The 115,343-nt window shown below is 37.5% G+C and carries 114 protein-coding genes and 1 other RNA gene (2 of these 115 cut by a window edge); 59 read left to right on the top strand and 56 right to left on the bottom strand.

Features of this window, described 5'->3' with window-relative positions; translation table 11 throughout:
* Window positions 1–141, bottom strand: partial view of an ABC-F family ATP-binding cassette domain-containing protein gene (locus DKG77_RS10490; protein WP_109662774.1) — the 5' end (the start) only. It extends 1,491 nt beyond the left edge of the window; only the first 141 of its 1,632 coding nucleotides appear in the window; the start codon lies at window positions 139–141; its stop codon lies off the left edge, out of view.
* A gap of 170 nt (window positions 142–311) precedes the next feature.
* Here DKG77_RS10490 and DKG77_RS10485 point away from each other — a divergent pair, with 170 nt between their 5' ends.
* A complete protein-coding gene (locus DKG77_RS10485) occupies window positions 312–1,700 on the top strand; it encodes a TlpA family protein disulfide reductase (protein WP_109662772.1) in 1,389 nt (462 codons plus the stop codon).
* 58 nt (window positions 1,701–1,758) lie between these two features.
* Here the strand turns inward: DKG77_RS10485 and fsa are convergent, their stop codons facing one another.
* The 4 genes from fsa to ffs all read right to left on the bottom strand — a co-directional run bounded on the left by fsa (window position 1,759) and on the right by ffs (window position 3,941).
* On the bottom strand, window positions 1,759–2,415 hold the full coding sequence (fsa, locus tag DKG77_RS10480; protein ID WP_109662770.1) for a fructose-6-phosphate aldolase: 657 nt from the start codon (window positions 2,413–2,415) through the stop codon (window positions 1,759–1,761).
* Between the two features lie 109 nt (window positions 2,416–2,524).
* On the bottom strand, window positions 2,525–2,941 hold the full coding sequence (locus DKG77_RS10475) for a hypothetical protein (protein ID WP_109662768.1): 417 nt from the start codon (window positions 2,939–2,941) through the stop codon (window positions 2,525–2,527).
* A gap of 33 nt (window positions 2,942–2,974) precedes the next feature.
* Window positions 2,975–3,784 carry an SDR family oxidoreductase gene (locus DKG77_RS10470; protein WP_109662766.1) on the bottom strand — a complete coding sequence of 270 codons (810 nt, stop codon included), beginning with the start codon at window positions 3,782–3,784 and terminating at the stop codon, window positions 2,975–2,977.
* Window positions 3,785–3,842: 58 nt separating this feature from the next.
* Window positions 3,843–3,941: signal recognition particle sRNA small type (ffs, locus tag DKG77_RS10465), an RNA gene on the bottom strand.
* Window positions 3,942–4,037: 96 nt separating this feature from the next.
* On the opposite strand from ffs, the gene DKG77_RS10460 reads away from it, so the two are divergent.
* The 8 genes from DKG77_RS10460 (at window position 4,038) to DKG77_RS10430 (ending at window position 12,153) form a co-directional block, all read left to right on the top strand.
* Window positions 4,038–5,087 carry a glutaminyl-peptide cyclotransferase gene (locus DKG77_RS10460; protein ID WP_109662764.1) on the top strand — a complete coding sequence of 350 codons (1,050 nt, stop codon included), beginning with the start codon at window positions 4,038–4,040 and terminating at the stop codon, window positions 5,085–5,087.
* Window positions 5,087–5,482 (top strand): acyl-CoA thioesterase, encoded by a 396-nt coding sequence (locus tag DKG77_RS10455; RefSeq protein ID WP_109662762.1) that lies wholly within the window; start codon window positions 5,087–5,089, stop codon window positions 5,480–5,482. Before DKG77_RS10460 ends, DKG77_RS10455 begins: the two co-directional genes overlap by 1 nt.
* Window positions 5,479–7,035 (top strand): hypothetical protein, encoded by a 1,557-nt coding sequence (locus tag DKG77_RS10450; RefSeq protein WP_243414908.1) that lies wholly within the window; start codon window positions 5,479–5,481, stop codon window positions 7,033–7,035. The genes DKG77_RS10455 and DKG77_RS10450 overlap by 4 nt, the downstream gene beginning before the upstream one ends.
* Before the next feature lie 129 nt (window positions 7,036–7,164).
* Window positions 7,165–7,899 (top strand): LytR/AlgR family response regulator transcription factor, encoded by a 735-nt coding sequence (locus tag DKG77_RS10445; protein WP_109662760.1) that lies wholly within the window; start codon window positions 7,165–7,167, stop codon window positions 7,897–7,899.
* 139 nt (window positions 7,900–8,038) lie between these two features.
* Window positions 8,039–8,197 (top strand): hypothetical protein, encoded by a 159-nt coding sequence (locus tag DKG77_RS16995; protein ID WP_165819380.1) that lies wholly within the window; start codon window positions 8,039–8,041, stop codon window positions 8,195–8,197.
* A gap of 347 nt (window positions 8,198–8,544) precedes the next feature.
* The gene (locus tag DKG77_RS10440) at window positions 8,545–10,641 is read left to right on the top strand and encodes a sensor histidine kinase (RefSeq protein ID WP_109662758.1); all 2,097 of its coding nucleotides are present in this window, start codon (window positions 8,545–8,547) and stop codon (window positions 10,639–10,641) included.
* A 10-nt stretch (window positions 10,642–10,651) separates the two neighbouring features.
* Complete coding sequence (locus DKG77_RS10435; RefSeq protein WP_109663741.1) at window positions 10,652–11,320, top strand: response regulator; 669 nt, start codon at window positions 10,652–10,654, stop codon at window positions 11,318–11,320.
* A gap of 176 nt (window positions 11,321–11,496) precedes the next feature.
* Window positions 11,497–12,153: a hypothetical protein gene (locus DKG77_RS10430; RefSeq protein ID WP_109662757.1), complete on the top strand. Its 657-nt coding sequence runs from the start codon at window positions 11,497–11,499 to the stop codon at window positions 12,151–12,153.
* A gap of 45 nt (window positions 12,154–12,198) precedes the next feature.
* On the opposite strand, the gene glyA is transcribed toward DKG77_RS10430, so the two are convergent.
* Window positions 12,199–13,473 (bottom strand): serine hydroxymethyltransferase, encoded by a 1,275-nt coding sequence (glyA, locus tag DKG77_RS10425; protein ID WP_109662755.1) that lies wholly within the window; start codon window positions 13,471–13,473, stop codon window positions 12,199–12,201.
* A gap of 248 nt (window positions 13,474–13,721) precedes the next feature.
* On the opposite strand from glyA, the gene DKG77_RS10420 reads away from it, so the two are divergent.
* Window positions 13,722–14,906, top strand: coding sequence for a hypothetical protein (locus DKG77_RS10420; RefSeq protein ID WP_109662753.1), 1,185 nt, complete (start codon window positions 13,722–13,724; stop codon window positions 14,904–14,906).
* Between the two features lie 36 nt (window positions 14,907–14,942).
* On the opposite strand, the gene ytxJ is transcribed toward DKG77_RS10420, so the two are convergent.
* A complete protein-coding gene (ytxJ, locus tag DKG77_RS10415; RefSeq protein WP_109662752.1) occupies window positions 14,943–15,332 on the bottom strand; it encodes a bacillithiol system redox-active protein YtxJ in 390 nt (129 codons plus the stop codon).
* Window positions 15,333–15,481: 149 nt separating this feature from the next.
* Between ytxJ and clpB the strand changes: the two genes are divergently transcribed.
* Together clpB and DKG77_RS10405 are read left to right on the top strand one after the other, a co-directional pair.
* Window positions 15,482–18,082, top strand: coding sequence for an ATP-dependent chaperone ClpB (clpB, locus tag DKG77_RS10410; RefSeq protein WP_109663739.1), 2,601 nt, complete (start codon window positions 15,482–15,484; stop codon window positions 18,080–18,082).
* 121 nt (window positions 18,083–18,203) lie between these two features.
* Entirely contained in the window at window positions 18,204–18,800 is a 597-nt protein-coding gene (locus DKG77_RS10405; RefSeq protein ID WP_109662750.1) for a TetR/AcrR family transcriptional regulator, read from the top strand.
* 9 nt (window positions 18,801–18,809) lie between these two features.
* On the opposite strand, the gene DKG77_RS10400 is transcribed toward DKG77_RS10405, so the two are convergent.
* Window positions 18,810–20,273, bottom strand: coding sequence for a PorP/SprF family type IX secretion system membrane protein (locus DKG77_RS10400; protein WP_279305975.1), 1,464 nt, complete (start codon window positions 20,271–20,273; stop codon window positions 18,810–18,812).
* Between the two features lie 102 nt (window positions 20,274–20,375).
* Between DKG77_RS10400 and DKG77_RS10395 the strand changes: the two genes are divergently transcribed.
* Window positions 20,376–20,909: a histidine phosphatase family protein gene (locus tag DKG77_RS10395; protein ID WP_109662747.1), complete on the top strand. Its 534-nt coding sequence runs from the start codon at window positions 20,376–20,378 to the stop codon at window positions 20,907–20,909.
* On the opposite strand, the gene DKG77_RS10390 is transcribed toward DKG77_RS10395, so the two are convergent.
* Window positions 20,906–21,649 carry a DUF6503 family protein gene (locus tag DKG77_RS10390; RefSeq protein WP_109663737.1) on the bottom strand — a complete coding sequence of 248 codons (744 nt, stop codon included), beginning with the start codon at window positions 21,647–21,649 and terminating at the stop codon, window positions 20,906–20,908. The two genes, DKG77_RS10395 and DKG77_RS10390, sit on opposite strands and share 4 nt — an antisense overlap.
* An 81-nt stretch (window positions 21,650–21,730) precedes the next feature.
* On the opposite strand from DKG77_RS10390, the gene smpB reads away from it, so the two are divergent.
* Window positions 21,731–22,192 (top strand): SsrA-binding protein SmpB, encoded by a 462-nt coding sequence (gene smpB / locus DKG77_RS10385; protein ID WP_109662746.1) that lies wholly within the window; start codon window positions 21,731–21,733, stop codon window positions 22,190–22,192.
* Window positions 22,193–22,194: 2 nt separating this feature from the next.
* On the opposite strand, the gene DKG77_RS10380 is transcribed toward smpB, so the two are convergent.
* On the bottom strand, window positions 22,195–22,836 hold the full coding sequence (locus DKG77_RS10380; protein ID WP_109663735.1) for a protein-L-isoaspartate(D-aspartate) O-methyltransferase: 642 nt from the start codon (window positions 22,834–22,836) through the stop codon (window positions 22,195–22,197).
* 115 nt (window positions 22,837–22,951) lie between these two features.
* Here DKG77_RS10380 and DKG77_RS10375 point away from each other — a divergent pair, with 115 nt between their 5' ends.
* The 9 genes from DKG77_RS10375 to DKG77_RS10335 are packed head-to-tail and all read left to right on the top strand — an operon-like array spanning window position 22,952 to window position 31,695.
* Window positions 22,952–23,917 carry a Gfo/Idh/MocA family protein gene (locus DKG77_RS10375; RefSeq protein WP_109662744.1) on the top strand — a complete coding sequence of 322 codons (966 nt, stop codon included), beginning with the start codon at window positions 22,952–22,954 and terminating at the stop codon, window positions 23,915–23,917.
* 4 nt (window positions 23,918–23,921) lie between these two features.
* Window positions 23,922–24,809, top strand: coding sequence for a 3-hydroxyacyl-CoA dehydrogenase family protein (locus DKG77_RS10370; RefSeq protein ID WP_109662742.1), 888 nt, complete (start codon window positions 23,922–23,924; stop codon window positions 24,807–24,809).
* Window positions 24,810–24,815: 6 nt separating this feature from the next.
* Window positions 24,816–26,051 carry a DUF1015 domain-containing protein gene (locus DKG77_RS10365; RefSeq protein ID WP_109662741.1) on the top strand — a complete coding sequence of 412 codons (1,236 nt, stop codon included), beginning with the start codon at window positions 24,816–24,818 and terminating at the stop codon, window positions 26,049–26,051.
* A gap of 22 nt (window positions 26,052–26,073) precedes the next feature.
* Window positions 26,074–26,733, top strand: coding sequence for a YggS family pyridoxal phosphate-dependent enzyme (locus DKG77_RS10360; protein ID WP_109662739.1), 660 nt, complete (start codon window positions 26,074–26,076; stop codon window positions 26,731–26,733).
* A 23-nt stretch (window positions 26,734–26,756) separates the two neighbouring features.
* Complete coding sequence (locus DKG77_RS10355) at window positions 26,757–28,118, top strand: exonuclease domain-containing protein (RefSeq protein WP_109662737.1); 1,362 nt, start codon at window positions 26,757–26,759, stop codon at window positions 28,116–28,118.
* Window positions 28,115–28,954, top strand: coding sequence for an ion transporter (locus DKG77_RS10350; protein WP_109662736.1), 840 nt, complete (start codon window positions 28,115–28,117; stop codon window positions 28,952–28,954). The genes DKG77_RS10355 and DKG77_RS10350 overlap by 4 nt, the downstream gene beginning before the upstream one ends.
* The gene (gene miaA, locus DKG77_RS10345; RefSeq protein WP_109662734.1) at window positions 28,951–29,874 is read left to right on the top strand and encodes a tRNA (adenosine(37)-N6)-dimethylallyltransferase MiaA; all 924 of its coding nucleotides are present in this window, start codon (window positions 28,951–28,953) and stop codon (window positions 29,872–29,874) included. Before DKG77_RS10350 ends, miaA begins: the two co-directional genes overlap by 4 nt.
* Complete coding sequence (locus DKG77_RS10340) at window positions 29,867–30,361, top strand: gluconokinase (protein WP_109662732.1); 495 nt, start codon at window positions 29,867–29,869, stop codon at window positions 30,359–30,361. Before miaA ends, DKG77_RS10340 begins: the two co-directional genes overlap by 8 nt.
* The gene (locus DKG77_RS10335) at window positions 30,358–31,695 is read left to right on the top strand and encodes a GntP family permease (RefSeq protein WP_109662730.1); all 1,338 of its coding nucleotides are present in this window, start codon (window positions 30,358–30,360) and stop codon (window positions 31,693–31,695) included. The genes DKG77_RS10340 and DKG77_RS10335 overlap by 4 nt, the downstream gene beginning before the upstream one ends.
* Window positions 31,696–31,741: 46 nt before the next feature.
* Here DKG77_RS10335 and DKG77_RS10330 read toward each other — a convergent pair whose 3' ends face one another.
* From DKG77_RS10330 to DKG77_RS10270, 13 genes are all read right to left on the bottom strand, one after another.
* The gene (locus DKG77_RS10330; protein ID WP_109662729.1) at window positions 31,742–32,455 is read right to left on the bottom strand and encodes a response regulator transcription factor; all 714 of its coding nucleotides are present in this window, start codon (window positions 32,453–32,455) and stop codon (window positions 31,742–31,744) included.
* 6 nt (window positions 32,456–32,461) lie between these two features.
* Window positions 32,462–34,045, bottom strand: a complete 1,584-nt coding sequence (locus DKG77_RS10325; protein WP_109662727.1) for a sensor histidine kinase — start codon at window positions 34,043–34,045, stop codon at window positions 32,462–32,464.
* A 77-nt stretch (window positions 34,046–34,122) separates the two neighbouring features.
* On the bottom strand, window positions 34,123–34,710 hold the full coding sequence (coaE, locus tag DKG77_RS10320; protein ID WP_109662725.1) for a dephospho-CoA kinase: 588 nt from the start codon (window positions 34,708–34,710) through the stop codon (window positions 34,123–34,125).
* Window positions 34,707–35,663 carry a CdaR family protein gene (locus DKG77_RS10315; RefSeq protein ID WP_109662724.1) on the bottom strand — a complete coding sequence of 319 codons (957 nt, stop codon included), beginning with the start codon at window positions 35,661–35,663 and terminating at the stop codon, window positions 34,707–34,709. The genes coaE and DKG77_RS10315 overlap by 4 nt, the downstream gene beginning before the upstream one ends.
* 3 nt (window positions 35,664–35,666) lie before the next feature.
* Window positions 35,667–36,674, bottom strand: a complete 1,008-nt coding sequence (locus DKG77_RS10310; RefSeq protein WP_109662722.1) for a glycosyltransferase family 2 protein — start codon at window positions 36,672–36,674, stop codon at window positions 35,667–35,669.
* A gap of 56 nt (window positions 36,675–36,730) precedes the next feature.
* Entirely contained in the window at window positions 36,731–37,543 is an 813-nt protein-coding gene (locus DKG77_RS10305) for an enoyl-ACP reductase FabI (RefSeq protein ID WP_109662721.1), read from the bottom strand.
* Window positions 37,544–37,632: 89 nt separating this feature from the next.
* Entirely contained in the window at window positions 37,633–39,285 is a 1,653-nt protein-coding gene (gene recN / locus DKG77_RS10300) for a DNA repair protein RecN (protein WP_109662719.1), read from the bottom strand.
* Window positions 39,286–39,331: 46 nt separating this feature from the next.
* Complete coding sequence (porD, locus tag DKG77_RS10295; protein WP_109662718.1) at window positions 39,332–40,222, bottom strand: type IX secretion system protein PorD; 891 nt, start codon at window positions 40,220–40,222, stop codon at window positions 39,332–39,334.
* Window positions 40,215–41,420, bottom strand: coding sequence for a bifunctional phosphopantothenoylcysteine decarboxylase/phosphopantothenate--cysteine ligase CoaBC (gene coaBC / locus DKG77_RS10290; protein ID WP_109662716.1), 1,206 nt, complete (start codon window positions 41,418–41,420; stop codon window positions 40,215–40,217). Before coaBC ends, porD begins: the two co-directional genes overlap by 8 nt.
* 3 nt (window positions 41,421–41,423) lie before the next feature.
* The gene (locus DKG77_RS10285; RefSeq protein ID WP_109662714.1) at window positions 41,424–41,750 is read right to left on the bottom strand and encodes a DNA-directed RNA polymerase subunit omega; all 327 of its coding nucleotides are present in this window, start codon (window positions 41,748–41,750) and stop codon (window positions 41,424–41,426) included.
* Window positions 41,751–41,770: 20 nt separating this feature from the next.
* Window positions 41,771–42,586, bottom strand: a complete 816-nt coding sequence (locus DKG77_RS10280; protein ID WP_109663734.1) for an outer membrane protein assembly factor BamD — start codon at window positions 42,584–42,586, stop codon at window positions 41,771–41,773.
* Window positions 42,587–42,704: 118 nt separating this feature from the next.
* Complete coding sequence (gene dapA / locus DKG77_RS10275) at window positions 42,705–43,592, bottom strand: 4-hydroxy-tetrahydrodipicolinate synthase (RefSeq protein ID WP_109662713.1); 888 nt, start codon at window positions 43,590–43,592, stop codon at window positions 42,705–42,707.
* On the bottom strand, window positions 43,592–44,125 hold the full coding sequence (locus DKG77_RS10270) for a DUF6913 domain-containing protein (RefSeq protein ID WP_109662711.1): 534 nt from the start codon (window positions 44,123–44,125) through the stop codon (window positions 43,592–43,594). Before DKG77_RS10270 ends, dapA begins: the two co-directional genes overlap by 1 nt.
* A 62-nt stretch (window positions 44,126–44,187) precedes the next feature.
* On the opposite strand from DKG77_RS10270, the gene DKG77_RS10265 reads away from it, so the two are divergent.
* The 4 genes from DKG77_RS10265 to DKG77_RS10250 all read left to right on the top strand — a co-directional run bounded on the left by DKG77_RS10265 (window position 44,188) and on the right by DKG77_RS10250 (window position 48,156).
* Window positions 44,188–44,955, top strand: a complete 768-nt coding sequence (locus DKG77_RS10265; RefSeq protein ID WP_243414907.1) for a 5'-nucleotidase C-terminal domain-containing protein — start codon at window positions 44,188–44,190, stop codon at window positions 44,953–44,955.
* On the top strand, window positions 44,956–45,867 hold the full coding sequence (locus DKG77_RS10260) for a metallophosphatase (protein WP_109662708.1): 912 nt from the start codon (window positions 44,956–44,958) through the stop codon (window positions 45,865–45,867).
* 187 nt (window positions 45,868–46,054) lie between these two features.
* The gene (locus DKG77_RS10255) at window positions 46,055–47,566 is read left to right on the top strand and encodes a ComEC/Rec2 family competence protein (RefSeq protein WP_109662707.1); all 1,512 of its coding nucleotides are present in this window, start codon (window positions 46,055–46,057) and stop codon (window positions 47,564–47,566) included.
* Window positions 47,567–47,640: 74 nt separating this feature from the next.
* Window positions 47,641–48,156, top strand: a complete 516-nt coding sequence (locus DKG77_RS10250) for a hypothetical protein (RefSeq protein ID WP_243414906.1) — start codon at window positions 47,641–47,643, stop codon at window positions 48,154–48,156.
* Between the two features lie 12 nt (window positions 48,157–48,168).
* On the opposite strand, the gene DKG77_RS10245 is transcribed toward DKG77_RS10250, so the two are convergent.
* Complete coding sequence (locus tag DKG77_RS10245; RefSeq protein ID WP_109663732.1) at window positions 48,169–48,471, bottom strand: hypothetical protein; 303 nt, start codon at window positions 48,469–48,471, stop codon at window positions 48,169–48,171.
* A 151-nt stretch (window positions 48,472–48,622) separates the two neighbouring features.
* Between DKG77_RS10245 and DKG77_RS10240 the strand changes: the two genes are divergently transcribed.
* Complete coding sequence (locus tag DKG77_RS10240) at window positions 48,623–50,518, top strand: hypothetical protein (RefSeq protein ID WP_109662704.1); 1,896 nt, start codon at window positions 48,623–48,625, stop codon at window positions 50,516–50,518.
* On the opposite strand, the gene ligA is transcribed toward DKG77_RS10240, so the two are convergent.
* From ligA to DKG77_RS10225, 3 genes are read right to left on the bottom strand one after another with little or no spacing between them, the layout of a single operon-like run.
* Window positions 50,515–52,509 (bottom strand): NAD-dependent DNA ligase LigA, encoded by a 1,995-nt coding sequence (gene ligA, locus DKG77_RS10235; RefSeq protein ID WP_109662702.1) that lies wholly within the window; start codon window positions 52,507–52,509, stop codon window positions 50,515–50,517. The genes DKG77_RS10240 and ligA overlap by 4 nt on opposite strands.
* Window positions 52,506–53,360, bottom strand: coding sequence for a peptide chain release factor N(5)-glutamine methyltransferase (prmC, locus tag DKG77_RS10230; RefSeq protein WP_109662701.1), 855 nt, complete (start codon window positions 53,358–53,360; stop codon window positions 52,506–52,508). The genes ligA and prmC overlap by 4 nt, the downstream gene beginning before the upstream one ends.
* A gap of 1 nt (window position 53,361) precedes the next feature.
* Window positions 53,362–53,847 (bottom strand): GNAT family N-acetyltransferase, encoded by a 486-nt coding sequence (locus tag DKG77_RS10225; RefSeq protein ID WP_109662699.1) that lies wholly within the window; start codon window positions 53,845–53,847, stop codon window positions 53,362–53,364.
* Between the two features lie 29 nt (window positions 53,848–53,876).
* Here DKG77_RS10225 and ribD point away from each other — a divergent pair, with 29 nt between their 5' ends.
* Genes ribD through DKG77_RS10205 form a run of 4 tightly spaced genes read left to right on the top strand, consistent with a single transcriptional unit; the run spans window position 53,877 to window position 56,998 of the window.
* Entirely contained in the window at window positions 53,877–54,929 is a 1,053-nt protein-coding gene (gene ribD, locus DKG77_RS10220; protein WP_109662698.1) for a bifunctional diaminohydroxyphosphoribosylaminopyrimidine deaminase/5-amino-6-(5-phosphoribosylamino)uracil reductase RibD, read from the top strand.
* Window positions 54,922–55,524: an HAD family hydrolase gene (locus tag DKG77_RS10215; RefSeq protein ID WP_109662696.1), complete on the top strand. Its 603-nt coding sequence runs from the start codon at window positions 54,922–54,924 to the stop codon at window positions 55,522–55,524. The genes ribD and DKG77_RS10215 overlap by 8 nt, the downstream gene beginning before the upstream one ends.
* Entirely contained in the window at window positions 55,524–56,387 is an 864-nt protein-coding gene (locus DKG77_RS10210; RefSeq protein WP_109662694.1) for an EamA family transporter, read from the top strand. The genes DKG77_RS10215 and DKG77_RS10210 overlap by 1 nt, the downstream gene beginning before the upstream one ends.
* The gene (locus tag DKG77_RS10205) at window positions 56,387–56,998 is read left to right on the top strand and encodes an IMPACT family protein (RefSeq protein WP_109662692.1); all 612 of its coding nucleotides are present in this window, start codon (window positions 56,387–56,389) and stop codon (window positions 56,996–56,998) included. The genes DKG77_RS10210 and DKG77_RS10205 overlap by 1 nt, the downstream gene beginning before the upstream one ends.
* Here the strand turns inward: DKG77_RS10205 and DKG77_RS10200 are convergent.
* Window positions 56,995–57,393: an acyl-CoA thioesterase gene (locus DKG77_RS10200; RefSeq protein WP_109662690.1), complete on the bottom strand. Its 399-nt coding sequence runs from the start codon at window positions 57,391–57,393 to the stop codon at window positions 56,995–56,997. The genes DKG77_RS10205 and DKG77_RS10200 overlap by 4 nt on opposite strands.
* A gap of 205 nt (window positions 57,394–57,598) precedes the next feature.
* On the opposite strand from DKG77_RS10200, the gene dnaA reads away from it, so the two are divergent.
* Genes dnaA through DKG77_RS10185 form a run of 3 tightly spaced genes read left to right on the top strand, consistent with a single transcriptional unit; the run spans window position 57,599 to window position 60,222 of the window.
* Window positions 57,599–59,023 (top strand): chromosomal replication initiator protein DnaA, encoded by a 1,425-nt coding sequence (gene dnaA, locus DKG77_RS10195; protein WP_109662688.1) that lies wholly within the window; start codon window positions 57,599–57,601, stop codon window positions 59,021–59,023.
* A gap of 13 nt (window positions 59,024–59,036) precedes the next feature.
* A complete protein-coding gene (locus DKG77_RS10190) occupies window positions 59,037–59,489 on the top strand; it encodes a low molecular weight protein-tyrosine-phosphatase (protein WP_109662686.1) in 453 nt (150 codons plus the stop codon).
* Window positions 59,490–59,493: 4 nt separating this feature from the next.
* On the top strand, window positions 59,494–60,222 hold the full coding sequence (locus tag DKG77_RS10185; protein WP_109662684.1) for an SAM-dependent methyltransferase: 729 nt from the start codon (window positions 59,494–59,496) through the stop codon (window positions 60,220–60,222).
* Between the two features lie 48 nt (window positions 60,223–60,270).
* Here DKG77_RS10185 and DKG77_RS10180 read toward each other — a convergent pair whose 3' ends face one another.
* The 4 genes from DKG77_RS10180 to dapF all read right to left on the bottom strand — a co-directional run bounded on the left by DKG77_RS10180 (window position 60,271) and on the right by dapF (window position 63,411).
* Window positions 60,271–60,915 carry a lysozyme family protein gene (locus DKG77_RS10180; protein WP_109662682.1) on the bottom strand — a complete coding sequence of 215 codons (645 nt, stop codon included), beginning with the start codon at window positions 60,913–60,915 and terminating at the stop codon, window positions 60,271–60,273.
* 159 nt (window positions 60,916–61,074) lie between these two features.
* Window positions 61,075–62,118 carry an endolytic transglycosylase MltG gene (mltG, locus tag DKG77_RS10175; RefSeq protein ID WP_109662680.1) on the bottom strand — a complete coding sequence of 348 codons (1,044 nt, stop codon included), beginning with the start codon at window positions 62,116–62,118 and terminating at the stop codon, window positions 61,075–61,077.
* Complete coding sequence (locus tag DKG77_RS10170) at window positions 62,108–62,641, bottom strand: GNAT family N-acetyltransferase (protein ID WP_109662678.1); 534 nt, start codon at window positions 62,639–62,641, stop codon at window positions 62,108–62,110. Before DKG77_RS10170 ends, mltG begins: the two co-directional genes overlap by 11 nt.
* Window positions 62,635–63,411 (bottom strand): diaminopimelate epimerase, encoded by a 777-nt coding sequence (gene dapF / locus DKG77_RS10165; RefSeq protein WP_109662676.1) that lies wholly within the window; start codon window positions 63,409–63,411, stop codon window positions 62,635–62,637. The genes DKG77_RS10170 and dapF overlap by 7 nt, the downstream gene beginning before the upstream one ends.
* A gap of 133 nt (window positions 63,412–63,544) precedes the next feature.
* On the opposite strand from dapF, the gene DKG77_RS10160 reads away from it, so the two are divergent.
* The 12 genes from DKG77_RS10160 to DKG77_RS10105 all read left to right on the top strand — a co-directional run bounded on the left by DKG77_RS10160 (window position 63,545) and on the right by DKG77_RS10105 (window position 78,889).
* Window positions 63,545–64,936: a trypsin-like peptidase domain-containing protein gene (locus DKG77_RS10160; RefSeq protein ID WP_109662674.1), complete on the top strand. Its 1,392-nt coding sequence runs from the start codon at window positions 63,545–63,547 to the stop codon at window positions 64,934–64,936.
* 130 nt (window positions 64,937–65,066) lie between these two features.
* Window positions 65,067–66,515, top strand: a complete 1,449-nt coding sequence (locus DKG77_RS10155) for a glyceraldehyde-3-phosphate dehydrogenase (protein WP_109662672.1) — start codon at window positions 65,067–65,069, stop codon at window positions 66,513–66,515.
* A 109-nt stretch (window positions 66,516–66,624) separates the two neighbouring features.
* A complete protein-coding gene (locus DKG77_RS10150; RefSeq protein ID WP_109662670.1) occupies window positions 66,625–67,230 on the top strand; it encodes a tRNA (guanine-N1)-methyltransferase in 606 nt (201 codons plus the stop codon).
* A 153-nt stretch (window positions 67,231–67,383) separates the two neighbouring features.
* The gene (locus tag DKG77_RS10145; protein WP_109663730.1) at window positions 67,384–69,801 is read left to right on the top strand and encodes a TonB-dependent receptor; all 2,418 of its coding nucleotides are present in this window, start codon (window positions 67,384–67,386) and stop codon (window positions 69,799–69,801) included.
* Between the two features lie 13 nt (window positions 69,802–69,814).
* On the top strand, window positions 69,815–70,264 hold the full coding sequence (locus DKG77_RS10140; protein ID WP_109662669.1) for a GNAT family N-acetyltransferase: 450 nt from the start codon (window positions 69,815–69,817) through the stop codon (window positions 70,262–70,264).
* Window positions 70,265–70,295: 31 nt separating this feature from the next.
* Complete coding sequence (gene trmD, locus DKG77_RS10135; RefSeq protein ID WP_109662667.1) at window positions 70,296–70,970, top strand: tRNA (guanosine(37)-N1)-methyltransferase TrmD; 675 nt, start codon at window positions 70,296–70,298, stop codon at window positions 70,968–70,970.
* A gap of 89 nt (window positions 70,971–71,059) precedes the next feature.
* Window positions 71,060–71,296, top strand: a complete 237-nt coding sequence (locus DKG77_RS10130; RefSeq protein WP_165819378.1) for a hypothetical protein — start codon at window positions 71,060–71,062, stop codon at window positions 71,294–71,296.
* Between the two features lie 128 nt (window positions 71,297–71,424).
* Window positions 71,425–71,775 carry a 50S ribosomal protein L19 gene (rplS, locus tag DKG77_RS10125; protein ID WP_109662663.1) on the top strand — a complete coding sequence of 117 codons (351 nt, stop codon included), beginning with the start codon at window positions 71,425–71,427 and terminating at the stop codon, window positions 71,773–71,775.
* A gap of 626 nt (window positions 71,776–72,401) precedes the next feature.
* On the top strand, window positions 72,402–74,624 hold the full coding sequence (locus DKG77_RS10120) for an NADP-dependent isocitrate dehydrogenase (protein WP_109662661.1): 2,223 nt from the start codon (window positions 72,402–72,404) through the stop codon (window positions 74,622–74,624).
* Between the two features lie 90 nt (window positions 74,625–74,714).
* Window positions 74,715–75,524 carry a DUF4249 family protein gene (locus DKG77_RS10115; RefSeq protein WP_109662660.1) on the top strand — a complete coding sequence of 270 codons (810 nt, stop codon included), beginning with the start codon at window positions 74,715–74,717 and terminating at the stop codon, window positions 75,522–75,524.
* A gap of 67 nt (window positions 75,525–75,591) precedes the next feature.
* A complete protein-coding gene (locus DKG77_RS10110) occupies window positions 75,592–77,991 on the top strand; it encodes a TonB-dependent receptor (protein WP_109662658.1) in 2,400 nt (799 codons plus the stop codon).
* 4 nt (window positions 77,992–77,995) lie between these two features.
* Window positions 77,996–78,889: a DUF4249 family protein gene (locus DKG77_RS10105; protein ID WP_109662657.1), complete on the top strand. Its 894-nt coding sequence runs from the start codon at window positions 77,996–77,998 to the stop codon at window positions 78,887–78,889.
* A 9-nt stretch (window positions 78,890–78,898) separates the two neighbouring features.
* On the opposite strand, the gene DKG77_RS10100 is transcribed toward DKG77_RS10105, so the two are convergent.
* Complete coding sequence (locus DKG77_RS10100; protein WP_109662655.1) at window positions 78,899–80,221, bottom strand: GntP family permease; 1,323 nt, start codon at window positions 80,219–80,221, stop codon at window positions 78,899–78,901.
* A gap of 59 nt (window positions 80,222–80,280) precedes the next feature.
* On the opposite strand from DKG77_RS10100, the gene DKG77_RS10095 reads away from it, so the two are divergent.
* Complete coding sequence (locus DKG77_RS10095) at window positions 80,281–80,514, top strand: DUF6095 family protein (protein ID WP_109662653.1); 234 nt, start codon at window positions 80,281–80,283, stop codon at window positions 80,512–80,514.
* Here DKG77_RS10095 and DKG77_RS10090 read toward each other — a convergent pair.
* The gene (locus DKG77_RS10090; RefSeq protein WP_109662651.1) at window positions 80,511–81,191 is read right to left on the bottom strand and encodes a DUF4294 domain-containing protein; all 681 of its coding nucleotides are present in this window, start codon (window positions 81,189–81,191) and stop codon (window positions 80,511–80,513) included. The genes DKG77_RS10095 and DKG77_RS10090 overlap by 4 nt on opposite strands.
* Before the next feature lie 102 nt (window positions 81,192–81,293).
* Between DKG77_RS10090 and DKG77_RS10085 the strand changes: the two genes are divergently transcribed.
* Both DKG77_RS10085 and DKG77_RS10080 read left to right on the top strand, forming a co-directional pair.
* Window positions 81,294–82,382: a M42 family metallopeptidase gene (locus DKG77_RS10085; RefSeq protein ID WP_109662650.1), complete on the top strand. Its 1,089-nt coding sequence runs from the start codon at window positions 81,294–81,296 to the stop codon at window positions 82,380–82,382.
* A gap of 106 nt (window positions 82,383–82,488) precedes the next feature.
* The gene (locus tag DKG77_RS10080; protein ID WP_109662648.1) at window positions 82,489–83,034 is read left to right on the top strand and encodes an NUDIX hydrolase; all 546 of its coding nucleotides are present in this window, start codon (window positions 82,489–82,491) and stop codon (window positions 83,032–83,034) included.
* Here the strand turns inward: DKG77_RS10080 and hisS are convergent.
* The 6 genes from hisS to rpsF all read right to left on the bottom strand — a co-directional run bounded on the left by hisS (window position 83,023) and on the right by rpsF (window position 89,379).
* Window positions 83,023–84,405, bottom strand: coding sequence for a histidine--tRNA ligase (hisS, locus tag DKG77_RS10075; protein ID WP_109662647.1), 1,383 nt, complete (start codon window positions 84,403–84,405; stop codon window positions 83,023–83,025). The two genes, DKG77_RS10080 and hisS, sit on opposite strands and share 12 nt — an antisense overlap.
* A 78-nt stretch (window positions 84,406–84,483) precedes the next feature.
* The gene (locus DKG77_RS10070; RefSeq protein ID WP_109662645.1) at window positions 84,484–84,954 is read right to left on the bottom strand and encodes a DUF6495 family protein; all 471 of its coding nucleotides are present in this window, start codon (window positions 84,952–84,954) and stop codon (window positions 84,484–84,486) included.
* Window positions 84,955–85,014: 60 nt separating this feature from the next.
* Window positions 85,015–88,176 carry a TonB-dependent receptor gene (locus tag DKG77_RS10065; RefSeq protein ID WP_109663728.1) on the bottom strand — a complete coding sequence of 1,054 codons (3,162 nt, stop codon included), beginning with the start codon at window positions 88,174–88,176 and terminating at the stop codon, window positions 85,015–85,017.
* A gap of 98 nt (window positions 88,177–88,274) precedes the next feature.
* On the bottom strand, window positions 88,275–88,727 hold the full coding sequence (rplI, locus tag DKG77_RS10060; protein ID WP_109662644.1) for a 50S ribosomal protein L9: 453 nt from the start codon (window positions 88,725–88,727) through the stop codon (window positions 88,275–88,277).
* A 13-nt stretch (window positions 88,728–88,740) separates the two neighbouring features.
* The gene (gene rpsR / locus DKG77_RS10055; RefSeq protein ID WP_055392375.1) at window positions 88,741–89,037 is read right to left on the bottom strand and encodes a 30S ribosomal protein S18; all 297 of its coding nucleotides are present in this window, start codon (window positions 89,035–89,037) and stop codon (window positions 88,741–88,743) included.
* 3 nt (window positions 89,038–89,040) lie between these two features.
* Window positions 89,041–89,379, bottom strand: a complete 339-nt coding sequence (rpsF, locus tag DKG77_RS10050; RefSeq protein ID WP_055392374.1) for a 30S ribosomal protein S6 — start codon at window positions 89,377–89,379, stop codon at window positions 89,041–89,043.
* Between the two features lie 236 nt (window positions 89,380–89,615).
* Between rpsF and DKG77_RS10045 the strand changes: the two genes are divergently transcribed.
* Window positions 89,616–90,308 carry a LytR/AlgR family response regulator transcription factor gene (locus DKG77_RS10045; protein ID WP_109662642.1) on the top strand — a complete coding sequence of 231 codons (693 nt, stop codon included), beginning with the start codon at window positions 89,616–89,618 and terminating at the stop codon, window positions 90,306–90,308.
* On the opposite strand, the gene priA is transcribed toward DKG77_RS10045, so the two are convergent.
* The 4 genes from priA to nadC are packed head-to-tail and all read right to left on the bottom strand — an operon-like array spanning window position 90,309 to window position 95,039.
* Window positions 90,309–92,765, bottom strand: coding sequence for a replication restart helicase PriA (gene priA, locus DKG77_RS10040; protein ID WP_109662641.1), 2,457 nt, complete (start codon window positions 92,763–92,765; stop codon window positions 90,309–90,311).
* Between the two features lie 12 nt (window positions 92,766–92,777).
* Window positions 92,778–93,227, bottom strand: coding sequence for a DUF2147 domain-containing protein (locus tag DKG77_RS10035; RefSeq protein ID WP_109662639.1), 450 nt, complete (start codon window positions 93,225–93,227; stop codon window positions 92,778–92,780).
* Entirely contained in the window at window positions 93,202–94,182 is a 981-nt protein-coding gene (locus DKG77_RS10030) for a YihY/virulence factor BrkB family protein (protein ID WP_109662638.1), read from the bottom strand. The genes DKG77_RS10035 and DKG77_RS10030 overlap by 26 nt, the downstream gene beginning before the upstream one ends.
* Window positions 94,182–95,039, bottom strand: a complete 858-nt coding sequence (gene nadC / locus DKG77_RS10025) for a carboxylating nicotinate-nucleotide diphosphorylase (protein ID WP_109662636.1) — start codon at window positions 95,037–95,039, stop codon at window positions 94,182–94,184. The genes DKG77_RS10030 and nadC overlap by 1 nt, the downstream gene beginning before the upstream one ends.
* 90 nt (window positions 95,040–95,129) lie before the next feature.
* Here nadC and rlmH point away from each other — a divergent pair, with 90 nt between their 5' ends.
* Entirely contained in the window at window positions 95,130–95,603 is a 474-nt protein-coding gene (gene rlmH / locus DKG77_RS10020; RefSeq protein ID WP_109663726.1) for a 23S rRNA (pseudouridine(1915)-N(3))-methyltransferase RlmH, read from the top strand.
* Here rlmH and DKG77_RS10015 read toward each other — a convergent pair.
* From DKG77_RS10015 to DKG77_RS10000, 4 genes are all read right to left on the bottom strand, one after another.
* Complete coding sequence (locus tag DKG77_RS10015; protein ID WP_109662634.1) at window positions 95,569–96,498, bottom strand: type IV pili methyl-accepting chemotaxis transducer N-terminal domain-containing protein; 930 nt, start codon at window positions 96,496–96,498, stop codon at window positions 95,569–95,571. The genes rlmH and DKG77_RS10015 overlap by 35 nt on opposite strands.
* Before the next feature lie 123 nt (window positions 96,499–96,621).
* Window positions 96,622–98,514 carry a phosphoglycerate dehydrogenase gene (gene serA, locus DKG77_RS10010; RefSeq protein WP_109662633.1) on the bottom strand — a complete coding sequence of 631 codons (1,893 nt, stop codon included), beginning with the start codon at window positions 98,512–98,514 and terminating at the stop codon, window positions 96,622–96,624.
* Window positions 98,515–98,644: 130 nt separating this feature from the next.
* Window positions 98,645–99,445, bottom strand: a complete 801-nt coding sequence (locus DKG77_RS10005; protein WP_109662631.1) for an alpha/beta fold hydrolase — start codon at window positions 99,443–99,445, stop codon at window positions 98,645–98,647.
* Window positions 99,436–99,888, bottom strand: coding sequence for a methyltransferase family protein (locus DKG77_RS10000; RefSeq protein ID WP_109662629.1), 453 nt, complete (start codon window positions 99,886–99,888; stop codon window positions 99,436–99,438). The genes DKG77_RS10005 and DKG77_RS10000 overlap by 10 nt, the downstream gene beginning before the upstream one ends.
* A 61-nt stretch (window positions 99,889–99,949) precedes the next feature.
* Between DKG77_RS10000 and DKG77_RS09995 the strand changes: the two genes are divergently transcribed.
* From DKG77_RS09995 to DKG77_RS09980, 4 genes are all read left to right on the top strand, one after another.
* Window positions 99,950–100,531 (top strand): non-canonical purine NTP diphosphatase, encoded by a 582-nt coding sequence (locus DKG77_RS09995; protein ID WP_109662628.1) that lies wholly within the window; start codon window positions 99,950–99,952, stop codon window positions 100,529–100,531.
* Window positions 100,532–100,672: 141 nt separating this feature from the next.
* Complete coding sequence (locus DKG77_RS09990) at window positions 100,673–102,433, top strand: DEAD/DEAH box helicase (RefSeq protein ID WP_109662626.1); 1,761 nt, start codon at window positions 100,673–100,675, stop codon at window positions 102,431–102,433.
* Window positions 102,434–102,508: 75 nt separating this feature from the next.
* The gene (locus DKG77_RS09985; protein ID WP_109662625.1) at window positions 102,509–103,285 is read left to right on the top strand and encodes a carboxypeptidase-like regulatory domain-containing protein; all 777 of its coding nucleotides are present in this window, start codon (window positions 102,509–102,511) and stop codon (window positions 103,283–103,285) included.
* A gap of 102 nt (window positions 103,286–103,387) precedes the next feature.
* Window positions 103,388–105,073 (top strand): alpha-amylase family glycosyl hydrolase, encoded by a 1,686-nt coding sequence (locus DKG77_RS09980; protein ID WP_109662623.1) that lies wholly within the window; start codon window positions 103,388–103,390, stop codon window positions 105,071–105,073.
* Between the two features lie 3 nt (window positions 105,074–105,076).
* Here DKG77_RS09980 and DKG77_RS09975 read toward each other — a convergent pair whose 3' ends face one another.
* The 3 genes from DKG77_RS09975 to DKG77_RS09965 are packed head-to-tail and all read right to left on the bottom strand — an operon-like array spanning window position 105,077 to window position 106,678.
* Window positions 105,077–105,454: a VOC family protein gene (locus DKG77_RS09975; protein WP_109662622.1), complete on the bottom strand. Its 378-nt coding sequence runs from the start codon at window positions 105,452–105,454 to the stop codon at window positions 105,077–105,079.
* A gap of 3 nt (window positions 105,455–105,457) precedes the next feature.
* On the bottom strand, window positions 105,458–105,985 hold the full coding sequence (locus tag DKG77_RS09970) for an SRPBCC family protein (RefSeq protein WP_109662620.1): 528 nt from the start codon (window positions 105,983–105,985) through the stop codon (window positions 105,458–105,460).
* 39 nt (window positions 105,986–106,024) lie between these two features.
* A complete protein-coding gene (locus tag DKG77_RS09965) occupies window positions 106,025–106,678 on the bottom strand; it encodes a TrmH family RNA methyltransferase (protein WP_109662619.1) in 654 nt (217 codons plus the stop codon).
* Between the two features lie 44 nt (window positions 106,679–106,722).
* Between DKG77_RS09965 and DKG77_RS09960 the strand changes: the two genes are divergently transcribed.
* A complete protein-coding gene (locus tag DKG77_RS09960; protein ID WP_109662617.1) occupies window positions 106,723–107,424 on the top strand; it encodes an SIR2 family NAD-dependent protein deacylase in 702 nt (233 codons plus the stop codon).
* Here DKG77_RS09960 and DKG77_RS09955 read toward each other — a convergent pair.
* Window positions 107,387–107,860, bottom strand: a complete 474-nt coding sequence (locus tag DKG77_RS09955) for a heme-binding domain-containing protein (RefSeq protein ID WP_109662615.1) — start codon at window positions 107,858–107,860, stop codon at window positions 107,387–107,389. The two genes, DKG77_RS09960 and DKG77_RS09955, sit on opposite strands and share 38 nt — an antisense overlap.
* 32 nt (window positions 107,861–107,892) lie before the next feature.
* On the opposite strand from DKG77_RS09955, the gene DKG77_RS09950 reads away from it, so the two are divergent.
* On the top strand, window positions 107,893–108,465 hold the full coding sequence (locus DKG77_RS09950; RefSeq protein WP_109662613.1) for an adenylosuccinate lyase: 573 nt from the start codon (window positions 107,893–107,895) through the stop codon (window positions 108,463–108,465).
* A 46-nt stretch (window positions 108,466–108,511) separates the two neighbouring features.
* Entirely contained in the window at window positions 108,512–109,855 is a 1,344-nt protein-coding gene (purB, locus tag DKG77_RS09945; RefSeq protein WP_109662612.1) for an adenylosuccinate lyase, read from the top strand.
* 184 nt (window positions 109,856–110,039) lie between these two features.
* Here purB and DKG77_RS09940 read toward each other — a convergent pair whose 3' ends face one another.
* The 4 genes from DKG77_RS09940 to DKG77_RS09925 all read right to left on the bottom strand — a co-directional run.
* Window positions 110,040–110,759 carry a hypothetical protein gene (locus DKG77_RS09940; protein ID WP_133248445.1) on the bottom strand — a complete coding sequence of 240 codons (720 nt, stop codon included), beginning with the start codon at window positions 110,757–110,759 and terminating at the stop codon, window positions 110,040–110,042.
* A gap of 293 nt (window positions 110,760–111,052) precedes the next feature.
* Complete coding sequence (locus tag DKG77_RS17060) at window positions 111,053–114,301, bottom strand: hypothetical protein (RefSeq protein WP_207785447.1); 3,249 nt, start codon at window positions 114,299–114,301, stop codon at window positions 111,053–111,055.
* A 64-nt stretch (window positions 114,302–114,365) separates the two neighbouring features.
* A complete protein-coding gene (locus tag DKG77_RS09930) occupies window positions 114,366–114,884 on the bottom strand; it encodes a Riean_0653 family protein (RefSeq protein ID WP_109662609.1) in 519 nt (172 codons plus the stop codon).
* A gap of 90 nt (window positions 114,885–114,974) precedes the next feature.
* Window positions 114,975–115,343 carry the 3' portion of a Riean_0653 family protein gene (locus DKG77_RS09925; RefSeq protein WP_109662607.1) on the bottom strand. It continues 150 nt past the right edge of the window, so 369 of the gene's 519 nt are visible here — the last part of the coding sequence; its start codon lies off the right edge, out of view; its stop codon occupies window positions 114,975–114,977.

The following is a 115,343-nucleotide window of genomic DNA, read 5'->3' as shown; positions in this document are numbered from 1 at the left end:
AATAATTTTTAAAAAAGTAGATTTTCCTGCTCCATTGGCACCAATAATGCCATAACAATTTCCATGGGTGAAGGTCACATTTACTTCATCAAACAAAACCCTTTTTCCAAACTGCACAGATAAATTAGATACTGATAACATGCAACTATTAATTTTTTTGCAAAAATAGCTAAAACAGGTCCTTATTACTAATTTAAAAACACATTATTAAACTACACAATTACAAGGTTTTACAACATTTAACTAGCTATTAACAGGGATCACTATATGGTATACTTAATTTTGTTGGTCAAACATATGGTTCCCTTTATATGATAAGATTTTTACTCTGCTGCTCTCTTTTTTCAATTTTGGCATGCTCTGAAAAATCAGACGGGTGTCCTTCGGTTTTCTTTGGAGGCGAAATTGTAAACCCTACTAGCGACTATGTTGTTCTTTATAGAAACGATAGTTTTATAGACTCTGTTAAATTGGATGAGGGCAATCGTTTTGCTTTTAACCTGCAAGGAATTGAGGAAGGCCTTTACCACTTTGACCACAGTCCTGAGCTACAATACTTATATCTTCAGGAAGGTGATAGCATTCTTATAAGACTCAATACCATGGAGTTTGATGAATCTCTTGTCTTTTCTGGCAAGGGAAGTGAAATCAATAATTTCTTGATTGAAATGTTCCTTGCTTATGAAAATGAGGAAGCTATAATACACAGCTATTACAAGCTAGACCCTGAAGCTTTCAATAAAAGAGTTGATTCTTTAAGACTTTTGAAAATAACACATTTAGAAGAGCTTGTCCAGGATAATCAGTTAACTGATAGAGTGTTGGCTATGGCAAAAGCTTCAATTGATTATAACAGTTACATACATAAAGAGAAGTATCCTTTCTACCATAAGAAAAAAACCGGTGAAGAAACCATCCATGATTTAGAGGATGGCTTTTACGACTATAGAAAAACCTTAGATTTAAACAGTAGGGATTTAACCTATTTTAGACCCTATTTTGATTTTATGAAGTACCACTTTGGCAACCTGTCCTATATGGCATGTATGAAAAATTGTGGAACAGAAAACAAAGTAGCCGTAAGCAATCATTTACATTTTAACAAGCACAAGCTTAGTCTTGTGGATAGTTTGGTAAAAGAAACAGAACTTAGGGATATTCTGTTTAGAAACATTGCAATGGATTATTTGCTTAAAGAACGTAACTCCACTAATATGGAGTGCCAAATTTTTATTGATAAGTTTCGTTCATTGTCTTCTAATGATAAACATAAAGAAGAGATCACCTACCTATATCAAGGAATTCAAAACCTGCAGCCGAACAATGATCTCCCCGACCTAATTGTCTCAGATGTAAACCATAACAAGTTGTCCATAAAAGAAGTAAGCAAAGAGAAGAAAACAGTCTTTTATTTTTGGACCGCTTCGCAAAAAAGACATTTTAGGAATGTGACCAATCATGTCTCAAGATTGAAGGCCAAATATCCTGATTATACTTTTGTTGGCATTAACCTAAGGACTAGCTACCCACAATGGTTAAGTATAGTTGAAGAATACCAATTGGATAAAAACACTCAATTTCGTGGAGAGGACTTTAAAGAAATACAAACCGCAATGATCATAGACGGCCTAAACAAATGTGTTATTGCCAAAGACACTGTAATTGTTGACGCATTTGCAAACCTGTATACTTCTTTCTAAACAAAAAAGCCCCAAAAACATTAGTTTCTGGAGCTTCTTATGATTTATACTTTTTTCTTTATCCGTTCCCTTTCCTGTAGTCAGCCAAGAATTTTTCCAAACCTATGTCGGTAAGTGGATGTTTTAAAAGGCCTTCTATTGAAGATAAAGGTCCGGTCATCACATCTGAACCAATTTTTGCACAATCAATTACATGCATTGTATGGCGGATTGATGCCGCTAAGATTTGGGTTTCAAATCCGTAGTTGTCATATATAAGTCTTATTTCAGATATTAAGTTAAGTCCATCTGTAGAGATATCATCCAAACGTCCTAAAAAAGGAGACACATAAGTAGCTCCGGCCTTTGCGGCCAATAAAGCCTGTCCTGCAGAGAACACCAAAGTACAATTGGTTCTTATTCCTTTATCTGAAAAATATTTTAATGCTTTTACACCGTCCTTTATCATAGGAACTTTCACAACGATTTGCTCATGCAATTTTGCAAGCTCCTCCCCTTCTTTCACCATGCCATCAAAATCTGTTGAAACTACTTCTGCTGAGACATCACCATCAACAATGTTACAGATATCCACATAATGTTTTAGGATGCTTTCCTTTCCGGTAATTCCTTCTTTGGCCATCAAAGATGGGTTGGTGGTCACACCATCCAAAACTCCCAGTTGTTGTGCTTCGGAGATTTGGTCAAGATTGGCTGTATCAATAAAAAATTTCATTCTTATTACGTTGTTTTAAGTTGTATATAGAATCAGCTGCGAATTTACAACAATAAGAAGCCTTGACTTCAATTTTTGATTAAAAATAACAAACGAACGTATATAGAGTCTATTCCAAGACTTGCAATGTAAAATCCCTAATCGTAGATTCTGAACAAGTTGGGCTGGAATCAAAACCGTTAAAGTCGAAAGATTCGACAAACAATTCTACTCTAAATCTATACACACCGGCCTCCTCTGGAATACCAAATATTTCTATGGACCTTCGATTTTCATCATAGAAGAGTCCGGGCGGAAGCTCTCCTAGAACATCAAAAAAGTAATCATAGTCATTATCATTTACCTCATTACTTATCTCAGCAGTGATAAAGTCACTATATCTTTCCCCAACAACACCAATAAGCAATTGCCTATCATGTATTTCGGGCTCAATATTAAAGATGCACTCATAAATCTCATCACAGCCGTAGAAAAAAGATGCTGCGATAACTACGAAAATTCCGAATATTCTTTTGGTTTGTCTCATGTTTCTTCAATTATCAAAAAACATGCCATCACTTTACAGCTTGTAGTGATTAAGGAGAAGTTTCTCGTACAGTTTGTCCGGTAAAATCTTCTTCAAAGAAAGTGAAACCCTTTGCATGAACTCTCCTACTGGGTAATGAACTTTTGGGCTTTTTTTCTGAATGATTCCGTAAACCTTCTCTGCAACTTGTATAGGATTGCCCCCAGCATCAACATGTTCGTTCATCAAGTTCAACGATTTTTGATACACCTCTTGATAAGGCGAGCCATCTGTAACTGGCGAGTGATACCTACCTGCCGCTATATTGGTAGCAAAATCCCCCGGGGCAAGATTGGTAATGGTAATGTCAAAATCCTTGACCTCCATTCTCAAAGCTTCTGTAATTAATCCCAATGCACCTTTAGATGCAGAATAATACCCTCTAAATGGTAGGCCCATATAACCAGCAATGGAGGTGATATTTATGATTTTTCCTCCACCTTGTTCACGCATTTGGGGCAAAACGGCTTTCATTACATGCACGGGTCCGTGAAAATTAATGTCAAAAACATTTAATATTTCTTCATGTGGTGTTTCTTCAATAGGGCCAGTAATGCCTACCCCTGCATTATTGATCAAAACATCCAATCTTCCCTCCTTAGAAATGACATCGGCAACCGCTTTGGTAATGGTCTCCGGAATCTTCACATCCAGTGGCAAGAGCTCAAAAGCGTCAAAATCTTGGTAGTTTTTTGGATTTCTGGCGGTGCCGTAAACCTTAAAATTCTTGGAGGTCAAATAAGTACCGATGGCCTTTCCTAAGCCTGAGGAACCACCAGTTATCAAAACAACTTTTTTATCCATAATTACGGTTTAAAATTGTAGTTGAAGCATTCACAATTACGTGACTTTTGGGAACAAAAAAAGGCAAGCTACCTACATCGCACCGCTACGACCACATACCCTTGCTGCGTTCCCACCCTGGGGGATTTTGCAGGAGCTGGTCGTGTAGGACTTGCCAAATGCAAATATACGACCTTTTAAATTTGCTGCAATCATATTACATTCTTAATTTCGATGGTCAAGCATGTTTAATATGAAACACGTTTTAAAAATTATGACTAAACTACTTTCAGTTTACGGATTCTTACTTTTTTTTCTGGCTTGCGGCGGAGATAAAGACCCTGCCAAACTTTTTGATATTCAGCTTGAAGGAAACAAAAAGAAGTTCCAGCAAAAACAGGAAGTTGGCATTGCCATAAAGAACAAAAAGGATATTGAGATATCTATCCCTGACTATTTTATTGATGGCAGACAATTGACCCAAGCAAATGGCAAGGTAATTCTTAACATGCCCACTTTGGGAAATAAACTGTTGGTCGCAAAATTTAAAATTGAAGATCAGCAAGTAGAAATTCAAAAAAAGATTAAGCTCTTGGCCGCAAAAGCACCAGAAGTTTATACCTATGAAATTATCAACACCTACCCCCATGATCCAAAAGCTTACACGCAAGGCTTGGAATTCAGCAATGGAGTTCTTTATGAAAGTACCGGAAAAAAAGGAGCTTCAACTGTTAGAAAAGTAGATTTTGAAACAGGAGAAATTCTTCAACAAATAGATCTGGACAAAACAGTGTTCGGAGAAGGCATCACCTTGCTCAATGATAAGCTCTACCAACTAACCTGGCAAAGTGGGCTTGGGTACGTTTACAACCCTTCAAACCTGGAGAAAATTCAAAATTTTAGCTATGGTGAAAGCCGCGAAGGCTGGGGCCTTTGTAACGATGGTGAAAAGCTCTTTAAAAGCGACGGAACAGAAAGAATTTGGTTTTTGAACCCAACTACCCTTGAAGAACAGGGCTATATTGAAACTGTGACCAACAAATCAATATTCAATATGGCAAACGAGCTGGAATTTGTGGACGGGAAAATCTATGCCAATGTCTACCAAAAAGAAAGCATGATGATCATAGATGCCACTTCTGGGGCCATTGAAGGCGTAATAAATTTTGGAGGGCTGAAAAACAAAATCGACAAAGGGCCACAATGGGACGAAGGCAATTCTGTTCTCAACGGAGTGGCCTATCATAAGGAAAGGGGAACTTTTTTTGTAACCGGTAAAAACTGGAACAAGCTTTTTGAGGTGAAAATCCGCAAAAAAAGCTAATGCAGCACTACAAAGAAACTTTTAAGGTAGTAGAAGAAGATCTTGATGACCTTAACCATGTCAACAACATAAGGTATATTGAGTGGGTTCAGGAAATATCTAAAAACCATTGGTTAAAGGTTGTGGATGAAGCCACCAGGAATGAAATGGTCTGGGTAGTGAAAAACCATAATATCACCTACGCAAAACCAGCAAAGCTCGATGACCCAATTGTAGTGAACACACATATAAAAAGTACAAGAGGACCATTGTCCACAAGAGTTGTTGAGATACGAAACAATAAAACCGAGCAACTTTTAGTTAACGCTATTACAGAATGGTGCCTTTTGGATGCTAAAACGTTTAGGCCAAAACGGGTTCCAGAATCAGTTCAAAATTTATTCAAAAAAGTGTGAACCACTGGTATACAAAGTTAATCGCGATAGTTTTAGGGCTTGCTCTTGTAATTACATGGAGCTCTTGCCGCAAGGATTTTGATTATTCTCCTAGCTCAGGTAACTTGGAATTTTCCAAAGACACTGTTTTTTTGGATACCATCTTCACCAATATTGGAAGCAGTACCTATACTCTTAAAGTATACAACAGAAGCAGTGATGATATCCTAGTTCCTTTTATTGGTCTGGAAAGCGGTCAGAACAGCAGCTATAGGCTTAATGTAGATGGCATGGCCGGAAAAGAATTCACCAACATACCTTTATTGGCCAAAGACAGCTTGTTTGTTTTTATTGAGACCACTTTTGACGTTGCCCAAACTTTTGAAAATGAGTTTTTGTATACTGATGACATCATTTTTGGTAACGGCTCCAATGCGCAGGAAATACCATTGGTTACGCTGGTAAAGGATGCTGTTTTTTTATATCCGAGAGAACTATCGGACGGTACAAAGGAAACCTTGGTTCTTGGTTTGGACGAAGAGGGGAATGAAATTAGCATTGAAGGTTTTCTTTTAGAACCAGATGAACTCCAGTTTACCAATGAAAAGCCTTACGTAATTTATGGCTATGCAGCAGTACCTGATGGCAACACCTTATCCATTGAAGCTGGAGCTCGCATACATTTTCACAAAAACTCCGGGCTCATAGTAAGTTCAGGAGCGTCTCTACTGGTAAATGGCTTATTGAGCGAAGATCAGGAGTTATTGGAAAACGAAGTTATCTTTGAAGGTGACAGACTGGAGTCGTCTTATGCCAATGAACCCGGACAATGGGGAACTATTTGGTTAAGAGAGGGAAGCATAAACAACAGTATTTCCTATCTCACCCTTAAAAACGCAACAGTTGGTCTACGTGTGGAGGGTGATGACCTGTTGACCACTCCTACCCTAACACTAACAAACTCTCAGATTTACAATAGTTTGGACACCAACCTTTGGGCAATAAAAGCAAGTGTAGTAGCAGAAAATATGGTCTTGGGCGGTGCGGGCAATATTTCGTTCCATGCAAATTCTGGTGGAAAGTACAGATTTGCTCATTGTACACTGGCCAACTATTGGAACAACGGGTTCCGTTCTGGAGTAACACTGGCCCTGGACAACTTTATACAATCCACTACGGGAGAAACGATTACTAGAGATTTAGAAAATGCGGATTTCATCAATTGTATAATTGATGGCACACAGTCCATTGAACTTTCACTGCAACAGGATACGAACGCAGCTTTTAATTTTAGTTTTAGAAACTGTCTTTTGCGGTTTAATGATTCTAACAACCAGTTTACAGATAACCCTTTGTTTAATTTTGAAGATACTGGTTTATATGAGAATATAATTTTTAACTCAGAGCCAGATTTCACAAAGCCTTTTGAAAATCAGTTTCAAATAGGAGCAAATTCTGCTGCTTTAGATGCTGCCGATTCCAATATTGTCCCACCAATACTATCTGATATTTTAGGAGTGAATAGGACCCTAAATCCTGATATTGGTGCATATGAAAATCTTGCGGATAATTGATTCTTCCTTCAAAATTCATGGTTATTTAACAAAAAAAAGGTGATTTTGTGGGAAACCCCCAGTTTTTTTAAGGGAAAACTGTAGTGAGTTCTTTTCATGCGTTAGTAACTTGCAACCAGTACTTTACACATGGATTATACGTATATCATAATAGACTCTAATGCTACTACAAAGCTACAATTGCAACTTTATTTGCAAGAGTATGGTGATTTTACATGTATGGGTACAGCTCAAAACCCTGAAGAAGGATTGAATACTATTTTAAAGTTTACACCAGATGTAGTCTTTATCAACCTTGTTGAAGACAGCATGCCTTACTTTCAGATGATTACAGAGTTGAACCAGTTTATGCAGGCACTGCCAATTGTCATAGGCTTTTCAACAACAAAAAAGTACGCATATAATGCCATTAAAAGTGGTTTTTTTGATTATTGGATTCTTCCCCATAATGAGTTTGATGTGCGCAAGAGCATAATGCGTTTGCGAAAATTGCATCCTAAACAAAACATGCCCTCCACCATCTGCCTGAAAACTTACAATGATTATCACTATTTAGATACCAATGATATTTTGTATCTAAAGTCGGATAACAACGCTACTGACTTTTTTATGCGGGATGGCAATGTGGTAAGTGCTTTTAAAACCCTGAAGTCTTTTGAGGAAAGACTTCCAGAAAGTTTTATTCGCATACACCAGAGCTATATTCTAAATAGCAGGTACGTATCTCGTATCAATTACGGCAAATCCATTTGCACGCTTCGCAATGAAACGGAGAAAGAACTTCCTTTTTCCAAAACCTATAAAGGCAAAATAGATACTTTAAAGGAAATGCTCTCCAAAGCATCCATAAAAGCCCTTAATTAAGTTAATTCTCATAGTTTTTCTTAAAATTCTAATACAATTATTACAAATACTAAAACATTTGTAGCACTAAGCAACTAGACATTTGTGCTAAATATCTTGCCGTCGTGAACCTAAAGTTCTAACCCTAAAACCTAATATTATGAGAAAGACGCTAAGTATTTTGGCAATTGCAGTGATGACTTTTGGAATGTTTTCTTGCGAAGCAGAGACAGATGTACAGGAAACAGAAAACCTAATGGCTAGTTTGGAAGATCAGGATTCCACCGACTCTGATTCATCAAACCCTGATGATAGATAAGCATCTTGAAACCCAATAAAATGACAACTTTTTTAACAAAAACAGCTGTTCTGTCAATTGGTTTTAGCTTTTTATCATGTAATGTAAATTATAGTGACAAGAATTTCTCGAATTCGAGAGTCATCACAACTTCAAGAACAAACGAAACAATAGTAAATCAAAAGAATCTGGTTCACTTCATTGTAAGAAATAGTTCTGAAAACTTAATTTCTGTGATGAACGACGATAGAGAGTTATGAATGAATCCAATTTTGAAACATGGCCCTAAATCCTATTCGGTTTGGGGCTTTTTTTGTTACCTTGTAGTAAAAGAAAACAAAAAAACGCTTACTTTTTAGTATATCAAATTGAAAAACAAGTATATAATTCTAGTTCTTCTTATTTTGTCTTCCTGTGGGAAGGAATCAACCCATAGGGAAATTGGGTCTAATCCTAAGTCCGAGACAATAAAAACATGGATTAATATTGCGCGCGACAGCTCACATCTCTCTATCAATGAAAGAAAACAATTTTTAGAAAAAGCCGAGTTTGATGCAAATGAACTCTCCAATGATACACTTCGTTTAAGTCATCTTTCCAGAATTTCTCTGGCCTATAAAAAACTAAACGATTCTTTGAAATTTAGAAAAATGAACCGAAAAGTTCTGGATTTGTCACAAAATGCCAAAATATATATGGCTCTTGGCGAATCCCATTGGGATTTAGCTTCTTTCTTTCGTTCAAATGATATTTTGGATAGCGCTTACTTTCATTATAGAAAGGCATATAAAAGTTTTGATCAATTAGCCATAGATTCAACATCACTTTCTTTAAAGGGGCGAATGTTATATAGTATGGGTAGAATTCAAGATTCTTATAAAGATTACTTGGGAGCTGAAGTGAGTATCACGTCTGCTTTAAAAATCTTTGATGATTTGGAGGATGATGGAAGACTTTACAATTGTAACAATATGTTAGGAATTATCGCCAAGGGTATGAATAATTCGCAAAAAGCATTGGAATACTATCAAAAGGCATATACTTATCTACAAAGGTATTCACCTAAAAACAAGATTGAATACATAAGGCAGAACAAAAATAACATTGCGAGTGTCCTTTTAGATCAGAAGAAATATAAAAAAGCAAAAGTTGCGTATCAAGAACTCTTAAGCGATAATAGTTTCAAGACTGAAAGTCCTAGATTATTTTCCTTAGTCCTAGTAAGTCATGCTTATACTTTGTTTAAAGGCGAAAAAGATTATGCACAGGCTAATGCCATTCTTTTAAATGCTATGAATGTGAATGATAGTATTGGTTATTCATTTGAACAGGCCAGAACTAAACAATACTATGCAGAGCTTTTAGCTGCTCAAGGAGACACTATTAATTCTACTCAATATGCCAAAGAATCTAGATTATTGGCAAAGGAAACTTCAAACAATGACAGGTATCTAGAGGTATTACGCCTACTCACAAATATAGATAGTGAAAACGCAGTTGCTTATTCCAATGAGTATTATGACCTAAGCGAAAAAATAAAAGACGAAGAACGGGCCATACGAGATAAATTTGCCCGTATCCGTTTGGAGACAGATGAGGTGATCCAACGCAATGAACTGCTTTCCCGCCAAAAACAGATATGGATAGGGGTTGTATTGGGCCTTGTACTTCTGGGTATCTCACTTTTTACCATTATCTGGCAGCGCATAAGCAACAACAGGTTAAAGTTTCAACAAAAACAACAAGAAAGCAACCAAGAAATTTATAACCTAATGCTTTCGCAACAAGGTAAGTTTGAAGAAGGCAAGCAATTGGAGCAAAAACGTATCTCAGAGGAGCTACATGATGGTATTTTGGGCCAAATGCTCGGAATACGATTGATCCTTAGCGGTTTAAATGACAAAGAAGATGAAGCTTCTGTTGAACAAAGGGCAGAACTTATTGAAAAACTAAGGGAATTGGAGGAAGAAATAAGGACCATTTCACATGAGCTTAGTGATGCTTCTTATCAAAAATTTTATAACTTTATTGTATCCCTGGATGACCTTATAAGAACTATAAGTGATTCTTCTGGGATTTCATGTTCTTTTACGTATGACGAAAATGTGGATTGGGATGATTTGCAAGGCGATATAAAGATCAATGCATACAGAATTGTTCAAGAATCGCTGCAAAACTGTGTAAAACACGCAAAATGTAAAAATGCAAAAGTAAATTTCAGTACAGAAGACAACATTTTGAAATTGACTATTGCAGATGATGGTGTCGGTTTTGACATAAGCAAGGGAAAACGCGGTATTGGTTTGCGAAATGTAATTTCAAGAGTTAAAAAAGTAAAAGGCACTTTAGATATTGATAGTAAAAAAGGTAAGGGAACCGTTGTTACCGTTTCATTGCCAAATAGCTACATAAGATTAGATAGTTTAAATGACATTTCGGAACGCAAAGAAGTACTGAATGTTTAAATCAACTGGTATGAAGACACTGAGAATATTGGCGATAGACGATCATGAGATGACCATGCTTGGGTATAAATTTATCCTTGAACGAATTGTTTTTGAAGGTCATAGTATCATTGTAGATACCGCCAATACTTATGAAATGGGCAGAAAACTTATAGAAGAATCCGCTAATTCATTCAAGTATGATATTCTATTTTTAGATGTTCAATTATTTCCACCTAACGAAGATCAGCCACATACCGGAGAAGATTTGGGAGTTTTGGCACGTAAACTAGTGCCAGAGACCAAGATTGCCTTCATGTCTTCTTTTAGTGACAATTACAGAATAAACAGTATTCTAAAAACCGTTGACCCAGATGGATATTTGGTAAAAACGGATATAGACCCAAAAACTCTGGAAGATGCTGTTAAGACCATCACCTTAAATCCTCCCTATTACTCATCCAAAGCGCTTTCTGCCATTAGAAAGAAAATGACCAATGATATTAGCTTAGATGAGAAGGATAAAAAGATATTGTACCATCTTTCCATAGGTACCAAAAATAAAGATTTGGAACATTTTATAAGGTTGTCCCCCTCTTCTATTGAAAATAGAAAGCGGCATTTAAAATCACTTTTTGGTACTGAAAATGAAAATGATCTTGCTTTAATTTTAGCGGCAAAAAATAGAGGATTCATATAATTCCTATCACATCCATAGAATAGGTTTATTGTCAGATTTTAACCACTTTCGGCTTTTTTTATGCAAAAAAACGGGTAAATAGAAGAAAACCCCCAGAATTTTTAAGGTTTTCCTCTAATCCAAAAAAAAAGATTCGCTTTAACTTTGGATTAGAACAACTATGCAATCCATTGAATATGCCATTCCAAAGAAAAGTCAAATCTAATTTTCCCCTAGACGGCCAACAGGCTTTTGTTACCGCCGATGGTCTGGATGATTTCATTAAAATCCTGGAAAAAGATTTTTATGCCGAGGTAAAAGTGCAATGCCATTACCATACAAGTACTGAGAAAACAGATTTAATTCTGGACCTATATTGTAATTTTGGACTTACAGAAAGTCTTCATCATTTTAACAAAGGAAATTGGGGTGGTTTTGCTTGCGATTTAGAAGGTGCAAAGGGCATATCTTCATTTGATGCAGCTTTTCAAAAGCTGAGCAAAGTGAATAAAAATGCTATTGATATTGCTGAACTTTCTTTGCACTTTAGGGATACCTCCATTATAGTTTCTAGAATAAGTGATTATAGTATTCCTCAACAATTAGCTGCAATAATATTCAAAACCAGTGCACATTTTGTATATCTCACAAAGGGATTGACAGAAATGCCTTATGAGATTTTTGTTCCCGTTTTTGAAGATCACACCCGAAGTGTCTTAACATTGGAAAAAAACAACAAAAGTTATTTTGATTATTGGGGACTCTATTTTGATGACGATTTACAACATGATGTAATCGTGTACAACCTTAAAACAAAACAACTTCGTAAGGAAGATTTTTTCCTTTTGGATTAAACTATTTCTAAACCTTAGGCTTAACCTAAGTACATCCCGCAGTTTCTAAGCGTTAAATAAAGGTCTTGACTTCATTAAGTCATTGACCTTTATTCTTATTTGGTCAAGATGTTCTTCATTCTCCGGATTCATGATAACTTCATCTATAAAATCAACAATGGTTTCCATATCCGCTTCTTTTAGTCCACGAGTGGTAATGGCAGGAGTTCCAAATCTAATTCCAGAAGTAATAAACGGGGATTGATCATCAAAAGGAACCATGTTTTTGTTGGCGGTTATTGCAGCCAGTTCCAAAGCTTTTTCTGCATCCTTCCCTGTAATATTCTTATTTCTTAGGTCTATCAACATCATATGGTTGTCCGTTCCACCAGAGATGACCTTATAATCCTTTTTCATAAACGCTTTTGCCATAGCATCTGCATTCTTCTTTACCTGCAACATATAATGTAGGAAGTTATCAGAAAGTGCTTCTCCAAAAGCAATTGCCTTGGCGGCAATGATATGTTCTAATGGGCCACCTTGATTTCCTGGAAAAACTGCCAGGTCTAACAAACCAGACATTTTGCGGAGATTGCCATTTTTAAGGCGAATGCCAAATGGGTTTTCAAAATTCTCTCCCATCAAGATCAAACCTCCTCTTGGGCCTCTTAAAGTTTTATGCGTTGTGGTGGTAACAATATGGCAATGTGGAATAGGGTCGTTCATAATACCCTTAGCTATCAATCCTGCCGGGTGCGAGATATCTGCAAGCAATATAGCGTTTACACTGTCAGCAATTTCTCTAAATCGCTTAAAATCCATATCTCTGGAATACGCAGACGCGCCTGCTATAATCAGTTTAGGTTGTTCTTTAGTGGCAATTTCTTGAATCTTATCATAATTCAAAGTTCCTGTTTCTTCATCCACCCCATAAAAAACCGGGTTGTACAATTTACCAGAGAAATTTACAGGTGACCCATGAGTTAAATGTCCGCCATGGGACAAGTCAAAACCTAGAATGGTATCCCCTGGCTTTAAACAAGCATGGTAAACCGCTGCATTTGCTTGTGAACCAGAATGTGGTTGAACGTTTGCATAAACAGCTCCAAAAAGTTCCTTAGCACGATCTATAGCGAGTTGCTCAACTTCATCGACCACCTCACAACCACCATAATACCTTTTTCCAGGGTAACCTTCAGCATATTTATTGGTTAGAACCGAGCCTGCTGCCTCCATAACTTGAGGACTGGTAAAGTTCTCAGAAGCTATAAGCTCTATACCTTCTATCTGGCGTTCCTCTTCCTGTGCTATTAGTTCAAAAATTTCGTGGTCTCTTTGCATTTGCTTTTAAATTAAGAAGTGCTAAAATTACGAATAGAATAGCTAATTAAATCGAAAAAAATTGTTGTAGAAATTGATTTTATCAAACAACAATTAACAATAAAGAAGGAATTCCAAAACTTCTTAAAATATAGTTTTTATGCGTCTTTCACCGATATTATACTACCGTTTGTCCTTTTTCGTTAATAGAATGTAGGTTTTTGGCACGGCTGTTGAAAACCATATGAAAATCAATAAAATCAAAAGCCATGAAAAAACTATTACTTATTAGCACATTGGTCTTACTTGCTGCCTGCGGTGGAGTAAAGAAGACGCAAGAAGCTTTAAATAGCGGCAACTACGTTTCCGCTATGAACAAAGCCATTAAAAACTTAGCAGAAAACAAGACAAAAAAAGGCAATCAGGCCTATATTTTACTTTTAGAAGATGCTTTTGCCAAAAACTCGCAAAGAGAGCAGGAGCAAATTACATTTTTACAAAAAGACGGCAATCCTGCAAACTTAGAAGCTATTTACAATAAATATCTTCAACTAAAACAGATTCAAAAACGTATTAGGCCTCTTTTACCTCTAAACCTTAGGGATGAAGGTAGAAATGCATCTTTCAATTTCTCAAATTATGATTCTAGCATTCTCAACACAAAAAATGAGCTGTCAGAGTATTTGTACAACAATGCCTCTAACTTATTTACCACGGCTCGTGAAAAAGAGGATTATAGGGCAGCGTATAAAGATCTAAAATATTTGCAAGACATTAATCCCGGATACAAAGAAACCGTGGTCAAGATGGATGAGGCCTATAGAAAAGGTCTAGAATATGTAAGAGTAGACATAGGTAATGATACGGAGCAAATAATTCCGGAGCGGTTAGAAGATGAATTGTTGGACTTTAACACCTTTGGTATTGACGATTTTTGGACAGAATACCATGCAAACCCTTTGTCCAATGTAAAATACGACTATGCCATGAACTTGAATTTTAGAGAAATAAACATTTCTCCAGAACGGGTGAACGAAAAGCAGATCGTAAAGGAAAGACAAATAAAAGATGGTTACGAGTTTCTGCTTGATGAAAACGGAAATGCCGTAAAGGATAGTTTAGGAAATCAAATTAAAGTAGATAAGTTCCGTACGGTAAGATGCAACTTCTACCAGTTTACACAGTTCAAAGCGGCCCAAATTGGAGCTAAGGTAAGTTTCACTGATCTGTCCAGTGGTCAAGAGATAAATTCTTATCCCTTATCCAGTGAGTTTGTTTTTGAACATGTATATGCAAACTACAAAGGAGACAAAAGAGCATTGGACAACGATTTAGCTCCTCTATTGGATATTAGGGCTGTTCCGTTTCCTAGCAATGAACAGATGGTATATGATGCCGGTGAAGATCTTAAACAAAGGCTAAAAACCATTATTAGGCAATATCAGTTTAACTAGATATAAAAAAGGCCCCAACAAATGTTGGGGCCTTTTTTATATATATTCCAATAGGTTGGTATCCGCAATTGCGCCGTGCGAAGTGTGATACGTTACCTCGCCATTCTTTATGATCAAAAGTTGTGGAGACTGATGCATTACCTGGAACTTGTATTGCACTTCGTTAGAAACATCTCTATGGGCGTGCAAATCCAGAAAGTAAATATCTTGTTCATCACTAAGTGAATAGGAACCGGTAAACATATTTAGTACCATTCGGCTAATACCACAAGTGGTTGAGTGCTTAAAAATAAGTTGAGTTCTTGTTTTTGATTTTTCGGCAATTTCATCCAATTGTTCTACTGATGTTAAAGGAATCCAAGGAATGATTTTTTCCTCTTTTGCCGACTCACCTTTATTTCCAAATACACTACCAAATATTCCCATATCACAAATTTAGTTGTTCTGTCGACTAAGAACAAAAAGCTTACAAAACTGACGAAATGTCCTCTGTTTTAAGACTTTTAGCGACATTTTGACTGTATCCTTGTAATGGTAAGGTTGTTGAAATGTTAGAAACAAAAAAACAATTGAAAATGAATTTCAACAATTACACTATAAAATCACAAGAAGCCGTACAGCAAGCGCAACAGCTTGCCCAGGGGCATGGACATCAACAAATAGAAAATGAGCATCTATTTAAGGCTATAGCTGAAGTAGACGAAAATGTACTACCATTTATTCTAAAAAAATTAAATGTGAATACAGCACTGCTCAATCAAATTCTTGATAAGGAATTGGAAAGTTTCTCCAAAGTATCTGGAGGCGAGATAATGCTCTCTAGAGAAGCGGGTAAGTCTTTGAATGAAGCCAGCATCATAGCAAAAAAGCAAGGCGATGAATTTGTATCTATTGAACATTTGTTGCTTGCTATTTTTAAGTCAAAAAGTAAAATAGCCCAGATTTTAAAGGATCAGGGAGTTACAGAAAAAGACTTAAATGCAGCTATTCAAGAATTAAGAAAAGGTGGAAAGGTAACCTCGCAAAGCGCAGAGAACACCTACAATTCATTAGATAAATACGCAAAAAACCTTAATCAACTTGCAGACAGTGGTAAGCTAGACCCAGTAATTGGTAGAGATGAAGAAATAAGAAGGGTTTTGCAAATTCTATCGAGAAGAACAAAGAACAATCCCATGCTAGTGGGTGAGCCAGGTGTAGGTAAAACAGCCATCGCTGAAGGGCTGGCCCATAGAATAGTTCAAGGGGACATCCCAGAAAACCTTAAAAACAAGACCATTTATTCTTTGGATATGGGAGCGCTAATCGCTGGAGCCAAGTACAAGGGTGAATTTGAAGAGCGGTTAAAATCGGTTATTAAGGAAGTAACCTCTTCAGATGGAGATATTGTACTTTTTATTGATGAAATACATACGCTTGTTGGTGCAGGTGGCGGTCAGGGAGCAATGGACGCAGCAAACATTTTAAAACCCGCATTGGCACGAGGAGAACTTAGAGCTATTGGGGCAACAACACTGGATGAGTATCAAAAATATTTTGAAAAGGACAAGGCGCTAGAGCGTAGGTTTCAAAAAGTAGTCATAGACGAACCAGATACGGAAAGCGCTATATCCATCTTAAGAGGAATAAAGGAAAAATATGAAGCGCACCACAAGGTCAGGATAAAAGATGAAGCAGTAATTTCTGCTGTAGAACTTTCACAACGCTACATAACAAATCGTTTTCTACCGGACAAGGCTATCGACCTCATGGATGAAGCAGCATCTAAACTACGGATGGAAATCAATTCCAAACCAGAAGAGTTGGACGTGCTGGACCGAAAAATTATGCAGTTGGAAATTGAGATTGAAGCCATAAAACGAGAGAATGACAAGGCCAAACTACAAAGCTTAAATCTAGAACTTGCCAATCTTAAAGAAGAGAGAAATGAGATTTTTGCTAAGTGGGAAAGCGAAAAGACCGTTGTGGACAATATCCAGAAAACCAAACAGGATATTGAAAACTTTAAATTGGAAGCTGAACGTGCCGAACGCAATGGAGATTATGGCAAAGTCGCAGAACTGCGCTATGGCAAAATAAAGGAGTCGCAAGAAAGATTGGAAAAACTGCAAGATGAGTTGGCTAATCAGCAAAGCGCAGGAACGCTTATCAAGGAAGAGGTGACCAATGAGGACATAGCAGAAGTAGTGGCCAAATGGACTGGTATTCCCGTTACCAAAATGTTGCAAAGCGAACGTGAAAAACTCCTGCAATTGGAAGATGTGCTACATAAGCGTGTTGTGGGCCAAGAAGAAGCGATCATAGCTGTTTCTGATGCAATTAGAAGAAGTAGAGCAGGGTTGCAAGATGCTAAAAAACCTATTGGCTCTTTCCTCTTTTTAGGAAACACCGGTGTAGGTAAAACCGAATTGGCAAAAACACTGGCCGCCTATTTGTTTGATGATGAAAACGCCATCACGCGGATAGATATGAGTGAGTATCAAGAGCGTCATTCCGTAAGCAGGTTGGTGGGCGCGCCTCCTGGATATGTTGGTTATGACGAAGGAGGACAACTAACAGAAGCGGTTAGAAGAAAACCATACTCTGTAGTTCTTTTAGACGAAATTGAAAAGGCACACCCAGACACATTCAACATCCTGTTGCAAGTTTTGGACGAAGGAAGATTAACGGATAATAAAGGGCGCGTAGCTGATTTCAAGAATTCCATTATTATCATGACCAGCAATATGGGCAGTCAAATCATCCAAGAGAAGTTTGAAGATGCATTGGATGTTCAAAGTGCAGCCAGTGCAGCGCGTGTTGAAGTTATGGGATTGTTGCGAAAAACGGTTCGTCCAGAGTTTTTAAACAGGATAGATGATATTATCATGTTCACTCCTTTGGATAAATCCAATATTAGAGCAATTGTAGGGCTCCAACTAGAACAATTGAAGAAAATGGTATCTAAACAACACATTACCTTGGATGCCACAGATGAAGCTATCGATTATCTAGCAGAAAAAGGGTACGATCCTCAATTTGGAGCAAGACCTGTAAAAAGACTTATCCAAAAGGAGGTCTTGAACAACTTGTCTAAAGAACTGCTATCTGGTAAAATAAAAGCAGAAAGTATTGTTCTTCTAGATTCATTTGATGAACAACTTGTCTTTAGAAATCAAAACGAATTAGTGAAATAATCTAATTTTCAACTGATTAATGCCCTTACTTTGTTAAAAGTAAGGGCATTTCTTTTTTAAAATACCATACAGTATATGTTTTTTATATATTAGCATCAGCCATGCACTAGCCAGAACCACTATGACCAAAAAAGCAGAACGTACCACCGCATATATTATTGAGACCGTAGCTCCAATTTTTAACAAGTTTGGATATGTTGGCACCAGTATGAGCGATCTTACAGAAGCTACCGGTCTCACCAAAGGTGCTATTTATGGGAACTTTGAAAATAAGGAAGCTTTAGCATTATCTGCTTTTGAATATAACCGCAGTCACCTTTTGGCCATTGTTGATGAAAAACTCAATATAGAAGGTAAATCATTGGACAAGCTTTTTTCTCTCATACGTTTTTATAGACAATATGATGTTTTTACGCTTCCTTTTGGTGGCTGCCCAATTCTAAATGTAGGAGTAGATGCACAAAATAACAATAGCCAACTTTCTGCTGCTGTTAAAGAAACCATCAAAGAAATAGAGGGCAAAATAGCACTGGTTTTAGAAAATGGTATAAAACAAGGGGAAATTCATTTACCTGTTCCACCTCTCCAATTTGCAAAACAATTGTTTACCATGCTTCAAGGGGCAATAGCCATGTCAACAATGACAAGAGATCGAAAGTATTTGGTAAATACCATTGCCTATTTAGAACAACTGGTAAAAAAGGAGATAAAAAAATAGCCCTGCCCTTTACTTTCCTCTAACTCTGAAAATCCAAGTTTTATCTGGGTATTTTCCAAAAAACTTACTGTCTCGAGCTTTGCGGGCTTCATTCATACTGTTATAGCGATCTAAATAAACATAATTGTACTTATTTAAACTTCTGTAGAAAGATTTTGGATTCAATCCCTTTTTCCTGAGGGCAATCATGAAGTTGTCAAAATATTTTTTTGTACCAAAAACATTGGCAATTAAGTAAAATCCTGGCTCCAGCCCTTCTGCATTGGCGACCTCTTCATATTTTTCGTTAGGTCGTACTTCAACATTTTGTTCCTTCTGCAATTTGGCAATGCTATCCAATTTCTTTTGCTCTTCTTTTAATTTTAAAGCGGCCAGTTGAACTTTGGTAATGGAATCTCTTATAAATTGTTGTCTGATCAATAGTTCCTCTTCTCTTTTAGTCTTTTCTATTTGCTCCTGCTCCACTCTTTTCCTTTCGGTCAGCGCTATTTCTTCAGCTTTCTTGCGCTGTTGTTCCTCTTCTTCAGCTCTTATTCGTTCCAAAGCTAAAGCATCTTCTTTTTCAACATCAAAGCCAACAACTTTTTTACGGTTATCCGTTTTTCCAAAATGATAGGAAGCAATCAATTCAAAAGTAGGGTCTTCATCACTTAAGGGAGAATCCGTACCAAATTCCAATAAACCGCCAATAGATAATTGCTTGGCAAAAGTTGCTCCCAACCCTCCAGAAACTCCATAAAAACTGTTATAACCTCCCTGTACCCAGAATTTAGATGTTGAAAACAATCCATTGATTCCAAACTGAGTATCATGGTCTGGTATTGCCCTTACATAAACAATTGGTCTTACAAAACTGTTGCTTTCATTTGAAAATACGTTTACGGGAAAATCATTGCTTAACGTACCTGTCAATATTCTTAAATCTCCTCCTCTTCCTGCATTGTCAGAAAAATTATAATCCAACGCATTTTCCACGGCCAATCCTAAATTGAACTGGTTTACTTGCAATCGTATTCCTGGAGAAAAAAGGACAATAAAAGCATTTGTACCCTCTAATTGTGGCAAATCAATATCTGGATCTGGAACAAAACGATCATCTGCCAATTTTTCTTGAAACCCAAATAGGTTAGCTCCAACTATTAGTTTAATATTATCTTCAAACACAAAATTGTACGCATAGTTAATATTGGCCCCAACATCTACAAAAATTCCTGTATTATGTTGCAAGAAACCAATCCCCAAAACTGATTTTTGATTAAGTTGGTGGGTATAGTTAGCAAATATGCTGGTTGGGTCTCCATCCACAGTCTGCCATTGCCATCGTGTCCAGATGGAAAAAGAATTGGGATTGTTCCAATCGGTACCATAAGATGCATTTAACAGATTTGAATTGAATTGAGTAAGGTTATGTTGTCTAACATCAGGGGGGAGTGTCCTCTCCTGCGACCAGATAGATGCGGCCATTAAAAGCATTATAATACAAACCACGGACTTAAGCATACAAGAAAACGAAAATTAAATGTTACATTTAAACATCATAAATATAACATAAGAGGGACCTTTAGAATAGTAATCATGAGAACGACCAAACTTATAATTGCAATTACAATTTTTATTGTTGGAAGTATTAGTTGCAATGACTCCAATAAAGATATGGAAAATACCAAAGAACCGGTGGTTTCCACTTTCTATTTTATAAGACATGCGGAAAAGGATAGAACGGACCCTGAAAACAATGATCCCGAATTAAATCAAGATGGTTTAGGCAGGGCCATACATTGGGCCGAAGTTTTTGACCCTATTGATTTAGATGTGATATACTCCACCAACTATGAGCGTACCTCAATGACCGCAGCACCAACATCTGTTAAAAAAGATATTGACGTAAAGTATTACGACCCAAAATCAGTAGATATTGAAGCATTTAAAACCTCGAACGAAGGACTTAATGTATTGGTTGTGGGCCACAGTAACTCAACCCCAAACTTTGTGAATAATCTTCTTGAGATCGAAAAATACGAACATATGGACGACCATGACAACAGTAGCCTCTTCATTGTTAGAATCATTGATGGAGTAGCAACTGATATTCGTCTAAAAATGGATTAATTTTTAGTTACCTCTATTTCTAAAAGCTCTATTTTAGAAAGTAGCTCCAGTTCTCCTTTTTCAAATAAATTTCCTGTTTCAAAAATGGAAGTTTCCTTTATTTTGGCCTTGTAGTTATTATAATCTACAAAACGAATGCCATTAACATAACGTTCATTATAAGCTTCGCGAAAACGTTGGCCACCGCCGTTTACATGAAAATCATAGGCTAAATAGTCTGGCTTAAATGTTTCCTTATTGAACCAGTATACATAAACATCATCAAAATCCTTACCTCCGTTATTTTGATCAAATGTGACTTTGACCTTATAATAGTTTTTTCCCTTTATTGTTTCCTCTCCTAAAAGCTCTTTGCTAACCGCTTGGTCGTTTAAACCGTATGGAAGCCTGGCAAAATAATGTACCGAGTTAACAGAATTAGCATACCTGTTTGCAATGGAATCAGATAAATTTATAATTGTATCATTCATATAACGCTTAAAAGCCGAGTTGGTTTTAACATCGGTTATAGTAACGGAGTCCAAAAAGGAGATGCGTTTTAATACTTTCTTCCCCCCAGCACTCTCAGAGATATACTTTCTATCCCTAAATAAAAATGACGTGCCATGATCGGCATAAAGGCTTCCTCCACTATCTTCTATGGATTTGTCCACAACTTCTTGAGCGGTAAAACTTGGTTTGGGTTTTTCTTTGCAGGCAAAAGATAAAAGCAATAGAGCTACAACAAAAAGTCTTTTCATTAGTTTGGTTTTCATTGATAATCGTAAAATCTATTGTAACATTACAATTTTCTTGGATAAGAGTTTCTATTTTTGCCAACAATGCAGAAAAATATTAACATAAAGAACAAACGGGCCAGATTTGATTATGAAATTTTGGACACCTATACGGCCGGGATTGTTTTGGGAGGTACTGAAATAAAATCCATCCGTTTAGGCAAAGCATCATTGTCCCAGAGTTTTTGCGAATTTAATGATAAGGGGGAACTCTTTGTTATTAACATGCAAGTTGATGAATATAGCCATGGAGGGCATTATAACCACAAACCCAAGGCAGAGCGCAAGTTATTGCTCAATAGAAAAGAATTAAAAAAATTACGTAAGGAGGTTACAACCTCAGGACTCACTATAATTCCGCTTAATCTTTTCATTAATGAAAGAGGATTGGCCAAAGTAAACGTAGGGCTGGCAAAGGGTAAAAAATTGTACGACAAACGTGAAACAATAAAGGACAGGGACAATAAGAAAGATTTATCCAGGATTAAGAAGAATTTTAATCAATAACTTCAATTTTTATTTTCTAATAAGGGTACAAATCGGAAAGAGCCCAATTCTTGCTTTTCAAATTCTTTTTCAGATTTTCTTGTAAAAAGTGTCATAATTTGCTCTTCAACCCCAACAGGAATAACCAAACGTCCTCCTACTTTCAACTGGGACATTAACGGCTTTGGAACTTCGGGGGCCCCAGCGGTAACAATTATGCCATCAAAAGGAGCTTCTTCTGGCAATCCTTTGTATCCATCACCAAAAATGACCTTTTTAGGGCGGTAATTCATTTTACTAAAAAACAGTTTGGTTTTTTTAAAAAGTTCCCGCTGTCTTTCTATAGTATACACCTTAGCTCTTAAGTGGAGTAATACAGCGGTTTGATACCCACTTCCAGTACCTATTTCCAAAACAGAATCATTGGGTTTTAAATTGAGCAATTCTGTTTGAAAAGCAACTGTATATGGCTGGGAAATGGTTTGTTCAGCCCCAATGGGAAATGCTTTGTCTTGATATGCATGGTCTTCAAAACTACTATCTAAGAACAAGTGCCGTGGTATTGTTTTTATGGCATCTAAAACTTTTGAATCCTGTATTCCTTTAGCTGACAACAATTCGGCCAACTTGTTCCGCATACCCCTATGCTTTAAAGTATCTTTCATGTTTTTGGTCTGGTACACGAATTTATAAAGTTCTCCACTAATTTTATAACTAGTTGACTTCTTATTTTTATGGAAGAGTGGTACCATATCCTTATTTTTGACAAAAACAGTACATATGCTAAAAGTTGGTGTCCTAGGTGCAGGACATTTGGGTAAAATTCACCTCAGGCTCTTAAATGAATCCAGCAACTATGAACTAGTAGGGTTTTACGACCCAGATGAAATCAACGCGAAAAAAGTAGCGGATGAATTTGGGTACACTTATTTTGAAAACATCAATACGCTTATTGGTTCGGTAGATGTTGTGGATATCGTTACGCCTACCCTATCCCATTTTGATTGCGCCAAAAAGGCCATTGAAAAAGGGAAGCATATCTTTATTGAAAAGCCCATTACCAATACTTTTGAGGAGGCTGAAGAATTATTGAAATTAGCTCATGAGCATAACATAAAAGGTCAGGTTGGACACGTAGAACGCTTTAACCCCGCATTTTTGGCGGTAAAGGACAATATTGAAACACCCATGTTCATTGAAACCCATCGGCTAGCTGAGTTTAATCCAAGAGGAACCGATGTCCCCGTAGTATTGGACTTAATGATTCATGATATTGATGTAATATTGAGTGTGGTAAAATCCGAAGTAAAGCAAATCAATGCCAGTGGGGTTTCTGTAATAAGCAAATCACCGGATATAGCCAATGCAAGAATCGAGTTTGAAAATGGCTGCGTAGCAAATCTTACTTCTAGTAGAATTTCCCTTAAAAACATGCGGAAATCCAGGTTTTTCCAGCAAGATGCTTATATCTCGGTAGATTTTTTGGAAAAGAAAGTTGAAGTGGTAAAAATGAAGGACGCTCCAGAAAATCCTGGAGATTTTGATATGGTTCTGCAAAATGCAGAAGGTGAAAAAAAGCAAATCTATTTTGAAAACCCAGATATTGAAACCAACAACGCCATATTGGATGAGCTTGAAACTTTTGCAGATGCCATTAAGAACAACACAGATCCAGTGGTAACCCTAAAACAAGGAACACAAGCCTTACGTGTAGCCCTTCAAATTATAGAATCGTTTAAAAAATAATTTAATGAAAACTATTGCAGTAATTGGAGCCGGAACAATGGGTAATGGAATTGCTCATGTTTTTGCGCAAAATGGATTTCAAGTACATCTTATAGATATTGCGCAAGCATCTTTAGAAAAAGGTTTGGCAACCATCACCAAGAATTTGGACCGTATGCTGGCCAAAACCTCCATATCAGAAAAGGACAAAGAGGAAACATTAGGTAACATTTCAACATATACAGATTTAAAAGAAGGTGTCTCGGGAACAGATTTAGTTGTTGAGGCCGCCACAGAAAATCTAACTATTAAACTTAAGATTTTTAAAGATTTAGATGAGGTTTGCGATGCCAAAACCATTTTGGCCACAAATACTTCATCCATATCAATAACCCAAATTGCAGCGGCAACAAACCGTCCAGATAAGGTAATTGGCATGCATTTTATGAACCCTGTACCCATTATGAAACTGGTAGAAATTATTCGTGGGTATAGTACATCTGATATGGTTACAAAAACCATTATGGAATTATCAGCAAAATTAGGCAAGACCCCAACCGAAGTAAATGATTATCCAGGGTTTGTGGCCAATAGAATTCTCATGCCAATGATCAATGAAGCTATTGAGACCTTATACAATGGTGTAGCCGGAGTTCAGGAAATTGATACCGTAATGAAATTAGGTATGGCCCACCCCATGGGACCATTGCAATTAGCGGACTTCATTGGTTTAGATGTTTGTCTTTCTATCTTGAATGTAATGTATGATGGGTTTAAGAACCCAAAATATGCCCCATGCCCCCTATTGGTTAATATGGTCATGGCAGGTGAATTAGGGGTAAAGTCTGGCGAAGGATTTTATGATTATTCAGAATCAAGAAAAGCGGAAAGAGTCTCAACACAATTTAATTAAACCTTAATGGCCCATGTAAAACCATTTAAAGCCATTCGCCCAACAAGGGATAAAGCTTCTTTTGTAGCTTCTCGCTCTTATCAAGAGTATTCTAAGGATGAATTAAAATCTCAACTGAAGTACAATCCTTTCTCTTTCCTGCACATTATTAACCCAGGATATAAATTCCATGAAAGCATTGCAGGCAAAGAACGGTTTAAACTTGTGTATAACAGATATCTAGAATTTTTGGAGGACAACATCTTCCAAAAAGACGAGGAAGCATCTTTTTACCTCTATCAAATATCAAAAGGAAAATTCAAAACGCTGGGGCTCTTTTGTGCCTGTAGTGTATTGGATTATCAGAACGATGTTATCAAAAAACACGAGGATACCATTCAACATAGGGAAGAGCTCTTTGCAGACTATCTGAATACGGTAGGGTTTAATGCAGAGCCCGTGTTAATGACCTATGCCGAAAATGAATCTGTAAGTAAACTATTAAAAAAAGAAACAGAACAAGAACCTCAATACAATTTCACAACTACAGATAAAATAAGTCACAAACTTTGGAAAATAGCGGACAAGCAAGCCATTGACAAACTGCAATCCGAATTTTCTAAAATAGATGCCCTATACATTGCGGATGGCCACCACAGAAGCGCTTCGTCTAATCTGTTGGCAGAAAAAATGAAATCAGAGCACAAGTCTCATACGGGCAAGGAAGCTTATAATTATTTTATGACCTATCTCATTCCTGAGTCCGAAATCAGGATATACGAATTTAACAGGATGGTCAAGGACTTAAATGGTTATACTAAAAATGAGTTCTTGATTAAATTGGACACCTATTTCAGGATTGAAAAAAAAGACGATGGACTCTATAAACCCACTCAAAAACATCATTTTAGCATGTATTTGGATGGCGAATTTTATTCACTTTATCTAAGGAAGAAAGTATACCAATTCACTGATGCCCTAAGTGAGTTGGATACTCAAATACTGTACAAGACCATTTTAGAGCCCGTCTTGGGAATCCATGACTTACGCAATGACAAACGTATTTCTTATGGCTATGGAAAGCACAATGTTATTGGGATGAAGGACGCTATTGACAATGGGAAATTTGCAGTGGGATTTAGCCTTGTCCCTATCAACATAAATGAAATTAAGGCCATTGCAGATGCAGGATTGGTGATGCCCCCAAAAAGCACCTATATAGAGCCTAAACTAAGAAGTGGGTTAGCTATCTATGAATTTTGAAAGAATTGAATACTAAAAACGTATGTCAATAAAAGATAATCTTACAGCTATAAAAGACAAACTTCCAAAGGAAGTAACTCTTGTTGCGGTTTCCAAAACCAAACCCAATGAGGCCATTCTAGAAGCTTATGAAGCTGGACAACGGGTTTTTGGGGAAAACAAAATTCAAGAAATGACCCAGAAATGGGAAACATTACCTAAGGATATTAAATGGCATATGATCGGGCATGTGCAACGCAATAAAGTAAAATACATGGCCGAATTTGTTTCCTTGATCCATGGCGTAGACAGTTTTAGATTGCTTCTGGAAATCAATAAACAAGCTAAAAAATATGATCGTGTAATTCCTTGCTTGCTTCAAATGCACATAGCTGAGGAAGAAACCAAGTTTGGACTGGACAAAACCGAACTTTATGCCGTTATCAACTCCCATGATTTTATGGCATTAGAAAATATCAAAGTTGTTGGTCTAATGGGCATGGCCACCTTTACTAAAGATGAAAGACAGATAAGAAAAGAATTTGCTTCGTTAAAATCCATTTTTGATGACTTAAAGCAAAAACTTCCTGATATCCCTGTACTTTCAATGGGTATGAGTGGTGATTATGCCATTGCCATTGAAGAAGGAAGTACTATGGTGCGAATTGGAAGTAGTATCTTTGGAGCCCGTAACTATTCATAATTCATATTTTTTCAGCATTTTTCATGTACGTCATACTCGATATCGAAAGCACCGGAGGAAAATACAATGAGGAAGGTATCATGGAGATTGCAATCCACAAGTTTGATGGCCATAAAGTAGTGGATAAATTTATTGGTTTAATAAATCCAGAAAGAGAAATTCAGCCGTTCGTGGTTAAACTTACAGGAATAAACAACAAGATGTTACGTTCCGCACCAAAGTTCCATGAAGTGGCAAAACGTATTATAGAAATTACAGATGGCGCTGTTATTGTTGCTCACAACGCCCAATTTGATTACAGGATACTTCGAACAGAATTTAGAAGATTAGGCTATGATTTTCAAAGAAAGACACTTTGTACGGTTGACCTCTCAAAAAAATTACTTCCGGATGCTGAGTCGCACAGTTTAGGCAAACTTGTCCGTTCTTTGGGCATTCCCATGAGTGATCGCCACAGGGCAAATGGCGATGCAATAGCAACTCTAAAACTATTCAAACTGCTGTTAGATAAAGATTCAGAAAAAACCATCATCAAAGAAGTGATTCGTGAAGAAGCCCACGGAGAACTGTCACCAAAACAGTTGGATATCGTTTCCGATTTACCATCAAAAACAGGTGTATATTATATGCATGACAAGGATGGGGATATTATTTTTCTTGGAAAAACAAAGGATATTAAACGAAGAGTAAACCAACATTTTACAAATGTTGGGCAATTAGCAAGAAAATTACAGAAAGAAACTAAAAAGGTAAGCTATGAACATACAGGTAGTGAACTGGTTGCTATTTTAAAAGAATATCAAGAATTAAAAAGGACCAAGCCCAAATACAATACCATTACAAAGAAAAAGCTCTTTTCCCATGTAATTAATTTTTCAAAAAACGGCACTCCTCACATTACCTTGGATGTTGTGCACCATAAACATCAAAAAGACAAGAACATTGGTTTTAACGGTATTCCTTCAGCAAAAAGTTTTCTCAGCAAAATAAGTACTGAGTTTAAACTATGCCCAACCTCCTTAGGGCTAGATGTAATTTGTGAACATGCAAAAAATGGTTGCATGGATGGGTGTGCGGATGTTGAGGATGTTTTTGAATACAATCAAAAAATAGAAGCGGTATTTTATAAATATAGTGTTGTTGATAAGAGCATCGCATTATTGGACCAAGGCAGGGAAATTGGAGAACGTAGCCTTATATTGATTAAAAATGGAGCCCTAAAAGGCTTTGGTTATGTAGAACTTAATCACCAAATAAATAATATTCATATCTTAGAATCCATTATTACCCCAATAACGAGCGACGAAAACACATCTTTTATCATAGAATCCTATTTGAGAAAAAATAACAAACTCAAGGTTTTGGAATTAACGCCTGCCCTTTGAAAGAGCATAAAATACATTCTGGTTGGAAAAATACGCTTCATGAAATCATTTATGAAGCGGACACACCTTTAGGAAAGTTTTTTGACATTGTCCTTTTTGTTCTGATTGTGCTTAGTGTAATTCTTGTGATGCTGGAAAGCATAAAGGAAGTGGACTTGCATTACCATAAGATTCTATTGACCTTAGAATGGGTGGTTACCATTTTTTTTACCCTGGAATACATTGCAAGACTCATTAGCATTAAAAAACCATTGAAGTATGTCTTTAGCCTCTATGGTATCATTGATTTTGTATCGACCATCCCACTTTATCTTTCATATATTCTTGCTGGTTCTCAAGTTTTGTTGGCCGTAAGAGCTTTCCGTCTCCTGCGGGTTTTCAGAATATTAAAGCTTGTAAAGTTTATGGGAGAGGCATCTCAACTAAAAGCGGCATTAAAGGCCAGTAGGGCCAAAATAGCGGTTTTTATCTATGTTGTTTTGATTCTTTCCGTAATTATGGGTACGATCATGTATCTTATTGAAGATGATGAGGCTGGTTTTACCAGTATTCCCCGAAGTATTTATTGGACGATAGTAACATTGACCACTGTAGGTTATGGGGATATTGCTCCTCAAACCAATTTAGGGCAGTTTCTGGCCACGGTAATCATGATTATGGGATATGGAATCATTGCGGTGCCCACTGGCATTGTCACAGTCGAGTTTTCAAGACATGGAAAAGGCAAAAAAGGAAATAGTCTTGTCCATACAAACACGCAAGCTTGCCCCAGTTGTGCTTCCGAAGGTCATCGTGATGATGCTTCAAACTGTTATAAGTGCGGAGATTTGTTATGAGTTTAAAAACTTTGATTACAGTGGTTGGGCCTACCGCAATTGGAAAGACCAAATTGGGAATTACACTTGCAACACATTTTAAAACCGAGATCATTTCTGCAGACTCTCGCCAATTCTTCAAAGAAATGAACATAGGTACTGCAGTGCCATCCAAAGCGGAGTTGCAAGCCGTTCCACATCACTTTATCCAACACAAGAGTATTTTTGAACCTTATTCCGTAGGGGACTTTGAAAAGGAAGCGACCGTAAGAATAGATACACTTTTCCAAGACAAGGATTATGTTGTTATGGTGGGCGGAAGCGGCCTTTATGTTGATGCTGTAGTAAACGGGTTAGATGAATTTCCTGATATAGATCTAGAGTTGAGGCACTCTTTAAATCAAAGGCTTGAAAATGAGGGCTTAAAATCTTTGCAAGAAGAACTAAATGCCAAGGACCCGAAATACTATAATTTAGTGGATATTCATAACGCCCATAGGGTAATACGGGCTTTGGAAGTTTGTATAACCGCCAAAAAACCATACTCCTCGTTCTTGAATCAGAAAAGAGAAAAGAAAAATTTCAATTCTTTTTATGTTGGCATTAAAGCGGATAGAGAGGTAATCTATGAGCGCATTAACCAACGAGTAGACACAATGATTAAAGATGGGTTATTGGATGAAGCAAAAAAACTATATCCGCACAGAGACCTTAATGCGCTGCAAACTGTAGGGTACAAAGAGCTCTTTGCGTATCTTGACGGTAGTTCTTCTTTGGATTTTGCTATTTCAGAAATCAAGAAAAATACGAGGCGTTTTGCCAAAAGGCAATTAACATGGCTAAGAAAAAATAAGCATATTCTTTGGGTGGATTATAATACTGAACCGTCACTTATCCTTGAAAAAATCACTAATGAACTTAAATTAAATCCGCATGCCTAATATTAAAAGGGTATATGTTATAATGGGCGTATCTGGAACCGGAAAGTCTACCATTGGCAAACTGTTATCCAAGACACTGCAAATTCCTTTTTTTGATGGAGATGACTTTCACCCAGAGGCCAACATAAAAAAAATGAAGGCAGGAAACCCACTAAATGATGATGATAGAAAGGGATGGCTCATAAGATTAAACGAGTTGGCAAAAGAACACAAGTCCCAAGGGGCAATAATTGCTTGCTCTGCCCTTAAAAAAAGTTACCGAGACATTCTGTTGGAAGACATGAAAGGAAGTCTTGAGTTCATTTATTTGAAAGGTTCATTTGAACTTATCAAATCAAGATTGGAAAGCAGAAAGGGACACTTTATGCCACTGAAACTTCTTAAATCACAATTTGATACTCTTGAAGCGCCCGAAAAAGCCATTACAGTCCCCATTTCTTTAACTCCAGACCTGATTGTACAAGAAATAACAAACCAACTACAATGATTGAAACCAATTTGTTAATAGCCGTTTTAGGCGGTATTGCCGTACTCTTATTTTTAATTTTAAAATTACGTATCAATGCTTTCATAGCACTCCTGATAGGCAGCATTACCGTTGGACTCATAGCAGGTTTAAATGCAAATGAAATCATCAAAACCATTCAGGATGGAATGGGCAGTACTTTAGGCTTTGTGGCCACTGTGGTAGGTCTGGGCGCAATGTTCGGAGGAATCTTAGAGGCCTCTGGTGGAGCAAAGACCATAGCAGATTTTATGGTATCTAAATTTGGGTTGAAAAAAGCGCCATCCGCAATGGTGATTTCTGGTTTTTTAATAGCTATACCCGTTTTTTTTGATGTAGCATTTATTATTCTTGTTCCTATGATCTACGCATTACAGCGTAAAACCGGCAAATCACTTTTACTGTATGCAATACCTTTACTTGCAGGACTGGCCATAACGCACGCCTTCATCCCTCCCACTCCCGGCCCTATTGCAGTTGCGGATATTATAGGGGCTGATTTGGGGTGGGTTATATTGGTTGGTTTTTTAGCTGGTATTCCAACTGCTTTGATTGCAGGTTTGCTATTTGGTCGATATATATCAAAAAAGATATTTGTGGAAGCCCCTAAACTGGTCGAGAGTAAGGACCCACCAACATTGCCTCCTATTGGGCAAACTTTGCTGATCATTGCTTTCCCCATCGTCCTTATCCTTTTGAACACCATAGTCTCAACTGGTGTAATGGGAATAACCAATAAAATGGTCTTAAATGGAATCGCTTTGGTGGGTCATCCTTTTTCAGCTTTAATTATTGCAAATATTTTGGCTTGGTATTTTTTTGGAATACGAAAAGGGTTTACCAAACAACAACTTTTTGATATTACAAGTAAATCCTTGGCTCCAGCAGGCACTATTATATTGCTTACCGGTGCGGGAGGAGTTTTTAAACAGGTCTTGACAAATACTGGTGCCGGTGAACTACTGGCAACTTCTTTGAGCAATGCCGGTTTTCCTGTTTTGGCCTTTGCGTTTATAAGTGCTGCTATTGTTAGAATTGTTCAGGGCTCTTCTACCGTAGCAATGATAACAGCTGCCGGATTGGTATCTCCTTTGTTGGTGAACGCTGCATTAAGCCCAATAGAGCTTGCATGTATGGTAATTGCCATAGCTTCCGGGGCAAGCATCTTTTCTCATGTTAATGACAGTGGTTTTTGGTTGGTTGGTCAGTATTTGGGCATTACGGAAAAGCAAACATTTAAGTCTTGGACCATGATGACCACCATTCTTGCATTTGTTGGAATCTTTACCGTATCCATTCTTTACTTTTTTGTATAAAAAAACCACCTAAAAAGGTGGTTTGTTATTTATATGAAGATTACTCCTATTGGTTTTCTGCTTTAACAACCAATCTAAATCCTTCTCCGTGAATGTTCAAGATTTCCACAACGTCATCGCGCTTTAAATACTTTCTTAATTTGGCGATATATACATCCATACTCCTAGAGGTGAAATAATTGTCATCTCTCCAGATTTTTGTCAATGCCAATTCTCTGGGCATTAAATCATTTTCATGCAATGCAAGCAATCTTAACAACTCGTTTTCTTTAGGAGAAAGCTTTACAGGTTCTTCTTCCATGTATTTTAAGAAACGTAGTTTAGAATTTAGATGAAAATTGCCTATTTCAAATTCAAATTGTTTACTGTCTGCCAATGTACTAGATGCTTTTCTTTGAAGTATTGCTTTAAGTTTCATTAAAAGCACTTCAGAATCAAATGGTTTATTTAAATAATCATCTGCTCCCGCTTTATATCCTTTAAGCACGTCTTCCTTCATGGTTTTTGCAGTAAGGAAAATAATTGGCACATTCTCATTTTTTTCCCTTATTTCCCTTGCTAGCGTGAAGCCATCTTTGTAGGGCATCATAACATCCAAAATACAGACATCATAATTGTCCTTTTTGAATTTTTCAAAACCTTCCATTCCATTTTTTGCCAAAACAACGTCAAAGTCGTTCATGGACAAATAATCCTTTAATACAATCCCAAAATTAGGATCGTCTTCCACCAATAGTATTTTCTTTTTCTCTGTCTCCATAATTTTCTAAATTAAAGGTAGTTTTATAAAGAAAGTACTTCCTTTCCCTTTTTCACTCTCTGCATAAACCTCACCCTGATGATCTTCTATAATTCTTTTTACGTAAGCCAATCCCAATCCATGGCCTTTTACATTATGTATGTCTCCGGTATGTTCCCGGTAAAATTTTTCAAAAACTCTTTTTAGCACCGCCTTGCTCATTCCAGCTCCTTGGTCCTGTATTTTTATGATTATACTGTTTTTAACCACTTCGGTAAAAACATCAATTTTTGGGGACTCTGTTGAATACTTCACCGCATTGTCCAGAATGTTTACTATTACGTTGGTAAAGTGAACATCGTTGGCCAAAACCTCAGATCTCTCTGCTTCCAAATTGGACTTTACATAACCTCCCCGATCTTCAACAATCAATTCAACATGAGCTATTGCATCCACTATTATGTCGTGCACATCTACCCTATCCTTTCGAATGTCAAGTTGGTTTTTTTCCAGCTTAGAAATTCTAAGTACGTTCTCCACTTGTGCGTGCATACGTTTGTTCTCATCTCTAATCATACCCAAATAGCGCAATACCTTTTCCTTATCCTCAATGGACTTTGGGTTTCGTATGGCTTCAACTGCCAGATTTATTGTCGCAATTGGAGTCTTAAACTCATGAGTCATGTTATTTATGAAATCTGTTTTTATTTCAGATATCTGTTTCTGCTTTATCAACTGGTAGATTGCACTGGAGTAGGCCACCATAATTACCAATGTAAAAATCAACGATAACAACGCCATGCTCATTATGGATTGAAAGAGAAATTTCTTCATCGTTGGAAACGTAAGCAACAATGAAAAACTAGTATTTCCTTCACTATCCTTGAATATTGGAGCTTTGTACATCTTGGACTCTGAAAACTTGAATTTCTTGGATTTTACCTTTGTTGGATAACCTTGACTGTAAACTCCGTATTCATAATCTATATCAATATTTCTATTGCCCAATTCCTGACTTAGCAGTAATTCTAATTCTTGTTTGGATACCCTTTTATGTATTGGCCTACTTTTAGCATACTCCATAAAAACATCTTCCCAAGCAGCTTTATCAATTTTGGACAACCCTCCAATCTTTTCAGCTTTTTGAATAGGCGTTAGACTGTAGCTTTTACCATCTAGTCCATATTCTTCTTTAAAGACGGCTTTGGTTCGCTTGCTCGTATAGTTTTTAATTGTAGTGGTATCCTCTTCCCCACTTAAATTATCAAAGAACGTTGATGTTATATTATAATCTTCTTCTAGAATTCCATGTGAATAAAACAGAATCTCATCGGAATTCAAATCTCGATCAACAAATAAAAAATTTCTGAACTGAGTGGTTTTAGGTTGTCCAATACTATCTACCAACGAAGCTAAACGATCTGAATAGTCTTTCATCTCCCTCTTCTCCACCCTGCTGGCTACTTTATCCAGTATGTCTGTTACCGTTCTTGAGAATTGCTCCTCCTTGTCGTCTACTGATGTTCTTATCCAATACACTTGAACAAAAATTATCCCAGTAAGAGATAAACTCATGAGAATGACGAGAAGAACGAATAGCTTCTTGTTCATTGGGGTAAAATTAGAAATTTAACATTTAGGCCTTTGACCGTTTAACCTAACCTTAACAAAAATGTTAAAATTACTGGTCAATCCGCTTGTCTTACAAGTCTTTGATGAAGTTCTGCGACTCTTTTTTCGGTGATTTCCAAATCAATATTGTCAATACAAATATTTGAAAGAGCTTCTTTTTTGTCATCGCTCATTTGGTTTTTCATACGACCCAAAACTTCTTGCTTGCTTGATCCATCCCTTTCTATTACTCTTTTAAGACGAAAATCTACCGGCGCCTTTACCAAAATTACATAGTCGTAATTGTCTTGTGCATCGTTTTCAAAAATCAACGCTGTCTCCTGAATCACGTATGGTGCTTCTTGATTTGAGGTCCACTCCAAAAAATCTGCTCTAACCGCAGGATGAACAATTTTGTTTAACTTTTGTAATGTCTCAGGATTTTCAAAAATCTTGTTCGCGATAAAATTCCTGTTTAGAATTTCACCTTCGTAAGCTTTATCTCCCAGCAATTCTATTATTGCATTTTTTAACTCAGTTGAAGTCGTCATTAAACGTTTTGCCTCAAAGTCAGAGTCATAAACAGGTACTCCAAGGTCTTTGAACATGCCTGCAACTGTGCTCTTGCCGCTTCCTATCCCTCCTGTAAGTCCAACAACAATCATTTTTGTTCTAAAACAAAGTTAACCTTATTTTCAAGTAACCTAACTCCATGCACCTTTTCCGGTTTTCTTGTAACCTCCAAAAACAACGCATTATTGTTTGAACCGCTTAACTGCTTGTAGTCCGCAATGACTTCAAAATCCTTTTCAGTGATTGATTTCAATTGTTCTATGGTGGCTTTGCAAAGTACGGATACAGAATTAGGAAAAGTATTGATTTGATAGCCTTCGGGCAGGTTCAACACTCGGATTTGAACATCAAAAACTTTCTCTGAGAATTTTGCAACTTTTCCAGAAACGTTGGTTCTATTGATTGAAAATATGCTATTAGATAGGTTCTTGGGAAAAACCAATAAAACATCTTTTGAAAAATCAGAAGAAACATTAGCCAGTTCTATCTTTGATGTATATATGACATTTAACGTATCTATTTCGCTTTTTGGGCCCTTCACTAAAACCATATTCGGAGTTACAAGTGGTTCACCTTGTAAAATATAGTTTTGTTCAAACTGTAAATCCAAATTTGCTTTTATTGGCACTTCCTTGGATGCTACTTGATAAAGATCCACAACAAGTTTGTCCCTATCTAGGTCGATTAAGGAAATACTCTGGGAAAGTTGACGTTCCATTTGTTTTTTCAGGACATCTTCGGTCAATGTGAAATTACCGCTCTCATTCATCACTTCGGATAAATCTACATCTACTCGTTTGTTCACAAAATTGTAATAAAGAAACTTAAACCCACTAGCTCGCAATTTAGCCTCAATAGAATTAATCGCATTATTGCCCAACAACAATGTATCTGGTAAGTTTTTGTAGTTTAAACTAAAATTGGCCCTAGATTCGTAAGGCTCTGACAAATTGCTCAAAAACCAAGCAAGGAATGAACATACCAAAAAGAGGAAGAACACCTTTACCTTCCTTTTATTTAGTCCACCAAATACTTTTTTGAACACTTTTTACTTTTTTTTAAAAAACAATTTAGGGAATAATACTTCAGGCTCCCTTTTGCTAAAATTAACCAAGATCGTGGATTTTAAAAAACCTATTCCATATCCAGTAAACTGTGTTAGTGCTGCAAAAATTGCCAAGGACGCCACTTTGATGCTTTTATTTTTCACCAACGCATCAAAAAACAAGAATAAAAAGTATCCTATGACTATCCCCAAAGGAAAAATGATTCCGGCCAGAGCCATGATAAACACCCCTATTAATCCTATCATAAAAAGTGTGGGAAACCAATAGGTCAGTTTTGCCGTTCCTTTGTGCCATTTATTTAAAATTGGCCTAACCATACCAAACTTATTGACTTGAATATAAAACTTGTTCCAGTCTATCCGCCTTTTATGGTAAACAAATGCTTTTGGAAACAATCTGGTGATATACCCTGCCTTCCATATTCTAAAGGATAAATCTGGGTCTTCTCCAGGATGAATTTGACCAAACCCACCCACTTTATCAAAAGCTTCTTTAGAAATGCCCATGTTGAAACTACGTGGTTGAAACTTCCCCACGGATGTATCGCCTCCCCTTATACCTCCTGTTGTAAAAAATGAGGTCATTACATAGTTTATCGCTTTTTGAACCGCAGTGAACGATTCATGTGCTGCATCTGGCCCACCAAAACAGTGAACAAAATTTGTATGCAGCTCTTTTTTTACTTCGCTTAGATATTGGGCGGGAAGAATGCAGTCAGAATCAAGAATAATAAAATAATTCCCCTTTGCGTTTTGCATTCCATAATTTCTAGAATCGCCTGGACCGGTATTTTCTTTAAAGTAGTAAGAGATTTGAAGCTTTTCTTGATAGCCTTTTACAACTTCTTTTGAATCTTGTGCAGAACCATCTTCTACAATGACAATTTCATAACTATCTTTAAAATCCTGTTCCACAAGACTTTCTAACAACTCTTGAATTTCTTCAGGTCTGTTGTACACCGGGACGATTATGGAAAAAATTGTATTCATCTAAAAACACAAAAGCCATCCATTAAAAGGATGGCTTTTGCAACTGTATGTATTATTTATTTTGTAAACGCATCAATAACTTCTTGACTTACTCCGGTATTGGAAAATCCTCCATCATGGAATAAATTCTGCATTGTAACTTTCTTTGTCAAATCAGAAAAAAGGCTCACAGTATAATCAGCACAATCTGCTGCAGAGGCATTCCCTAACGGTGACATTTTCTCAGCATAACTAATAAAACCATCAAATCCTTTGACCCCCTGCCCTGCAGTAGTTGGTGTTGGAGACTGAGAAATCGTATTTACTCTAACCTTCTTTTCCTTTCCAAAGAAATATCCAAAACTTCTAGCTACCGACTCTAGGTAGGCTTTATTATCCGCCATATCATTGTAATCTGGGAAAGTTCTTTGCGCTGCCATATAAGTTAAGGCAACAATACTTCCCCATTGGTTCATGGCGTCAGATTTATACAAAGACTGCATCACTTTATGAAAAGAAAGTGCAGAAACATCCCACCCTTTAGCAGTAAAATCATATTTCTCATCCGTATATGCCCTTCCTTTTCTAACATTAACGGACATTCCTATAGAGTGCAGCACAAAATCCAACTTTCCGCCCAAAATCTCCATAGCCTGTGTTACCAAATTCTGCAAATCTTCCTCATTTGTTGCATCTGCAGGAATAATTTCAGAATTTGTCTTTGAAGCCAGCTCCTTAATTTGTCCCATACGCATTGCAATAGGAGCATTGGTCAACACAAAAGTTCCGCCTTCTTCATGAACGCGCTCCGCTGTTTTCCATGCAATCGAATTCTCATCCAACGCTCCAAAAATGATTCCTTTTTTACCCTTTAAAAGATTGTAAGCCATATTAACTATCTATAGTTGATTTCGCGACAAAGATATTTATTCTTATCGAGTTTTGAGGTTTTGATTAATATGATTAAAAAGAGACTCTTTTATTGCAATAATTGTTTGGCATGGGCCAAAGCAGATTCTGATACGGACTTACCTCCTAACATTTCGGCAAGCTCGTTGATACGCTCGTCTGCATTAAGCTTTTTCATTTGAGTGCTGGTACTTCCTTCTTGTTCTTCCTTAAACACCTTAAACTGCTGTTGTCCTTTTGAAGCTACTTGAGGTAAGTGGGTAATAGAGAAAACCTGCATGGTATTGCTCATTTGCTGCATAATCTCACCCATACGGTTAGAAATCTCCCCGGAAACACCTGTGTCAATTTCATCGAACATCATAGTGGGTAATTGTTCGTATTCTGCCAAAATGGATTTTATCGTCAACATAATGCGGGACAACTCCCCTCCTGATGCTACTTTTTTCAGTTCACCGTAATCTGAGCCCTTGTTTGCAGAAAACAAGAAAGTAAGATTATCTTTCCCATTTGTTTTAAAAACAGAAGATGGGTTTACTTCTATTTTAAATGTTGCCGAAGGCATGCCAAGAGAATACAGGCTTTCTTGAAGCATGCTTTTTAATCTTGGAATTACGGTGTTTCTGGCATTTCTTATTTTAGTTGCCCGTTCATCTAACTGTTTCTCCGCTTTGGAGACTTCTTCTTCTTTTTCCTTAATTTTTGATTCTATATTTTCAACAGCATCAACTTGTATTGCCAACTGGTTTCGTAAACTGATCAGTTCATTAACCGAATTAACGTGATGCTTTTTCTGCAAATCATACAATTGTTGCAATTGCCCGTTTACCGTTTCCAATCTAGATGGGTTCGCTTCCACCCCATCCTTTATCTGTTCAAGCTCATTGGCTATGTCATCTGCTTCAATAAAAATGGACTGCACGCGCTCATTAAGAGCAGAATATGTAGTCCCAAAATCAGCCAAACTTTGAAAAGCCCGTTTTAAATCGGCCAATTTCCCCAAAACACCCACTTGTTCATCATTCAACAATTGATGCCCATGGGATAACTGTTCCATTATTTGTTCCACATTGTTCAACTGCTCAAATTCAGCTTCCAACTCTTCTTGAATACCTTTCTTTAACGAAGCTGTCTCCAATTCTTTTAGTAAAAAGCTATTGTAATCATGTTCCTTATTTGAGTTTGCCTGAAAATCCATCAAAGCCTGTAACTCCTTTGTAACTTGCCTATATTCTTCTAGATGCGTCTTGTAGGCTTTAATATTATTTCCATTTTCCGCAAGCGCATCCACTACCTTAAGTTGAAAATCATTTTCGGTCAATCTTAAAGTTTGATGCTGGGAATGTACGTCGACCAATCGTTCTCCCAATCCCCTTAAAATATCAAGAGTTACCGGAGAGTCATTTACAAATGCTCTTGATTTACCGCTGGGCAGAATTTCTCGTCTTAAAATGGTATGGTCTTCGTAATCTAAATCATGGGTGTTAAAAAAGCTGGGCAATTGATATTTTGAAATATCAAATTCAGCTTCTATAATGCACTTCTTCTCCTGATTCTTAAGGGAGGTCAAATCGGCACGTTTTCCCAAAACCAGTGAAAGTCCACCCAACAATATAGATTTACCCGCTCCGGTCTCGCCAGTAATAGTGGTAAATCCAGATGCAAATGAAACATTTACATCATCTATGAGTGCATAATTTTGGATTGAAAGATTTGTTAGCAATGCTGAAGATTTACTTTGTAAAGATAAATCTCTTTGGATAAATGCGCTAGTATTTTATCTCGTTCCAAGTGTTGGAGTAAAATGGTGCTACCCGATTAAGGGTTTCTTTGAGTTTTACGATGTCTATCTTTGGTCCATCAGAGAATATATTTCTTATCTCTTCTGACTTGGCATCGAAAAAAGTTTGAATTAAGAACGCATTTGGTCTGCGCTTGATCAAAGTTTCGAACAGACGCATACTGCCTGCAATAACTTGTTTTCCAGTACTATTGTTATCCCCAAGAATATCAAGTCCTTTTCTATGGTAATTGTACATGGCAATGCGGTATTCCCTAAAGGAGTTGCTCAATAAATTATCAACCAGCTCAAAACGGGTACGCTGTCCTGTTTCCTGGTTCCATCCAGAAAAATTTGACCCTTGTGCCTGCGTTACAATATTCTGGGCTTTTCTAAATAAATCGTCCCCTCCCTCCAAAGAAAAAGTATCTGCATCCAAACCTAAAATAACATATACATAATAGGATATCACTCCAATTAAATTGGATTCAAATACATTCTCGTTATACACCAAAGGTTGAAATTCTTGATACTGAAAATTAAAAGCATCGTCTTTGTAATTAAAAACTGGGCTTTCATATGAGGTATTGAAAACGGTTCTTGAAGATTGAATCTGAATATTAGCCTCAAACCTATCAGATTCGTATTGGGTTACTGTAATGAACATTCTGGCGCTTACGCGCTCATTCTCTTTATAAACCCTATTTGTCCATTTGCTTTTGTTCACAAAATCACTGAGCGACCGTTCCAAAGTTCTAAAAATCTGTTGATTCGTCTGGCTTACCTGATCAGAGTTGACGGTAATCGTGCAATTTAACTCTTGGGCAAAAGTTATTTGCGATAGTGATAACAAAAAAGTGAGCAATAAAATTCTACGCATGAATTCTGGAGGTGATTTCTTCCCAAATATCTGAAGCTACATCCGACTTCGTCTTCAAATCAAACGTTTTTATATCCAAATTCTTATCAATAAAAGTAATTTTATTGGTATTGCCTCCAAAACCTGCTCCGTCGTCTTTTAGAGAGTTTAATACGATTGCATCTAAATTCTTACGTTGCAGTTTTCCTTTGGCATTTTCAAGCTCGTTTTCAGTTTCAAGAGCAAAGCCGACCAAAAATTGATTTGTTTTTTTTTCTCCCAATGAAAGAAGGATGTCTGGATTTCTTTCCAGTTCTATTTGCAAATCACCTTCTTTCTTTTTCATCTTTTCCTTGGCAACATGTTTGGGGCGATAATCCGCAACAGCTGCCGCACATATTGCAACATCTGTTTTATTGTAATGTTGGTGACATGCATCATACATTTCTTGGGCAGTGGTCACTTTTATTAAATTGATTTCGCCATGATCGATATTTAGATTTGTTGGGCCTGAGACCAAAACCACATCTGCTCCTAAATTGGCAGCTCTTTTTGCAAGTTCAAAACCCATGGTCCCTGAAGAACGATTTCCTAAAAACCGAACAGGGTCAATTGCTTCATGGGTTGGCCCAGCGGTAATCAAAACTCTTTTGCCGCTTAAAGGAAGCCCGCGAGATAAATCTGTTTTGATGAATTCTACAATGGCTTCAGGTTCTGCCATACGCCCTTCTCCATACAAGCCGCTTGCCAATTCTCCAGAATCGGCAGGAATTATTATGTTTCCAAAGGACTTTAATTTTTTAAACGATTCAGCTGTTGACGGGTGCTTGTACATGTCCAAGTCCATAGCCGGGGCAAAATAGACTGGGCATTTAGCTGATAAATACGTCGCCAACAACAAATTATCACAAGTGCCATTGGCCATTTTGGAGAGTGTGTTCGCCGTTGCTGGAGCAATGATCATGATGTCCGCCCAAAGGCCAAGCTCCACATGGTTGTTCCAAGATAGACTACCATCTTCTTGGTTAACAAAATCTGTTAATACTGGATTTTTAGATAAGGTGGAAAGGGTAAGTGGAGAAACAAAAGAGCCGGCACTATTGGTCATAATAACTTTGACCTCAGCACCAGCTTTTATTAATAACCTAACAAGAAATGTGGTCTTATATGCGGCAATTCCCCCTGTAACGGCCAAAAGGATGTGTTTACCGCTAAGCACTTCTTATGCGTCTTTTTCTGTGTTTCTATAATAGATTTTGTCTTCCAACCATTCCATAACCGCCAATGCATGTGGTTTTGGCAATTTTTCGTAGAACTTGGAAACTTCTATCTGCTCCTTGTTTTCAAAGACTTCCTCTAAACTGTCACTGTACGTGGCAAACTCTTCCAGCTTTTCCAACAGTTCTTTCTTTATCTCTGAATTAATCTGAATTGCACGTTTTGAAGCGATCGAAATTGCCTCATAAATGTTATCGGTCTTGTCATCAAATTCGTTTCTATTGTGTGTAACTGTAGAAACAGGAGCTTTTGTATTTTTCAAATCTTGCATATGCTGCTTATTTAAACTATTTATTTGGAATTGGGATACTCGCCCAACTCCTTTTGGATTTTTTCGGATAGATTATCCGCTTTCTTTTTAAACTTTGTTTCTGGAAAATAGCGAATTAAGGTATTGTATGCGCCCTGAGCATCTTCCAAACGTTCTTTTTTTCTATTCTGTGTACTGTTAAGTGCTAAACTGGTAGCAGCTTCAATTCGATAATACAGTGCTTCCTCTCTGAAAACAGAACCAGGGTTGTCCGAAATAAAATTATCAAGAGCTGTAATTGCCGAAACTAGGATCGGGTAATTAAACTGTCCCAATTTGTTGAATTGTTTTGCTATTTCTATTTGCTTCTTTTCCTTCTTTGTTGTCAACTCCTTAGCCATGGTGTTGGCCTGTTCAAAATACTCCGATTCTGGGTAAGTATTGATGAATGTCTGCAATTTTGCCAACGCCTTATCCGTATCTGTTTGATCTAAAGAATATAAAGGCGAAAGTTCATAATAACTCTGTGCCCCTAAAAAGGACGCTTCTTGGATCTTGTCGCTCTTTGGGTAAGATTTAATAAAACGCTCAAACTGATATCCTGAAAGGTAATAGTCTTTGGTCTTAAAATATGTATTTGCAAAAAAGAACATTACTCGTTCTCCTTGTGGCTTACCCACATATTTTGGAGCTATTTGCTCATACAACCTTTTTGACCTTTTATAATCTTCCGCATCATAGTATTTCTGAGCCAAATCATATTTGGCCTTTACATCTTCATTTTTAAGCACCTTTTGGTACTCACTACATGAAGAAAGAAAAATTGCTACAAAGAGAATAGGGAGAATCGACTTCATTTTCAAAAACATTTTGCAAAATTAGTGATAATCAACGGATTTAAAAAATACATTTAAACTCTAAAAATAACAGCAGTAAAGACCATTCGCTAAGGTTTTAGCGAACATTTAACGAACTTCAAGCATGAACCTTGTCCAATGATTTCAAAAAGCTGTGTATTCTGCTTTTCAAATGTGGGGTGGCTTCTACCAAAGGTAGCCTAACATATGCCTTGCAAAGTCCCATAGATTCAAAAATGCTTTTTATTCCTGCCGGGTTTCCTTCTTCAAAAATCATCTCCATAAATGGTAAAAGGGTATGATGGATCTCATAGGCATCATCAGAATTGCCTTGTCTTCCAAGTTGTATCATTTCAGAAAACATATTGGGCAATCCCTGGCCTAAAACTGAGATAACCCCTGCTCCACCTGCCAAGACTGTGGGAAGTGCGTTAAAGTCATCACCAGAAATAACAAGAAAATCCATAGGCTTTCCTTTAATAATCCGGTCAATTTGTATTTTGTCACCAGATGCTTCTTTAATAGCAACGATATTGGGCACATTGGCCAAACGCAATGTAGTCTCTGGCTGCATATTGCTTCCAGTTCTAGAAGGAACATTATAAAGGATTATCGGTTTTGGTGATACCTCGGCAATGGCTTCAAAATGCCTGTAAATGCCTTCTTGGGTTGGCTTGTTGTAATATGGTGAAACAGATAGCACAGCATCAAACTCCGATAAATCAAAGGTATTAAGGTCTTCAATAACAGCAGCAGTGTTATTCCCCCCAATTCCTAAAACCAAGGGTAATCTACCTGCATTTGTTCTAACAACAGTATCGATAACCAGTTGCTTGTCGGTCTTGGAAAGTGTAACTGATTCTCCTGTTGTGCCAAGAGCTACCAAATAATCAATACCACCTTTAATGCAATGCTCAACAATTTGTTGAAGTGCATTTACATCAATAGACAAATCTTCATTAAACGGAGTTACTAAAGCAACTCCCGTACCCATTAACTGTTCCATTACAATTCTTTTAATACTTTCAAATACTTTTTCAGTTCGCCCTTAAAAACTTTAAAGTCTTTATAAGGAGTATTTAAAATTAAATCGTTGATTTTTGGATCCAAGGTTCCAAAGCCTACTTTGAGTCTTGCAGGGGTTTTAACGGATAGAAGCTTCATCATCAAATTGTCTTCTTCGTAATAATTGATCAACAGATCATACTCCCTACCTAAAAACTCCAACACGTAGCCATTTTCAATTACACCCTTCCAGCCTAAATCTTTGTCAGAAAAAATTTGGATAGCGTAAGGGGAATTTTTGTCGTATTCTCTTTTGTAACCAATAATCTTAATAGCATTTGGTCTAAGAGAAAACTCATCAATAAGTTCATAAAATGCCTCCGCATTTTTAAAGTTATCTACATCAACAATACAACCTATACTACTTATCCCCTTCTCCCTATTAACGGCCATAGGAGGTTTTTCCATTTCCTCCTGTAAAAATTTAAGACCCGATTTAACTTTAAATTTATCTTGGAGCCCTTTTAAAAACATATTTTTTATGCATTTTTACAAAGGTAATTATTCTACCAAGATTACTTAACAAAGATAACTACGTGAATTATTTAAAATTAAAACAAATTGTTGTATTTATAACTTTTTGTTTTTTACTGTCGTGCAACCAGCAAAAGGGACCGCTCTCAAAAGTTACCGGAAGGCAAATAAAAATTGATACTTCGTTAAATGCCGTGGATTCTATAGAGACCTTTGTAGCTCCTTTTAAGAATAGGATAAATGAAGTTTTGGACAGCACATTGGCCTATGCACCTAAATCCCTTCTTTTGGATGATGGAAATCGTAATACTGCTATGGGGAATTTAATGGCTGATATCGTTTTTCAAGAAACCTATCCAATTTTTAAATCTAAAATGGGTGAAGAACTAGATTTTGTGGTTCTAAACAGGGGTGGAATTCGCTCAATTATTTCTAAAGGTCATGTGACCGCGAGAAACGCGTATCAAGTAATGCCTTTTGAAAACTATATTTCTGTAGTCGAGCTTAGTGGCACCGCCGTTAGAAAGCTTATCACTTTTCTCTCGACATCTGAACGCCCACATCCAATTTCTGGAATGCAGATTGTATTGAACAAAAGAGGAGCACTGGAATCTGTCAGTATACAAGGTAGTCCCTTTGATGAAAACAGAAATTACTACGTTGCCACATCTGATTATTTAGTGCAAGGAGGACCCAGTATCGGTTTCTTTGACAACATAATTTCTACAACAGATACAGGTTACCTTTTACGAAATGCCATTATTGACCATTTTAAAAAAGTAGATAGTATAAAAGCAGAAGTGGACGATAGATTTATTCAACTTGATTAAATGAAAAGAAGAGATTTTTTAACAAACACAGCAGCCACTTCAGCTTTAATAGGTCTTGGAGGACTTGGTTTAAATTCGTGTTCCGGTTTTAACAGCAGACACATTACAATCTTGCACACCAATGATGTGCATAGCCATATTGACCCTTTTCCTAGCTCGCATTCCGCTTATGCCAATTTGGGAGGAGTAGCCAGAAGAGCTACTCTCGTAGATAATATCAGAAACGAAAATCCAAATACTTTGCTCTTTGATGCAGGGGATATTTTTCAAGGCACTCCTTATTTCAACTTCTATGGTGGTGAGTTGGAATTTAGATTAATGAGCAAACTTAATTATGATGCTGCAACTATAGGCAATCATGACTTTGATAATGGCGTTGATGGGTTGTTAGCGCAGGTTCCACATGCCAAATTTGAGTTATTGTCTGCTAATTATGACTTTACCAATACGGTAATGGAAGGCTTTGTTAAACCCTACAAGATTTACATGATAGATGAAATTAAAATTGGCGTATACGGCATTGGGATTGCATTAGACGGTTTGGTTACAAAAAGACTCTATAAAGAGACCAAATATCTAAATCCGTTTGAAATAGCTTTGGACATGGAACGTAAACTTAAAGAAGAGGAGAGTTGTGACCTTATTGTTTGTCTTTCCCATCTAGGGTATGATTACGACCGCCCCGAAAGACCTTCAGACACCCAACTTGCTCAAAGCACTTATTACACAAACTTGATTATTGGAGGCCATACACATACCTTTTTGGACAAACCAGACGTTCGCATTAATAAAAATGGAGATTCTGTATTGGTGAACCAGGTTGGAGCATTTGGCATCAACCTTGGCAGGATAGATTTTTATTTTGATGGACAGAAAAATACTTCTGCAAATGGAGTGAGTATTTCGGTGTAAAACCTCACGGGCAGGTTTATGGTATCTTTTTAACACTCTTTTGGATTTTTGGCACAATTCACGCTTTAAATCCAATCATTTACACAATACTTATTACCTCCTTTACATCTCCATAAGTTTTAATATAGGAAATTTCCTATATTGAAGAGTGTCCTTTTCTATGTCTAACTAGTAAAATCAAAAAATCATGTCACAATTAGATCCCACCTTTTTTAATACCAACGGATCCAGAAAGTTTACATATGCAGGATTTCCAGATGCCAAAATTCTTGAAAGCGAAACTTCATCAAAATGGGTGCAACATCTTCTTTTTGGAGATTACATCGCCATTTTAGATACTGAAGTGGTCAATGATCGCGTGCTGGTACGCTCCAGAAACAGAACGGGTTGGATTTCTATTGAAAACATACAAAAACAAAGAATTCTTGAGGTCAATTTTGTGGACATAGGGCAAGGTGATGGCTGCCATATGGTCACACCAGATGACAAACATTATTTAATCGATGCAGGTAAAGGAGACAATATGTACCGTTATCTCTATTGGCGGTTTAATTTGGATAAGAATACTAGTTTGCCAATGAAGTTTAAGGCCATAGTCAGCCACCCAGATAATGATCACTATTTAGGTTTTGCCGATATTTTTGAAGAACCTGCCATTAAGTTCGACAAAATCTATCATAGCGGGATTGTACATCGTCCGGTGGACAATACCAAAGGTTGGAATACCCAGTTGGGTAAAGTTGACGAGCTTTCAGATGGTGAAAAATATTTACTATCATTAGAACTGACTGATACGGCAATGAAGTCAATCCTCAATGACCCACAAAATTCTTCAGGCACTGGGTCTCAATACCCAGAAACCATGGCTCTATCCCTATCGCAACAACCTCAACCAACTTTTGAAGCATTGAATAACGGTACAGGTTTTTTACTAGGAAATGGTGGCGACAACGAACTTTCATTAAAAGTTATTGCTCCAATTATTACACAAAAAGATGGAAAACAAGCACTGCCCTTCCTTAAAGACAACGGGAAAACAAAAAACGGCCATTCTGTTTTGCTAATGTTGAAACACAAACATTTACGGGTCATGCTTGGTGGAGACATCAATGAGGAGGCCGGGGAATACATCAACCATAAACTTGGCGCTAACGCCAAGGCAGATTTACAAGCAGATATTGCGAAAGCCTGTCACCACGGCAGTCACTTGTTTAGTTATGAATTTCTGGAAAACATAAATGCCTTAGGTACAGTTATTTCAAGCGGAGATAATGAGAATTACAGTCATCCCAGGCCAGATACATTAGGCGCAATAGGAAAAACTGGATATAGCAAAAAACCTTTAATTTTTAGCACCGAACTGGCACGTTCCAACAAAGATTTTTCTTCAGCAACCATCCCAGAACTTGTAAAAAAGTACCAAAAATGGGAAGAAGCCAGAACAGAGTATGAAGATTTTAAAGCCAATCTTGTGGATACACCGGCAAATCAACTAGTCCTTGAAGGTCTCAAAGAAGAAATGGTTAAGAAATACAAAGAAATCAACTCCTATCTTACCCGCTATGGCATGATCAGCTTACGCAGCGACGGGGAACAGATGATTGTGGCCCAAAAACTGGAAAAAGATGGTCGTGGTGGTAAATATGATATCTATAAGTTTGCCTTTGATGCACAAGAACAGCGGTTTGTGAGAAAGTAATTTTTTATATTGCGATAATCTAGATAACTAGGCCCATTTGTGATTATAGCTGAACAGAAATGCAAAAAACAAAATTGCTTCTAGTCATATGCTGTGTTTTTTCAATAAGCATCAGCGCTCAATCTTATGATGAAAAGTATATGGAAAAAGTGCAGTCATTGGACAGCACAATTACAAATCTTTATCAGGTGATTTCTGGTGAGAAAGGCCAGGAACGAGACTGGGAACTCTTTAAGTATTTATTCCATACCGATGCAAAACTAATCCCCACAGGTAAAAACAAAGAAGGTCTTTATGGAGCTCGTTTTATGACCTTGGAGGATTATATAGGCAAGTCAGGAAAATGGTTTCTGGAAAATGGTTTTTTTGAAAAGGAAATTCATAGAACCGTAGATACTTTTGGAAACATTACGCAAGTATTTAGCACCTATGCAGCTTTTAAAAGCGAAACTGATGAAGTTCCTTTTATGAGAGGCATAAATAGCATACAACTATTAAATGATGGTGAAAGGTGGTGGGTAATCAATATTTATTGGACTCAAGAATCTGAAGACAACCCTATTCCAAAGGAATATTTAGGAGAAAATTGACCTATTAGCATTTTATATTTTCAAAACATGTGCCACCAAATCGTTTAACTCCTTTTCAAAATTGGTATGGGGAAAAGGTTTTCCCGCTTTCCTGTACCAATAACCCGCATTCCATTCATCTCCTTCAACCCTATGTAAATATGCATGGATCCGGCTCCCCATTTTGGTATGTAAATCTTGTGCAATGTTATGAGAAGCATCCCAATCTCCTTTGGCTGCCCACCACAGGGATTGCAACGCCAAAGGCCAACTATCCTGCGGTTTTTCACCAACTAAAGTCTCTCTAAATTCTTTATATGTTTTTAGTGATATCATCTTTGTTTTTACAAATCCATAACTAAAGATGTTTACAAAATTATGCATGTTATATCCAATTTGTTCCCATGAAATCAATTATTGTCCATTTCCTTGATTAAATTAGACTGTAGCAAAAGTATATTTAAGGTAATATCTAGATAAACCAATAATGCGCTTGAACCGTCTTTTCATTTTTTTGTTTTATATCATCTCAATTGTCCCCGTTGCAAGTCAAAATACGTTTGACATTAAATTTCCCAGCACGGAAGCAGAACGAAACATCAGTTGTCAGCGCTGTCTGCAGATTTTTTCTCAGAAACCAAAAGAAGTTGGTTTTTCTATCCAAATGGACAAATCCAATACACTTTACTTTGAGATCAATGATAGGGAGTTTTTTAATGCACTTTTTAAAAATGCCGGCGATGGCATTGCGGTGGATGTTGTCGCCAAAAATCGCTATTCCTGCTCTGAATTGATGCCAGAACCCCAGCAAATAAGGGGAACAATTTTAAAACCGGTTTATGCCCCAGCACTTAGAAAAACCTTGAAAAGCACAACCGAAAATAGATATCGTGTTAGAATTGGCAAGTTGCCGCTTTCATTTCATAAAAAAGAGATTGAATTCAACATATTGTTCCTAAGCAATAGAACACTATGCAGATACAACCGTATCTTTAATTTAGAGTCCTACCAATGGGATTTATTGGATATGGGCATGTACTTGGATTCCTTGACGTATAAAACCAAACTCAGTTCCAAAGCCGAGGGGGAACAGTATTCTTTAAAGCAAAAGACGCTCATCTTTACCATTCCTTTTGAAAAAAATAAAGCCAGTTATTCTCAGGAAGAGATAAAACCTCTTTATGATTCATTAAGGCTTACAGATTTCAATATCAAGAAAATAGATATTAAGGCATATGCTTCAGTAGAAGGCAATGCCGAACGCAATCTAAAGTTACAACAAGATCGCGCATCGAGCATCGTGCAAGCTATGCAGGCATTTCAAGAACCCACTATAGAGACAAGGGTCACAACCTCGGAAAACTGGGTTGAGTTCTTAAATGATATTACAGATACCCCTTACGCCTCTTTTAAAAACTTAAGCAAGCAAGAAGTAAAGGAGAAGCTCGTAGGCAATACATCTCAGGAATTGGAGAAGTATTTGCGCAATCATCGTAAAGCAGTTATTAGGTTAGACCTTGAACGCATAGATCAATATAAAGACATGAAAACCGACGTCATTATTGATCTATTCAATCAAGCAATAGGCAATGATGATATTGATCAAGCGAAGATTCTTCAGAATTCTATTTTTGAGCGACTTAAGGCAAAGGAAGCAGATCCCGACCTGCTATCATCTATGGAAATACCCCGTCAGTTAAAATACGCTCCTTTTTTTAACAAAAACTCCGCTTTCCGCTATTTAAAAGATGAACGGAACCTTCTTATTGCATACAAAGAACTCCAGGCACTGGAAAGACTGGCTCCAAAAGACAAAAGAATAAAATACAATATCGCCGCTCTTAAAATGCGGATTTGGCGCCATAATGTTGAGCCTGTTCAACAGGAAGATTTTAAAGCGGAAATTCTGAGGTTAGCAAAGTATGGCATTCAACAAAAACTTATTAATAGGATGCTGGTAAACTACCATATAATTAAAAGTGAGCTTTTTATGCGCCAGCGGGATTATGTTAACAAGGACAAATCTGTCCGTTTCATTGTAAAAAACTACAAAAACATTCCTATGCAGGATTTTGATTACTTAAGCCTTGCCCAGTTTTTGACCTATTATGCGGATTTAGAAAGTGCAGAACATCTTTTGCAACCTAAAATGAAAACTGTTGATGTAAATGAAAACCTTCTTTTTTATTATTTGAACCTTACTTTAATAAATGAAGATATTATTCAAAACCCAGAATATCGGACCATTATGCTCAATGCAATCAACCTCAACAAAGAAAGATTCTGCAGACTGTTCAATGAATCACATAAAGGTGGTGTAACTTTTCAGTTGCTGGAAGACTACTATCTGTACAACACCTATTGCGAAAATTGTGAGAACTAAAGCATTGCTAAAAAATCCTGTTCAGAGATGATAGGAACCCCAAGGCCTTCGGCCTTGGTCTTCTTGCTGGGTCCCATATTGGCTCCGGCAACCAAATAGGTGGTTTTGGAAGAAATAGATGAGGCCACTTTACCCCCATTGTCTTCTATGAGCTTTTTAAGTTCGGTTCTTCCCAAGGATTCAAAAACCCCTGAAACCACAAAGGTCTGTCCTTTTAATTTTTCAGATTGGTTTTCCAATTGCTCTTCAGATAATGAAAATTGCAATCCATAGGATTTCAGTCGTTCCACGATTTCAATATTGGCAGGTTCTTCAAAAAACTGCTTTACGCTTTCTGCAATTCTTTCACCTATCTCATCTACCGCTACTAACTCTTCCTCGGTAGCATCAATTAAAGCATCAATGTTCTTATAAGCCTTCGCCAACTTTTTAGCCACTGTCTCGCCTACGTAACGGATTCCCAAACCAAATAATACCCGTTCAAAAGGTATTGTTACCGAGGCAGCTACACCATTGACCAAATTCTCTGCGGATTTTTCCGCCATTCGTTCCAAAGGCATTACTTGTTCTTTGGTCAATACGTACAAATCCGCATAATTGGCTATCAATCCTTCTTTAAAAAGTAATTCCACAGTTTCCCCACCCAAACCTTCAATATCCATAGCTTTTCTAGAAATAAAGTGTTGAATACGTCCTGTTATCTGGGTTGGACAACCGGTGTAATTTGGACAAAAATGCTGTGCTTCTCCTTCTTTACGTATCAGTTCCGTATTACATTCGGGACAATACTGAATATATTTTGTTGGAATAGATTTCGATGAACGCTTGGTAAAGTCCACCGCAATAATCTTTGGAATGATCTCTCCTCCTTTCTCCACAAAAACAGTATCTCCTTCTCTTATATCCAATTTTTCTATCTGATCTGCATTGTGCAATGAAGCCCTCTTTACTGTGGTGCCGGCAAGTAAAACCGGCTCTAGATTTGCTACTGGGGTAATAGCACCCGTTCGACCTACTTGATATGTGATTTCATTCAATATTGTTGAAACCTGCTCCGCTTTAAATTTATAGGCCATTGCCCAACGTGGAGCCTTTGCCGTATAACCCAATTCCTCCTGGTGACGTAAATTGTTTACTTTGATAACCACGCCATCGGTTTCATAAGGTAAATCATGGCGGTGAACATCCCAATGATCAACAAACTGCATTACTTCATCTGTGGTCTTGCACAATTTTGCAACTGAAGGCACCTTAAAACCCCATGCACGGGCTTTTTCCAGTACCTCGAACTGGGAGGTAATGTTTAAATTTTTGCCCGTAATGCTATATAACAGACATTCCAATGGACGTTGGGCCACCAAACCACTGTCCTGTAATTTTAAGCTACCCGATGCTGTATTTCTTGGGTTCATGTATGCTTCTTCACCATTGGCAAGACGTTCTTGGTTCATTTTGGCAAAGCCTTCCAGAGTTAAAATAATTTCACCACGAATATCAAACTTAGGCGGATAATCTCCTGTCAATTGCAACGGGACAGATTTTATCGTCTTAATGTTTGTGGTTACATTATCTCCTTGGAAACCATCACCCCTGGTTACTGCTTTAACCAATTTCCCTTCTTCGTATGTTAGACTAATGGAAGCTCCATCATACTTAAGTTCACAGGTAAATTCCACTTCAACATCACCCAAAATCCGTTGAATGCGCTTTTCCCAATCTTCCAAATCTTCTTTTGAATAAGAATTATCCAACGAATACATGCGGTGTTCATGCTTTATGGTTTCAAAATTTTTAGTGATCGCTCCCCCAACCCTTAAGGTGGGCGAAGTAGCATCATAAAACTCTGGGTGCGCTTCTTCTAATTCCTGAAGTTTCTTTAGTTTTACATCAAACTCATAATCAGAAATAGTAGGTTTATCCAGCACATAATAGCTATGGTTATGAACCCGTAGTTCTTCCCTAAGAGATTCTATATCTTGTTGAACATTCATAATTTTATTCCTTTAAGCATCCTGTCATTTCCAAAGAAATCTTTCCGAAGTTCAATTTCTGAAAAATTACCCGCTTCTAAAAGTGCCTTGGTCTCCTTTCCCAAATATTGATTGATTTCCATGTACAAACTGCCTTTTTTTGAAAAATGTCTTTCTGCAAAAGCAATAATGGCCTTATAAAACAGCAAGGCATCTTCATCCGGCACAAAGAGGGCTATGGTTGGTTCATATGCTTTTACATTATCCTTTATTTCCTGCTTCTCTAACTCCCTTACATATGGCGGATTAGAAACAATAACATCAAACTCAAGTTCAATCTCTTTTGGATTTAAAACATCCATCTGAATATACTCAATACAAACATTGTTCGATTGGGTATTTTCTTTTGCAACTTCCAATGCTTCTGTTGAGACATCTATCGCATACACTTTAGCGTTGGAAATGTTTTTGGCCAAAGCAATGGCGATACATCCACTACCCGTGCCAATGTCCAGGATTTTGAGTTCTCTGCTACGCTCGAGTTGACAATCTGTAATTATCCATTCCACCAATTCCTCCGTTTCAGGTCTTGGGATCAGCACATGCTCATTCACTTTTAATTCTAAATCCATGAAATGTGCTGTACCCGTAATGTACTGGATGGGCTTTTCTAACTTCAACGCAGCCAATGCTTCAAAAAGTGGTTGTTCTTCCTCTTTGGCAACTACAAGGTTAGGTTGCAGTACCAGCACAAATCTATCAAGCTTCAAATAATGTTCTATGAATATATAAAAGAAGCTATCAACCTCTTCTTTCGGATAAATATCATCTAATTCTTTATGGAAAATGGTCTTTATTTCTTTTAGGAGCACATTATAGTTTTTTAAGCATCCAAACTGGGCATGAGTAATGGCCTGTGTCGCCCATTGGGGAATCTATATATTCAAAACCATTGTTTTTATATAGTTTTTGTGCAGCTTTCATATAAGGCATGGTTTCTAAATAGCATTGATCAAAACCATATGATTTGGCTCTTTCTAAACATACCTTGATCATTTTAGCACCTAATCCCCTGCCTCTGGCTTCTTTCAATAAATACATTTTTTGCAATTCGCACACATTGCCCTCGTAATTATCCAATTGCGCAATTCCCGCACAACCTATAATTTGCCCGTTGTCTTCAATAACAAAATAAGTTGCCTTGGGACTATTGTAATTTCCATGCATATCATCCAACGCTTTATCGGCATAAGCTGTTCCTATTTTTGGAACGCCCATTTCCAACAAAACTTTACGCACCACCTGTGCTACCTGAGCATTGTCATTTGGAGTAATTTCTCTAATTATGGCTTCACCCATATTGTGTTTTATTGTTCTATTTTTGCGATGTGAATATACATGAAAAATACATGTTACGGTGCATTCAGTTGGGCAAAAAAGGGATTGGAACCACAGCGCCAAATCCCATGGTAGGCTGTGTCATTGTTCACAAAGACCAAATTATCGGTGAAGGCTTTACCAGCCCATATGGCGGCAACCATGCAGAGGTAAACGCAATTAAATCTGTAAAAGACAATACGCTCCTTTCTAAGGCCACACTTTATGTAAGTTTGGAACCTTGTTCCCATTTTGGTAAAACCCCTCCGTGCACAGATCTTATTATTGAACACAAGATTCCTGAAGTCTATATAGGGCTTCAAGACCCACATGATAAAGTTGCGGGAAAAGGAATTGAAAAACTGAAAGCATCTGGTTGCAATGTAACTATTGGTATTCTAGAAAAAGATTGCAGGGCTCACCATAAACGGTTTTTATGTTTTCAAGAGAAGAAGAGGCCTTATGTTGTTTTAAAATGGGCAGAGACACAAGATGGTTTTATAGCCCCGGATGCCAAAGTAAGGAAAAAGACACCGGAACCGGTATGGATCACCAATACGTACTCCAAACAACTGGTCCATAAATGGCGTAGTGAAGAACAGGCTATTTTGGTTGGCACAAACACTGTTTTAGAAGACAACCCAAAACTAACGGTAAGAAATTGGGAAGGAAAACATCCCATTCGCGTTGTAATAGATAAAGATTTGAAGATTCCTTCTGATTTTCATGTTTTGGACACTAGTGTAAAAACAATAGTATTTACTCAAATTACCGATCCATCCAACTATTTGAATGGTATTGATTATGAATTGATTGATTTCTCCATTCCCATTGGTAAACAGATTTTTTCAGCTCTTTATAAACATTCAATCATAAGCTTGCTAATTGAAGGTGGCTCAAAAACGCTTCAAACCTTTATTGATGAAGGTCTATGGGATGAAGCAAGAATTTTTAAAGGCCCGACCACCTTTAAAAATGGAATTTCAGCGCCAAAAATTTCAGGAAGACTTTTAGATACAAAACCCATTTTATCCGACTCGTTATCAATATTTGAAAATGATTAAAAACATTATTCTGGACTTTGGCGATATTTTCATTGATCTAGACAAATCTGCTACACCCAAAGCCATGGAAAAATTTGGTTTTAAAGACCTAACTCCAGCTTTGGACACTCTGTTCAAGGATTATGAAAAGGGCCTACTAAGTTCATCCAAATTCCTAGAAGAGGTCTCTGGCTATTTCCCAACAGCGGCTAAGGTAGATTTAGTGTCCGCATGGAACGCAATATTATTGGATTTTCCAGATAGAAGATTAGAATTTATTGAAGCATTGGCGCAAGAAAATCAGTACCGCCTTTTTCTTTTAAGCAATACCAATGAGATACATATTGAATATGTGAAACAGCAAATGGGAACCAAAAAGTTCAATAGGTTTAAGAATGCTTTTGAAGTATTTTATCTATCCTATGAAATGAGAATGCGAAAACCAGATATGGAAATCTTTGAGTTTGTTCTGGCTGAAAACAAACTAAACGCTTCGGAAACCATATTTGTGGATGATACTGCAGAAAATACAGAAGCAGCGGCCCTTCTTGGCATCAATACATGGAATCTTCAAGTGGGCAAGGAAGATATTACCCAATTAAAATCTTATTTATAATGTTGAACCTTGCACTTAGTGTTCTTTGCTCCAGTTTAATTTTTGTCATTTTTAAATTGTTCAGCACCTATAAAATTCAAACACTTTATGCTATCATTACCAACTACGTTGTTGCCTTTTTAGTAGGTCTTGTTTTGTATGACGGTGATGTGAACTTTAATGAAATTGTAAACAAGTCATGGTTTTTAGGCACACTGGCTCTTGGAGTTTTTTTTATCATAGTTTTCAATCTTATGGCCAGAGCATCTCAGGTTGCGGGTGTTGCCGTAGCTTCAGTGGCAACAAAGATGTCATTGGTTATGCCTGTGGTCTTCGGAGTTATGTTTTACAAGGAGGCCTTGTCCGTTTTTCAAATAATTGGAATTCTACTGGCTTTAGCTGCGGTTTATTTTGCTTCAATGAAAGAAAAATCAATTGTACTATCCAAGAAGGCCTTGTTACTTCCATTACTTGTTTTTTTAGGCTCGGGTATCATTGATATCTGCATGAAGTATTTTCAAGAAAATCATTTAGACCCTGAAGAAGTTGCTATTTTTTCATCTATGGTTTTTGGTTTTGCAGCACTTACTGGATTTGTTTTTATTGGTATAAAGGCTATGAAAAACCCTGCGAAAGTGAATTTTAGAAATATTGCAGGCGGTATTGTGCTCGGTGTCCCCAATTATTTCTCTATTTTCTTTCTTATTAGAGCACTTCAAAACAAAGGTTTTGATAGTGCAGCCATTTTTACACTAAACAATGTAGCCATTGTAATGCTCTCCACCCTTCTCGGAATAATTATCTTCAAGGAGAAACTAAGTTTAAAAAACTGTGGCGGCATAGTCTTGGCCATAGTTAGTATTATGCTAGTAGCCTTGTTCTAATGAAAGAAGAAGACATTTATAAGACTTTAGAAGAACCTTCTGCTGGAATTCTATTTAAGGATAGGAAAAGTAAATTTTTTGGCTATGCTTTCCCAATTTCTTCGGAAGAAGACGTTAAGCCAATCATAGAATCGTTGCGCAAGAAACACCATGCCGCCGGTCACGTATGCTTTGCATGGCAATTGGGAGAAAAGACACATACCTATAGGGCAAATGATGATGGTGAACCCAACAACTCAGCAGGAATGCCCATCTATGGGCAGATTCAATCTTTTGGAGTTACCAATGTTCTGGTTGCCGTTGCCAGAGTATTTGGAGGAACAAAACTTGGTGTGGGCGGACTTATTCAAGCTTACCGCTCCTCTGCCCAAATGGCATTAGAGCATGCGGTCATCATTGAAAAAACAATAGATTCAAATTTTCAATTGGATTTTGATTATTCAGAAATGGACAAGGTAATGCGCTCTATTAAGCAAAAAGGGATTGTCATTCTTTCGCAAAAAATGGACCTGAGATGTTCACTTCTTATTTCGGTAAGGAAGAGTCAAGAAGTTCAAACCAAGCAAATGTTCGATGAAATGCAAAACGTCATGGTTCAATCAAGAGATTAAAAATCCAATTTATCCAGAATGTAATCTGGACATTTTATAGGCCTATTGGTTTTCTTATCTATAAAAGCAAGGACAGTATTTGCTTCAGCCAGTAATTCCCTAGTTTCATTATAGATTTTATAGTCGAATTCAATCTTTACCAATGGAGCTTTTTTAATAATGGTTTCTACAGTAATCAAATCATCGTAAAGGGCAGATTTTTTATAGTCTATTTGTAGGGAAATTACAGGTAGTATGATTCCATTTTCCTCCATGCTCCTATAAGTTACTCCCAAAGCTCTTAACCACTCTACCCTGCCCATTTCTAGGTATTGTGCATAGTTGCCGTGGTACACAACACCCATTTGGTCGGTTTCTCCATAACGGACCCTAAAAGAAAATGAATTTAATCTCATATATTAACTGAAAAATTATATATTTAGAGGCTTGGTTAACAATAAGGAAACATGCGAAAAAAAAACAGAATATTCAACCACTAAATCATTTTTTTTTTCAAAGATTTGTTCACATATTTGTCGCATCCAATAAGCATCTAATTCCCCTTAGGTGTTTAATCTAAAGCTTTAAAGCTAACCAACAAAAACTAAGGAAAAAACTTTTATGAGTGTTACTGCAAATTCCGTATGGAACAACTGTTTGGCTTTTATCAAGGATAATATCCAACCGCAGGCATTCAAAACCTGGTTTGAACCTATCAAGCCTATCAAGTTAACAGACAAAGCGCTGAGCGTACAAGTTCCCAGTAAATTCTTTTATGAATGGTTAGAGGAACATTATGTTAAACTTTTAAAAGTAGCCCTTACCAAAGAGTTGGGAAGCAACGCAAAACTTATTTACATCATTAAAATGGAAAATAAGTACGGTAATAAGGAACCGTTCACAGAACAGATTCCAAGTTCTAATCGTACCGCCGTTGGTCCTCAAGAACTTGATGTCCCAATTACATCAAAAAGTCCAGAACTAAAGAATCCATTTGTGATTCCTGGTATTCGAAATATTAAAATAGAGTCCCAGTTAAACCCAAATTATAATTTCGAGAATTTTCTAGAGGGTGATTCCAATAGGCTTGCAAGGTCTGCAGGTATGGCAGTTGCCAATAAACCAGGTGGCACATCTTTTAATCCATTATTGGTTTTTGGAGGTGTTGGTTTAGGCAAAACACACTTGGCACATGCCATTGGAGTTGAAATAAAAGACAAGTATCCAGAAAAAACGGTACTCTATATTTCTGCAGAAAAGTTTACTCAACAGTATATTGAATCTGTAAAAAAGAACACCAGGAACGATTTTATCCATTTTTATCAACTTATAGATGTTCTCATAATCGACGATGTGCAATTCTTGTCCGGTAAATCTGGAACTCAAGATGTTTTCTTCCATATATTCAATCACTTGCATCAAAACGGAAAACAGGTTATCCTTACATCAGATAAGGCACCTGTAGATATGCAGGATATTGAACAACGACTATTGTCACGTTTTAAATGGGGACTTTCCGCAGAACTTCAAAGTCCTGACTTTGAAACTAGGATATCCATATTAAAGAACAAATTGTACCGTGATGGGGTAGAAATGCCAGAAGAAATCATTGATCATGTTGCAAAGAATATAAAAACAAATATAAGGGAGCTGGAAGGGGCGGTCATTTCCTTAATTGCCCAATCCTCTTTTAATAAACGTGAGATTACTTTGGAGCTAGCACAACAGGTGGTAGAGAAGTTTGTGAAAAACACAAAAAGAGAAGTCTCCATTGATTATATTCAAAAAGTGGTTTCGGACTATTTTGAAATGGATGTTGCCACATTGCAATCAAAAACCAGAAAACGCCACATTGTTCAGGCCAGACAATTGGCTATGTTTTTTGCAAAAAAATTCACAAAGGCTTCACTTGCCAGTATTGGTTCTCAGATAGGAAAACGAGATCACGCCACTGTTCTACATGCTTGTAAAACAGTAGATAACCTAGCCGAAACCGATAAACAGTTCAGGAAATACATTGAGGACCTAAGCAAAAAATTCTCTTAATCTTTTTAGCTTCATGAAAACCAAAGTTTTAATGGTCTGCTTAGGAAACATCTGCAGATCACCTTTGGCAGAAGGCATATTAAAATCAAAAGTGGACTCTAATTCCATATTTGTGGACTCCTCTGGAACGGCAGGATACCATGTTGGACACCAGCCAGATAAAAGGTCTATCGCTGTAGCACAAAAGCATGGAATTGATATTAGTTCTCAAAAGTGTAGGCAGTTTTCCAAAAACGATTTCATAGAATTTGATTGGATTTATGCAATGGATAAGAATAATTTTACAAACATTCTAAATCTGGCAAGTAGTGAAAAGGATGAAAAAAAAGTTAGATTGTTGCTTGATGAAGTAGATTTAGGGTTCAATGAAGTACCAGACCCCTATTATGGGGGAGCTGATGGTTTTGAAGAGGTATACCATATGATCAACAGAGCTTGCGAAGCAATTGCGAAAAAATTAAATTAACTAAATGGAAGAGGTAAAACCAGGTCTTGTTTTGGGTAAAGTTTACTTGATTCCTACCACATTAGGAGACAATGCACCTTTAGAAGTGCTTCCTATTTCAATTAAAAGGACAATTGAAAACACAGACCACTATATTGTGGAAAATGAAAAGACAGCCCGTCATTTCATTAAAAAAATCAGTCCCAGTAAAGCTCAGCCGAGTTTACATATTGAAACCTTGAACAAATTTACCGACCCGGCAATAATACCAACTTATTTAGACCCTTGTATTCATGGGTTTAATGTAGGGGTCTTGTCTGAAGCGGGATGCCCAGGTATTGCAGACCCTGGCGCAGATGTAATTAAGGCTGCCCATGAGAAAAGGATACAAGTTGTTCCTCTGGTAGGGCCTTCTTCTATTCTTATGGCAATGATGTCCAGTGGCATGAATGGACAGAACTTTGCTTTTAATGGTTATTTACCCATAGATACTTCGGAGCGCAAGGCCATGATTAAAAACCTAGAACGGCTTTCAAGAGAAAAAGAGCAGTCACAAATATTCATGGAAACCCCATATAGAAATGACAAACTTTTGTTAGAACTGAAAAGAGTTCTTCATAAAAGCACCAAACTTTGTATTGCCAGTGATATTACCCTACCAACAGAATTCATACAAACCAAAACTGTACACGAATGGGGCGAAATTACGGTTGACCTAAACAAACGGCCCACTATATTTATCATTCAGGCATAAAAAAACCAGAATCAAGTTCTGGTTTTTAATTGTATCTATAAAGAATATTTACACTTTCGCGTTTCTCTTTTGTTCAATTCGGGAAATATCGTATCCCGCAAACCTCTTAATGTAATAAGAGATACTGGTACCATATGCATCTGCTACATCATTCTTTCCATAAGAACGTAAATATTTTTTTACATTTCCTGCTCCTGCCAAATGTGCCGCTGCCAAAATCCCAGACTCTGTAATTTGAACCCCTCTAATGCGCTTTCCATTAAAACGCTTGATGTCTCTTCTTAAAATCCATTTGTTACGTGCTATATTGGTTTCAAATGTTTTCTCTTGAAGTGCCGGGTCATTTAGAAATTCCATAGAGTCATAGACTCCCATCAAGTTTAAGGTGCCCAATCCAAATTGGTATTTTCCAAGGTATCCAAAAGTGTTAACAACGCCATACCTTCCCTGTGATTCTTTAAAGGCCAAGGCCTCTTTAAAACCATTGTAAGCATTTCCTAAAAAGGGAGGGGTAATCAAAGTTCCATCCAAAGTATCAAATGATTCTTGAAGAACGAAAGGTTCAAAACTCGTTTTTACTTTCAACGAATCTGGAACTTTGTAGTCCAGCTTTTTAGTTACAGTGTATGTGCCAAAGCTTGTCAAAATTACAATCATGGCAAGATGCAAAATAAAACCTATCCATCTTTTCATAACTCACATATTTAAGATTTCAATGCTCTAAAGCAGTGAAATTAAATTTGATCGGCAAATATAGGGGGAGACTTTATCTTAACACTTATAAAGCTCTTAAGTTTTTCTTAAATGACGCCTAAATTACGTTAAAGCGCTGAAAATAAACGACAAGGAGTATTATCTACGGATTTTTTGGGCATTGAGCCATCGGATATATTGTGCCTTATTTCGGTTATGTTGTGCCAATGATTTGGCAAACATATGATAGCCAAAGTTTGAAACATCCGCTACAAAATACAGGTAATCATGTTTTTCAAAATTTAAAACGGCTTCCACCGAGGAAATATCCGGCATGGTAATAGGGCCGGGAGGAATTCCACTGTACTTATAGGTATTATAAGGGGAATCCATTTCCAAATCTCGATACAATACTCTTTTAATAATAGTGTCGTAATTGCCGGTTTCTTTCTTAATGGCAAAGATCACAGTGGGGTCTGCCTGCAATAATATCCCTTTTTTTATTCTATTTAGGTAAACACCCGCCACCCTAGGCCGTTCTTCAGCTTTTACGGTCTCTTTTTGGACAATAGCCGCCAAGGAAGTGACTTGAGAAGGTGAAAGATTAAGGTTCTTAGCTTTTTCTAATCGACCATCGTTCCAGAACCGCTGGTATTCCTTCAACATTCTATCCCTAAAGTTTTGTGCGCTGGTGTTCCAAAAGAACTCATAGGTATTTGGAATATACATTCCCAATTTTGAGTCATCATCAAATTTGGAATCGCTAAGAAATTCGGCGTCATTAAAAGCCTGTAAAAGTGAAAGGCTGTCCGCTTCAATCTGTTCAGATATCCTGCCTGCCAATGCAGTTAAAGATTCTTGATTATTGAATGATACCTTAACGGGAATATTATTGCTGCGAAGGGAATTTATGATCTCATTGTTATTCATCCCTTTTCGGATGGAGAATTTGCCACCTTTGACATTATTAACATATCCCTTACGTTCTGCAACAGATTCAAATGTTCCCAAATCCTTGAGCAGAGGGGCTAGATTCGTTTTTACCTCTGAAAAAGTAGCATCTGAGCGTACATAGACAAATGCTTCGTCATTATTAAATTGAGTGTTTGGACTAAAAATGGCGCTGTAAATCTGATAGGCCATAAAGCCACAAATCAAAAGACCAAGAAGGGCAGCTGCCCAAAGTACTTTTTTAAGATACATTGGAATTTATTTTTTGAAAAATTATCTCATTTTTAAAACCGCTATTGGTTCTGATCCATTCTTTTTTTACTCCTATTTTACTAAAGCCCAGTTTTTCAAATAGATGTATACTTGCATCGTTTCCCTCAAGTATATTAGCGTACAACTGATGAAGGTCCAGTGTTGTAAAAGCGTAATTGCAAAGAAGGGATATAGCTTCTGCACCCAAACCTTTATTTCTATTTTCAGTATTGGCAATTACAACACCAATGCCCGCCCTTCTGTTCTTTGGATCAAAATCAAACAAATCAATTAAACCAATGCAGTGATCATCCTTGTTGCATATGCATAGCCGTAACTGCTTTACGTCATATATATCTCTATGAGAATTTTCCAAATAGAGCTGCAATACTTTTTTTGAATAAGGTTTTATGGTACCACTGATTTCCCATATGGCGGTATCATTTTCCAGCTGGTAAAGAAAATCCAAGTCTTTTGGTTCTAAAGCCCTTAGATAAATTTGCTCTCCTTTTAAGCTTAACATTCAATCTCTCCTTTATAAACCTGCTTGGCTGGTCCCTTTAAAAAAATATCGGTGTACCCTCCATTTTGCTGCAAAAATTCGACGGTCAAAACACCACCTTGGGTATTGATGCTCACCCTGTTGGATGCTGTTTTTCCTTGTTTATGCATTGCCAGGGCAACAGCCGTAACTCCTGTTCCACAAGACAATGTCTCATCTTCCACCCCTCGCTCATAAGTTCTTACATCAAAAGAGTCCTTGTCCGATTGTCTTACAAAGTTAATGTTACTGCCAGATTCTCCATAAAGGCCATAGCGTAATTTCTCACCCTCAGATTTTACATTTAAATCTTTCAAGTTTTCAACCAGTTGAACATGATGTGGAGAACCTGTATCCAAAAAAACATACATAAGTTTTTCTCTTATTTCACTGACATTTAGCATCTTAAGATTTACTATATCATCCTCTATTGTAGCATAATGCAATCCATCAATTGCATTAAATGTGGTCTCCTTATCAATGACACCCAAATAATTTGCAAACGCCACTAAACATCTACCACCGTTACCGCACATGCTACTTTCCCCACCATCTGCATTAAAATACACCATTCTAAAATCAGATTCTGCATCATCCTCAAGCAGAATAAGGCCATCTGCACCTACACCGAATTTCCGGTCACATAGTTTGGCAATCAATTTGGTATCGTTTTTGGGGAAAAGTTCCAGTCTGTTGTCAATGACCACAAAATCATTTCCCGTTCCTTGATATTTAAAAAATTGTAGTACCATAATTGCTTGCAAAGGAACAAATATAGAGTATTCTTTAAGGAATTTTTTGTAGTTAAAAACGAGTTAAACTGATTATGTTAAAAACGAATTCGCCTAATTTTGTTAAAGCTTAATGTTAAATTATTATTGAATTATGAAAAGAATAGCCAGTTTGTTCATTGTATCACTGTTTGCTGGTGCAATTACTTTAGGAGCTTATAAATTGTTTTTTGAAAAAGATACGTATAAATGGGTCGCTACAAATCAAGAAACTCCGTTCTTGAGCACGAGCAGCATATCTACTTCTGCAAGAGGAGCAGGAATCAATGAGGTTGATTTCACCATTGCCGCAGAAAAAACGGTAAATGCCGTAGTACATGTAAAAAACTTAACAATCAATAAAGGTTCTAACAGCCTTTCCGATTTCTTTTATGGATTTGAACGCAAGCAAACTCCTCAAATTGGTACAGGTTCTGGGGTTATCATCTCTCCTGATGGCTTTATTGTCACTAACAATCATGTAATTGCGCAGGCCAGTCAATTGGAGATTACATTGAACAACAAAAGAACTTATGAAGCTGAAGTCATTGGTGCAGATGCTGATTCGGACATAGCTCTTTTAAAGATAAATGTAGATAGGCCACTCCCCTATCTGGCTTTTGGTGATTCTGACAACTCTAAAATTGGTGAATGGGTACTTGCTGTAGGAAATCCGTTTAGTCTTACCTCAACAGTAACAGCTGGAATTGTTAGTGCAAAGGCCCGATCTCTTGGGAGAAATCAGTCCTTTATACAAACAGATGCAGCAGTTAACCCTGGAAACAGCGGTGGCGCTCTTGTGAACACCAATGGGGACCTGATTGGAATCAATACCGCTATCACATCCCAGACCGGGTCTTACGTGGGCTACTCTTTTGCGGTACCCAGTAACATTGCAAAAAAAGTCGTCGAAGACATAATGGAATTTGGAAATGTTCAGCGAGGTTTAATGGGTATCTCAGCGGCTAACATAAACTCCAGAGAAGCAATGGAACTTGGATTGGATGAAATAGAAGGAGTATATATATCTCAAGTTAGCGAAGACTCTGGAGCCGAAGAAGCGGGACTAGAAACTGGAGATGTTATTAAACAAGTAGACAATATTTTGGTAAGAAAATTTTCTGAACTTACAGGATATCTTTCTTCAAAAAGACCGGGTGATGTTGTAGAGGTGGTTGTTGATCGGGATGGCAAACGAGTTTCTAAAAGAGTAACACTTAAAAAACAGCAAACCATAGTTTTGCCCACTACTGGATTCATGGTCAAAAATTTGACGAAGGAAGACAAAAAGACCTTTGGAGTAAAGCAAGGAGTTAAAATTATAGATGTGCCAGAAGGCTACAGCAGGTATAATTTAAAGAACAAGGTAATCACCGAGGTAGATGATAAAGAGATAAAAGACATTAATGATGCTAAAGCTCTTTTTGGTGAAATTGCCAAGTACGGTAGAACAAGCTTCACCATGATTAATGAAAAAGGAGAAAAAGAACGCCTTATCCTTCAATAAAAAGTATCGACAAAACATCAAAAAAAGCACCCTGAAAAAGGTGCTTTTTTTATTTGAAAAATCCTTTACGAAAACGTTTGAAATATCTAATTTTGCCGAGAATTTAAAAACAACAATTCAACCATAATCCATGAGTGATATTAAGTCTTACGAAAAAGAACTTGCTTTCCAAGCTGATAGAAGAAAAGCAACCACAGAGTTCATTAAAATTATTAGTGATCTTTGGTACGACAAGGCCATTGAAGTAGTCCTTTTCAAAAATCAAATCATAGACAAAAATGTAAGTGATATTATCAATTTACATGAATATGCAGGCGAATTTGTCCAAAAACCAATATCGATCTTTGATTCTGTTGAGATTCTACGTGCCATCAATGATATTAATTTACCGCCTGCCAAACTAGATATTGGAAAGCTTACTTATGAATATCACTCAGATGATAACACTCACCTTAATGTAAAAGCTTTTGTAATAGAAAAGCTCAAAGATGCTCAGTCAACAAAAGAAATAAAACCAAAGGATGTGGTTCTTTATGGTTTTGGAAGAATTGGAAGGTTGGTTGCACGAGAGCTTATGGCCAAAACGGGCAGAGGCAGTCAATTAAGGCTTAGAGCTGTTGTCGTGAGAGGTGAAGCAACTGAAGAAATATTGGAAAAAAGGGCCGCATTGCTAAAGACAGATTCTGTACACGGTCAATTCATGGGTACTGTTGATGTGGATACCGAGAACCAAGCTCTTATAATAAACGGTACAACTGTTAAGTTTATCAATGCGGCCAAGCCTGAAGATATAGACTATACAAAACACGGTATTTATAATGCATTAATAATTGATAACACTGGTGCCTTTAGGGATAAAAAAGCATTATCCAGACATTTAGAAGCCAAAGGAGCCAACAGAGTTTTATTAACCGCTCCCGGAAAAGAGGTTCCAAATATAGTACATGGAGTAAACCATACCGAATTTGATCCAGATAAGACCAAAATCTTTTCTGCCGCATCATGCACTACCAATGCAATTACCCCTATTTTAAAAGTAATAGAAGATTCTCTAGGAATAAAAAAGGGTCATTTAGAGACCATTCACGCATATACCAATGACCAAAATTTAGTGGATAATATGCACAGCAAATATAGAAGAGGACGTGCTGCGGCATTAAACATGGTTATTACCGAAACTGGTGCTGGAGCCGCTGTTGCAAAGGCCTTGCCGTCGTTAAAAGGGAAATTGACCTCGAACGCTATCCGTGTTCCTGTTCCAAATGGCTCTCTGGCAATATTAAATCTGGAGGTAAAGAACAAAACGTCTAAGGAAAGTATAAACACCATTTTAAAGAAGTACGCGCTTGAAGGTGATATGGTTGAGCAAATACAATATTCCTTAAGCAATGAGCTCGTATCATCTGATATTGTTGGGGCCTCGGCACCATCAATTTATGATAGTAAGGCAACTTTAGTTTCTGCCGATGGGAAAAGTATAGTGCTTTATATCTGGTATGATAATGAATATGGATATTCCCATCAGGTTATTAGACTTGCAAAATACATTGCCAAAGTAAGACGCTATACCTATTATTAGAACCAAATTATTGGATAGATATAACCCATCAAAAGGTTTTTCTTTTGATTTTTAGTTTATTGGTGTAATTTCGCCCTACCCTTAATCTAAATTAATAAGAATATTGACCATGAAACGATTACAAGTTTTTTTAACCCTTGCATTGCTAACAACTTCTATTTCGCTTTTTGCACAACAACAGAATTCCACATCAAATAACGATGAGACCCTTGTAGGTCAATTTCGAGAACTGGAAAGGAAGTCTGGTAATTACAGGGCAAATGGCATTAGATATGAAGTAATACGCTTGGTCGACCTTAATAAGATTAAGACGAACATATTTGATTCTATCAACAATGCCAATGCCTCTATAAAAGAGTTGTCAGCAACAATAGCAAGAAACAAATCAGAGATAGATGGTCTAAATGCCAAACTTCAGGAAACCACCAATAATTTAAAGAACGTTACTGACGAAAAAGATAGCATGTCCTTTTTTGGTGCAATGGTAGGCAAAGGAACCTATAAACTTATCTTATGGTCCATCATCCTTGGGCTATTGTTGTTTTTACTTTTCTTCATCTATAGGTTTAGAAATAGCAACTTTTTAACACATCAAGCTAAGACCGCTCTGGCCGATGTGGAAAGGGAATATGAAGATCATAGAAGAAGGGCTTTGGAACGCGAACAAAAAATTAGCCGTCAGCTTCAAGATGAACTGAACAAGAATAAAAAATAAATAATTGTTAAAGCTTCCGTTTTTGGAAGCTTTTTTTTTAAATTCCCTAAAGAATAGGAACTTACTTTCAATCAACAAGTTCCATTTACTGCCCAAAATCTCACTTTTGCATTTACCAGCTATTGCTAAATGGTAAATAATCAATCAAAAAACATGGACAAAAGAAAACTAACTTTTATCCCATTGTTTCTTATTGCCCTGTTTGTGAAGGCTCAAGAAATAAATGGAAGAATAATCGATGGTAACGGAGATGGGCTAGCCTTTGCCAACGTGCTATTACAAACCGCAACAGACTCCACTTTGGTTAAGGGAGCCATTACCAATGATTCAGGAGCTTTTGAGTTTGAAGGAGTAACTTCAGGCAACTACATTGTGACCGCGAGCATGGTCGGTTTTTCCACTAAATCCACTGAGGTTTTCACGTTTCAAGAAAATACCGCTTTTACAATTTCAACCTTAACCCTAAATGAGGGCGTGGAGTTGGACGAGGTTGTGGTGCAGACCACAAAACCAATTTTTGTTCAGAAAATTGATCGTATGGTGATCAATGTTGAAAACAGTATTGTATCTGCGGGCAGTTCCGCTTTAGAAGTTTTGGAGCGCTCACCAGGAGTTATTGTGGACAGGCAAAACAGTGCCATATCTCTTGCGGGGAAAAATGGTGTTGTTGTAATGATTGATGGAAAAATAAGTTATATGCCCCAAGAAAGCATTGTCCAATTGCTTGAAGGCATGAGTTCTGACAATATTGAAAGTATTGAGCTAATAACCACACCACCAGCAAATTTTGATGCAGAGGGCAATGCAGGGTTCATAAATATTGTACTTAAAAAACGGACAGATTTAGGGCTAAACGGCACCTACTCCATCTCTGGAGGAGTAGGTAATGGTGAAACCACTTCGGATAACATCAGCTTTAACTACAGAAAAAACAAGATAAATCTTTTTGGAAACTATTCTTTTCTGATAGATACACAAGGCCAACAGTTTGACTTTTCAAGAATCTTTACAAATGAACAAGGTGATATTGTCAATTTGGCAACCGTTTCCGATCGTAATCCAAGACAGCGCAATCATAATATTAGGTTAGGCTTGGATTATCAAGCTTCTGATAAAACAGTCTTAGGGGTTCTTGTTGGAGCCTATGATAACAAATGGACCATGGATGCAGTCAATGATAGTAGAGAAACGGAGAATGGTATCCCCTTTTCCTTTGTACAACTTATAAATACAGAACGAAACCAATGGCAACATTTTAACTCCAATATCAATCTAAAACATAATTTCACCGATAATGAATTTATAAGTGTAGACCTGGATTACCTGCATTACTATGACGAAAACCCAACAGATTACACCAATAGTTTTTTTGACGGAGACAACAACTTTCTTCGTGAAGAACTTACTCTTAGTGACAAAACAACACCAATAAACATAGCCGTTGGTAAGGCTGACTATAGCAATCAGTTAAATGAAGATTTGAAATTGGAGACCGGTGTCAAAGCAGTGATTTCAGATTTTGAAAACGATGTTTCTGTCGCCACTTTTGACGGACAAAGTTTTATTGAAGACCCAACGCTGACCAACAAGAGCATCCTTAATGAGCAAATACTGGCCGCCTATACTTCTATAGATTACAAGCTAACGGAAAAAACCAGCATGAAGCTTGGTCTTAGATATGAGCATACCGACTCTGAGCTTGACACAGAAACTGAAGGTCGCGTTGTGGACAGAAATTTTGGAAATCTTTTCCCAAGTGTGTTCATTTCACATATGGTGAACGATACCTTAAGTTTCAACCTTTCTTACTCAAAACGTATTACCCGTCCAACATTCAATAATCTTGCACCATTTGTAATTTTCATAGATCCCACAACGTTCTTATCAGGTAATTCTGCTTTACAGCCAGCTACATCCAATTCAGTAAAGTTTGATGCCACTTATAAATCCCTTCTCCTTTCCTTTCAATATTCGGTGGAAGACGAATCCATATCTGGTTTTCAGGAACGTTTTGACGAAGCTACGGGAAGGTTGTTTTTTGAAGCGGCCAATAATGACCAAACCAAGTTGTTCACCGTGACCTTGGGATTGCCCATCACCATAACCAACTGGTGGAAAATGCAGAATAACTTTATATATGTGAATACGCAAGTAAGTGCATTGCTTCAAGATGTTCCTTTCAGTTTTGAACAAAATACCTTTAGGGCCAACACTTCTAATTCATTTACCATTACCAAAACCTTCAGTTCAGAAATCAATATGAATTATTTTGGGGCCAGTCTATTTGGGATAAGGAAATTTGATCCCGTATTTGGAATGAACATAGGGTTTCAAAAAAAACTTGGTGACAAATGGGGAACACTTAGGTTTGCAGTAAATGATGTATGGGATTCTTTTGAATTTACCGGCAGAACACAAATACCCGAGCAAAATTTAAACACCAAAAACACCTTTGACTTTAGCAATAGAACTTTTCTACTAACCTATTCCAGAAGTTTTGGAAATGATAAACTTAGATCTGCAAGGCAAAGGGGAACAGGTTCTGAAGACGAACGTAGACGAGTGAATTAATTACATTTGCCTTATGGAGATTAGAAATGTCACTCTATCCGATATAGAGCTTGTTACACCTTTATTTAATTCATACAGAATGTTTTATGGGCAACCAACGGATATTGACGCTTCTCGTACATTCCTAAAAAAACGCTTTTTAAATAATGAAACCGTTATATTTTTGGCGCTAGAGAAAGACATGGCCGTTGGTTTTACCCAACTTTATAAAACATTCTCATCTGTATCCCTTCAACCTTTCTATATATTGAATGACTTATTCGTCTCTCAAGAATCTCGAAAAAAAGGAATAGGTGAAGCATTGTTGAACCATGCCAAATCTTTTTGTCAAAAACAAGGTTACAAAGGACTGGCGTTGGAGACGGCCACTGACAACCCCGCTAAAAATTTATACGAACGATTGGGCTGGCAAAAGGATGATGATTATTTTCATTTCTTCTGGAAGAATACCAACATAAATTAACCGCTATCTTTGACAACTTTCTTTACAAGCCATGCGGATAGACATTATTACAGTTTTACCAGAATTACTAAAAAGTCCTTTTGAAGCTTCAATTTTAAAGCGAGCCATTGAAAAAGGCTTGGTAGAAGTTCACTTTCATAATCTTAGGGATTACTCCATAGGCAACTATAAACAAGTAGATGACTACCAGTTTGGGGGCGGAGCAGGAATGGTATTAATGATAGAGCCAATAGACAAATGTATTTCTCAACTCAAAAAAGAAAGGGAATATGATGAAGTAATCTACATGACGCCAGATGGCAGCACATTAAATCAAGCTATTTCCAATGAGGTGTCCCTTAAAAACAATCTGATCATTCTATGTGGTCATTATAAGGGTGTGGACCAAAGGGTACGTGATCTATTCGTTACGAGAGAAATCTCTATTGGCGATTATGTGCTTTCCGGTGGCGAATTGGCGGCTGCAGTGTTGTGCGATTCCATTATTAGGTTGCTCCCTGGAGTATTAAATGATGAGACTTCTGCGCTAACAGATACTTTTCAGGATAATCTATTGGCACCTCCCGTTTACACCAGACCTTCGGAATATAAGGGATCAAAAGTTCCCGAGATATTATTGAGCGGTGATTTTCCAAAGATTGAAAAGTGGCGTGAAGAGCAGGCAATAAAACGAACAACACAAAGAAGACCAGATTTATTAGAATAGTTATGGAAAATAATGAATATATACATTTTATAATAGGTGGCTTATTACATGGGATTTCCCATTTAGCAGTAATAACCGCATGCATCATTATGCTGATTAAGCAAAAAAACAGTGCCACCATTTTAATGTTGACCGCAAGTATTTTAACCCTGCTCTTTTCTGTGGGTAGTATTATTTGGAATAGAATTGCAGCATATAATGGCGCAGAGTCCCTAGTACAAGCCACAAAGATTATCAGCATTTTAGGAGCTATACCTTATATTCTATTTGCTTTGGGGCTTCTTTTATTTGCAGTAAGGCATCTCAGAAAATCCACTGCTGTTTAATTCACATTTCAAAAAGTAAAAAACACCTTGTTATTTATAAATATTGCATTACTTTTGCAATCTCAAAATCAACCTCTGACGAAACTCGTGAAAGTTGGTCTTGTTAAACGTTTAAAAAACAGAATAAAATGGAATCCTTAATAAAATTTGTTGAAGACGAATTTGTTCCAAGAAAAGAATTTCCAAAATTTTCATCAGGTGATACCATCACTGTTTATTATGAAATTAAGGAAGGCGAAAAAACACGTACACAGTTTTTCAAGGGAGTTGTAATACAACGAAGAGGAACTGGTGCTACAGAGACTTTCACGATCAGAAAAATGTCAGGTACTGTTGGTGTAGAAAGGATTTTTCCAATCAACATGCCAGCTCTACAAAGAGTTGAAGTCAATAAAAAAGGTAAGGTGCGTAGATCTAGAATCTTCTATTTTAGAGGACTTACCGGTAAAAAAGCACGTATCAAAGAGGTTAGAGGGTAATCTCAAATCTCAAAACAATAAAAAAAAGCGCCTGAACAGGCGCTTTTTTTATGAACAATTGTTAATAACTGTAGTTCATACATTGTTGATTTTTAATCCATTACAAAATTTGGATATCTACAACTTTATTATACTTTAGTACAAGAAATAAGAAGGAGATTATATCAAAATCAAGTTTCTATTTTAAAGTTGACGTTCTTTAAAACTGATGTTTCCCTTTTAATTGGTAACACTACTGATCACAAAAGGAATTTCGAATTCTGGAAAACTTAGGTGGACCTTAAAGAGAAATAATGAATTTTATGTGCGGACAGGAGAGCAATTTCCTGTTTTGATAAGATTTAGGAAACTATTGGACCACTTTACACAAATGTTGTTTAGTTGAAAAATTAGAAACATAGTGTTGAGTAAACGTCAAAAGAGCAACGGATGCAATCAATGGTTGCAATTTTGTGGCAACACAAAGTAAAATCTTTTAGTTCTTTTCAGAAAGCCATATCGATGTTCACACATAGATATGGCTTTTGTTATATATATTCTTTCCAAAATCACACTTTTAGCATAATCGCTTAGTATCGCAACAGCCATAAATTGTATATTTGCTCCGCTCAAATAAAAACACCTAGATGGCTAAGATTTTCTATACAAAAACTGATGAAGCGCCTGCCTTGGCTACATTATCCTTTTTACCAATTGTAAAAGCATTTACAGAAACCGCCAACATTACCATTGAAACTAAAGACATCTCTCTTGCTGGTAGAATTGCCGCTGTATTTCCAGAGTTTTTAAGTAAGGAGCAGCACATATCGGATGATTTGGCCCAATTAGGTGATTTAGCAAAGACCCCAGAGGCCAATATTATCAAGTTGCCCAATATAAGTGCTTCCATACCACAACTAAAAGAAGCCATTGAAGAATTACAACTAAAAGGATACAAACTGCCAGACTATCCAGATGAACCCAAAACCGAGGAAGAAAAAGTCATTAAATCTAGGTACGACAAAATAAAGGGAAGTGCAGTAAACCCAGTTCTTCGTGAAGGAAATTCAGACAGACGAGCTCCTAAAGCAATAAAAAATTACGCTAAAAAAAACCCACACAGTATGGGTGAGTGGTCTTCACAGTCCAAAACCCATGTGGCTACCATGTCCGAAGGGGATTTTAAAAACAACGAAAAATCGTTGACAATGAAATCTGCCGGTGATGTCCGTATTGAATTGGTAGATTCTGTTGGAACTGTAAAGGTTCTTAAAGAAAGTGTGCCCCTTCAAAAAGATGAAGTAATTGATGCCACCGTTATGAGCAAAAATGCACTGGTAAACTTTCTTAAAAAAGAAGTTGCTGATGCAAAAAAAGATAATCTTTTACTTTCGCTGCACTTTAAAGCGACCATGATGAAGGTTTCCGACCCAATTATTTTTGGGCACGCGCTTAAAACTTATTTTTCAGATTTGTTTAAAGAGTACAAAGGTACTTTTGAAGAATTGGGCATCAATCCCAATAATGGATTGGAAACTCTTTTTGACAAACTTGAGGAATTACCGTCTGATAAACGCAAAGAAATTGAAAACGCCATAAGCGAGGCCATATCAAACGGACCAGATTTGGCCATGGTGAATTCTGATAAGGGAATCACCAACCTTCATGTTCCCAGTGATATCATTATTGATGCATCAATGCCAGCAATGATCAGGAATTCTGGTAAAATGTGGGATAAAGATGGAAAACTTCAAGACACCAAAGCCGTCATCCCAGATAGCAGCTATGCAGGCATTTATCAAGCTACCATAGATTTTTGCAAAGAACACGGGGCTTTTGATCCCACAACAATGGGCACAGTGCCCAATGTAGGTCTTATGGCCCAAAAAGCGGAAGAATATGGCTCACATGACAAAACTTTTGAAATCCAAAAAGCAGGAACGGTTAGAGTGGTCAATTCATCCAATAATGAAACTTTGATTCAACATAGGGTGGAAGAAGGTGACATTTGGAGAATGTGCCAGGTAAAAGATGCTCCAATTCAAGATTGGGTCAAACTTGCCGTATCTAGGGCAAGAGCTACAAATACACCTGCTATATTTTGGTTGGATGCGGACAGGGCTCATGATTCCGAATTAATCACTAAAGTCAATGAGTATCTTGCTCACCATGATACCAAAGGACTGGATATACAGATCTTATCTCCAATAGAGGCAACAAAATTTACTCTACAACGCATAAAAGAAGGGAAAGACACCATTTCAGTGTCCGGAAATGTATTGCGAGATTATCTTACCGATTTGTTTCCAATACTTGAAGTAGGTACAAGCGCCAAGATGCTATCAATAGTTCCATTAATGAATGGAGGTGGATTGTTTGAAACTGGAGCAGGTGGTTCTGCACCAAAACATGTAGAACAATTTTTGGAAGAGGGACATTTAAGATGGGATTCTCTAGGCGAGTTTTTGGCACTTGGAGTGTCTTTGGAGCATTACGGTGAAAAAAATGAAAGCAAAAAGGCCATGGTTCTTGCGGAGGCTTTGGACAAAGCAACCGAAAAATTCTTGGACAATGACAAATCACCTTCAAGAAAAGTAAATGAGTTGGATACACGTGGCAGTCATTTTTATTTGACCTTGTACTGGGCAGAACAACTTGCAGCTCAGAACGAAAATGAAGAATTAAAATCCACCTTCTCCAATGTCTTTGAAGCATTAAAATCAAATGAAGGTCAAATTGCTCAAGAATTGATAGATGCACAAGGTTCTCCTGTTGACATTGGTGGCTATTATTTGCCAGATGCCAATCTATCCTCCAAAGCAATGAGGCCGAGCGAAACATTCAACAAAATCCTGAATACCATAGCGTAATTGCAAGTTTTAGGATTAAGAAACTGTTAAACGGTATTATTTGAATCAATGATTGTCTATTTTAGACTTTTGTACTTCAATTAATATAGTTTGAAACATTGCACATACCTTGTTCTAGTCCTTTTTCTATTTATAAGTTGTGAGGAGGTTGTAGACGTAGATTTACCTACTTCAGAACCAAAACTGGTCATAGACGCCTTAATAGGTTTTAGCGAAAACAATGGCGACCCATTAACTGTTGGCCAAGTAAAACTAACCCTTACAGCACCATTTTTTCAGGAAGAACTACCCGCAGCAGAAAATGCCACCGTAGAGTTCATAGACGAAGAAACAGGGCAATCATTTTCCTTATTGGAAAGCGACCCCGGTATATTTAGGACAGGTTTCCCAGATTTAGAATTTAACAAGGATTATACCCTTGTGGTAAATTACAATGGAGAAACATATACAGCTACTCAACAATTAAACGGATCTCCTGTAATTGATAATGTTGAACAAGGTGATGGCTTTCTTTTTGACGAAGAAGAAGAAACGGAGGTGATAATTAAGTTTACAGATATACCAGGAGAACGAAATTATTACTTGTTCTCCTTTGGTTTTGACAATTTCTTGGTTGTTGATGATGAATTTTTTGAAGATAGTGATATAACGTTTTCCTATTTCTATGAAGACGTTGAACCAGGAGATTTATTGGCCATAACCCTTTTTGGTATTGACAAGAACTTTGCAACATATGCAAACCTGGCATTGTCGCAATCAGGAGAAAATGGAGGTGGACCTTTTGCAGTCCCTCCAGCCACAGTTAGAGGAAACCTAATCAATACAACTAATACCAATAATTTTCCGTTTGGGTATTTTGCCATTAGTGAATTTGATACCAAACTGCTGACAGTTGAATGAAATAAGGGTATTAGATATTCTTTTTTTTGGGTCAGCCTTAATATTTAACTTTAAGAAAATCAAATAAATGTCAAAAAGACACTTTGTACTTCTACTTCTTCTATTCATAAATCACACTTTTTTACAGGCCCAACAAAAATATACCCTGAGCGGCACCATTTCTGAAGCAACAAGTAATGAGACCCTAATAGGTGTGACCATTGCTTTTCCCAGTTTAAAGACTGGTGTCACCACAAATGAATATGGGTTCTATTCCATAACCCTTCCAAAAGGAGAGTACAATGTTATTATTAGTTATTTAGGTTTCCAAGATATCCGGGAAACCGTGCGCTTAAATACCAATCTCAAAAAGGATTTCAACCTTACCGAAGAAACAGAGCAATTAGAGGAGGTTATTGTCACAGATGAAGCTGAGAGGTTAGACATCAAAAAACCTCAAATGAGTGTAAACACCTTGGCCGTTAAGACCATAAAACAGATTCCCGTTGTACTGGGTGAAGCCGATGTAATTAAATCGTTGCTTTTACTTCCGGGAGTAAGCAATGCGGGCGAAGCATCATCTGGCTTTAATGTAAGGGGTGGAGCTGTGGACCAAAACCTTATTTTGTTAGATGAAGCCACTATTTTTAACTCATCCCATTTATTTGGCTTCTTCTCTGTTTTTAATCCAGATGCCATAAAAGATGTTAAGTTGTTCAAAGGTGGGATCCCATCTAGATATGGAGGAAGAGTTTCATCTGTTCTAGAAATATTTCAGAAAGAAGGAAATAGTAAAGAAGTAAAAGTAAATGGCGGAATTGGTGCTGTTGCCAGCAGGTTGTTGGTAGAAGGCCCTATTATTAAGGACAAAACATCTTTTTTAGTGGGTGGAAGAGCCTCTTACGCACATCTCTTCTTACCATTATTTGATGTAAACAACAAAGCCTATTTCTATGATCTAAACACTAAGTTCAATCATAAGATAAATGACAGAAACAATATTTTCTTATCAGGGTATTTTGGTCGGGACTTGTTCAGCATTAATGACAGTTTTGTAAATACATATGGTAACGCTGTTGGTAACTTTAGATGGAATCATTTATTTTCAGATAAACTCTTTTCAAATTTGTCAGTTATTTATTCGGATTATTTCTACGGATTGGAACTTGATTTTGTTGGTTTTGAATGGGATTCTGGCATTCAAAATTTTAATCTCAAATATGACCTCAAACATTATTTAAACGACAGGTTTCAACTAAACTATGGAATAAACAATATTTACTACGTTTTCAATCCCGGCAAAATAAAACCCAATCGCGAGGATTCTGGTATTGTTGCTGACCAACTTACAAAGAAATACGCCAATGAAACAGCCGCTTATGTTGATATTGAACACAAAGTAACGGAAAGACTTAGTCTTAATTACGGTTTAAGAGTAAGTCACTTTAATCGATTGGGCCAGGACGAATTTTTCGTCTATGAAAATGATGACCCTGTTTTCTTTGATCCATTTCTCTTAGTTTATAGAGAAGGAACGCCAATTGACACCATTAACCCAGGAAGAGGAAGCAGTTTGGAGAAGTTCACCAATTTAGAACCCAGATTATCCCTTTCTTATAATTTTAATGGGAAAAGCTCCATAAAGGCCAGCTATACCAGATTAGCTCAATACCTGCACCTGTTATCGAACACCAACTCCCCCACTCCATTGGATGTATGGACCCCCAGCGGCCCTTTTGTAGAGCCGCAATTATTGGATCAATATGCAATCGGGTATTTTCAAAATATAAAAGATGGTGAGTATTCTTTTGAGACCGAGCTGTTTTATAAAGACATCAAAAATAGAATTGATTATATAGATGGAGCGGACCTAATTGCAAACGATGCAATTGAGCAGGTAATTTTAAATGGAGAAGCAAGGGCCTATGGCCTGGAGCTGTTGCTTAGAAAAAACGAAGGTCGTTTAAAAGGTTGGTTGGCTTATACTTTATCTAAATCTGAACAACGGACCCCCGGCCGAATCCCTTCTTTTGATAATGGAAGGTCTAATATGGAGACCGGAATCAATTTTGGAGAATGGTATAACACCCCTTATGACAAGACACACGACATAGCCGTATTTGGCAGTTACGATTTTAATACAAAATGGAATTTTAATGCAAATTTTGTGTTCCAAACTGGACAACCCACTAACTACCCCATTGGACAATTTGAATTCCAGGGGCTAACCATACCGTTTTATGGCCCTAGAAATGAAGAACGACTGCCAGACTATCACAGATTGGATATTTCTGCTACATTAACACCCAAAAGAAATGGAAGAAAAAAGGTCCAATCAGAGTGGGTTTTTAGCATCTATAATGTTTATAACAGGATGAATGCGGCCTCAATAAACTTCAGAGAGAATGAAGATACTGGAAGAAATGAGGCATTGCGAACGTCCATCTTTGGAATCATTCCTGCAATAACCTACAACTTCAAATTCTAAGATCATGAAAAAACAAATCTTCATAGCACTTGGACTTTTGTTACTTTTTTCCTGCGAGGATGTTGTTTCTGTCGAGTTACCCACAGATGAACCTAGATTGGTAATAGATGGGCTACTTCGAGTTGATAAAAGTCAAGAATTTATAGATGTGGAGATAAAAGTTACAGAGACAAGCGATTTTTTTCAGGAGAATCCAGTAACTCAGGTTGAAAACGCTTCTATTGTTTATGGCAGACCAACAGGAGGAGGGCTTTTTGATAGCATCTCTTCCTCATCGCTTGTAGAACGGGAACCAAGCAGTGGAGTTTATATTCCAGATCCCAATGCTTCCTCTGAACAACGTATTAGAACAGCTGCCGCGGAACCGGGCATTGCATTTATCCTTCAGTTAGAACATAAAGAAAGACGCTATCTTGCCAGAACAGAATATTCGGCAAGTGTTCCTTTTGACAATGTAAGACAAGGCACTGAAACACTTTTTGATGAGGACGATACTGAGGTCGTTGTTACATTCACAGACAATCCTGATCAGAATGATTTCTATGTTTTTGATTTTGATTTTGGAGAATTTCAGGCATTGGATGATCAATTCTTTCAAGGGCAACAATTTCAGTTTTCATATTTCTATAGCAAAAACCTGCAAGTTGGCCAGAGCATCACCATAAGTATTTTAGGAGCCAATCTGGATTTTTTCAACTATATGGACCTTTTGGTGGAGCAAACGGAGGATAACGGCGGAGTGTTTGAAACTCCAATAACAACTGTTAGAGGAAATGTTTTTGATGTTACCGACTTGGACAACATCAATATTTTTGACAATGTAGGCCAACCAGATGTATTTGCTTTGGGTTATTTTGCTGTGGTACAGGAATTCTCTCAAACCATAACAATTGAATAAAGGGCGTGTTTAAAAGATTTGATATAAAATCAAAATCATAACTATTCCCACAACCCCTTGAAAAAGTGTTCCCAATGTATGGCCCCGCAATGCAGTTTTTACATTGATATTTGAAAACTGGGATACCACCCAAAAATAGCTGTCATTAATATGTGATACCGTCATTGCACCTGCTCCTATTGCAAGCACTGCAAATGCCTTGTCAGTTATTGAAAAAAGTCCAAACGTTTCCAACAAGGGGGCTATTATTGCTGAAGTGGTAATTATTGCAACCGTAGAAGAGCCTTGAGCCGTTTTTAATACCATGGCTATAGTAAATGAAATTAGAAGACCTCCAATACCAGAGCTAGATTCAAGGTTGATCAATGAAGCAATATCAATGGTTCGTAATATGGCTCCAAAAGCTCCTCCAGCACCAGTTATTAAGACTATCAACCCTGCTTGTTTGAAAGCTTCGGTCACCCATCCTTCTTTTTGCTTGCTAGGTATTTTTCTTCCAAGCATGAATGCAAAAAACACACCTATCATTAATGCAATTATGGGGTTTCCCAAAAAATCAAACAAATGGAATACCGCATTCTTGCCCAAAGGGTAAGTTGGGTAATTAACTATTGATTTCATTGCAATCAAGCAAATGGGCGCCAAAAGCGGCAAAAAAGCTTGGATGGGCTTAATACCGTAATCTTGTTCGTCCACTTCTGGATTGTTTACTTCCTCTTTTACTTCTTCCTTTAAGGATTTTCCAATAAGCCTGGCCCATACATAGCCCGTTAAAGACACAGGGATGGATATTAACAACCCTAAAACCAAAACCATACCCAAGTCTGCTTCCAATATTGCAGCGGCAGCTAAAGGGCCCGGAGTAGGCGGCACAAATACATGTGCGGCATAGAGGCCTGTTGCCAATGATATGGCAAAGACCAAAACCGGTATGCCCGTTTTCTTGCTAATAGCCTTGTTTAAGGAAGAGAGAATAATAAATCCCGAATCACAAAAAACCGGAATGGAAATGATATAACCAGCAAGATTCATTGCCAAGGGTGAGCGTTTTAATCCAACCAGCTTTAGAACTGCATTCGCAAGTACTCTGGTGCTACCTGTCTTTTCAAGATAAATGCCAATTACCGTTCCAAATGCAATTACAAGTCCAATACTTGAAAGGGTTTTTCCAAAACCATCTCCAAATGTTGTCATAATATCTTTTGGGGTGAGCCCAAGCATAAATCCAGTAGCAATCGCTGCAATGGTCAATGAAAAAATAGGGTGCATCTTAAATTTAACAGTAGCTACAATTATGAACAATACAACTACAACAAGCACCAATAATTCCATTCACTATTTTTTAAAATACAGCAATTAAATATACTCTAATATTCCTACTTTAGTATTTTATGAGAACAGATAAAGAACTTTTGGTAAAAGGACTCAAATACGTTGGGTTTACGGTGGGGTTAATGTTCTTGGCGCCTTTTGTCCTCTATCAGGCTTTTAAGAACCAGGAGCATGGCGCCTACATCCCAGTTTTAATTATAGGCTTGGTATTGGCCATAGCGGCAATTGGTTTTGGTTTTTATACCATCAAGACTTTTATGCAAGCACTCTTTGGGAAGAAACCTAAGAACTAATTCTTTTTATTCTGCCCATTCTTCCACTTATTGCTCAGCTGCGCATAGTCATAGTCCAAGACAGATTCTTGCCTTTCCAATTTCTTAGCGGCAAAAGCACGTTGTAGAATATCTTCAATCAAGTAATCCTCATGAATTCTCTCTGGATGAAATTCTTCTTTTATGCTAATTTTAAACGCTTTGGCGGTAGTATTGTACCAAAACGCACGCCAACCGTTTCGCAGTTCTTTTACCAAATTGAAGGCTGTTTTGCCTGTTTGTCGATAAATTAACTTTATTAGTATCTGACCTTCTGTGCGGGTCAGTTTTTTTAATTTATCAGAAAACTCGCCCTCAATATACTTCTGGACCTTTTTAGTGTATTTTTTTTTATGTCTTTTCTTCTTGATTTTTGCCAAGCTATCGTTCAATTCCACCAATCTTTCAGCAGCAAGTTTAGCATACGGGTATACTTTCAAAGTTTTTCGTCGAAGAATGTAATATCTCAACTTTTCTTTGCGATCAGCAAATTCCAATCTACCAAAAATGAAAACCTCATCAAGCTCAATGGAACTATGGAGGATAGAATCACCTTCAAACCTAACATAGTAGTCAGCAACTGAATCTTTTACGGCTTCTTGGGAAAAGCCAAAACCAAAGACCAGTAAAAAAACAATAACCAAGTTGTAACGAAACATTCGAACGATTTAGCAAAAGTCCTTTCAAAATTAAGGATAAACCTAGGATTTGGCTATTAAATAAAAGTGAATATTGTTATGTTTGTGAACTAAAATATATACATGGCAGCTTCAAAAATCATTACGGCTAAGTCTCTTAAATTCTTTGAAAAATATCTAAATAATGCTTCTCCAACAGGTTACGAATGGGAAGGGCAAAAGATTTGGATGGACTATTTAAGGCCTTATGTGAATGATTTTATTACGGACACTTACGGAACAGCTGTTGGGGTAATAAATCCTGATGCCAAGTTTAAAGTTGTTATTGAAGGACATTCCGATGAAATTTCTTGGTACGTAAATTACATTACGGACAATGGCTTGCTATATGTTATTAGAAATGGAGGAAGCGATCATCAAATAGCCCCTTCCAAATGGGTGAATATTCATACTAAGAAAGGTATTGTAAAAGGTGTTTTTGGTTGGCCTGCCATCCATACAAGAAATAGAGCCAAAGAAGAACCTCCAAAACTAGATAACATTTTTATTGATATAGGTGCCAAAGACAAGGAAGAGGTTGAAAAAATGGGGGTACATGTTGGTTGTGTAATAACCTATCCAGATGAATTTCAGGTGTTGAACAAAAACAAATTTGTTTGCAGGGCCATTGATAATCGTGCTGGAGGTTTTATGATTGCTGAAGTAGCTCGCTTGTTACATGAAAACAAAAACAAATTGCCTTTTGGGCTATACATAACTAATTCAGTGCAAGAAGAAATAGGGTTGCGCGGTGCAGAAATGATTACCCAGACCATAAAACCAAACATTGCCATTGTCACAGATGTTTGCCATGACACCACCACTCCAATGATTGATAAAAAGAAGGAGGGTGAGACCGCTATGGGTTCTGGCCCTGTAATCTCTTATGCTCCTGCGGTACAGAATAAACTAAGAGAGCGTATTATTGAGACTGCAGAAGCTAAAAAGATACCTTTTCAAAGGCTAGCGTCTTCTCGCTACACGGGAACCGATACGGATGCTTTTGCCTATAGCAATGGCGGTGTAGCTTCGGCTTTAATTTCTCTTCCGCTTAGATATATGCATACAACTGTTGAAACTGTGCACAAAGACGATGTTGAAAATGTGATCAGGCTGATATATGAAACGCTTTTGACCATAAAAGAAGGGGAAACGTTCAGTTATTTTGATTAGACAGCAGCTATCCAGCTTGCAGAGACATCCTAATCTTTTTTAAGGTTCTAACTTCTTTTAGCTGCTCTTAATTGTGCTCGATGTGATATAGCAAATCTTAAGAATTATGGATGAACTTGTAGACATTCTGGACGAAAGTGGAGCCCATACCGGTAAATCCTGCCTAAAGTCTGAAGCACACTTAAAAGGTCTGTTCCATCCTACGGCACATATCTGGTTTTACACTTCGGATGGAAAAATCCTATTCCAAAAACGAGGAAAGGACAAAAAAACATTTCCATTGCTTTGGGATGTTTCCGTTGCGGGTCATATTGGGGCTGGAGAAGATATAATCGAAGCTGCAATACGAGAGATTGAAGAAGAAATAAACCTACAAATCTCACTTTCAGATTTGGACAAAATTGGAGTTTTTAAATCCATTCAGAAACATTCAGAAACCTTACTGGACAAAGAATTTCACCATACCTTTTTGTGCAAACTAAAAGTTCCTCTATCTGCACTGAGCAAACAAGAAAGTGAGGTTGAGGATTTGGCCTTGTTTCAACTCGTTGATTTTAAATCAAAATTAAATAGTGGGGAGCTTGAAGGTTTTGTCCCTCACCTTCCATCCTACTACCATAAAATTATAACTGAACTAGAGCTAAGAACTTAGTTTTTCAATAAAGGAACCAAGGTTATCCATTGAGAAGGTTTCTTGAGCTCCCGTGGTCATGTTTTTTACCACAAACTGCGCATTTGAAAGTTCTTGCTCCCCAATCAAAATCACATAGGGTACCTTACGGTTGTTGGCATACTTCATCTGTTTTTGCATTTTGGTAGAAGTTGGATATACCTCTGCCTTGACCCCATTTTCTCTTAGTTTGCCTACAAGTTTTAAGGAAGCTAGACTCTCTTTTTCCCCAAAATTAATGCATAGTACATCAATAGACTGATCCAAACGCTCAGGGAAAAGTCCCAATTCTTCCAAAACCAAGTAAATCCTATCCAAGCCAAAAGAGATGCCAATTCCACTTACATCTTTTAAACCAAAAATACCAGTAAGATCATCGTAACGGCCACCGCCGCCAATAGAGCCCATTTGTACTCCTTCTGGTGCACTCACTTCAAAAATTGCTCCTGTATAGTAATTTAATCCACGAGCTAGGGTAACATCAATTTTCAAACTTGCGGTCTTTAGACCAATATCTTCAACGGTATTGATAATTTCCTCTAATTCAGTTACCCCATTCAAACCAATTTCAGATTCCTTCAATAGCGATTTTAGTTGTGTCAACTGCTCCAAACCTGAACCTGACATATCAAATAAAGGGGCTGCTTTTGTTATTGCTGCCTCTGAAATTCCTTTGGCCTTCATTTCTTCTTTCACCTTCTCTTCCCCTATCTTATCCAACTTGTCGAGCGCCACGGTAAAGTCGACCAACAGATGCTTTGCCCCTATAACTTCGGCAATTCCTGATAATATTTTTCTGTTGTTAAGTTTGATGGTGGTTCCTTTTAATTTTAAATCAGTAAAAACCGCATCATACAATTGCATCAATTCCACCTCTTGCAATAGGGAGTTTGCCCCTACCACATCCGCATCGCATTGGTAGAACTCTCTAAACCTTCCTTTTTGAGGGCGGTCCGCACGCCAAACCGGTTGAATCTGATAGCGCTTAAAAGGGAAATCAATTTCATTCTGGTGCATTACAACATAACGAGCAAAAGGGACCGTAAGGTCATAGCGCAAAGCCTTCTCAGAAATTTTAGGTATTAAAGAACTGGACTTTTTTGAACTATATGTGACATCATCAACCTTTGAAATAAAGTCCCCAGAGTTCAAAATCTTAAAAATTAAACGATCGCCCTCATCCCCGTATTTGCCCATCAAGGTTTCTGAATTTTCAAAAGATGGGGTCTCTATAGGTTGAAAGCCATATACCTCAAAGTGTTTTTTAATGGTTTGTATGATGTAATTGCGTCTTGCGACCTCTGTTGGTGAAAAATCCCGTGTTCCTTTGGGTATGGATGGTTTTTGTGGCATGTATTGTAATTCTCGTGCAAATATAATTATTTGTCAGACCTGCTGTTCGATATCTTCTGACCAATAACCGTATGAAGGTTATTCTACAAATTCATCAAACCACTTGTACAAATCTCCTTTAGTGATAACTGCCCCTTGTTGGATCAAATCAAACTTATCCTTGTTTTTATCTTCAGAATATGCTTTAGAAGCCGTTAAATATTCAACAAAATCAGATTGAAAGTTTCGTTTAAACCAACCAAATCCTTCTTGGGTGCGCAAATCTATTTTTGGGTTCATCACTTTTACCGATAACAATTTCATCTCTTTTTCGGTAAGATGAAACAGGTGCATGTGCAATTCGGAAACATTTTCCAAATACTCTACCTTGGACAGTACACCTTCCCAAATTAAATCACTAAAAACATCCAACTCATCTTCTGCAACTTCTGGCTTTTCCTTTTTTAAAGCCGTCCACTCTTCTGCAGTGATGGATTGTGTTGCCAAAAAATTTATAAATTCTGGATGCAACTCTTCCAGTTGCTGTTGTGTCAATCTTGCATATTTCATTTCGCAAAAATAAAAAAGGCCACGCTTTCACGTGGCCTTAATAGTATAAATTATTTCTTTTTAATTGAAGATATACCTTACTCCAACTTGAGCCCTCCATCTAGAGATTTCAGCTGTGTTAGCAGCAAAAGTGCTCGTTAAATTAGGGTCAAAAGTATATGTGGGTGTATTGGTGGCATCAACGGAAACTCCCAATAACTGATTAAAGGTTGGGATTTCCACAACGCCCCAATTGGAATTTATAAGGTTGCCCAAATTCAAAATATCTAAACTCAATTGGAATTTGTTTTTATCAGTCAACTTAATGTCTTGCAAAATCTTAACATCCCAAGTACTTCTCCAAGGCGCTAGAGCCGCATAACGCTCTGCATATTCCCCCCGGTTATCACTTAAATAGTCATCTTGCTGTATAAATGCCTCAAAAGCCTGAGCTTGTCCTGCCTCACTAAAATTCATCTGGCTAATTTCTGAAGCTGTTGGAATGTAAAGTAAATCATTCTGGAACCCATCTCCGTTTCCTGCGATGTCATCTCCATTTATATTTCCTCCATACACATAATTGTAACGACCTCCTTTTGCATATTCAAAAAAGGTAGATATTGTTGTACCTGTTTTAAATGACTTGGAAATAACCCCAATGAACCTGTGTTTGTCTCCATATCTAGCATTGGACAGGACCGCCGTATTGGAATTACCCACAATAGCGTTCCCATTGTAGGCATCACTGGTGATTTCCGCGTCTATTGAATTTACACTTTTGGCATCCAAAAAGCTATAGCCCAATTGTGCATATAAGCCATCGTCCCAAGTTTTTTGAACCTTTCCTGCAACATTCCAGATGCGTCCGTTCTCATCTGAATTTGTAAATACATACGCCGAGTTGGGCGATTTGTCGGCATCTGTATAAAATGCTCTTTGATCAAAAGGAGTATTCAGTGTGCTAGACGGCGCCGCCAATCCCCAGTTTTGAACATGTATTCCGTTAATATCCTTAGTATAGGAAACGTCCAGTGTGGCTACTAAGCCATTCTCAAAACGCTTGTCTGCACCAATATTGGTTCTCCATACCTGCGGAAACTTAAAGTCTGGGTCTACAACAGTATAGAAAAAGAAATTTGGGTTTGCCACTTGGTTTCCTAACCAAACAAATGGGAAACGACCTGTAAACACTCCTGAGCCGCCTCTAACTTGCAAGGAAGCATCGCCATTAACATCCCAATTAAACCCAACTCTAGGAGAAATTAACCAATCATTTGAAGGAAGCTGTGTAGAGTCAAAAAAAGTAGTTTCCCCATTTGATGGGTCCGTGTATTCAATACTTGGGTTATAACAGCAATTACGATCTATAACTTCTTGCGCTTTTTCTGACGTGTCAAAAAACAACGGCTTGTCAAAACGCAATCCGTATGTCAATTTAAAATTGTCCGTAATATCCCATTGATCTTGAGCATAAAATGAAAGCTGACCTACATTGGTCTCTGCCAATGCCCAACCACCCGCTACACCTGGACCTGCAGCATTAAATGCCGCATTTGCAGCAATAGCTGAATCAAATGCTGCCTGTAATTGTCCAGAACTTGCAAAATTTGGAAAATCTGAAATAGTTGTTGTTGGAAAAAATACGCCTTGCGCTCCAAAAACACCCAAGTTAAAAGAGTTGTCAAACTGGAATTTCTCAAAAGAAAAACCTACTGTATAGGTATGGTCCCCTTTAAAGAAATTTAAATTGTCCGTGACCTGAAAAACCTTTTGATCCAGTTTGTTATTGATAGAAAAAGGCTCATGTCCTGCTATGATATAACTAGAAGTTCCGGCAGCATCAAGGATTGTTAGACTCGGTGCTGGAGTAGAAAACGGATTTCTAAAATCATCAAAATGTGTATATCCTATTTGTAACTTGTTTGTGGCATTATTAGACAGGGTTGAGTTTAATTCAATTTGAACGGACTGAATTCTATTGTTGATTTCATAACCTGCGTTTTCGAACTGCAAGGTTGCCAAATCTGGTCCTCTAAACTGAATGGCATTCCTATTTGCCGGTTTTCCTTTTGAGGCATCCAAAAAGTTATAGATAATTGCCAAACGGTTGTTATCATTAATATTCCAATCCAGTTTTAAAATACCTTTTGTAGATTCTTGGTCAAAATTGAATCCTGTAATTCTTCCCGGGTCGTAGAAAATATCATTTCCAGTTCCATCTTGGCCAATTACAACCTGTCTTAGCAGTCCATCAACCAAATCAAAATCTGACTGTGTCACTCTTGATTCATTGGCTGCTCCCGTACCTGTGTTGGGTACAAAACCATCTGTTCCTAAAGAGGTAAGGTCATCTTTTTCAAAATTCACAAAAAAGAAAAGTTTGTTTTTAATTATTGGGCCGCCAATACTAAATCCATACTGTTTTTGTTCCAATCCGGTTTTGAACACATCATCACCATTTATTTTACCACCTGTTAAATCATCATTTCTAAAGAAACCGTAAGCAGTTCCATAAAACTCATTGGTTCCGCTCTTGGTAACTGCATTTACAGAAGCTCCTGTAAATCCAGATTGCGTTACATCATAAGGAGCTGTACTTACTTGGATTTGATCAATTGCATCAATAGAAATAGGAGTGGCATTGGTCTGTCCTCCTGGTTGAGCGGCATCCAACCCAAAAGGGTTGTTGAAGATGGCCCCATCCAATGAAAAGTTATTGAATTGATCATTTCTACCTCCAAAGGACCCTCCGCTTGCGGTTGGTTCCAATCTGGTAAAATCATTTGTAGACCTAGAAATTGTTGGCAATCTTGTTAATTCCCTCCTACCTACACTAGTTTCTGCACCAGTCCTATCACTACCAAAAGTTCCTGTTTGGTCAGATACCACTATGACCTCATCTAAAGCCTGACTATCTGAGACCAACGCGGTGTTATAGTTAAATGTCTTACCTAATGAAAGAAATACATCATTTCTAACGCTGCTCTTGAATCCAACATATGAGATGGTCACCTCATATGGTCCTCCAACCCTAAGGTTAAGAAGGTTAAACCTTCCTTCTTCGTTGGTAATGGCTCCGTAACGTGTTCCTGTTGGTGTGTGGACCGCTACTATGTTCGCTCCTAAAAGTGGAACTTGTTGATCATCAACAACAGTTCCCCTGATGTTTGATGTAGTGACTTGCGCAAAAGCTGAAGTGAATACCATAAAAAGCAGTATTCCAAGAGGTAAAATTTTCTTCATAATGAGTGAGTTAGTTTTTTGAGTGTCTACAAACATAGAACAAAAAAAAGAGCTATGCACGCATAGCTCTTAACAAGTTATTAACCAAAACTTAGCAGTTACTTAGCTTCGGCGATTACTTCAAAAGGAAAATCAACAATCACTTCTCTGTGAAGTCTGATTTGAGCATCATATGGCCCAACTCTCTTTACTGTTCCTCCTTGGATGTTTATAAACTTTCTGTCTATTTGATAACCTGCCTTATCTAATGCAGCAGCCAAATCAATATTATTTACAGAACCGAACAATTTATCACCAGCACCTACTTTTGCAGGAATTCTGATTTCCAATTGTTTTAGAGCTTCTGCCTTCTTATTGGCTTCATCAATTACTTTCTTTTCTTTGTGTGCTCTCTGCTTAAGGTTTTCTGCTAAAACCTTTTTTGCAGAAGGCGTGGCCAAAGCAGCCATGCCTTTGGGAATAAGATAGTTTCTTCCGTAACCGTTTTTTACCGTTACGACGTCGTCTTTAAAACCCAAATCCTGTATATCTTCTTTTAGAATAAGTTCCATTCTTCAGTATTTTTTATTTCAACATATCGCCAACATACGGCATTAAAGCTAAATGGCGTGCACGCTTAACAGCTTGTGCCACCTTTCTTTGGTACTTTAAAGATGTACCTGTAAGTCTTCTAGGAAGTAATTTACCTTGCTCGTTCACCAATTTCATTAAAAAGTCTGGATCTTTATAATCGATATATTTTATACCTGATTTTTTAAACCTACAATACTTCTTTTGTTTATTGGTCTCAATGTTCAATGGGGTCAAATACCTGATTTCCCCATCTTTTTTTGATTTTGCTTGTTGTTCTATAGATGCCATACCCTATGCCTTTGCTTTTAATTTGGTTCTTCTTCTCTCTGCCCAAGAAATAGCGTGCTTGTCCAACTTTACAGTTAGAAAACGCATGATGCGCTCATCTCTTCTAAATTCTAGCTCGTAAGGAGAAATTACTTCACCGGGAACGGTGAATTCAAATAAGTGGTAAAAACCACTTTTCTTGTGTTGAATGGGATAGGCTAATTTTTTTAGTCCCCAGTTTTCTTTGGAGACCATTTTGCCACCATTCTTAATTAAGAAATCTTCAAATTTCTTAACTGTTTCCTCTATCTGTGTTTCAGACAGAACGGGATTTAAAATGAAAACAGTTTCGTAATGGTTCATATATTATGTTTTTAAAGGAGCGCAAAATTAGTAATAATTACTTCTTCCCGCAAGAAAAGCTTAAAATCTTCGTTTAAACATTAATAGTTATTAACATAAATGAACCAAGCAAACCTACATAACGTATATGGTAATATACACAACAAAATTGACCATGTTTACATCTTTTGTTGCCGTTAAACGCCTTTTTTATGTAATTTGCCGATGATTTAAAACCCTACAAATCACCCCATTCTATGAAATTAAAAAGTATAATTGTAGACGACTCCTCAATGCAACGGATGGCTGTTGCCAAATTAGTCAACAATCACCCACATCTTGCCCTTGTAGCCGAGTATAGTAATGCTATAGAAGCTAAAAACGGACTCAAGAACCACGACATTGACTTAATCTTCCTTGATGTTGAAATGCCAATCATCAGTGGTTTTGACCTTTTAGAGGCCCTGGAGAACCCTCCACAAGTTATTTTAATCACCGGAAAGCCAGATTATGCATTAAAGGCTTTTGATTATGATGTAACGGATTACCTTCATAAACCTATTACATTGGCACGATTTGAGTCTTCTGTAAAAAGAGCGGTGGCCAAGTATGAACAAATGAACAGGGTTGACGAAGATGAAGAACATATTTTTGTAAAAAGTAACCTTAAAAAACGTAAGGTTATCTTAAACGACATTAAATGGATCGAAGCTTTGGGAGATTATATCAAATTGGTTACAGATGAAGCCAATATTGTAATTCTTTCCACAATGAAATCTTTTGAGCAGCAATTGCCTGCAGAAAAGTTTCTTAGAATCCATAAATCATACATTGTGAATCTGGAAAAGATTGAAAAATTCAACAGTAAGAATGTTGAAGTTGGGGGTAGACAGATTCCTTTAAGTAGAAATAAAAAGACGGAGTTGGCGGAAGCGCTTGCTAACGTATAATTATATGTGGTCCACGTTGTAGACCAGTCTTACACTTTTATACTTTGAAATAGCATTAAAAGATTTTTCAATTCTTTTAATGCTATTTTTTGTTTGTGAAATTGATTGGGTCCTGGATGTTTTAATAAGAATGTTTTTTAAATAGTCTCTACGTATTCTAGCCACAGGCGGATATTCTGGTCCTAAAATCTGTTGTCCCAATACATTCTGTAACGAACTAGCAAACCATTGTGAGGCTTCGTTCAATTTGTTGTAGTCCTTATCTTTGAGTGTTAGTTTAATAATTCTAACTAAAGGCGGATACTTGAATTGTTCTCTTTCATAATACTGTTCCTCAAACATTTTGTCATAGTCATTTGTGGTAACCTGTTGTAGTATCTGGTGGTACGGATTATAGGTCTGTATCAATACTTTTCCCCTTTTTTTTGTTCTTCCTGCCCTGCCCGCGACTTGGGTTAACATTTGAAAACTTCTTTCATGGGCACGATAATCGGGAAAATTAAGTAGTGAATCCGCATTCATGATGCCTACCAAACTTACATTTCTAAAATCCAGCCCCTTTGTAACCATCTGTGTGCCCACAAGAATATCCATTTCTTGCTGTTCAAAAGCTGTGATTATTTTTTCATAAGCGTATTTTCCGCGAGTAGTATCCAAATCCATCCTGCCCACATTTGCTTCTGGAAAAAGCTCCTTCAATTCTTCTTGAATTTGTTCTGTACCAAAACCCTTTTTATCCAACGTGGGGCTTCCACATGCCAGACAGCCTTGTTGCAAAGCCATATGATACCCACAGTAATGACATCGCAATTGATTTTTATATTGATGATATGTAAGACTAACATCACAATTGGGGCATTGTGTAACATTGCCACAAGTGGTGCATTCAATAATTGGTGCAAAACCTCTCCTGTTCTGAAACAGGATTACTTGTTCACCTTCTTCCAAAGCCTCTGCAACAGCGTTGAATAAAGTTTCAGAAAAACGTCCTTTCATGCGTTTTTTTCGAGTTGCTTCCTTAATATCAACCAATGTAATATCTGGCATTAAAACATCCCCGTACCTGTTTTGAATACTTGCATATCCGTATTTTTTCTTTTTTGCATTGTTCATGCTTTCAATACTTGGGGTTGCAGACCCTAAAACACAATGGGCTTTATGAAAAGATGCTAGGACAATTGCGGCATCACGGGCATGGTACCTAGGAGCTGGGTCAAATTGTTTAAAAGAATTTTCATGTTCTTCATCAACAACCACTAACCCTAAGTTGGAGAATGGCAAAAACAAGGATGACCTTGCTCCTATTACAATTTGTGCCTTATCAGAGTTGTCCTTTACATTGTTCCAAACTTCCACTCGCTCATGAATGCTGTACTTTGAATGGTACACCGCAACTTTGTTTCCAAAATAAGACCGTAGTCTGCCTATTAGTTGAGAAGTCAAGGCAATTTCTGGCAATAAATACAAAGCTTGTTTTCCTTGCTCCAACGACTGTTCTATCAATTTGATATAAACCTCAGTCTTTCCTGAAGAGGTAACACCATGCAACAGGGCAACTTTGCTTTTGGTAAAACTTTCCGTTATATCATCAAAAGCTTTTGCCTGATATGGGTTCAATGAAATAGTTTCTTCGGGCTTAAGTTCTTCGTCAAATTTAACTCTATCTGTTCTAATGTGATATTCTTCAAGAATCGATTTATCTATAAGTGCCTTAATGACAGCTCTGGAACTTCCGCTTTCTTTTTCCAAATCAGCAATGGGTATTGGCTTCTTACTTTTTGCCTGTAACTGAAAAAGAGACAGTACCACTTGGCTTTGCTTTGGAGCTCTGGACAAAGCATGCAACAATTCTTCAAGTTTTGTTTCGTCATGGAATTCCTCTCCAAGCTTTACATACCTGACCAATTTAGGAATATATTGCTCGTAAAGCTCTTCTTTTTGCAAAACCACCCCTTTTTGAACTAACCTGTTTACAAGGGGCAATACATTCTTTTTATCGACTATACCGCTTATCTCTCCAATTTTTAAAACAGTTTGATGCTGTAATGCTTCATAAACCAAAAATTCATCATCTTTTAGGTCCAACTCATCTACCAAAGCATTTTTATTTAGCAGCACCAAAGTCTCGCTTTCCAACAAAAAAGCACTTGGAAGAGCACTGCGCACCACTTCTCCCAAGGTACACATGTAATATTGGGCAATCCATTCCCAATGTTTCAATTGAAACTTGTTGACCAAAGGCCCTTCATCTAAAATTTGATAGATTTCCTTGGCCTCATAGGCTAATGGAGCATTGCTATGAACATTATAAGCTAGGGCAGTATATATTTTTGATTTTCCAAAGGGTACTGCGACTCGCATCCCTGCATCCAAAAAATCCGCTTCTTGTTTAGAAATTCTGTAAGTGAAAAGTCTTTCTAAAGGTATGGGCAGGACAACATCTAAAAAATAGGGCATACTATTTATCTTCTATTCTTCCACTAGTCTATGCCAGGTTTGGGTTCTATATAAAAACGCTAGGTACCCACGGACCTTAAGTCTATTAGTATTCTTGGGATCCAACCAAACCCTGCCTCTAAATGTCATTGCCTGCTCGGGGTCAAAAAGTTTGTTCCCCTTATATTCTCCCTTGTTATTTCTTTTAAAATCAAACATGATTTTCATTCCATTGACCGGCTTATCTTTCAACTCCCCTTTACATTTAATGCAACGTGCATTTTCCTTTCCTTTTTCTACCACTTTAAGAACTTTTGCTTGCAATAGCCCATTTTCCTCATATACCTCAACAATTGCCTTAGTTATTCCATTACGGTCATCTATGGTCTTCCATTTCCCAAATACAGTTTGAGACCATGAGATTTGAACTATCAGCAAACAAATAAGTGCTGCACATTTATTCAGTCTTAAACTGCTTTTCATGTTTTTTCTTTAAAGAATTAAGTGTTGCGTTCAGCTCAAAACCAAGCAACAGAATATTGGAATTTAACCAAATAAACACCATTAGAATCAATAGTCCTCCCAAAGCCCCATAAAATTCGTTGTATCTGGCAAACTTTTCCACATACACCCCAAAAAGATACGATGTAAGTACAAATAACAAAGTGGTCATAAGCGCTCCTGCTGAAAAGAATTTAGCTTTTCTGCCTTCTGCCGTACCAAAATAATACAGTATCGCCGTTGTAAGATAGGAAAGCAACATGAAGAACAAAACTTTGGTCACTTGAATTCCTATGGTATCGCTTTTTTCAATATCATATCCCAGTTTTTTTCCTAAATACTCACTAGTATACTCCACAATGTAAAACTCAAAATACACGAACATTACTGCCCCTAAGATCAACAAAATGGATAAAATCAACCCAACCATAAAAGCATAGATATATTGTCTGAAAAAGTTTCTGGTCAGCTCTACATGATATGAATTTTCAAAACCTCCAAAAATTGCATTTACCCCATTGGCTACCAAGAAAATTGAAATCACAAAGGTGGAAGATAAAAGTCCTCCTCGCTTTTGGTCTTTTATCTGTTGATAAATATCACCAAAGTAATCACTTGTTGCCGATGGTAAGAACGATTCTAAAAACAATAAAAACTGGGCATCAAAATTTTCATTTCCTACACTTGCGTAGGGAATAATAAAAGGTAAAAGTGTAACCAAGAATATAAGCAACGGAAAGAGCGCCATAAAAAGGCTGAATGCTATAGAACTTGCCCTTGAGGATAATGTACCCCTTACAATCCCCAAAATGTACATTTCCATTAAATCATAAAATGAAAGCCCTTCAAATGCCTTTAGTTTTATTTTTTTCAATATCCGAACCAGCCAATTGATAATCGGAATCTTTTCTAACCGTTCTTCTATGGCTGTTGACATTAAACTGCTTTTAGGCTTAGATCCATATTATGGACAGAGTGTGTTAGCGCTCCTGAAGAAATATAATCCACACCACATTCAGCATAATGTCTTATTGTATTTTCATTTATTCCTCCCGAGGATTCTGTAAGACATCGCTCTCCTATTAGTGCAACCGCTTTTTTGGTGTCCTCATAATTAAAATTGTCCAATAGAATTCTATAAACCCCTCCGGATTGTAATATTTCTTCAACTTCTTCCAAATTTCTTGCTTCCACAATAATTTTAAGGTTCTTGCCAGTTTTAATCAAATATTGCCTTGTCTTTTCAATGGCCTGTGTAATTCCTCCAGCAAAATCTATATGGTTGTCTTTAAGCATGATCATATCATACAGAGCAAACCTATGGTTCTCCCCTCCTCCAATCTTAACGGCCCATTTTTCCAGGGCCCTAATCCCGGGAGTTGTTTTTCTAGTATCTAAAATTTTGGTATCTGTTCCGTCTAAAAGCTGAACATAGCTTTTTGTTTTTGTAGCAATTGCGCTCATACGCTGCATGGCATTGAGCACTAGTCTTTCCGCTTTGAGGATACTCTGGGAACTCCCAGAAACATAAAACACAATATCCCCATATGCTACGGAAGCACCATCTTCGACAAGCACTTCGATCTTTAGATTGGGGTCTACATGATCAAACACTTGTTTAGCAAAATCTATACCTGCAATAACGCCTTCATCTTTGACCAATAACTTTGCTTTTCCAGTGGTTTCCGGTGGAATACATGCCAAAGAACTATGATCGCCATCCCCAACGTCTTCACGAATGGCATTTGCTATGATAAGGGCTATTTCTTTTTGGAATTGATCCTGGGTAATCATTATTGCTGGGGTTTTAACGAAAATAATAAAAACATTACTCCTGACTATTGTCCGTTGCCATTGTTTGGTTTGAAAAAATTATTTTTGATCATGCAAATTACGTTAATTGCCATTGGCAAAACAGATAGTTCAGAACTTTCCAAACTTATAGCTATTTATGAAAAACGGCTAAAACATTATATAAAATTTCAGTTTCTCATCATTCCAGATATCAAAAACAGTAAAAACCTTTCTGAGGCCGTACAAAAGGAAAAAGAAGGAGAGTTAATTCTAAGCCACATACAAACTGCGGATGTACTGATTACTTTAGATGAAAAAGGAAAACAATTTACATCGATTGATTTTTCTCAGTTCCTTCAAAAGAAAATGAACAGTGGAATAAAAAACCTTGTATTGGTCATTGGCGGGCCCTATGGTTTTAGTGATGCCATATACAAAAGGAGCAATGAAAAAATAAGTTTGTCCAAGATGACATTTTCACATCAAATGGTGCGCTTGTTTTTGATCGAGCAGTTGTACAGGGGCTTTACTATTTTACGGAATGAGCCTTATCATCATCAATAAGTGCTTTCTCTGTGCCCATTAGCTTATACTTTTCCAGAAAATCTTCCACTTTACGGATTACCAACTGATGTGGCTTAGGATCCTCTATGGTTTCTTCCAGTGATTTAACCATATTCTGGGAAACCTTTTTTAAATGATTTAGTTCCTCTTCAATAAATCCAAAAATTTCTTTTTGCCTTTCGAGGTTTTTCTCCATTTTTAAAACATATTGCAGGTCAGCAATATTTCTCATGTGAGAATTAAAAACATGGGATTGATGCCAAGCTATCTCTGAAAGTTTTTTCTTTTGATCAACTATTCTGTTAATGATTGGGTTTACTATGAAAAATATTTCAAACAGTATGATAACAATAGAAAAAATGGCCAGTTCCAGTTCTATTATCATCATGGTATGAATGTCTTTTTCTGCTTTTTTCTGAAACTGATTCACAATGCCCTCCATTATAAACAAAAACCGATCTACGCGATATCTGACATCTGTAAAGGAAAGGTTTTTAAAATTCTGAAAATCTTTCAATTCACTATTTAACCATTCCAAGTGGGGTTCCAACCTCCTAAACTCTCTAAGAATTACCTCGTCATCTAACGGTTCCAATTTTAAACCCACATTTCCTTGTTGCAGAAATCCGTTCATTTGATACAACTTGGTCATAGTGAGTTTCATTTCTGCATAGTCGCAGTTGTGGTACCTGCAAGAGTACAGCTCATGAAGTAATCGCTGGCTGAGCATTCGCTGTCTTCCTGCCAGATTTACGATCAGAGCAGTGGACCGCTGCTTTTTTAATGAATATTGGGTCATGGATTGGATAATAATTGTCAATGAAACAATTGAAATCACAAGTAAATAGTACGCCTGAAATCCCTTTTTAAACAGTTTGATTTTCCCAATATTCATTCAGGTAAGTTTTATATAAGAATTTACCTACAATGTATGTCGAAAATTTAGCTGTGTCGCAAAAATGTTGTGAAACAGAAGTTTCAGAATGTGAACAACCATATTATGGCTGTACCAAAATACCTAGTACAATACTCTAAACTTTATGGTGTTTTCCACATTCTTGAGCGCCTTTACAACTTCCTTGTTGTACTCTTTGTCTAAATCTGTAATTACATATCCTACTTTGTCATCTGTGGATAGGTATTGTCCCGTAATATTCATTTCGTATTTGGCTAAAACCTCACTTATTTTTGCCATTATTCCTGGAACATTTTTATGAATATGCAGAAAACGGTGCGCATTGGTATGTTTAGGTAATCTAATGTTAGGGAAATTCACAGCGTCTACAGTGTTTCCAGAATTAATGTATGCCATAATCTTATTAGGAACAAAATCCGCAATATTTCTTTGTGCTTCCTCCGTGCTACCGCCAACATGAGGTGTAAGAATTACGTTAGGAAGTCCTTGGAGTGCGGTTTCAAAATTTCCATTGCTTCTAGGCTCTTCAGGGTAAACATCTACAGCTGCTCCTCCTAATTTCCCACTTTTCAGTGCATTGGCAAGCGCATCAATATCAACCACAAACCCTCTGGACAGATTAATCAACATAGCTCCGTCTTTCATCTGGTTGATCTCCCTTTCTCCTATGAATCCCTTGTTCGCCTTGTTATCATCAATGTGCAAGGTTACCACATCAGAAATAGAAAGCAAATCCTCCAGAGTGTCACATTTGATAACATTTCCCAATGGCAGTTTATCGGCTACATCATAATAATAAACACGCATGCCTATAGCCTCGGCCAAAACGGACATTTGCTTCCCTATGTTCCCATAACCTACAATTCCTAAGTTTTTACCTCTAACTTCTCTTGAATTTGCCGCTGTTTTATTCCAGGTGCCATTATGGATTTCTGAACTCCTTGTAAAAACATTGCGCATTAACATGATAATGTGGCCAATAGCCAACTCCACAACAGAGCGCGTATTGCTATAGGGCGCATTAAAAACAACAACTCCTTTTTTCTTGCTGTACTCCAGATCTATTTGGGTAGTGCCTATACAAAAAGCGCCAATTACGAGTAACTTATTTGCTGCATCCAACACCTTTTGGGTCACTTGGGTCTTGGAACGGATTCCCAATACATGAACTCCTTTAATTTTTTCAATAAGTTCATCTTCAGGTAAACTATGTTTTACCAACTCCACGGAAAAACCATCTTCTGATAAGTTTTCAAATGCATCTGGGTGGACATTTTCCAACAACAAAATCTTAATCCTGTTTTTGGGATACGATATATTTCTGGGCAGATTGTTCACGTAGAGAAACTCATCCAAATTTGGGGTTACATGGTCTGCATTGTTTGCAGCTTTTTCCCTATGTACATTTTCGGTATAGGCAAAAAACTTATCGGCAATGCCGGCTTCCCGCATTACATAATCACTATAGCCATCTCCTATTACCTGAACCTCTCCATCTAAATCCAAATTTTTAAGGCATTCTATCTTGCCATTGTGCGATGCGAGTACGTTTGCCTCGTCAAAACCCACTATATTTCCTTCCTCATCAAACTTAAAGGTATTTGCATATACTCTTTCTGATGGAATGTTATATTCTTGAACAATTGGGTCGATAAATTCCTTGAAACCACAGGATATTACATAAATATCATCAGAGAATTTCTCAAAAAATTCCTTGTTTGATGCAATGGATTTAGAGATTTTCTGTCTTAGTTCACTTACCAATCCTTCCAAATCATTTTTGTGCGCTTTTAACAGCTGTATTCTGCGTTCTAAGGACTCTGTAAATGAAATATCGCCGTCAATTCCCAAGTTGGTAATATCCTGGATTTCTTGAATAACTTCATCCTTATTGGATTTTCCCTGTAAGGTCATTTCTGCCAAAACATCCAACGCCTCTACCCTAGTAAGGGTGCTATCAAAATCAAAAACATACTTGCGTCCCACTTCTACCATGAATTTCGTCGAAAATTTAAGATTTAAAAATAAGCATTAATTCTATCCCTGAAATTGGATACCTTAAAAAACAGTTTATTAATATGGATATATCAAAAATCATCTATAAAATGTTTCAAAATGCTGATTTTTAATCAAAAAACTGAATTATTTTGGTTGAAAAAAGTTGTGTTTTGTATGCGCCATTATGATCACCGGGCACAATTTCTAACTGGCTATTTGGAATCTCATTCTTCAGTTTGGAGGGATTTCCGTTGTCTAAATCTTGCTCTCCTGCTATAACCAAAACTGTTGCGGAAATCTCTTTTAACTGCGCTAAGCTAGTTACCGGCTGATATTTTTGAAGTAGGTGAAGAATTTTATGGTTTGCGCCTATAGAAGTTGCGTAATCCACTGCCCCTTGGGTTTCTTCAGTTGTTTTGCCATCAAAAGCATTCATAAAAAGAATTCTTCTATCCCATGTTGGATTGGTAAAATCAATACCCATTCCTCCTAAAACCGCTTTTTTTATACGGTTTTCTTTTACTAACAATTTAGAGAGAACAATACTTCCTCTTGAATAAGCCACAGCATTCAATTCGTTTAACCCTAAATGGTTAATTAGATATTTCAAATCTTTAACTTCTGCATCATTTTTATATGCTTCAGGGTTTTCAGGTCGATCAGATTCTCCGTTTCCCCTTAAATCTGGGACTATTACTCTATAACCAGATTCTAAAAGCTGCTGTTTTAAAATCGATTTTTGCCACATTGTGCCGTTAGAGATGAAGCCGTGTATCAACATTATTGGATTACCTTCACCTTCATCAGAATAGGCAATCTGGGTTCCATCAAAAGAAGAAAAGAACTGCGTTTGGGCATTCAATCCAAATCCCAAGAATAAAACACTCAAATAGAAATTCTTTTTAAGTGCATTTAACTTTAAAACCATCTCCTAGTAGCTTTACAATACACAATGTATTTTTTGTCAAAAAGTTTGGTCAGCGCTTTTTCCTCATTTTCTATTTGAAAATAGTTCATAAAATACACGAAACCCGCCGCCACAAGTGTGTTGAATGCGTTACCCAGTTTTAATCCAAAAGCAAGCAATATTAACAGCATACCTAAATACATTGGATTCCTGGTGTATTTAAAAATACCAGTTGTGACCAGGTTACTCGTTTTTGTCAAATTAATAGGGTTTGTTGTCGTTTTGGCCCTCAAAAATTGAAAAATTGCCCACGCCATAATTATAAAAGCCAAAACAACAAGAAAAGTTGCCAGCGCTATACGTCCAAAAAAATCAAAGCTTCCAAAGGGCAAAAATCGATTCAAAACATACATAAAGCATGCAAAGATCAACATGACCAAAGGTGGTGGTATTCTCAATTTCATTTTATGTCAACTAGAACATCGAAATTACTATTTTTAGCCCTGTATTAAATCATGCCATACCTTGAAAATTGTTTTTGCCACACATAACCAGCATAAATTAATGGAAGTCAAAGCGCTCTTGCCATCTGAAATCCAACTGCTTTCTTTAGATTACATAGGTTGTTTTGATGAAATTCCCGAAACTGGAAAAACATTGGAAGAAAATGCCAAAATAAAGGCCGATTACGTAACAGACACATATGGTTTTGACTGTTTTTCGGATGATACTGGTTTGCTTATTGATGCGCTGCATGGTGCCCCAGGAGTTTATTCTGCCCGTTATGCTGGGGAGCAAAAGAACTCAAAAGATAATATGATCAAAGTATTGTCTGAATTAAAGGAAAACACAAATCGGAAGTCGCACTTTAAAACAGTGATCCATCTAAATCTTAAAAACGAAAGCTACTCTTTTGAAGGAGTTGTGGAAGGGCACATCACAGAAAAGGAATTTGGTCCTGAGGGTTTTGGCTATGATCCTATTTTTAAACCTAAAGGGTATGACAAAACTTTTGGCGAAATGTCTGCAGAGATTAAAAATACCATAAGCCATAGAGGTCTTGCAATCCAAAAATTAGTTGCTTTCTTCAAAAACAGGGCTTTATAGTTACCACTTTAACAAATTGATGTACCTTTGCGCCTTTATTAACGCCGCCGGTATGGGCATGGTGTTGTGAGGGGCTCGGATAGGTAGTACAAAATCGCTCTATACAACACAACATATTTGCGATTTAAGGTATATACCACAATGACAAAATTTGAAACCCTGGGGTTGGACAAACCCCTATTGGATGCTATTTCCGACCTAGGATTTGAGACTCCATCAGAAGTACAAGAAAAAGCAATCCCAATTTTATTGGAACAAGAGACCGATTTGGTCGCTCTGGCTCAAACAGGAACAGGTAAAACTGCTGCTTTTGGCTTTCCAATGATTCAAAAAATACAATCTGACAGTAGGACAACTCAAGGACTTATCCTTTCCCCTACCCGTGAGCTTTGTTTACAAATCACCAATGAGCTTAAACTCTATTCGAAATATGTTAAAGGCTTAAACACTGTAGCTATATATGGTGGTGCCAGTATTTCGGATCAGGCAAGACAAATTAAGAGAGGAGCACAAATTGTTGTGGCCACTCCCGGTAGAATGAAAGACATGATCGGCAGAGGTATGGTTGATATCTCAAAAATCGACTACTGTGTGCTTGATGAAGCAGACGAAATGCTGAACATGGGCTTCTTTGAAGATATTAAGGACATTTTATCCAACACTCCAAAAGAAAAATTCACCTGGTTGTTTTCTGCAACAATGCCCAGAGAAGTTTCCACTATTGCTAAAAAGTTCATGCACAAACCTCAAGAAATTACTATTGGGGCCAAAAATGCAGGAACTTCAACCGTACAGCATGAGTACTATGTAGTTGGTGGACGTGATCGTTATTCTGCACTTAAGCGTCTTGCAGATGCCAATCCTGGTATTTTCTCTGTAATATTTTGTAGAACAAAAAGAGACACGCAAAAAGTTGCCGAGAAACTTATTGAAGACGGATACAATGCAGGGGCACTGCATGGGGATTTAAGTCAAAACCAACGGGATTTGGTCATGAATTCCTTTAGAAAAAAACAGGTTCAGATGCTTGTTGCCACAGATGTTGCAGCAAGGGGGATTGATGTAGATGACATTACGCATGTTATTAATTACCAGCTTCCAGATGAAATAGAAACGTATACCCACCGTAGTGGCCGTACAGGGCGTGCTGGAAAGTCTGGGATTTCTATGGTTATCGTAACCCGTTCTGAGTTACGAAAAATCAAATCCATTGAAAGCAAAATCCAACAAGCTTTTCTTTCTAAGAAAATTCCAACGGGTATTGAAATTTGCGAAATACAACTATATCATTTAGCAAGTAAAATCAAAGAAACTGAGATAAACCCGGAGATAGACAATTATCTGCCAGCCATAAACGATGTTTTGGAAGGTGTTGATAGAGATGAATTGCTCAAAAAAATTATTTCAGTAGAATTTACGCGCTTTTATAACTATTACAGTAAAACCAGAGATTTGAACTCGTCTGAAGATGGAAGAGATCGCGGAGATAGAAAAGAACGTTCTAAAGGCGATATACCATCCAATGGCTCCGTACGCTACTTCATTAACGTAGGAGAGCGTGATGGTTATGACTGGATGTCCTTAAAAGACTTTTTACGTGATACACTTAATCTTGAAAAGGAAGACGTTTTTAACGTGGATACAAAAGACAGCTTCTCCTTTTTTAATACCGATGCACAAGTAACAGATCATGTGCTTCAGACTTTTACAGAGTTTAAAGTAGATGGCCGTTTTATCAATGTTGAAGTGTCTAAAAATCCTGGAGGTTCTGGAAGAAGTGGTGGCAAAAAAAGGGATAGAAAGAGAGGACATAGAAAAGGTGGGGATAATAAATCCTTTAGAGGGGGAAGAAAAAACAACTCTGGGAAAAAAGGAGGAAAGAAAAGACCGGGCTTTTATTAGTTAATTCTATATTAAATGATGGTGGACACCTATTTATTTTTCTTTGTTTAGTACTTTTATGACTACAAAGATTGCATGAGAAGAGTTCTACTTACATTTTTTTCCTTCATTTCATTTTTTTGTTTTGCTCAAAATGAGGATGACACAATAGTTGAAGGTGAACTAAACGCTACGGTGATTAATGCACAAACAAGCTTTCCAATGGTAAGCGTGCATGTTGTTAACCTCAATAAAGTAGTGGGTACAATCACCGATCAAAAAGGAAAGTTTACAATTCCGGCCGCTGTTAACGATACTTTGTACCTATCCTTTTTAGGTTTTAAATCACAAAAAGTTAGGGTCACCAATGATATGTTCAAGTTTGAAGGGACAGAAATATCCTTGACCGAACTTGCTTATGCTTTGGAAGAAGTTATTGTAAGGCCTTACCAGTTGACTGGTTATCTAGAAATTGACGTAAAAAACCTTCCGGTTAACAACGCCTATCAATATAGTATTTCTGGCCTTCAAAAGAGTTACGAGGGAGGCAGTAAAAGCCCAAGCGCGGTAACCAAAGTTCTAGGGGCCATTTTAAATCCTGCTGACCTTTTACGAAATCTTTTTGGCAAAAAACCAAAACAAATGCGCAAGTTAAGGCAGATGAAGGAGGACGATGATATCCGGAATTTATTGGCTTCTAAATTTGATAGAGAAACACTAACAGAATTGCTCCAGCTTGAAAAAGTTGACATTGAAGATATCTTAAACAACTGTAGCTACTCCAAATCCTTTATTAATACGGCAAACGATCTACAAATTTTAGATGCCATCTCCAGTTGTTATGAAGAATACAAAGTATTGAATAGAAGATAAATACTTACCATTTCCATCTTTCAAAATTGCTTACAGATACAGAGCGTAAATAAATTTTATATTTCCGCATTCATTTTATAGTTTTAGCTAAAATCCCAAAAGATGAAAAAACTACTTACTGTTATGTCAATTCTACCCTTACTTTTTGGCTGTAAAGAGGTAAAAAAAACAACTAAAGTAGACACTAAAGTAGTTGAAGAAATGATTCCTAAAAAAGAAGCTCCTTTTGCGTGGGAAGGTGCCAACATCTATTTCCTATTAACAGATCGTTTTAATAATGGAAATCCTGAAAACGATGTGAGCTTTGACAGAACCGAGGATACAGCTGTTCTTAGAGGTTTTGAAGGGGGTGATATTCAGGGAATCACTGAAAAAATTGAAGAAGGTTATTTCACCGATTTAGGAATAAATGCCATTTGGTTTACCCCAGTTGTTGAGCAAATACATGGTGCTACCAATGAAGGTACTGGAAACACTTATGGCTATCACGGTTATTGGACCAAAGATTGGACGGCAATTGATCCTAGTTTTGGAACCAGAAAAGATTTGGAAAAATTGGTGAAATCTGCTCATGCCAAGGGTATTCGTGTATTGTTAGACGTAGTACTAAACCATACTGGGCCAGTTACGGATAAAGACCCCGTTTGGCCAGAAGAGTGGGTGCGCACTGGACCTACTTGTGAGTTTACCACATATGAGAATACAACCGCCTGCACCTTGGTAGAAAACCTTCCAGATATTCTAACAGAATCTGATGACCCCGTGGAGCTGCCAGATGCACTTCTGGCAAAATGGAAAGAAGAAGGTCGTTTAAGTCAAGAATTGGATGAGCTCCAGTTATTTTTTGAACGAACAGGATATCCTAGAGCCCCTAGATTTTATATCATTAAATGGCTCACGGACTATATCAACGATTTTGGTGTTGATGGGTTCCGGGTGGATACTGTAAAGCATGTTAATGAGAATGCTTGGTCAGATTTATATAAAGAGGCCGGTTACGCCTTTGAGACTTGGAAGAAAAAGAACCCAAACCATATATTGGACAATAACCCTTTCTACATGGTTGGTGAAGTCTATAATTATGGTATCTCAGGTGGCAGAGCATTTGATTTTGGGGATAAAAAGGTAGATTTTTTTGATTTTGGATTTAAGAGTCTCATAAATTTTGACCTTAAAGTCGATGCCCATAAAGACTATGAAACCATTTTTAAGAAATATAATCGCCTATTAAACACCAAGCTAAAAGGTAAGAGTGTGTTGAACTACTTAACTTCTCATGATGATGGCAGTCCTTTTGACAAGGAACGAAAAAAGCCCTTTTACTCAGCAAATGTCCTGTTGTTAACGCCGGGAGCATCACAAGTCTATTATGGGGATGAAACAGCAAGAAGCCTTACCATTGAAGGCACAGAAGGTGATGCCACTTTACGTTCTTTTATGAACTGGGAAGAATTGGACAGCTTGCCGCAAACACAGAAAATACACAAGCATTGGCAAAAATTAGGTCAATTCCGTAGAAACCATCCCGCTGTTGGTGCAGGTAAGCACAAAAGATTGGCAAAATCACCCTATGTATTCTCTAGAACGTATGTAGATGGTGACTATAAAGACAAGGTTGTAGTTGGTTTAAATCTGCCAAAAGGTAAAAAATCCCTTTGGGTAAAAGGCTTTTTTGGTGATGGAACCAAATTGTACGACACCTATTCTGAAACCGAGGTAATGGTCACTAAAGGAAAGGTAATTCTTGAAAACGATTTTGATATTGCGCTTTTGGAATTGGTGGAATGAGCATCAATTCCTTGAATGCAGTGCAATCCTATTGCCTTCGGTATCTAAAAATAACCCCATAAAGCCTACTTCTGGGCTAATTTGTGTTTTGGTCTTTATAATCTCACCTCCTGCTTTCTCAATTCTATTTAGTTCATTTTGAACATCAGAACTTGCAAAGTATACAAGTACTCCATCTCTACTGCTAGGTTTATAATCCTCATGTTTAATGAGAGAACCATTGGCTCCCGGTTTTCCTTCGGCCCATGGAAACCAACCCATTAATGTTCCACCAAAATCCTGAACTTGAATCTTAATTTTAAAAACTTCATCATAAAAAGCTTTGGCCCTATCCATATCCAATACAGGAATTTCGAACCAACCCACCATGTTCTGTTCCATAGGTTACCTCTCCAATAATTCTTTTAAACTGGCCAAGCCTTCTTCAAAATCCCCGCCAACGGCTTTGTCCATATTCATAAATAACATAAAAATACTAGTAGGAAACTTGTTCTTTCCAGAGAAGCCCCAAGTGACCATTGTACTGCTTTCACCTACTTCCTCTGTGGTTATGTAGGCATCAGATGTAGATTTCCAAGGTTTTAGAAACCGAAGTTCAGACTCAATACGTTCACCATTCACAATCTTTGTGAGCTCCTGTTCCCCTTCACCCACATCTTTATTTCCGTTCCAGTAGCTTATTGCCCCCACTTCACCATCGGTACCGGTGAACTTTTTCTCCATATTGGGGTCTTTTTTGTTCCAAGGTGACCACGCATCTTGATTCTTTAAAAACTTAAGATTTTCAAACACAACGTCCTTAGGTTTGGCTATTTCAATTGAGCGTGAAACATTGTAGCTCTTTGGAGCTATGAGCCCAAGAATTAAAATAATAAAAACAATCCCAGCTAAAATATAGAGTAGAATAATCATTGGATTTTATAATTGGTTATGCTCTAAAATACAAAATCTTCATTTTAAAAGGTATCTGTTTATTATACTTTCCACATCTTTTATAGATTTTTTAGTCCAATCCAATTGCTTTTCAAGCATCTCAATATCAGATAACTGCCATTCAATATCAGAAATTCTTAGTTCTTGTGTCAACTTCTGAATAATGATAGCAGCTGAAACAGAAATATTGAGACTTTCGGAGAATCCAACCATTGGAATTTTAAGAAATCCATCGGCTTTTTGCATAACTTCTTTACTCAACCCTTCTTTTTCAGTTCCAAAAAAAAGAGCTGTCTTTGTGTTCAATTCAAATTGAGAAAGAAATCTAGAATCATTATGCGGGGTAGTTGCCACAATTTGATACCCCATATCTTTAAGTGCAGCAATACATTCTGTTGTGGTTTGATATCTGTTCACATCTACCCATTGTTCAGCTCCCATGGCAATGTTCTTGTCCAAACGCTTTTCAAATCGATCTTCCACTACATGTATTTCTTGGATACCAAAGGCATCACAGCTTCTAATGACCGCGCTAGTATTGTGCAATTGGTATACATCTTCAATAGCTACCGTAAGGTATTTGGTCCTCTTCCGCAATACATCAAGAAACCGTTGTTTCCTATCTTCTGTAAGGAAACTTTGAAGATATGTCAACAAATCATCATTAAACATATACGACAATATAACGAAAAATGAATTTCTTATTTTTAGTACTTATGAGTCAAAAAGAAAAAATAGTTGTTCTTACCGGTGCTGGTATAAGTGCTGAGAGTGGGTTAAAAACGTTTAGGGACTCCAACGGGTTGTGGGAAGGCCATGATGTTATGGAAGTTGCATCTCCGCAAGGTTTTGAGAGAAACCCCGAGCTAGTACTAGATTTTTATAATCAAAGACGCAGACAGCTTTTGGAAGTATTACCAAACACAGGGCATGAATCCTTGGTTGCACTAGAAAAAAAATACGATGTAAGTATCATCACCCAAAATGTGGACAATCTGCATGAACAAGCCGGAAGTTCTCATGTGGTTCATTTACATGGGGAATTGTTTAAAGTTAGAAGCACACAAAACGAAAATAATGTTCTTGATTGGAAAAGGGATTTGATTTTGGGAGATTTGGATGAAAATGGGTTTCAGTTGCGCCCTCATATTGTTTGGTTCGGAGAAATGGTTCCTATGCTAGAAACGGCTATCCACATTACCCAGCAGGCAAAAACTTTAATTATAATAGGAACTTCCATGCAAGTGTACCCGGCAGCAAGTCTAATCAATTTTGTAACTAGAGAGGCACCCATTTACTTTGTTGACCCAAAGCCAAGTGTGGATAAATCAAGTTTTGAAAACCTAACTGTAATCTCTAAAACTGCAACAGAGGGTGTTCCTACTCTGGTTGATCAGCTACTTGGTAAAGAGACCTAGAGGTTTTGGCCCAATCCATCAATAATTTTTTCTGATCTGCGGTCAAATTAGCCTCTTTGTGGGTCCAGGTGTATTCATTCAATGGCATCTCTCCCTCATCCACTTCTTCCACCAATTCCTCTAATTTGTGGTCCTTTTTTTTAACTGAGTAGTTATTCCAATCAGAAAAATTTAAATGCTCTTTACCTTCTTCAATATGATCATACAACCAATAAGAAACCGGAGCTATGTTATTGTACCAAGGATATACCGTGTTGGCACTATGACAATCATAACAGGTAGTCTCTAAAATTTGTTGCACGGCCGGACTTGGTTTAGTTTCTGCCTCAAAGGCAGCAACATAATCACCCTCAGCCATATTTTTTTCTGGCCTATAAAATTGCATTGCAACAAAAATAATTAACAAGGCAACTGCTATTTTTTTTACTATTTTCATCTACCAAGGTATTTTAGTAAAAATATGATTTTGTGACCAAAAAACAATTGTACACAATACTAAATTCTGGTCGACTTTCTAAAGAAAAGATAAACCAACTTGTACCTCAACTAGCCAGGCATCCAGAATTAACGGAGCCTTTGCTAATTGAGGTTTTTGCACAAGACAAAACGGATTCATTCAATGCCAGTTGGGTGTTTGACAATGTCATGCGAAAAAAACTGATATATCTAGTGCCCCATTTTGAAACATTCACATTGGGATTAAAAGAGCTTACTTCCGAATCCAACATTCGTCCTATGGCTCATATTTGCGAATTGACAATGGAAGCCTATTTCAAAAAAAAGGATATCTCTTTTAGAGAGCATATTACAGAAGAGCAATTGGAAAGAGTCATGACAGTTTGCTTTGATTGGCTTATTGGCGAACATAAAGTAGCTGCCAAAGTATTTGCCATGACCAGTTTGTATTACCTAGGTATGAAATTCGATTGGGTACATCCAGAACTAAAATTAATCTTGGAACAAACTGCCCATGAAGGTACCGCCGGGTATAAATTTAGGTGCAGAAAAACCTTGGAAAATCTTAAGAAACTTGGTTTTTAAACTCCTTAACTAATAAGTATCTTTGCTGCTTTCAAAAACTCGGTCAATGTCTCTAAACCAACTCAACGCCATTTCTCCAATTGATGGCAGATATCGCAATAAAACTGAAGCCTTAGGAAATTATTTTTCTGAAGAAGCCCTTATAAAATACCGAGTTCAGGTAGAGATTGAATATTTTATTGCGCTCTGCGAAATTCCACTTCCTCAATTGGCAGATTTTAATAGCGCCATGTTCCCTGATTTACAGAAAATATATCTTGATTTTTCAGCGGAAGATGCTTTGGCCATCAAAGAAATTGAAAAGACCACCAATCATGATGTAAAGGCCGTTGAGTATTTTATAAAACAAAAGTTTGATGCTTTAGGTCTAGAAAAATATAAGGAGTTCATTCATTTTGGGCTAACATCCCAAGATATTAACAACACAGCTATTCCTCTCTCCATTAAAGAGGCCATGAACGATGTTTATGTTCCACTCTACTTTGAAGTTTTTGAAAAGCTAAAGACATTGGCTGAAGAATGGGCAAATATTCCCATGCTTGCAAGAACCCACGGGCAACCTGCCTCCCCTACTCGACTAGGTAAAGAAATTGATGTCTTTGTAGAGCGATTAAAAGAACAGTTTAATTTATTGAACGATATTCCAAGTGCTTCCAAATTTGGAGGAGCCACTGGAAATTATAACGCTCACAAGGTTGCCTATCCAACTACAGATTGGAAGGCTTTTGGCCAACAGTTTGTTCAAGAGAAATTGGGGTTGTACCACTCTTTTCCCACTACCCAAATTGAACATTATGACCATATGGCAGCACTGTTCGATTGTTTAAAGCGAATCAACACCATTTTTATTGACTTGAATAGAGATATGTGGACTTATATCTCCATGGACTATTTTAAGCAAAAGATTAAAAAAGGGGAAGTAGGTTCTTCTGCTATGCCCCACAAAGTGAATCCTATTGATTTTGAAAATTCTGAAGGAAACTTAGGGCTTGCCAATGCACTTTTTGAGCATTTATCCGCCAAACTCCCTGTTTCTAGATTACAACGAGATTTGACTGACAGTACCGTGCTTAGAAATGTAGGTGTTCCTTTTGGGCATACACAGGTAGCTTTCTTGTCTACATTAAAAGGATTGAACAAACTAGTGCTGAACGCAGAGAAGTTTGAACAGGATTTAGAAAACAATTGGGCGGTGGTTGCTGAGGCCATACAGACCATATTAAGGAGAGAGGGCTACCCTAACCCTTATGAGGCCCTAAAAGGTCTTACCCGCACCAATGAAAAAATTACCCAAAACTCCATTGCCAATTTTATTGATACGCTAGAAGTTTCTGGCAGTATCAAGGATGAGCTCAAAAAAATAACTCCGGCAAATTATACTGGGGTTTAGTTCTCATTTTTTACATTAACAGAGGTGTAAGAATTTGGCATTGCACTTATCGGTTTTGTATAAGATTAGTTGCGTGGTTTAGCACGTAATTTTGCAAATACAAACCGAATAGAAAATCCGCGAGGATTTTCGTAAATAGGCTTGTACTAGCAATTAATTTTATACGGTGTTAGGCACAGTATTTTTAATATTTGTCCTTTTCCGATATTTTTAAATTCGTTAAGGAAATTAGATAATTGCAAGCGTTATAAAAATTCCCTTTGCTCGGTGACCAAACACTTACAACTCTATAATCCGTTTGATTTACACCTTCCATAATCCATTCAGAACCATCTGTTCCAATTGAGTTACGACCCAAATCCATATTCCAAAAATCTGCTTCTATGATAAGTTGTGTAAATTCAGTCCAATCTTTTTCTGTTAGTATTTTCAGTCGCTCAATTTCTATTTCTCCAGGTTCATATCCACCAGCACCATTTAGAACTTTCCAATAAAGAATGAATCTATCATTTTTCTTTTCGATTCTAAAAGTCATTGGTTTGTCAAAAGTCCTTAACCAAGTAAAGCGATAAATTTCTTTGTCAATTTTTCTATTAAATAACAAAGGTTCTTCCATTGCGTGAAGATGTTTCGAATACCAGTTCGCAACGAACTCGTCGTAAGTTCCTTCGATAACTTTTGTTTTGATTGAATAAGTTGAGTCATTTTCTTTAATCCAATCTGTGCTAACTTCAGGAAACATTTCTTTCGGAAAGTAAGGTTGTTTAAAATCCGTCGGAACATTTAGGCTATCAACTTTGATTGTCGAGTCGACAAATTTGTCAATCGTTTGACTAAATCCGATTTGAGTCAGAAATAATGTCAAAATTCCAATTGATAATATTTGTCGCAAAGTTTTGTTCATATTGTGCCTAACGATTAAGATATGGTCCGTTTATATGGACTATATCGACCGATAAGTGAAGTTCGGGAATTTTATCGTAAAAATCCAGATAGAATGGATAGGTAGCACTTTTGAAAGAACGAATACGCCATTTAATACATGGTATCATTAAAAAAGCACCTTGAAGGTGCTTTTTTTTAGAGACGTAAGTTCGAGCGCAGTCGAAAAATCCATTTTTTGGATTTCCTTATCGTGCCTATAGCTATCTCAACACCATCGAAATGAATTGAATTTGACTTTATAGTTTTTAAGGGTTACTCAACAATCAAAATTTTACTAGCTAGGCTCGTTGTCGTTTCAATAGCTACGGTGTAGTATCCTGGAGTCAAATCACTAACATCCAGAATTACTGATTTTACCCCTGGATACTCATAGGTCAATCTTTTCTTTTGAATAGGCTGAATTTGTGCATACAGGGTAACACTAGTGATTCCTTCAGGTTGCTTTTCATGAATTGACATGGAATTATCTATAATTATATTCACTTCATCTGAAGCAATGTTAGGATAAAGGAGCAATCCGTCCCCGTTTTCGTCGTTTGGTGAAAGGACATCCAAATCGGTATCAGGTTGCAATGGTATTCCACCACCACCATTTCCTCCTCCTGCATGCTCTACATATAGCAATCTTGCTGGACCTACGCCACATTTATTAACACCCATAAGCTGTACATATCCTTCGTTTTGTGCATAGCCAGTAAACACTTGAACACTTTCGTAATTCGTAGCAGTTTCCTTTACCTGCCAATTGTCACCAAAAAGATCAAACTGATCTACTTTTTCAAAAGGGTGCGGCAACCACCACTGGTAACTATCCGCCCCTATGGCTGGACCTCCAAAGTAACTTACAAGCGCACCCGTTAACACTACTTCCGGACCAAACAAATCAGAAGGCTGGGAAGGTTTTCCCACTTGCAAAACCTTTTCCAACACCACGGGTTCACCTCCGCAACTTTCCGAAATTATCGTCGCGGTAATGGTCACCGGTTGGCTATAGGTATTAGGGGGTGTGGTGAAAAAAGTTGCTGGACTGTTCGGATCGGTGGGAAATGCAGCATCGGGATTACTGGAGCTCCATTGTACTTGCACTCCTCCAGGCACCTCCACATAATACAGTTCTTCCTGGCAGAGCAGTTCGTTGCCCTCTATTACCTCCGCAGGGCCACACAAAAAAGTGCAATCAAACGAAGTGCCGGCAGCATTTAGCTCCTTGGCCAACCAATCACCATTGGTTCGATTGAAGGATATGTGTGGCGCATTGCTCCCAGAAATATCAAAAGTAGTGGTGAAATTATCAAAAGGTATGGCCAATTCTTGGGGCGGTGGGTTTTCGGTAGTATAAATCTGCAGATAGTCTTCTTCGGTCAGCGGGATGTTGTTACTCCCCACATCCAAGGCACTGGTAACTGGTATGAAGTTGATATCTGGAGTGACTTCCAAGTTCAGGTTAAAAGTTGCCAAAATATTGCTTTCATATTCGTTAAATTCATCAATAGTGCCAATAAACGGCATGGCCCCGCCCGGAAAATCATCCAATAATAGGTTATCATCAGCTATGGAAAAGGTGCGATTGGTGATGGTCCGCATTAAAGGAGCCACCCAAAGCAGCTTTTTCTCGTATTGGATCCAGCCTTTGTACAACCAGTCTTCTTCCCCACCTGGAAAGGCCCATACCTGAAAATCGGTCTTGAGTTTGGAATTTCCTGGCAAAAAACCAATCAACAATGCGGGGATGTCCCCTAAGGCAGCGCCAATTATCCATCCTGTTTTTGTAATGAACGTAATCACATCCGTAAAGGGCCGGGTGGAACCTGTACCATGGAGCCTAAACAAGGTTTGACCGGGTTCAAGTCCGTAGGGTTGCGCACAGTGGCTACCGTTGCTGAGCGAAATGTTCCGGGTCTGCTGTGGATAGCCCATGGCCTTGAGTTCATCTTGCCAGGCCTTATGTTCCTCATTGTTGATTTGGTAATCAACATCCATCCAGTTGATCAAGAGTTGTTTTACGGCCGGTCTGTCAATCAATTTCCGGGCCTCATGCACGGGCACCTCCCCACTGGCCACGGCCACGGCAATATCACCAGCCGGGGTGGTGATGAGCTCGTTGAGTACATGCCTGACCATATACAAAAACCCTGGGGGCACATGGGCGCCCTGGTGCGGGGCATCGTGACTAACGTACAAACTGGTATCATGGTCTTGGTTATTGTTCTCCATATCTCGAAGGGCATAGCGCGCCAAAACACCGCCCATACTCTGCCCTAAAATGACGTTGGGTTCCGCGTTATCATCTTTGGTTTCATTGACCCAGTCAATTACAGCCTCCAAAGCATAGGCATTGCGCTGCAACCAATCGGTGCCGTTTTCCCAATTGACATAGATGATGTCAAAACTTTCGTCGGTGTCCTTTGTAATCAGATTTCGTAAATCTTGATTCTGAGAATTATTAACGTCCTGCAAAAAGGTTTTGAGATAAGTGTCTCCATAAAGCGGATGATTCTGGGTCAAACCTGAATCAAAACCCTCTACGACAATCAAGGGTTTGTGTATTTTTTTGCATTCTTTGGCGGGTGCTATCTGCAGCTTGGCCACCCCTTTTACTCCCATATAGGCTTTGGAAGCGGTTATGGTTTCTTCCCAAGGCTCATCAATGCAAGCTGGGTTTCGTGCAGTCAAGGTCTGTTGAGTGGCCTTGCCCGTAATCTTTACCGGGGTGCGGCAATACCTAAAGGTATTGTCGGTCAGTTGTAATCGAAAGGTCCATACATAATCACCATCTTCGGCAAACGTATGGTTTAAGGTAGTGCCCAATTCCAAGGGTTGGAATCCGCCACCATCCCCAAAGTCGACGGCAAAACTCTCCACTAAAGTGGCTTGGTTGGTACGCCATTCGGAATCATCCAGCAATAGGGATATGGTGGAACTACTTATTTGGGTTCGCGGCAAGGTGATAGCGAACACCTCTTTGGTTTCGTAGGGGTTTTGCCAATTGGTCCCTTTATACACATCACCGTATTTTTTCCCGTCAATGATCTGGATCAATCCTTCGTCGAGGGCATCGGGCCGAATGCGGGAATAATGGTAGTACAATCCATTGAGCGTTATGGCCGCAGTGAACGGTTTTTTAGCAAACTTTGCCGTATGGGACTTGGCCATGCTCTTCCAATCCTGCTCCAGAGCAATAGGGTCCACCAGTTCGGGCACCACCAAAGAGGTACGCATGGAGACCACGCTGTTATATAGATCGCGGAATACAGAGGGTACTATATAGTTGTTGTCCCGTAACACCCCATCGTAATTGGGCACATCCACAAAATCGTACCCGTAATCCAATAGCATGCTGTGGGGAATCTTGCTTTTGTCCAAAGGGCCAAAGACCTCGTTGGTCTTGTTGGCGACCTCTAGATCAAAATGCAATTGGGCATGGGTCGAAAGGCAGTAGATGAATGTAAAAAAGTAAAGGATAAAAGAGTGAAAGGGCAAAAATAGTTTTGTTGTTTTCATTTTTTATAGGTTACGTGTTTATAAAATTTGGGGTATGCTTTTTTAAGTTTTGAATCTTGAATTATCAAAATTTGAGGTCGAAACGGCCGTCAGTAAAGTTTAGGGTATTGTCCTCCCCGTCCTTGACCGAGAACTCAAAAGTGCCCGACACGATAAATTCCTCCAGATCAAAGCGGGTGATTGTTAAATTTCCAGGGGTTTCGTCGGTGGTTCCTGTTTCAAGAGTAAGACCCCCATCAATAAAATATTCCGCACTATAACCACCACTCATCCTAGCATTCAGTGGAAAAGATCCTTCTGAAACGCCCTCTACAATATCCAGCGCAACAAGATTTATTGATCTAAGCCCAATATCGTCAGTTCTAGAACCACTAATCCCTAAGGTATAGGCCCCATCCGCAAACGTATAGAAAGCTCTCCTATCCCTGCTTGAGAAAAATGGTTTTCCATTGATCAGGCAGGCAAAGGTGTTCTCGCCCGTTTGGGTAATTAGCGGGAGAGCATCCACGGGATTTACGGGTTGGTCGTCGTTGCTGCAGGCCTGTAGGACCAATAGACATAGTGTAATCAGTAATTTTCTCATTTTCAAGTAGATTAAAGTTTATTGATTTGGGGGTATGCTGCCTTTTAAAATTTTAAATGTTTAGTCTTAAGTTATAGGTGATGGGATTAATTAAAATTTAAGGTCAAAACGGCCATCGGTAAAGTTTAGGGTGTTGCCCTCTTCATCTTGAGCAGCAAATTCGAATGTTCCTGAAATAAACCCGTCTTCTAGATTAAGCTTTGATATTTTAAGTACACCAGGGACTTGATCATAAGTAACATAAGCCTCTACACCTAGATTATAAATTGCATATCTACCGAAAAAATTTCCACTGACATCAGATTTCAATAAATATTCAGTTTCTTCTACGGCTTGCTCGATATCCAATCCAACAAGACTAACAGTCGTGATTATACCTTCATCACTCCTAGATCCACTTATTCCTAATGTATATGCTCCATCCGCAAAAGTGTAAGAAGCCCTTCTATCCGAACTGGA

This window comes from Flagellimonas aquimarina (assembly GCF_003149745.1).
Lineage (GTDB): Bacteria > Bacteroidota > Bacteroidia > Flavobacteriales > Flavobacteriaceae > Flagellimonas > Flagellimonas aquimarina.
The sequence above is the reverse complement of the archived record's forward strand: the minus strand, read 5'-3'. Positions and strand labels throughout refer to the sequence as shown.

Excerpts from the sequence above, each read along its gene's own strand:
- DKG77_RS10405 (WP_109662750.1), top strand. The coding sequence starts at position 18,204 with ATGACCAAAAAAGCAGAACGTACCACCGCATATATTATTGAGACCGTA.
- rpsF (WP_055392374.1), bottom strand. The coding sequence starts at position 89,379 with ATGAACCATTACGAAACTGTTTTCATTTTAAATCCCGTTCTGTCTGAA.
- fsa (WP_109662770.1), bottom strand. The coding sequence starts at position 2,415 with ATGAAATTTTTTATTGATACAGCCAATCTTGACCAAATCTCCGAAGCA.
- DKG77_RS10370 (WP_109662742.1), top strand. The coding sequence starts at position 23,922 with ATGAAAACTATTGCAGTAATTGGAGCCGGAACAATGGGTAATGGAATT.
- rplS (WP_109662663.1), top strand. The coding sequence starts at position 71,425 with ATGGAATCCTTAATAAAATTTGTTGAAGACGAATTTGTTCCAAGAAAA.
- DKG77_RS10260 (WP_109662708.1), top strand. The coding sequence starts at position 44,956 with ATGAAAAGAAGAGATTTTTTAACAAACACAGCAGCCACTTCAGCTTTA.
- smpB (WP_109662746.1), top strand. The coding sequence starts at position 21,731 with ATGCAGAAAAATATTAACATAAAGAACAAACGGGCCAGATTTGATTAT.
- DKG77_RS09930 (WP_109662609.1), bottom strand. The coding sequence starts at position 114,884 with ATGAGAAAATTACTGATTACACTATGTCTATTGGTCCTACAGGCCTGC.
- DKG77_RS09940 (WP_133248445.1), bottom strand. The coding sequence starts at position 110,759 with ATGAACAAAACTTTGCGACAAATATTATCAATTGGAATTTTGACATTA.
- DKG77_RS10285 (WP_109662714.1), bottom strand. The coding sequence starts at position 41,750 with ATGCAAGATTTGAAAAATACAAAAGCTCCTGTTTCTACAGTTACACAC.
- dapA (WP_109662713.1), bottom strand. The coding sequence starts at position 43,592 with ATGGAACAGTTAATGGGTACGGGAGTTGCTTTAGTAACTCCGTTTAAT.
- priA (WP_109662641.1), bottom strand. The coding sequence starts at position 92,765 with ATGCCCTATTTTTTAGATGTTGTCCTGCCCATACCTTTAGAAAGACTT.
- DKG77_RS10280 (WP_109663734.1), bottom strand. The coding sequence starts at position 42,586 with ATGAAGTCGATTCTCCCTATTCTCTTTGTAGCAATTTTTCTTTCTTCA.
- DKG77_RS16995 (WP_165819380.1), top strand. The coding sequence starts at position 8,039 with ATGAGAAAGACGCTAAGTATTTTGGCAATTGCAGTGATGACTTTTGGA.
- rlmH (WP_109663726.1), top strand. The coding sequence starts at position 95,130 with ATGCAAATTACGTTAATTGCCATTGGCAAAACAGATAGTTCAGAACTT.
- DKG77_RS10200 (WP_109662690.1), bottom strand. The coding sequence starts at position 57,393 with ATGAGATTAAATTCATTTTCTTTTAGGGTCCGTTATGGAGAAACCGAC.
- DKG77_RS09975 (WP_109662622.1), bottom strand. The coding sequence starts at position 105,454 with ATGGAACAGAACATGGTGGGTTGGTTCGAAATTCCTGTATTGGATATG.
- DKG77_RS10430 (WP_109662757.1), top strand. The coding sequence starts at position 11,497 with ATGCCATTCCAAAGAAAAGTCAAATCTAATTTTCCCCTAGACGGCCAA.
- DKG77_RS10325 (WP_109662727.1), bottom strand. The coding sequence starts at position 34,045 with ATGAACAAGAAGCTATTCGTTCTTCTCGTCATTCTCATGAGTTTATCT.
- DKG77_RS10070 (WP_109662645.1), bottom strand. The coding sequence starts at position 84,954 with ATGAAATATGCAAGATTGACACAACAGCAACTGGAAGAGTTGCATCCA.
- DKG77_RS10180 (WP_109662682.1), bottom strand. The coding sequence starts at position 60,915 with ATGAAAAGATGGATAGGTTTTATTTTGCATCTTGCCATGATTGTAATT.
- rpsR (WP_055392375.1), bottom strand. The coding sequence starts at position 89,037 with ATGGCATCTATAGAACAACAAGCAAAATCAAAAAAAGATGGGGAAATC.
- ytxJ (WP_109662752.1), bottom strand. The coding sequence starts at position 15,332 with ATGGGAATATTTGGTAGTGTATTTGGAAATAAAGGTGAGTCGGCAAAA.
- dnaA (WP_109662688.1), top strand. The coding sequence starts at position 57,599 with ATGAGTGTTACTGCAAATTCCGTATGGAACAACTGTTTGGCTTTTATC.
- DKG77_RS10095 (WP_109662653.1), top strand. The coding sequence starts at position 80,281 with ATGAGAACAGATAAAGAACTTTTGGTAAAAGGACTCAAATACGTTGGG.
- coaE (WP_109662725.1), bottom strand. The coding sequence starts at position 34,710 with ATGATTGTTGTTGGACTTACAGGAGGGATAGGAAGCGGCAAGAGCACA.
- DKG77_RS10090 (WP_109662651.1), bottom strand. The coding sequence starts at position 81,191 with ATGTTTCGTTACAACTTGGTTATTGTTTTTTTACTGGTCTTTGGTTTT.
- DKG77_RS10130 (WP_165819378.1), top strand. The coding sequence starts at position 71,060 with ATGCTGATTAAGCAAAAAAACAGTGCCACCATTTTAATGTTGACCGCA.
- DKG77_RS10400 (WP_279305975.1), bottom strand. The coding sequence starts at position 20,273 with ATGCTTTTAATGGCCGCATCTATCTGGTCGCAGGAGAGGACACTCCCC.
- DKG77_RS09970 (WP_109662620.1), bottom strand. The coding sequence starts at position 105,985 with ATGATTATTCTACTCTATATTTTAGCTGGGATTGTTTTTATTATTTTA.
- DKG77_RS10305 (WP_109662721.1), bottom strand. The coding sequence starts at position 37,543 with ATGGCTTACAATCTTTTAAAGGGTAAAAAAGGAATCATTTTTGGAGCG.
- nadC (WP_109662636.1), bottom strand. The coding sequence starts at position 95,039 with ATGATTACCCAGGATCAATTCCAAAAAGAAATAGCCCTTATCATAGCA.
- DKG77_RS10485 (WP_109662772.1), top strand. The coding sequence starts at position 312 with ATGATAAGATTTTTACTCTGCTGCTCTCTTTTTTCAATTTTGGCATGC.
- DKG77_RS17060 (WP_207785447.1), bottom strand. The coding sequence starts at position 114,301 with ATGAAAACAACAAAACTATTTTTGCCCTTTCACTCTTTTATCCTTTAC.
- dapF (WP_109662676.1), bottom strand. The coding sequence starts at position 63,411 with ATGGTACTACAATTTTTTAAATATCAAGGAACGGGAAATGATTTTGTG.
- DKG77_RS10150 (WP_109662670.1), top strand. The coding sequence starts at position 66,625 with ATGAAACGATTACAAGTTTTTTTAACCCTTGCATTGCTAACAACTTCT.
- DKG77_RS10170 (WP_109662678.1), bottom strand. The coding sequence starts at position 62,641 with ATGTTAAGCTTAAAAGGAGAGCAAATTTATCTAAGGGCTTTAGAACCA.
- DKG77_RS10340 (WP_109662732.1), top strand. The coding sequence starts at position 29,867 with ATGCCTAATATTAAAAGGGTATATGTTATAATGGGCGTATCTGGAACC.
- DKG77_RS10080 (WP_109662648.1), top strand. The coding sequence starts at position 82,489 with ATGGATGAACTTGTAGACATTCTGGACGAAAGTGGAGCCCATACCGGT.
- DKG77_RS10065 (WP_109663728.1), bottom strand. The coding sequence starts at position 88,176 with ATGAAGAAAATTTTACCTCTTGGAATACTGCTTTTTATGGTATTCACT.
- DKG77_RS10185 (WP_109662684.1), top strand. The coding sequence starts at position 59,494 with ATGGAAGAGGTAAAACCAGGTCTTGTTTTGGGTAAAGTTTACTTGATT.
- DKG77_RS10390 (WP_109663737.1), bottom strand. The coding sequence starts at position 21,649 with ATGAAAAGACTTTTTGTTGTAGCTCTATTGCTTTTATCTTTTGCCTGC.
- miaA (WP_109662734.1), top strand. The coding sequence starts at position 28,951 with ATGAGTTTAAAAACTTTGATTACAGTGGTTGGGCCTACCGCAATTGGA.
- DKG77_RS10215 (WP_109662696.1), top strand. The coding sequence starts at position 54,922 with ATGATTAAAAACATTATTCTGGACTTTGGCGATATTTTCATTGATCTA.
- trmD (WP_109662667.1), top strand. The coding sequence starts at position 70,296 with ATGCGGATAGACATTATTACAGTTTTACCAGAATTACTAAAAAGTCCT.
- DKG77_RS10375 (WP_109662744.1), top strand. The coding sequence starts at position 22,952 with ATGCTAAAAGTTGGTGTCCTAGGTGCAGGACATTTGGGTAAAATTCAC.
- DKG77_RS10380 (WP_109663735.1), bottom strand. The coding sequence starts at position 22,836 with ATGAAAGATACTTTAAAGCATAGGGGTATGCGGAACAAGTTGGCCGAA.
- DKG77_RS10225 (WP_109662699.1), bottom strand. The coding sequence starts at position 53,847 with ATGGGTGAAGCCATAATTAGAGAAATTACTCCAAATGACAATGCTCAG.
- DKG77_RS10035 (WP_109662639.1), bottom strand. The coding sequence starts at position 93,227 with ATGAAAAGCAGTTTAAGACTGAATAAATGTGCAGCACTTATTTGTTTG.
- ligA (WP_109662702.1), bottom strand. The coding sequence starts at position 52,509 with ATGAATGTTCAACAAGATATAGAATCTCTTAGGGAAGAACTACGGGTT.
- DKG77_RS10140 (WP_109662669.1), top strand. The coding sequence starts at position 69,815 with ATGGAGATTAGAAATGTCACTCTATCCGATATAGAGCTTGTTACACCT.
- DKG77_RS10045 (WP_109662642.1), top strand. The coding sequence starts at position 89,616 with ATGAAATTAAAAAGTATAATTGTAGACGACTCCTCAATGCAACGGATG.
- DKG77_RS10455 (WP_109662762.1), top strand. The coding sequence starts at position 5,087 with ATGCAGCACTACAAAGAAACTTTTAAGGTAGTAGAAGAAGATCTTGAT.
- mltG (WP_109662680.1), bottom strand. The coding sequence starts at position 62,118 with ATGTATCTTAAAAAAGTACTTTGGGCAGCTGCCCTTCTTGGTCTTTTG.
- DKG77_RS10335 (WP_109662730.1), top strand. The coding sequence starts at position 30,358 with ATGATTGAAACCAATTTGTTAATAGCCGTTTTAGGCGGTATTGCCGTA.
- DKG77_RS09990 (WP_109662626.1), top strand. The coding sequence starts at position 100,673 with ATGACAAAATTTGAAACCCTGGGGTTGGACAAACCCCTATTGGATGCT.
- DKG77_RS10470 (WP_109662766.1), bottom strand. The coding sequence starts at position 3,784 with ATGGATAAAAAAGTTGTTTTGATAACTGGTGGTTCCTCAGGCTTAGGA.
- serA (WP_109662633.1), bottom strand. The coding sequence starts at position 98,514 with ATGGTAGAAGTGGGACGCAAGTATGTTTTTGATTTTGATAGCACCCTT.
- rplI (WP_109662644.1), bottom strand. The coding sequence starts at position 88,727 with ATGGAACTTATTCTAAAAGAAGATATACAGGATTTGGGTTTTAAAGAC.
- DKG77_RS10000 (WP_109662629.1), bottom strand. The coding sequence starts at position 99,888 with ATGAAATTGAGAATACCACCACCTTTGGTCATGTTGATCTTTGCATGC.
- DKG77_RS10475 (WP_109662768.1), bottom strand. The coding sequence starts at position 2,941 with ATGAGACAAACCAAAAGAATATTCGGAATTTTCGTAGTTATCGCAGCA.
- clpB (WP_109663739.1), top strand. The coding sequence starts at position 15,482 with ATGAATTTCAACAATTACACTATAAAATCACAAGAAGCCGTACAGCAA.
- DKG77_RS10205 (WP_109662692.1), top strand. The coding sequence starts at position 56,387 with ATGAAAGAAGAAGACATTTATAAGACTTTAGAAGAACCTTCTGCTGGA.
- DKG77_RS10330 (WP_109662729.1), bottom strand. The coding sequence starts at position 32,455 with ATGGAGACAGAGAAAAAGAAAATACTATTGGTGGAAGACGATCCTAAT.
- DKG77_RS10420 (WP_109662753.1), top strand. The coding sequence starts at position 13,722 with ATGAAAAAACTATTACTTATTAGCACATTGGTCTTACTTGCTGCCTGC.
- DKG77_RS10105 (WP_109662657.1), top strand. The coding sequence starts at position 77,996 with ATGAAAAAACAAATCTTCATAGCACTTGGACTTTTGTTACTTTTTTCC.
- DKG77_RS10355 (WP_109662737.1), top strand. The coding sequence starts at position 26,757 with ATGTACGTCATACTCGATATCGAAAGCACCGGAGGAAAATACAATGAG.
- DKG77_RS10120 (WP_109662661.1), top strand. The coding sequence starts at position 72,402 with ATGGCTAAGATTTTCTATACAAAAACTGATGAAGCGCCTGCCTTGGCT.
- DKG77_RS10270 (WP_109662711.1), bottom strand. The coding sequence starts at position 44,125 with ATGTTTTTAAAAGGGCTCCAAGATAAATTTAAAGTTAAATCGGGTCTT.
- DKG77_RS10110 (WP_109662658.1), top strand. The coding sequence starts at position 75,592 with ATGTCAAAAAGACACTTTGTACTTCTACTTCTTCTATTCATAAATCAC.
- DKG77_RS10360 (WP_109662739.1), top strand. The coding sequence starts at position 26,074 with ATGTCAATAAAAGATAATCTTACAGCTATAAAAGACAAACTTCCAAAG.
- DKG77_RS09985 (WP_109662625.1), top strand. The coding sequence starts at position 102,509 with ATGAGAAGAGTTCTACTTACATTTTTTTCCTTCATTTCATTTTTTTGT.
- DKG77_RS10365 (WP_109662741.1), top strand. The coding sequence starts at position 24,816 with ATGGCCCATGTAAAACCATTTAAAGCCATTCGCCCAACAAGGGATAAA.
- DKG77_RS10245 (WP_109663732.1), bottom strand. The coding sequence starts at position 48,471 with ATGATATCACTAAAAACATATAAAGAATTTAGAGAGACTTTAGTTGGT.
- DKG77_RS10155 (WP_109662672.1), top strand. The coding sequence starts at position 65,067 with ATGAGTGATATTAAGTCTTACGAAAAAGAACTTGCTTTCCAAGCTGAT.
- DKG77_RS10160 (WP_109662674.1), top strand. The coding sequence starts at position 63,545 with ATGAAAAGAATAGCCAGTTTGTTCATTGTATCACTGTTTGCTGGTGCA.
- DKG77_RS10310 (WP_109662722.1), bottom strand. The coding sequence starts at position 36,674 with ATGAATACAATTTTTTCCATAATCGTCCCGGTGTACAACAGACCTGAA.
- DKG77_RS10460 (WP_109662764.1), top strand. The coding sequence starts at position 4,038 with ATGACTAAACTACTTTCAGTTTACGGATTCTTACTTTTTTTTCTGGCT.
- DKG77_RS10210 (WP_109662694.1), top strand. The coding sequence starts at position 55,524 with ATGTTGAACCTTGCACTTAGTGTTCTTTGCTCCAGTTTAATTTTTGTC.
- DKG77_RS10395 (WP_109662747.1), top strand. The coding sequence starts at position 20,376 with ATGAGAACGACCAAACTTATAATTGCAATTACAATTTTTATTGTTGGA.
- DKG77_RS10030 (WP_109662638.1), bottom strand. The coding sequence starts at position 94,182 with ATGTCAACAGCCATAGAAGAACGGTTAGAAAAGATTCCGATTATCAAT.
- DKG77_RS10435 (WP_109663741.1), top strand. The coding sequence starts at position 10,652 with ATGAAGACACTGAGAATATTGGCGATAGACGATCATGAGATGACCATG.
- DKG77_RS09965 (WP_109662619.1), bottom strand. The coding sequence starts at position 106,678 with ATGTTTAATGATGATTTGTTGACATATCTTCAAAGTTTCCTTACAGAA.
- DKG77_RS09960 (WP_109662617.1), top strand. The coding sequence starts at position 106,723 with ATGAGTCAAAAAGAAAAAATAGTTGTTCTTACCGGTGCTGGTATAAGT.
- porD (WP_109662718.1), bottom strand. The coding sequence starts at position 40,222 with ATGCGTAGAATTTTATTGCTCACTTTTTTGTTATCACTATCGCAAATA.
- DKG77_RS10100 (WP_109662655.1), bottom strand. The coding sequence starts at position 80,221 with ATGGAATTATTGGTGCTTGTTGTAGTTGTATTGTTCATAATTGTAGCT.
- glyA (WP_109662755.1), bottom strand. The coding sequence starts at position 13,473 with ATGCAAAGAGACCACGAAATTTTTGAACTAATAGCACAGGAAGAGGAA.
- DKG77_RS10015 (WP_109662634.1), bottom strand. The coding sequence starts at position 96,498 with ATGAATATTGGGAAAATCAAACTGTTTAAAAAGGGATTTCAGGCGTAC.
- DKG77_RS10240 (WP_109662704.1), top strand. The coding sequence starts at position 48,623 with ATGCGCTTGAACCGTCTTTTCATTTTTTTGTTTTATATCATCTCAATT.
- DKG77_RS10255 (WP_109662707.1), top strand. The coding sequence starts at position 46,055 with ATGTCACAATTAGATCCCACCTTTTTTAATACCAACGGATCCAGAAAG.
- DKG77_RS09980 (WP_109662623.1), top strand. The coding sequence starts at position 103,388 with ATGAAAAAACTACTTACTGTTATGTCAATTCTACCCTTACTTTTTGGC.
- DKG77_RS10085 (WP_109662650.1), top strand. The coding sequence starts at position 81,294 with ATGGCAGCTTCAAAAATCATTACGGCTAAGTCTCTTAAATTCTTTGAA.
- DKG77_RS10445 (WP_109662760.1), top strand. The coding sequence starts at position 7,165 with ATGGATTATACGTATATCATAATAGACTCTAATGCTACTACAAAGCTA.
- DKG77_RS10190 (WP_109662686.1), top strand. The coding sequence starts at position 59,037 with ATGAAAACCAAAGTTTTAATGGTCTGCTTAGGAAACATCTGCAGATCA.
- DKG77_RS09955 (WP_109662615.1), bottom strand. The coding sequence starts at position 107,860 with ATGAAAATAGTAAAAAAAATAGCAGTTGCCTTGTTAATTATTTTTGTT.
- DKG77_RS10005 (WP_109662631.1), bottom strand. The coding sequence starts at position 99,445 with ATGGTTTTAAAGTTAAATGCACTTAAAAAGAATTTCTATTTGAGTGTT.
- hisS (WP_109662647.1), bottom strand. The coding sequence starts at position 84,405 with ATGCCACAAAAACCATCCATACCCAAAGGAACACGGGATTTTTCACCA.
- DKG77_RS10145 (WP_109663730.1), top strand. The coding sequence starts at position 67,384 with ATGGACAAAAGAAAACTAACTTTTATCCCATTGTTTCTTATTGCCCTG.
- purB (WP_109662612.1), top strand. The coding sequence starts at position 108,512 with ATGTCTCTAAACCAACTCAACGCCATTTCTCCAATTGATGGCAGATAT.